This window comes from Pseudomonas sp. SWI7 (assembly GCF_006351945.1).
Taxonomy (GTDB): Bacteria; Pseudomonadota; Gammaproteobacteria; order Pseudomonadales; family Pseudomonadaceae; genus Aquipseudomonas; species Aquipseudomonas fulva.
Genome location: NZ_CP040930.1, coordinates 4545198 through 4659096, shown reverse-complemented (window position 1 = coordinate 4659096; position 113899 = coordinate 4545198). Strand labels below are relative to the sequence as shown.

At 62.4% G+C, this 113899-nt stretch carries 104 protein-coding genes, 2 tRNA genes, 3 pseudogenes and 1 riboswitch (2 of these 110 only partly in view); of the genes and pseudogenes, 52 read left to right on the top strand and 57 right to left on the bottom strand.

Annotated elements, in window-relative coordinates:
• The 3 genes in view from FH041_RS21380 to ptsP are tightly spaced (each overlapping or abutting the next) and all read right to left on the bottom strand, a layout consistent with a single transcriptional unit that may run on beyond the window.
• Positions 1-580 carry the beginning of a PTS fructose-like transporter subunit IIB gene (locus FH041_RS21380; protein ID WP_140175045.1) on the bottom strand. The gene continues 1154 nt to the left of window position 1, outside the view, so the window shows 580 of its 1734 coding nt (coding positions 1-580); its start codon is at positions 578-580; its stop codon lies beyond the left edge, outside the window.
• Positions 577-1524, bottom strand: coding sequence for a 1-phosphofructokinase (pfkB, locus tag FH041_RS21375; RefSeq protein ID WP_027916581.1), 948 nt, complete (start codon positions 1522-1524; stop codon positions 577-579). The genes FH041_RS21380 and pfkB overlap by 4 nt, the downstream gene beginning before the upstream one ends.
• A complete protein-coding gene (ptsP, locus tag FH041_RS21370) occupies positions 1525-4377 on the bottom strand; it encodes a phosphoenolpyruvate--protein phosphotransferase (RefSeq protein WP_088523847.1) in 2853 nt (950 codons plus the stop codon).
• Positions 4378-4661: 284 nt separating this feature from the next.
• Between ptsP and cra the strand changes: the two genes are divergently transcribed.
• A complete protein-coding gene (gene cra, locus FH041_RS21365; protein WP_023534675.1) occupies positions 4662-5657 on the top strand; it encodes a catabolite repressor/activator in 996 nt (331 codons plus the stop codon).
• Positions 5658-5659: 2 nt separating this feature from the next.
• A complete protein-coding gene (locus tag FH041_RS21360) occupies positions 5660-6448 on the top strand; it encodes a TatD family hydrolase (protein WP_088523848.1) in 789 nt (262 codons plus the stop codon).
• A 24-nt stretch (positions 6449-6472) separates the two neighbouring features.
• Here FH041_RS21360 and ampE read toward each other — a convergent pair whose 3' ends face one another.
• From ampE to FH041_RS21345, 3 genes are all read right to left on the bottom strand, one after another.
• Positions 6473-7312, bottom strand: a complete 840-nt coding sequence (gene ampE, locus FH041_RS21355; RefSeq protein WP_027916584.1) for a regulatory signaling modulator protein AmpE — start codon at positions 7310-7312, stop codon at positions 6473-6475.
• 3 nt (positions 7313-7315) lie between these two features.
• Positions 7316-7882, bottom strand: a complete 567-nt coding sequence (ampD, locus tag FH041_RS21350; RefSeq protein ID WP_104926516.1) for a 1,6-anhydro-N-acetylmuramyl-L-alanine amidase AmpD — start codon at positions 7880-7882, stop codon at positions 7316-7318.
• Between the two features lie 72 nt (positions 7883-7954).
• A complete protein-coding gene (locus FH041_RS21345) occupies positions 7955-10108 on the bottom strand; it encodes a DUF1631 domain-containing protein (protein WP_088523845.1) in 2154 nt (717 codons plus the stop codon).
• Between the two features lie 241 nt (positions 10109-10349).
• Between FH041_RS21345 and nadC the strand changes: the two genes are divergently transcribed.
• Complete coding sequence (gene nadC, locus FH041_RS21340; RefSeq protein ID WP_028688118.1) at positions 10350-11198, top strand: carboxylating nicotinate-nucleotide diphosphorylase; 849 nt, start codon at positions 10350-10352, stop codon at positions 11196-11198.
• A gap of 32 nt (positions 11199-11230) precedes the next feature.
• Here the strand turns inward: nadC and trxB are convergent, their stop codons facing one another.
• Complete coding sequence (trxB, locus tag FH041_RS21335; RefSeq protein ID WP_027916588.1) at positions 11231-12193, bottom strand: thioredoxin-disulfide reductase; 963 nt, start codon at positions 12191-12193, stop codon at positions 11231-11233.
• Positions 12194-12481: 288 nt separating this feature from the next.
• Here trxB and cysZ point away from each other — a divergent pair, with 288 nt between their 5' ends.
• A complete protein-coding gene (gene cysZ / locus FH041_RS21330) occupies positions 12482-13246 on the top strand; it encodes a sulfate transporter CysZ (protein ID WP_104926518.1) in 765 nt (254 codons plus the stop codon).
• Positions 13247-13289: 43 nt separating this feature from the next.
• Entirely contained in the window at positions 13290-13505 is a 216-nt protein-coding gene (locus tag FH041_RS21325) for a TIGR02450 family Trp-rich protein (protein ID WP_023534670.1), read from the top strand.
• Between the two features lie 114 nt (positions 13506-13619).
• On the opposite strand, the pseudogene FH041_RS23345 reads toward FH041_RS21325, so the two are convergent.
• Together FH041_RS23345 and FH041_RS23340 are read right to left on the bottom strand one after the other, a co-directional pair.
• Positions 13620-14054: pseudogene (locus FH041_RS23345) on the bottom strand (methyl-accepting chemotaxis protein); the annotation flags it as partial.
• A 153-nt stretch (positions 14055-14207) separates the two neighbouring features.
• Positions 14208-14846, bottom strand: a pseudogene (locus FH041_RS23340) (PAS domain-containing protein); the annotation flags it as partial.
• A gap of 263 nt (positions 14847-15109) precedes the next feature.
• Here FH041_RS23340 and FH041_RS21315 point away from each other — a divergent pair.
• Positions 15110-16300 carry a glycosyltransferase family 1 protein gene (locus FH041_RS21315; protein ID WP_049695556.1) on the top strand — a complete coding sequence of 397 codons (1191 nt, stop codon included), beginning with the start codon at positions 15110-15112 and terminating at the stop codon, positions 16298-16300.
• 38 nt (positions 16301-16338) lie between these two features.
• Here the strand turns inward: FH041_RS21315 and FH041_RS21310 are convergent, their stop codons facing one another.
• Together FH041_RS21310 and FH041_RS21305 are read right to left on the bottom strand one after the other, a co-directional pair.
• Positions 16339-16821: a glutathione peroxidase gene (locus tag FH041_RS21310; protein ID WP_140175043.1), complete on the bottom strand. Its 483-nt coding sequence runs from the start codon at positions 16819-16821 to the stop codon at positions 16339-16341.
• Positions 16822-16966: 145 nt separating this feature from the next.
• Entirely contained in the window at positions 16967-17452 is a 486-nt protein-coding gene (locus tag FH041_RS21305) for a peptidylprolyl isomerase (RefSeq protein ID WP_027916593.1), read from the bottom strand.
• Here FH041_RS21305 and FH041_RS21300 point away from each other — a divergent pair.
• The gene (locus tag FH041_RS21300) at positions 17451-17753 is read left to right on the top strand and encodes a DUF3565 domain-containing protein (protein ID WP_027916594.1); all 303 of its coding nucleotides are present in this window, start codon (positions 17451-17453) and stop codon (positions 17751-17753) included. The genes FH041_RS21305 and FH041_RS21300 overlap by 2 nt on opposite strands.
• Before the next feature lie 31 nt (positions 17754-17784).
• A complete protein-coding gene (gene pta, locus FH041_RS21295) occupies positions 17785-19872 on the top strand; it encodes a phosphate acetyltransferase (protein ID WP_125922004.1) in 2088 nt (695 codons plus the stop codon).
• A 34-nt stretch (positions 19873-19906) separates the two neighbouring features.
• On the opposite strand, the gene FH041_RS21290 is transcribed toward pta, so the two are convergent.
• From FH041_RS21290 to FH041_RS21260, 7 genes are all read right to left on the bottom strand, one after another.
• On the bottom strand, positions 19907-20623 hold the full coding sequence (locus FH041_RS21290; RefSeq protein WP_140175041.1) for an OmpA family protein: 717 nt from the start codon (positions 20621-20623) through the stop codon (positions 19907-19909).
• A gap of 126 nt (positions 20624-20749) precedes the next feature.
• A complete protein-coding gene (locus FH041_RS21285; RefSeq protein WP_027916597.1) occupies positions 20750-21442 on the bottom strand; it encodes a sensor histidine kinase KdpD in 693 nt (230 codons plus the stop codon).
• Positions 21439-23046: a tetratricopeptide repeat-containing response regulator gene (locus FH041_RS21280; protein WP_027916598.1), complete on the bottom strand. Its 1608-nt coding sequence runs from the start codon at positions 23044-23046 to the stop codon at positions 21439-21441. Before FH041_RS21280 ends, FH041_RS21285 begins: the two co-directional genes overlap by 4 nt.
• A 158-nt stretch (positions 23047-23204) precedes the next feature.
• Positions 23205-25919: a LuxR C-terminal-related transcriptional regulator gene (locus FH041_RS21275; RefSeq protein ID WP_132578373.1), complete on the bottom strand. Its 2715-nt coding sequence runs from the start codon at positions 25917-25919 to the stop codon at positions 23205-23207.
• A gap of 270 nt (positions 25920-26189) precedes the next feature.
• Positions 26190-27554, bottom strand: coding sequence for a DUF1329 domain-containing protein (locus tag FH041_RS21270; protein WP_027916600.1), 1365 nt, complete (start codon positions 27552-27554; stop codon positions 26190-26192).
• Between the two features lie 25 nt (positions 27555-27579).
• A complete protein-coding gene (locus FH041_RS21265; RefSeq protein ID WP_140175039.1) occupies positions 27580-29466 on the bottom strand; it encodes a DUF1302 domain-containing protein in 1887 nt (628 codons plus the stop codon).
• A gap of 306 nt (positions 29467-29772) precedes the next feature.
• On the bottom strand, positions 29773-31455 hold the full coding sequence (locus FH041_RS21260; protein ID WP_027916602.1) for a fatty acid--CoA ligase: 1683 nt from the start codon (positions 31453-31455) through the stop codon (positions 29773-29775).
• A gap of 204 nt (positions 31456-31659) precedes the next feature.
• Between FH041_RS21260 and FH041_RS21255 the strand changes: the two genes are divergently transcribed.
• The 3 genes from FH041_RS21255 (at position 31660) to FH041_RS21245 (ending at position 34526) form a co-directional block, all read left to right on the top strand.
• On the top strand, positions 31660-32625 hold the full coding sequence (locus FH041_RS21255; protein WP_140175037.1) for a 2-hydroxyacid dehydrogenase: 966 nt from the start codon (positions 31660-31662) through the stop codon (positions 32623-32625).
• 50 nt (positions 32626-32675) lie between these two features.
• Positions 32676-33671: a class I SAM-dependent methyltransferase gene (locus FH041_RS21250; protein WP_140175035.1), complete on the top strand. Its 996-nt coding sequence runs from the start codon at positions 32676-32678 to the stop codon at positions 33669-33671.
• Between the two features lie 42 nt (positions 33672-33713).
• Positions 33714-33853: riboswitch (yybP-ykoY riboswitch) on the top strand.
• Positions 33854-33941: 88 nt separating this feature from the next.
• Complete coding sequence (locus tag FH041_RS21245; protein ID WP_023534668.1) at positions 33942-34526, top strand: TMEM165/GDT1 family protein; 585 nt, start codon at positions 33942-33944, stop codon at positions 34524-34526.
• 58 nt (positions 34527-34584) lie between these two features.
• On the opposite strand, the gene FH041_RS21240 is transcribed toward FH041_RS21245, so the two are convergent.
• The 4 genes from FH041_RS21240 to FH041_RS21225 all read right to left on the bottom strand — a co-directional run bounded on the left by FH041_RS21240 (position 34585) and on the right by FH041_RS21225 (position 36609).
• Complete coding sequence (locus FH041_RS21240; protein WP_023534677.1) at positions 34585-35403, bottom strand: M48 family metallopeptidase; 819 nt, start codon at positions 35401-35403, stop codon at positions 34585-34587.
• A gap of 124 nt (positions 35404-35527) precedes the next feature.
• Positions 35528-36148 (bottom strand): SOS response-associated peptidase, encoded by a 621-nt coding sequence (locus FH041_RS21235; protein WP_027916605.1) that lies wholly within the window; start codon positions 36146-36148, stop codon positions 35528-35530.
• A gap of 15 nt (positions 36149-36163) precedes the next feature.
• The gene (locus FH041_RS21230; protein WP_027916606.1) at positions 36164-36424 is read right to left on the bottom strand and encodes a putative signal transducing protein; all 261 of its coding nucleotides are present in this window, start codon (positions 36422-36424) and stop codon (positions 36164-36166) included.
• Positions 36424-36609, bottom strand: coding sequence for a CPXCG motif-containing cysteine-rich protein (locus tag FH041_RS21225; protein WP_023534664.1), 186 nt, complete (start codon positions 36607-36609; stop codon positions 36424-36426). The genes FH041_RS21230 and FH041_RS21225 overlap by 1 nt, the downstream gene beginning before the upstream one ends.
• A 127-nt stretch (positions 36610-36736) precedes the next feature.
• Between FH041_RS21225 and FH041_RS21220 the strand changes: the two genes are divergently transcribed.
• Positions 36737-37903, top strand: a complete 1167-nt coding sequence (locus FH041_RS21220; protein ID WP_027916607.1) for a 1-acyl-sn-glycerol-3-phosphate acyltransferase — start codon at positions 36737-36739, stop codon at positions 37901-37903.
• A gap of 59 nt (positions 37904-37962) precedes the next feature.
• Here FH041_RS21220 and FH041_RS21215 read toward each other — a convergent pair whose 3' ends face one another.
• Positions 37963-38223 carry a hypothetical protein gene (locus FH041_RS21215; protein WP_027916608.1) on the bottom strand — a complete coding sequence of 87 codons (261 nt, stop codon included), beginning with the start codon at positions 38221-38223 and terminating at the stop codon, positions 37963-37965.
• 160 nt (positions 38224-38383) lie between these two features.
• Between FH041_RS21215 and FH041_RS21210 the strand changes: the two genes are divergently transcribed.
• Positions 38384-38590 (top strand): hypothetical protein, encoded by a 207-nt coding sequence (locus tag FH041_RS21210; RefSeq protein ID WP_027916609.1) that lies wholly within the window; start codon positions 38384-38386, stop codon positions 38588-38590.
• A gap of 67 nt (positions 38591-38657) precedes the next feature.
• On the opposite strand, the gene FH041_RS21205 is transcribed toward FH041_RS21210, so the two are convergent.
• Entirely contained in the window at positions 38658-39239 is a 582-nt protein-coding gene (locus FH041_RS21205) for a YajG family lipoprotein (protein WP_023534676.1), read from the bottom strand.
• Between the two features lie 166 nt (positions 39240-39405).
• Here FH041_RS21205 and FH041_RS21200 point away from each other — a divergent pair, with 166 nt between their 5' ends.
• Together FH041_RS21200 and mqo are read left to right on the top strand one after the other, a co-directional pair.
• Entirely contained in the window at positions 39406-39639 is a 234-nt protein-coding gene (locus tag FH041_RS21200; RefSeq protein ID WP_027916610.1) for a hypothetical protein, read from the top strand.
• 604 nt (positions 39640-40243) lie between these two features.
• Positions 40244-41752 (top strand): malate dehydrogenase (quinone), encoded by a 1509-nt coding sequence (gene mqo / locus FH041_RS21195; protein WP_023534698.1) that lies wholly within the window; start codon positions 40244-40246, stop codon positions 41750-41752.
• A 39-nt stretch (positions 41753-41791) separates the two neighbouring features.
• Here mqo and FH041_RS21190 read toward each other — a convergent pair whose 3' ends face one another.
• The 3 genes from FH041_RS21190 to FH041_RS21180 all read right to left on the bottom strand — a co-directional run bounded on the left by FH041_RS21190 (position 41792) and on the right by FH041_RS21180 (position 43248).
• Entirely contained in the window at positions 41792-42088 is a 297-nt protein-coding gene (locus FH041_RS21190) for a PA4642 family protein (RefSeq protein ID WP_027916611.1), read from the bottom strand.
• A 67-nt stretch (positions 42089-42155) separates the two neighbouring features.
• The gene (locus FH041_RS21185; RefSeq protein ID WP_028688106.1) at positions 42156-42626 is read right to left on the bottom strand and encodes a hypothetical protein; all 471 of its coding nucleotides are present in this window, start codon (positions 42624-42626) and stop codon (positions 42156-42158) included.
• Positions 42627-42690: 64 nt separating this feature from the next.
• A complete protein-coding gene (locus FH041_RS21180; protein ID WP_140175033.1) occupies positions 42691-43248 on the bottom strand; it encodes a hypoxanthine-guanine phosphoribosyltransferase in 558 nt (185 codons plus the stop codon).
• A 163-nt stretch (positions 43249-43411) separates the two neighbouring features.
• On the opposite strand from FH041_RS21180, the gene upp reads away from it, so the two are divergent.
• Both upp and FH041_RS21170 read left to right on the top strand, forming a co-directional pair.
• Positions 43412-44050 carry a uracil phosphoribosyltransferase gene (upp, locus tag FH041_RS21175; RefSeq protein ID WP_027916614.1) on the top strand — a complete coding sequence of 213 codons (639 nt, stop codon included), beginning with the start codon at positions 43412-43414 and terminating at the stop codon, positions 44048-44050.
• Positions 44051-44052: 2 nt separating this feature from the next.
• Positions 44053-45327, top strand: coding sequence for a uracil-xanthine permease family protein (locus tag FH041_RS21170; protein ID WP_023534705.1), 1275 nt, complete (start codon positions 44053-44055; stop codon positions 45325-45327).
• 55 nt (positions 45328-45382) lie between these two features.
• On the opposite strand, the gene hemH is transcribed toward FH041_RS21170, so the two are convergent.
• Positions 45383-46399, bottom strand: a complete 1017-nt coding sequence (gene hemH, locus FH041_RS21165) for a ferrochelatase (protein WP_104926520.1) — start codon at positions 46397-46399, stop codon at positions 45383-45385.
• 13 nt (positions 46400-46412) lie between these two features.
• On the bottom strand, positions 46413-47318 hold the full coding sequence (locus FH041_RS21160) for a TIGR01777 family oxidoreductase (RefSeq protein ID WP_140175030.1): 906 nt from the start codon (positions 47316-47318) through the stop codon (positions 46413-46415).
• A 187-nt stretch (positions 47319-47505) separates the two neighbouring features.
• Here FH041_RS21160 and FH041_RS21155 point away from each other — a divergent pair, with 187 nt between their 5' ends.
• The 5 genes and pseudogenes from FH041_RS21155 to FH041_RS21135 all read left to right on the top strand — a co-directional run bounded on the left by FH041_RS21155 (position 47506) and on the right by FH041_RS21135 (position 52580).
• Positions 47506-48492 carry an NAD(P)/FAD-dependent oxidoreductase gene (locus FH041_RS21155; RefSeq protein ID WP_027916617.1) on the top strand — a complete coding sequence of 329 codons (987 nt, stop codon included), beginning with the start codon at positions 47506-47508 and terminating at the stop codon, positions 48490-48492.
• A gap of 97 nt (positions 48493-48589) precedes the next feature.
• Positions 48590-49558, top strand: coding sequence for a DUF523 and DUF1722 domain-containing protein (locus FH041_RS21150; RefSeq protein WP_027916618.1), 969 nt, complete (start codon positions 48590-48592; stop codon positions 49556-49558).
• A pseudogene (locus FH041_RS21145) lies at positions 49548-50448 on the top strand (MerR family transcriptional regulator). Before FH041_RS21150 ends, FH041_RS21145 begins: the two are co-directional and overlap by 11 nt.
• On the top strand, positions 50439-51857 hold the full coding sequence (gene phrB, locus FH041_RS21140) for a deoxyribodipyrimidine photo-lyase (protein ID WP_049695440.1): 1419 nt from the start codon (positions 50439-50441) through the stop codon (positions 51855-51857). The pseudogene FH041_RS21145 and the gene phrB overlap by 10 nt, the downstream one beginning before the upstream one ends.
• A gap of 21 nt (positions 51858-51878) precedes the next feature.
• Positions 51879-52580 (top strand): SDR family oxidoreductase, encoded by a 702-nt coding sequence (locus tag FH041_RS21135; protein WP_033737269.1) that lies wholly within the window; start codon positions 51879-51881, stop codon positions 52578-52580.
• 43 nt (positions 52581-52623) lie between these two features.
• On the opposite strand, the gene murI is transcribed toward FH041_RS21135, so the two are convergent.
• From murI to hemA, 5 genes are read right to left on the bottom strand one after another with little or no spacing between them, the layout of a single operon-like run.
• A complete protein-coding gene (murI, locus tag FH041_RS21130) occupies positions 52624-53421 on the bottom strand; it encodes a glutamate racemase (RefSeq protein ID WP_027916621.1) in 798 nt (265 codons plus the stop codon).
• Complete coding sequence (locus FH041_RS21125; RefSeq protein ID WP_027916622.1) at positions 53414-54169, bottom strand: molybdopterin-synthase adenylyltransferase MoeB; 756 nt, start codon at positions 54167-54169, stop codon at positions 53414-53416. Before FH041_RS21125 ends, murI begins: the two co-directional genes overlap by 8 nt.
• Positions 54163-54993, bottom strand: a complete 831-nt coding sequence (gene prmC / locus FH041_RS21120; RefSeq protein ID WP_140175028.1) for a peptide chain release factor N(5)-glutamine methyltransferase — start codon at positions 54991-54993, stop codon at positions 54163-54165. The genes FH041_RS21125 and prmC overlap by 7 nt, the downstream gene beginning before the upstream one ends.
• Complete coding sequence (gene prfA / locus FH041_RS21115; protein ID WP_027916624.1) at positions 54993-56075, bottom strand: peptide chain release factor 1; 1083 nt, start codon at positions 56073-56075, stop codon at positions 54993-54995. Before prfA ends, prmC begins: the two co-directional genes overlap by 1 nt.
• Entirely contained in the window at positions 56072-57349 is a 1278-nt protein-coding gene (hemA, locus tag FH041_RS21110; protein ID WP_027916625.1) for a glutamyl-tRNA reductase, read from the bottom strand. Before hemA ends, prfA begins: the two co-directional genes overlap by 4 nt.
• Positions 57350-58011: 662 nt before the next feature.
• Here hemA and FH041_RS21105 point away from each other — a divergent pair.
• From FH041_RS21105 to ychF, 14 genes are all read left to right on the top strand, one after another.
• On the top strand, positions 58012-59205 hold the full coding sequence (locus tag FH041_RS21105; protein WP_225806660.1) for a hypothetical protein: 1194 nt from the start codon (positions 58012-58014) through the stop codon (positions 59203-59205).
• A gap of 22 nt (positions 59206-59227) precedes the next feature.
• Complete coding sequence (locus FH041_RS21100) at positions 59228-59845, top strand: phosphatidylcholine/phosphatidylserine synthase (protein ID WP_049695432.1); 618 nt, start codon at positions 59228-59230, stop codon at positions 59843-59845.
• A gap of 12 nt (positions 59846-59857) precedes the next feature.
• Positions 59858-61168, top strand: a complete 1311-nt coding sequence (locus tag FH041_RS21095) for an ATP-grasp domain-containing protein (protein WP_088523241.1) — start codon at positions 59858-59860, stop codon at positions 61166-61168.
• Between the two features lie 55 nt (positions 61169-61223).
• The gene (locus FH041_RS21090; protein WP_140175026.1) at positions 61224-63584 is read left to right on the top strand and encodes a PEP/pyruvate-binding domain-containing protein; all 2361 of its coding nucleotides are present in this window, start codon (positions 61224-61226) and stop codon (positions 63582-63584) included.
• On the top strand, positions 63581-64183 hold the full coding sequence (locus FH041_RS21085) for a type 1 glutamine amidotransferase (protein WP_140175024.1): 603 nt from the start codon (positions 63581-63583) through the stop codon (positions 64181-64183). The genes FH041_RS21090 and FH041_RS21085 overlap by 4 nt, the downstream gene beginning before the upstream one ends.
• Positions 64180-64905, top strand: a complete 726-nt coding sequence (locus FH041_RS21080; protein WP_140175022.1) for a phosphocholine cytidylyltransferase family protein — start codon at positions 64180-64182, stop codon at positions 64903-64905. Before FH041_RS21085 ends, FH041_RS21080 begins: the two co-directional genes overlap by 4 nt.
• 447 nt (positions 64906-65352) lie before the next feature.
• Positions 65353-67074 (top strand): tetratricopeptide repeat protein, encoded by a 1722-nt coding sequence (locus FH041_RS21075; RefSeq protein ID WP_027915449.1) that lies wholly within the window; start codon positions 65353-65355, stop codon positions 67072-67074.
• A 4-nt stretch (positions 67075-67078) separates the two neighbouring features.
• The gene (lolB, locus tag FH041_RS21070; RefSeq protein WP_104926525.1) at positions 67079-67696 is read left to right on the top strand and encodes a lipoprotein insertase outer membrane protein LolB; all 618 of its coding nucleotides are present in this window, start codon (positions 67079-67081) and stop codon (positions 67694-67696) included.
• A 4-nt stretch (positions 67697-67700) separates the two neighbouring features.
• On the top strand, positions 67701-68561 hold the full coding sequence (gene ispE / locus FH041_RS21065; RefSeq protein WP_049695427.1) for a 4-(cytidine 5'-diphospho)-2-C-methyl-D-erythritol kinase: 861 nt from the start codon (positions 67701-67703) through the stop codon (positions 68559-68561).
• A gap of 19 nt (positions 68562-68580) precedes the next feature.
• Positions 68581-68655, top strand: a tRNA-Gln gene (locus tag FH041_RS21060).
• A gap of 48 nt (positions 68656-68703) precedes the next feature.
• A complete protein-coding gene (locus FH041_RS21055) occupies positions 68704-69645 on the top strand; it encodes a ribose-phosphate pyrophosphokinase (RefSeq protein ID WP_003247410.1) in 942 nt (313 codons plus the stop codon).
• 120 nt (positions 69646-69765) lie between these two features.
• On the top strand, positions 69766-70365 hold the full coding sequence (locus FH041_RS21050; RefSeq protein WP_140175020.1) for a 50S ribosomal protein L25/general stress protein Ctc: 600 nt from the start codon (positions 69766-69768) through the stop codon (positions 70363-70365).
• Positions 70366-70444: 79 nt separating this feature from the next.
• Positions 70445-71029: an aminoacyl-tRNA hydrolase gene (gene pth, locus FH041_RS21045; RefSeq protein WP_027915452.1), complete on the top strand. Its 585-nt coding sequence runs from the start codon at positions 70445-70447 to the stop codon at positions 71027-71029.
• Between the two features lie 24 nt (positions 71030-71053).
• Positions 71054-72154 carry a redox-regulated ATPase YchF gene (gene ychF, locus FH041_RS21040; protein WP_027915453.1) on the top strand — a complete coding sequence of 367 codons (1101 nt, stop codon included), beginning with the start codon at positions 71054-71056 and terminating at the stop codon, positions 72152-72154.
• A 122-nt stretch (positions 72155-72276) separates the two neighbouring features.
• On the opposite strand, the gene FH041_RS21035 is transcribed toward ychF, so the two are convergent.
• Entirely contained in the window at positions 72277-73737 is a 1461-nt protein-coding gene (locus FH041_RS21035) for an MFS transporter (RefSeq protein ID WP_140175018.1), read from the bottom strand.
• Between the two features lie 98 nt (positions 73738-73835).
• Between FH041_RS21035 and FH041_RS21030 the strand changes: the two genes are divergently transcribed.
• Complete coding sequence (locus FH041_RS21030) at positions 73836-74636, top strand: helix-turn-helix transcriptional regulator (RefSeq protein ID WP_028688100.1); 801 nt, start codon at positions 73836-73838, stop codon at positions 74634-74636.
• Between the two features lies 1 nt (position 74637).
• Here FH041_RS21030 and FH041_RS21025 read toward each other — a convergent pair whose 3' ends face one another.
• Genes FH041_RS21025 through FH041_RS21015 form a run of 3 tightly spaced genes read right to left on the bottom strand, consistent with a single transcriptional unit; the run spans position 74638 to position 78827 of the window.
• A complete protein-coding gene (locus tag FH041_RS21025; protein ID WP_140175016.1) occupies positions 74638-77055 on the bottom strand; it encodes a DUF3772 domain-containing protein in 2418 nt (805 codons plus the stop codon).
• A 56-nt stretch (positions 77056-77111) separates the two neighbouring features.
• Positions 77112-78167, bottom strand: coding sequence for a bifunctional DNA-binding transcriptional regulator/O6-methylguanine-DNA methyltransferase Ada (gene ada / locus FH041_RS21020; RefSeq protein ID WP_028688098.1), 1056 nt, complete (start codon positions 78165-78167; stop codon positions 77112-77114).
• Positions 78168-78203: 36 nt separating this feature from the next.
• Entirely contained in the window at positions 78204-78827 is a 624-nt protein-coding gene (locus FH041_RS21015) for a DNA-3-methyladenine glycosylase (protein ID WP_028688097.1), read from the bottom strand.
• A 171-nt stretch (positions 78828-78998) separates the two neighbouring features.
• Here FH041_RS21015 and FH041_RS21010 point away from each other — a divergent pair, with 171 nt between their 5' ends.
• On the top strand, positions 78999-79514 hold the full coding sequence (locus tag FH041_RS21010; protein WP_027915459.1) for a sigma-70 family RNA polymerase sigma factor: 516 nt from the start codon (positions 78999-79001) through the stop codon (positions 79512-79514).
• Positions 79501-80454 (top strand): FecR domain-containing protein, encoded by a 954-nt coding sequence (locus FH041_RS21005; protein WP_027915460.1) that lies wholly within the window; start codon positions 79501-79503, stop codon positions 80452-80454. The genes FH041_RS21010 and FH041_RS21005 overlap by 14 nt, the downstream gene beginning before the upstream one ends.
• A gap of 77 nt (positions 80455-80531) precedes the next feature.
• On the opposite strand, the gene FH041_RS21000 is transcribed toward FH041_RS21005, so the two are convergent.
• From FH041_RS21000 to FH041_RS20995, 3 genes are all read right to left on the bottom strand, one after another.
• Positions 80532-81692, bottom strand: coding sequence for an MFS transporter (locus FH041_RS21000; protein ID WP_028688096.1), 1161 nt, complete (start codon positions 81690-81692; stop codon positions 80532-80534).
• A gap of 78 nt (positions 81693-81770) precedes the next feature.
• On the bottom strand, positions 81771-81908 hold the full coding sequence (locus FH041_RS22835; protein WP_165919232.1) for a hypothetical protein: 138 nt from the start codon (positions 81906-81908) through the stop codon (positions 81771-81773).
• 116 nt (positions 81909-82024) lie between these two features.
• On the bottom strand, positions 82025-83239 hold the full coding sequence (locus tag FH041_RS20995; protein ID WP_028688095.1) for an MFS transporter: 1215 nt from the start codon (positions 83237-83239) through the stop codon (positions 82025-82027).
• 314 nt (positions 83240-83553) lie between these two features.
• Between FH041_RS20995 and FH041_RS20990 the strand changes: the two genes are divergently transcribed.
• Positions 83554-83630 (top strand) — tRNA-Met (locus FH041_RS20990).
• Positions 83631-83712: 82 nt separating this feature from the next.
• Here the strand turns inward: FH041_RS20990 and FH041_RS20985 are convergent.
• A complete protein-coding gene (locus FH041_RS20985; RefSeq protein WP_028688094.1) occupies positions 83713-84324 on the bottom strand; it encodes a LysE family translocator in 612 nt (203 codons plus the stop codon).
• A 177-nt stretch (positions 84325-84501) separates the two neighbouring features.
• Here FH041_RS20985 and FH041_RS20980 point away from each other — a divergent pair, with 177 nt between their 5' ends.
• Positions 84502-85419: a LysR substrate-binding domain-containing protein gene (locus tag FH041_RS20980; RefSeq protein WP_028688093.1), complete on the top strand. Its 918-nt coding sequence runs from the start codon at positions 84502-84504 to the stop codon at positions 85417-85419.
• Here the strand turns inward: FH041_RS20980 and FH041_RS20975 are convergent.
• From FH041_RS20975 to FH041_RS20965, 3 genes are read right to left on the bottom strand one after another with little or no spacing between them, the layout of a single operon-like run.
• On the bottom strand, positions 85359-85952 hold the full coding sequence (locus FH041_RS20975; protein WP_027915465.1) for a D-Ala-D-Ala carboxypeptidase family metallohydrolase: 594 nt from the start codon (positions 85950-85952) through the stop codon (positions 85359-85361). The two genes, FH041_RS20980 and FH041_RS20975, sit on opposite strands and share 61 nt — an antisense overlap.
• Before the next feature lie 43 nt (positions 85953-85995).
• The gene (gene rimI / locus FH041_RS20970; protein WP_023533216.1) at positions 85996-86448 is read right to left on the bottom strand and encodes a ribosomal protein S18-alanine N-acetyltransferase; all 453 of its coding nucleotides are present in this window, start codon (positions 86446-86448) and stop codon (positions 85996-85998) included.
• On the bottom strand, positions 86445-87230 hold the full coding sequence (locus FH041_RS20965) for a hypothetical protein (protein ID WP_027915466.1): 786 nt from the start codon (positions 87228-87230) through the stop codon (positions 86445-86447). Before FH041_RS20965 ends, rimI begins: the two co-directional genes overlap by 4 nt.
• A gap of 223 nt (positions 87231-87453) precedes the next feature.
• On the opposite strand from FH041_RS20965, the gene mksB reads away from it, so the two are divergent.
• The 3 genes from mksB to mksF are packed head-to-tail and all read left to right on the top strand — an operon-like array spanning position 87454 to position 92268.
• Positions 87454-88743 carry an Mks condensin complex protein MksB gene (gene mksB / locus FH041_RS20960; protein ID WP_023533191.1) on the top strand — a complete coding sequence of 430 codons (1290 nt, stop codon included), beginning with the start codon at positions 87454-87456 and terminating at the stop codon, positions 88741-88743.
• The gene (mksE, locus tag FH041_RS20955) at positions 88733-89440 is read left to right on the top strand and encodes an Mks condensin complex protein MksE (protein WP_027915467.1); all 708 of its coding nucleotides are present in this window, start codon (positions 88733-88735) and stop codon (positions 89438-89440) included. The genes mksB and mksE overlap by 11 nt, the downstream gene beginning before the upstream one ends.
• A complete protein-coding gene (mksF, locus tag FH041_RS20950) occupies positions 89437-92268 on the top strand; it encodes an Mks condensin complex protein MksF (RefSeq protein WP_140175014.1) in 2832 nt (943 codons plus the stop codon). The genes mksE and mksF overlap by 4 nt, the downstream gene beginning before the upstream one ends.
• Before the next feature lie 203 nt (positions 92269-92471).
• On the opposite strand, the gene FH041_RS20945 is transcribed toward mksF, so the two are convergent.
• The 5 genes from FH041_RS20945 to rplU form a co-directional block, all read right to left on the bottom strand.
• Positions 92472-92927 (bottom strand): CreA family protein, encoded by a 456-nt coding sequence (locus FH041_RS20945; protein WP_371259680.1) that lies wholly within the window; start codon positions 92925-92927, stop codon positions 92472-92474.
• Positions 92928-92929: 2 nt separating this feature from the next.
• Complete coding sequence (gene proB / locus FH041_RS20940) at positions 92930-94048, bottom strand: glutamate 5-kinase (protein WP_088523229.1); 1119 nt, start codon at positions 94046-94048, stop codon at positions 92930-92932.
• An 85-nt stretch (positions 94049-94133) separates the two neighbouring features.
• Complete coding sequence (cgtA, locus tag FH041_RS20935) at positions 94134-95360, bottom strand: Obg family GTPase CgtA (protein WP_028688089.1); 1227 nt, start codon at positions 95358-95360, stop codon at positions 94134-94136.
• Positions 95361-95549: 189 nt separating this feature from the next.
• Positions 95550-95807: a 50S ribosomal protein L27 gene (rpmA, locus tag FH041_RS20930; protein ID WP_023533198.1), complete on the bottom strand. Its 258-nt coding sequence runs from the start codon at positions 95805-95807 to the stop codon at positions 95550-95552.
• 38 nt (positions 95808-95845) lie between these two features.
• Positions 95846-96160 carry a 50S ribosomal protein L21 gene (gene rplU, locus FH041_RS20925; RefSeq protein ID WP_023533254.1) on the bottom strand — a complete coding sequence of 105 codons (315 nt, stop codon included), beginning with the start codon at positions 96158-96160 and terminating at the stop codon, positions 95846-95848.
• Between the two features lie 244 nt (positions 96161-96404).
• On the opposite strand from rplU, the gene FH041_RS20920 reads away from it, so the two are divergent.
• The 3 genes from FH041_RS20920 to FH041_RS20910 all read left to right on the top strand — a co-directional run bounded on the left by FH041_RS20920 (position 96405) and on the right by FH041_RS20910 (position 98173).
• A complete protein-coding gene (locus FH041_RS20920) occupies positions 96405-97373 on the top strand; it encodes a polyprenyl synthetase family protein (protein WP_027915471.1) in 969 nt (322 codons plus the stop codon).
• 129 nt (positions 97374-97502) lie between these two features.
• On the top strand, positions 97503-97844 hold the full coding sequence (locus tag FH041_RS20915) for a zinc ribbon domain-containing protein YjdM (protein ID WP_027915472.1): 342 nt from the start codon (positions 97503-97505) through the stop codon (positions 97842-97844).
• Positions 97845-97927: 83 nt separating this feature from the next.
• Positions 97928-98173, top strand: a complete 246-nt coding sequence (locus FH041_RS20910; RefSeq protein ID WP_027915473.1) for a hypothetical protein — start codon at positions 97928-97930, stop codon at positions 98171-98173.
• Between the two features lie 46 nt (positions 98174-98219).
• On the opposite strand, the gene FH041_RS20905 is transcribed toward FH041_RS20910, so the two are convergent.
• The 4 genes from FH041_RS20905 to FH041_RS20890 all read right to left on the bottom strand — a co-directional run bounded on the left by FH041_RS20905 (position 98220) and on the right by FH041_RS20890 (position 102473).
• Positions 98220-98837 (bottom strand): FKBP-type peptidyl-prolyl cis-trans isomerase, encoded by a 618-nt coding sequence (locus tag FH041_RS20905; protein ID WP_027915474.1) that lies wholly within the window; start codon positions 98835-98837, stop codon positions 98220-98222.
• 121 nt (positions 98838-98958) lie between these two features.
• Complete coding sequence (locus FH041_RS20900; protein WP_003247486.1) at positions 98959-99447, bottom strand: TIGR00645 family protein; 489 nt, start codon at positions 99445-99447, stop codon at positions 98959-98961.
• Positions 99448-99539: 92 nt separating this feature from the next.
• Positions 99540-99878: a hypothetical protein gene (locus FH041_RS20895; RefSeq protein WP_027915475.1), complete on the bottom strand. Its 339-nt coding sequence runs from the start codon at positions 99876-99878 to the stop codon at positions 99540-99542.
• 156 nt (positions 99879-100034) lie between these two features.
• On the bottom strand, positions 100035-102473 hold the full coding sequence (locus tag FH041_RS20890) for a Lon protease family protein (RefSeq protein ID WP_027915476.1): 2439 nt from the start codon (positions 102471-102473) through the stop codon (positions 100035-100037).
• 253 nt (positions 102474-102726) lie between these two features.
• On the opposite strand from FH041_RS20890, the gene FH041_RS20885 reads away from it, so the two are divergent.
• From FH041_RS20885 to FH041_RS20870, 4 genes are all read left to right on the top strand, one after another.
• Positions 102727-103215 (top strand): DUF3015 domain-containing protein, encoded by a 489-nt coding sequence (locus FH041_RS20885; RefSeq protein ID WP_023533283.1) that lies wholly within the window; start codon positions 102727-102729, stop codon positions 103213-103215.
• A 72-nt stretch (positions 103216-103287) separates the two neighbouring features.
• Positions 103288-105141: a DUF4105 domain-containing protein gene (locus tag FH041_RS20880; RefSeq protein ID WP_132578361.1), complete on the top strand. Its 1854-nt coding sequence runs from the start codon at positions 103288-103290 to the stop codon at positions 105139-105141.
• 143 nt (positions 105142-105284) lie between these two features.
• On the top strand, positions 105285-105635 hold the full coding sequence (locus FH041_RS20875) for a hypothetical protein (protein ID WP_027915478.1): 351 nt from the start codon (positions 105285-105287) through the stop codon (positions 105633-105635).
• A gap of 70 nt (positions 105636-105705) precedes the next feature.
• Entirely contained in the window at positions 105706-106203 is a 498-nt protein-coding gene (locus tag FH041_RS20870) for a GreA/GreB family elongation factor (protein WP_027915479.1), read from the top strand.
• An 84-nt stretch (positions 106204-106287) separates the two neighbouring features.
• On the opposite strand, the gene gdhA is transcribed toward FH041_RS20870, so the two are convergent.
• The 3 genes from gdhA to FH041_RS20855 form a co-directional block, all read right to left on the bottom strand.
• Positions 106288-107628, bottom strand: a complete 1341-nt coding sequence (gene gdhA, locus FH041_RS20865; RefSeq protein WP_028688087.1) for an NADP-specific glutamate dehydrogenase — start codon at positions 107626-107628, stop codon at positions 106288-106290.
• A 288-nt stretch (positions 107629-107916) separates the two neighbouring features.
• A complete protein-coding gene (gene ettA, locus FH041_RS20860) occupies positions 107917-109584 on the bottom strand; it encodes an energy-dependent translational throttle protein EttA (RefSeq protein WP_023533201.1) in 1668 nt (555 codons plus the stop codon).
• A gap of 207 nt (positions 109585-109791) precedes the next feature.
• Complete coding sequence (locus tag FH041_RS20855; RefSeq protein ID WP_028688085.1) at positions 109792-110187, bottom strand: hypothetical protein; 396 nt, start codon at positions 110185-110187, stop codon at positions 109792-109794.
• A gap of 199 nt (positions 110188-110386) precedes the next feature.
• Between FH041_RS20855 and FH041_RS20850 the strand changes: the two genes are divergently transcribed.
• Positions 110387-113899, top strand: the 5' portion of a protein-coding gene (locus FH041_RS20850; protein ID WP_081783994.1) for a bifunctional diguanylate cyclase/phosphodiesterase. It continues 357 nt past the right edge of the window; only the first 3513 of its 3870 coding nucleotides appear in the window; the start codon lies at positions 110387-110389; its stop codon lies off the right edge, out of view.

The window sequence follows — 113899 nt, the reverse complement described above, 5'->3', positions numbered from 1 at the left end:
GGTAGATGCGCTTGCCCGCAAAGCGCGCGGCGGGCACCTCGATGTCAGCGGCCAGCAGCACCACGTCGGCCGCTGCGATGGCTTCGGCCGAAAGCGGGTTGCGTGCCCCGACCGAGCCTTGGGTTTCAACGGTGAGCTGGTAGCCCATCTGCTGCGCGGCCTGTTGCAGGGCTTCGGCCGCCATGAAGGTGTGGGCGACGCCAGTCGGGCACGCAGTGACTGCAACGATGCGCACTTCATCGCGGGTAGCGACATCCGGTGCTACGGCCGTCAGCGGCTGCGCATTGGCGGCTGCTTCGTCGAGAAAGCCTTCGCGGTCAGCCAATGCCTGGGACGGCGTGCTCTGGTACACACGCTTGCCGACAAAACGGCTCAGGTCCACCGGGCCGGTGCTGACCACCAGCACCCAGTCGGCGGCAGCGATCTGTGCTGCGTCGAGCTGTCGTTCGGGATGCTCGGCATCCTGCACCTCGACCTGAGTGGTCCAGCCACGGCGCTGGGCCGCAGCCGCCAGCAGGCGAGCGCTGAGTAGGCTCGATACCTGGCCATTGGGGCAGGCGGTGAGAATGACAATGTTCATTGGCAACCCTCTTGTTGTTCTGTCAGGCTCACGGCGGCTTGCAGGCGGGCCAACTGGTCATGGTCATTGATGCCGAAACCCACCTGGGTGACGGCCTGTGCGGCGATGGCGGTGGCGCGGGCCAAGGTGCGCGACGCGGCCTCACCCTGCAACAGCCCGTGGACCATGCCGGCCACGAGAGAGTCCCCGGCACCGACCGTGCTGGCCACGTTCACCTTGGGCGGTACCGCCACCAGGGTGAAGTTCCGGGCGAACCAGCGCACCCCGTGCTCGCCGGCCGACACCACCACATGCTCGACGCCCTCGTCCAGTAGCTGGCGGGCAGCCAGTCGCTGTTGGCCGACATCGTCCACGGGCGTGCCCAGGGCTTCGCCCAATTCTTCGGTATTGGGCTTGACCAGCCATGGCAGGCTTTGCAGACCGACGCGCAGCGCCTGGCCGCTGGTGTCGAGCGCCACTTTCAAACCCATCGCCTTGAGTTCATCGAGCAAGTCACCAAACCATTGAGGGCTGATCCCGCGTGGCAGGCTGCCAGCAACGACCACGGCATCGTGCCCCGGCGCGTGCTGGCGCAACAGGCGCAGCAAGGCATCGCAAGCGGCCGCGTCCACTTCCGGGCCCAAACCGTTGATGTCGGTGACGCGGCCATCGGCCTCGACCAGCTTGAGGTTGCTGCGGGTTTCCCCAGGCACGCGCACGAAGCAATCGCAGAAGCCGCGCCAGTCGATCAGCGCTTCGAACGCCGGCAGGTTGTCCTGCCCGAGAAAGCCACTGACGGTCACGCTATGGCCCAGGTCGGCCAGCACCTGGGCGACGTTCAGGCCCTTGCCAGCCGCGTGACTGTGCTGGGCCTGGCTGCGGTTGACGTGACCGGGGCGCAGGCTGTCGAGCCCGATGGTGATGTCCACGGCGGGGTTAAGGGTCAGGGTCAGGATCTTGGCCATTCAATAACGCTCCACCAGCGCGCGAACCGCGGCGGCGCTGTCTTGTTGCAAGGCCTCACGCGCCAAGGCGCGGGCTGTACGGGAATCGGCCTGGCGCACCAGGGCCTTGACTTCGGCAACGCTGCGCGATGCCACGCTCAGCTCGTCCACTTCAAGCCCCAGCAGCACCGCGACGGCCTGCGGGTCAGCCGCCAGTTCGCCGCACACTCCCACCCACTTGCCATGGGCGTGGGCGGCGCGCACCGTCATGTCGATCAGGCTGAGGACCGCAGGGTGCAGCCCATCGGCCTGGGCGGACAGGCTGGGGTGGCCACGGTCGATGGCCAGGGTGTATTGGGTCAGGTCATTGGTGCCGATGCTGAAGAAGTCCACCTCGCGCGCCAGTTGCGGCGCCAGCAGGGCTGCCGAGGGCACCTCGACCATGATGCCCACCTGCAGGTCTGCCACGGGTATTTCCGTGCGCAGGCGCTCGACCATCGCACGGGCCTCGCGCCACTCGTGCATCTGCCCGACCATGGGGAACATGATGCGCAAAGGGCGTTGATCGGCGGCGCGCAGCAGGGCCCGCAGTTGGTCTTCCATCACCTGCGGGCGCTGCAGGGTCAGACGCACGCCGCGCACGCCGAGGAACGGGTTCTCTTCTGCGGCGATCGGCCAGTACGGCAGCGGTTTGTCGCCGCCTACGTCCAGGGTTCGCACCACCAGCGGGCGCCCGTCCAGGCCATCGAGCACGCGGCGGTACTCGGCTTCTTGGGTGGCCACATCCGGCGCCTGAGAGTGGGCCATGAAAATCAGTTCGGTGCGCAACAGGCCGACGCCTTCGGCCCCCTGCTCCACCACCTTGTCGATACCGCTGCTTTCACCGATGTTGGCGAAGACCTCAATGGCATGGCCATCACGGGTCACTGCCGGGTCGAAACGGTTGGCCCAGGCGGCTTGCAGACGCTGCTCGCGCACGTCACGCTCGGCCAGGGCACGCTGCAGCTCTTCGGCTGGCGGCGCGACGTTGACCACACCGCGTTGGCCGTCGAGCAGCAGCGGTGTGCCATTCTCGAGCAGCAGCACGCCGGGGCCTGCTCCGACTACGGCAGGAATACCCAGCGCCCGGGCGACGATGGCGCTGTGCGCGGTGGCGCCACCCTGGGCTGTAACAATACCGGCAACCCGCGCCGGGTCGAGCCTGGCGACATCGGAGGGTCCAACCTCGCTCATCACCAGCACGTAAGGTTGGTCAGGCTCGCTCTGCGTCTGGACGCCGCACAGCTGGGCCAATACGCGGCGACCCACATCGCGCAGGTCAGCGGCCCGTTCGGCCAGCAACGCGTCGTGCAGCGCTTCTTGCTGGCTGGCCGCTGATTCGATCACCGCCATCCACGCGGCGGCGGCACTTTCCCCTTGGGCCAGGCGCTGCTCGACGTCGTCGGTCAGGGCCGGGTCGGCCAGCATTTCCTGATGGGTGACGAAAATCTCGCCGATGGCCGCGTCGCTGCGCTGCACCAGCACCTGAAGGTCGGCACTGACGGTAGCCACGGCCTGGGTCAGTTTGTGTCGTTCCTGATCGTACGACTCGCCGCGCAGCGGATAGTCGAACGTGCGTTCGGTCACGACGTGGGCAGGGCCGCATGCGATACCTGGGGCAGCGCCCACACCCTGCACGCGGCTGCCGGCCGCCGGCGCCTTCGCCGTTTCGACTGCTGGCTGCGCAGGGGCCTCTGCAACAAGCGGCAGCGCTTCCACCTCCTCACCCAACCCCTGCTCGATGGCTGCCAGCAACGCAGGCAGGGCATCGGCGGCGATAGCAGGCTCGGCCACCAGCTCCAGTTCCTGGCCGCGGCGCGCGCCAAGGCTCAACAGCTTGCTCAGGCTTTTCACCGACACGCCAGGCTGACCGCTGTCGACCACGCGGACGCGAATGTCGCCCTCGAAACGTTTGGCCAGCTGCGCCAGCACCTTGGCTGGGCGAGCATGCAGGCCGTGGGCGTTGGCCAGCAGGATGCGCGCGCTCGGCCAGTCGGCAGGCGCCTCGCCGCCGAGCACTTCGAGCACGGCGCGGCTGCTGGTGGCCTGGTAGAGCATCTGCCCACGGCCTTCGATCAACACTTCGCACAACCGTTCGAGCAAGGCCTGGTGGGCAGCACCCAGGCTGGCCAGGCAGAACAGACCCGTCAGGGGTTGATCGCGGTAGCGCACAGGTTGTGCCGGGGTGACGAAGGCCAGGCCTGGCTGGCGAACCTGACGTTCGCTGTGCAGCCACCACAAACCCTCTCCCAGCGGCAGCGGCTCTGCCTGTTGCAGTACGGCAGCAAAGCCGCTGTCCACGCAGTTGGCGCGCTGCAACAAGCGCGCACCGCGCCAGGCCAGCTCATCGAAATCTTCGGCTGGAAGGTTCAAGGCGACCAACTGCGCATCGAGCGCCAACTCCTGCGGTGCACCCTGCAGCAGTTTGAGCAAGGCCTCGGCCGAGCCGGCACGGCGCAGGGCCTCGGCCAGATCGGTTTCGCCCAGGGCGCGGGTCAGTAATTGCAGCAGGCGCAAGTGCTCGTCAGAGCGCGCAGCGATACCAATGGCCAAGTACACAATCTGCCCATCGCCCCAGTCCACACCCTCGGGGAACTGCAACAGACGCACGCCTGTGGTGTGCACCAGGTCGCGGGTCTGCGGCGTACCGTGGGGGATGGCGATGCCCTGGCCAAGGAACGTGGAACCTTGCGCCTCGCGGTCCTGCAACCCTTGCAGGTAGCCCTCGGCGACCAGTCCGTCGGCGACCAGGCGGTCCGCCAGCAGGCGCAATGCGTGCGCCTTGTCGGGGGCCGTCTGGCCCATGGCTATCTGCTCCTTGGCGAGCTCGAGCATGACCTTCTCCCTTTGCAGTTCCCGGATGGGTACTGGAGTATTGTTGTGAAATTCACGGAAATGGCCAGTTCAACCGCCTTGCACAGTGGGCAGCAGATGCAGAAAATCAGGAGGCTGAAACGTTTAATCTGACCAGGCGGCCACGTTACTCGATAATCTGCCGATGAAAAAGCCCCATCCTGTCGGACAATTGCGACAATGGTCGCCTGCGCTCGCTGGGGTATCAGGGTCAAACTGCCTGGTCATCGCCCACAGCCAGCTTTGGTCATAACAAGGAAAACTCGGTGAAACTCAGCGATATCGCCCGTCTGGCCGGTGTGTCCGTCACCACCGCCAGTTACGTCATCAATGGCAAGGCCGAACAGCAACGCATCAGCAACAGCACCGTGGAGCGCGTGCAGGCGGTGGTGCAGGCCCATGGCTTCACGCCCAACCCCCAGGCCGCTGGTTTGCGCAGCCGGCACACCCGTACGCTCGGCTTCATTCTCCCGGACCTTGAGAACCCCAGCTATGCGCGTATTGCCAAGCGCCTTGAGCAAGGCGCCCGGGCCCGGGGCTATCAGTTGCTGATCGCCAGCAGTGACGACCAGCCCGACAGCGAACGCCAGTTGCAGCAGCTGTTCCGGGCACGCCGCTGCGATGCCTTGTTCGTCGCCAGCTGCCTACCGCCGCAAGACCAGAGCTACCGCGAGCTACAAGACAAGGGCCTGCCGGTCATCGCCATCGACCGCGGTCTGGACCCCCGGTATTTTTGCTCGGTGATCAGCGATGACCATGATGCCAGTCGTCGTCTGGCGGCCAGCCTGTTGAGCACCGCGCCAAGCAGCATCGCCCTGATCGGCGCACGCCCTGAACTGTCGGTCAGCCAGGCCCGCGCCGGTGGTTTCGACGATGCGCTGCAGGGCTTTGCCGGTGAGGTGCGCCGCTACCAGGGCGAAGCGTTCAGCCGAGAGTGCGGGCAGCGGCTCATGCAGCAATTGATCGATGAGCTGGGCCACCTGCCCGATGCCTTGATCACCACCTCGTACGTGCTCCTGCAGGGGGTGTTCGACGCGCTGCACGCCCAGCCCATCGAATCGCGCCGGTTGCAGCTGGGCACTTTTGGCGACAACCAACTGCTCGATTTCTTGCCGCTGCCGGTCAATGCCATGGCCCAGCGTCACGGTGACATGGCCGCCAAGGCACTGGAGCTGGCACTTGCCGCAATCGAAGACAAACGCTATGAACCCGGCGTGCATGCGGTAGCGCGTACCTTCAAGCAGCGAATCGACGCGCCATGAACCTGCGCCTGATCGACACCCACACGCACCTGGACTTCCCCGACTTCGACGCCGACCGCCCGAGCCTGATGGCCCGCGCGAGCGCGCGAGGCGTCGAGCGAATGGTGGTGCTGGGGGTTCATCAGGCCAACTTTCAGCGGGTATGGGACCTGGCCTGCAGCGACTCGCGCCTGGCGGCGGCGCTTGGCCTGCACCCGGTCTATCTTGAAGAGCATCAACCCGGCCACATCGAGCAGTTGCGCGCCTGGTTGGAGCGCTTGCGTGGCGACAGCCGTCTGTGTGCGGTAGGCGAGTTCGGACTGGATTACTACCTGCCTGAACTGGACAAGGTCCGTCAGCAACGGTTGTTCGAGGCACAGTTGCAAATGGCGTGCGATTTCCAGTTACCGGCCCTGCTGCACGTACGCCGCAGCCACGCCCAGGTGATTGCCGCCCTCAAGCGCTACAGGCCGATGCGGGCGGGTATCATCCATGCGTTCGCCGGCAGTTACGAAGAGGCACGTGAGTACATCAAGCTAGGCTTTCGGCTTGGGCTGGGCGGCGCGGCGACCTGGCCCCAGGCCGTGCGGCTGCGCCGTACGGTTACCCGCTTACCGCTCGACAGCGTGGTGCTGGAGACCGACGCACCGGACATGGCGCCGGTCATGCATCCTGGGGTGCGCAACAGCCCCGAGCACCTGCCAGACATCGCACACTCGCTGGCCGAGTCGATGGGCGTGCCCGTCGAGCAATTGGCCGAAGCGAGCACGCGCAACGCCTGCGAGCTGTTTGGTTGGCAAGCCCTGGGCTGACTCGCACAGGCCCGGCCTACGTGGTCAGGCCAACACGGTCCACAACGCGAAAGCGGCATACCACAGCACACCACAACGCAGCACCAGGTCCCACAGGCTGTCCAGGCGCCGCGCCCCACCTTCATTGTCGCCGGCAGTGCCGGCATGACTGCCGTCATCTGCAATGCGCCCGATGCGGGCCACCAGGTGCGCGGCGCTGATATGCCAGTTCAACAGTTCGTGCAACATTTCGCGGGCAACGGCGACGAAGTTGCCGACCAAAGCAAAGCTCAATGCCACCACCCTGACCGGCACCCAGTCCATGAGATGGCGAAGCTGCTCGGCACGTTGCTGGAGTGCGGGTCGCTGACTGTGCGCTTGGCACAACGCCAGAAGGCGGTAAGCTAGCGCGACGGCCGGGCCCAGCAGGAAGTACCAAAAGATGACGGCGAAAAAGCCCTGATAGGCCTCCCACAGCAGCCTGCTTTGCAGGCGTTCGCGCAGGCTGCGGGGCCCATCGGCCACGACCCCCAGGTCACGTGCGGCCACGTGCAGCGCGGCCTGTTCATCGCCCCTGTGCCAGGCGTCACGCAAAGGCCCGAGGGAAGCCTTGGCATCGCCACGCCCCAGGCTATAGACCAGCACCAGAAGATGCACTGGCAAGGCCAGCAGGCCGTAGGCAACGGGCTCAAGCACATGCAACAGCAGTGACAGCACCACCACCGGCGCCAGCACCACAGCGGCCAGCACCCACCCTGCAGGCAGCCCACCTCTGCGCTCAAGGCGCGCCAGTTCGCCAAGGAAGAAACCGTCACGCTGGACCAGATGGCGCAAGCCCGAAAACTTCTCGAACCACAGCACCAGGATCAATACCAGAAAACTCATACTTCAGCCCTCATTGCGCTGTAACGCCTGGCGGTACCGCTCCCAGTCGAAGGCAGGGCCGGGGTCGGTCTTGCGCTGGGGGGCGATGTCGCTGTGCCCTTGAATACGCTCGGGGGTAATGGCCGGCCAGGCCTTACGGATGTGACGCGTCAAGCGGTCGAGGGTCAGGTACTGCGCCTCGGTATAGGGTATGTGGTCAGTGCCCTCGAGCTCGATGCCGATCGAGAAGTCGTTGCATCCCTCACGGCCGTCGAAACAGGAGACGCCCGCATGCCAGGCGCGGTCGTGCAACGAGACGAACTGGGTCACCGCGCCTCCACGCTCGATGAACAGGTGCGCAGATACCTTCAGGTGCTCGATGGTGGCGAAATAGGGGTGAGCGTTCGGATCGAGTCGGTTCTGGAAGAACGCCTGGACGTAACCGCCGCCGAAGTTGGCCGGCGGCAAGCTGATGTTGTGAAGCACCAGCAGAGAAATGTGCTCACCTTGCGGGCGAACATTGAAATTCGGTGAGGGGCAGTGGGTGATTCCGTCTCCGTGGAACCAGCCAGTGGCACGGTCCAATTGCATGGGGCCTGTCCTGAAAAGTGCTGCACAGAGCGTCAGTATGCCCTGCCGCCGCTGTCGTTGACACGGTAATCGTCACAAGGCGGCCTGCCCGCTCCTGCGTAAAGTCTCTATGACCGCTTCCAGGGCGCGCTCGAATAAAGGGCCGTCATCCAGTACGCGGACAGTGCCGGCTTCCAGGGCCTGGTCAAGGCCGGCGCCACTCCACTCCCGCACTTTCATGCCGCTGCGATTGGCAAAGACGAGCTTGTCGCAGCTGTCCAGGCGAGCCACTAACTTGCAGCGCTGGATGCCACCGTCATCGGACACTTCAATCCAGGTGCCCATGCGCAAGCGTTGCACCTTCTGCGAGACCTTGCCCTGCTCACCGGCCGGTTGCAGCCCAGGCCCGTCTGCCTCTTCGGCCAACGTCACCAGGATGTCCTGGGTAACCAGGATGTCGTCCTCGTCTATCTCGGCGTCACCTGCATAAGCACGTAGGTGCAGTTGTTGGAGTTTGCGGAAAAATTCACGGGTCACCAGCGAATCGGTGCCAACACTGGCCAGCCCATCGCGCAGTGACTTGAGCAACGGCGGTACCTGATGCATCAGGACCTGCGGCGCAAGCGATGGCATCACACTGGCCAGCAACGTATCAAGGGTCTGCAGAGCATTGCGCCAGCCCAGAGAGGTTTCTCCGTGCCTGAGCCAGGCCAGCATCATGACCTGGCTCCAGTTGTTGCTCAGCATCTGTACCACTGCCTGCGGCCACACACGTCCGCGCAGACGCTGGCTGAGCACCTGTTGCACCTGTCGCCTGGCGAGCGAGGCATTGGCCCGCCCTTCTTCGGCGTCCCGAGTGCGCTGCTCGAACAGCTCGGTACGCCGCCGTTCATGCTGGGTCTGCCCGAGAAAGTCCTCGAGCAGCTCACCGAACAGACGCGAGTCTTCGGCAAAATCGATGAGCAAGCGCTGAACCACATGTTCTGCGCGCAGTTGCAAGGCATCACCCTGCCCTTGCTCGCCCGGGTCGCAGCCGAGCCCCGCCGCCGCCAATTCGTTGAGCAGCCGTCGGGCGGGATGGCTGGCGCGGCTGAGCAGCCCCCTGTCCAGCAGCGCCACCTTGAGCAGCGGGATCTGCAGGCGCGCCAGCACTGCTCGCAGGCAAATGGGCAGATTGTCATCACTTGCAATGAACCTGAACACCTGCTCGATCAGGTTGATCATGTCTTCGTCGTCACCGCCAATGAAGCGGCGGGTACCGCTACGCACGCTGATGGTCAGCAGCAACTGCTCCAGTTGCTGGCCAAGGACGAAGTCATCAGCCGCGCCGGGCTCCGGCACATAGTGCTGCAGGTGTGAAAGCAACCGCAGCAGATCGGCCCTGCTGACCTGCTGGGCGCCGGCCGGTGCACCCAGGCGAGGCGCCAACACCCCACGTGTCGCTCGCAGAAGCGGCTGCAGGGAGGCGAACAAGGCCTCGCCTGCGGTATCGTCGGCCGCTTCAGGCTCATGATAGGAACGCTCGTCCGGCTCCGCCAGCAAGCAACTGTCTCCAGCTCGTCGGCAAGGCGTCGGTGGCAACTGCCCCAGCACACCTGCCGCAATCAGTACCCTGTTGGCTTCGCCATAGATGACTTGCGCGTCGCACAGCACGTACCGTTCGAACAGCTTGAGCAGCACCAGCTTTACGCGCGGCCCTACACCCAGGCTTTGCCCGGCTTCGAGAAAGCAGCGGCACAGGGCAATAGGGTTCAGGGGGTTGCACTGCTCAGGCACATGACGTTCGAGCAGCGTCTGCAGGCGCAGACCCAACTGCTGCAAGGCGACGCCATCACGGGCCTTCACTCTGGCAACCATCGCTTCCACCGCTGCTGCGCGCTCGGACTGACCGGGGGTAGAAGACAAGGCGTGAACGATGGTTGCCGGGGCACGTTCAGGCTCAGGCTCGACCAAGCGCGCGAAGGCTTCATGGACGGTATCGAGAAACAGCCGCTCGATGCTCTTGCGTTTGAGCCGCAAGTCGCGCATGGCTTCGAAATACAGGTGCTGAGCGAACCGGTCAGCGGCCTTGTCCGCCATTTCGAACAGCGTATCGTCGGCATTGTCGAACAGCGCCTGCAAACCCTGACGCAGCTGCAAGGCGGCCTGATCGCGCACCTGCAGCAGCGCAATGGGCAGACTCGAAGGGGGCGTGCGCCGTCCATGTTCAGCCGCCGCCAAGGGCACTACCTTGCCCTCTTTGTGCATCCTGTACTCCTTGCAGGGTGTCGGGCCCAGACACGGCCGATTTCGCCAATAGCATGACGCCAAATATCAGACAGCATTATCAGGAATAATTCCTTTTACTGCCAGATACGTTTCCCTTGGTAAGTCTTGACCCTGAATAGGCAGTGATTGCTCAACCCGCTGCGTCATGGCAACCGACCACCGGCTGTACACACCTGCGCCCTGCCCTATAATCGCGGGCATCTCGCTTGTGGAGCCAACCATGCCTAACCTACGCCTTGCCGACCTCACCGCCGAAATCGAAGCCAACGTGCGCCGCGCGTTGCTGGAGGACATCGGTAGCGGCGACATCACCGCCCAGCTCATCCCGGCCGAGCGGCTGGCCAAGGCAACGATCATTACTCGCGAAGGGTGTGTGGTAGCCGGTACGGCTTGGGTCGATGCGGTGTTTCGTCAACTCGACCCACGCGTAGCCGTGCACTGGCAGGTGGTCGACGGCGATCGCGCCCAGCCCAACCAGCCGCTGTTTCATCTGGAAGGTCCGGCGCGGGCGCTGCTCAGCGGCGAGCGCAGTGCGCTCAATTTCCTGCAGATGCTGTCCGGGGTTGCCACGCGTGCGCGCACATTGGCGGATCTGGTCGAAGGCACGCAGGTACGGTTGCTGGACACCCGCAAGACTTTGCCTGGCTTGCGCCTGGCGCAAAAATACGCAGTGACCTGTGGCGGCTGCTACAACCACCGCATAGGCCTGTATGACGCTTTCCTGATCAAGGAAAACCATATTGCAGCCTGTGGTGGCGTCGCTGAAGCGGTACACGCCGCCCACCGCATCGCCCCCGGCAAGCCGGTGGAAATCGAGGTGGAAAGCCTGGAGGAATTGCATCAGGCGCTGAGCGCTGGCGCCGACATCATCATGCTCGATGAGCTGACGCTCGATGAGATGAAGCAAGCCGTCGGCATCACAGCCGGCAAGGCGAAGCTGGAGGCCAGCGGCGGCGTCAGCGAAACGACCCTGCGGGCCATTGCCGAAACCGGTGTGGATTACATCTCGATAGGTTCGATGACCAAGGATGTGCGAGCGGTCGACCTGTCGATGCGCCTTAGCTTGTAACACGGGGCCGCCAGGCGGCCCCGATCGAAGGATCAGAACGAGGCGTTGGCCAGGCCGTCCAGGTAGCGCTCGACGTCCAGCGCAGCCATGCAGCCCGCACCGGCCGAGGTGATGGCCTGACGGTAGACATGGTCGGCCACGTCACCTGCGGCGAATACGCCCGCGACGTTGGTGGCAGTGGCGTTGCCTTCACGGCCGCCGCTGACCACCAGGTAGCCGTCCTTGAGGGTCAGCTGGCCTTCGAACAGCGAGGTATTCGGTGTGTGGCCGATGGCGATGAACACGCCGTCTACCTTGATCTCGTCGCTGCTGCCATCGTTGTTCTTCAAGCGCGCGCCGGTCACGCCCATGTTGTCGCCCAGGACTTCATCCAGGGTAGCGTTCAGCTTGAGCTCGATCTTGCCTTCGGCAACGCGGGCATGCAGCTTGTCGATCAGGATCTTCTCGGCGCGGAAGGTATCGCGGCGGTGCACCAGGGTTACCTTGCTGGCGATGTTGGCCAGGTACAGCGCCTCTTCAACGGCCGTGTTGCCGCCGCCAACCACCGCGACCGGCTTATTGCGGTAGAAGAAGCCATCGCAGGTGGCGCAGGCCGATACACCCTTGCCCATGAACGCTTCTTCCGACGGCAGGCCCAGGTAACGAGCGCTGGCACCAGTGGCCACGATCAGGGCGTCACAGGTGTAGGTGCCGCTGTCGCCGGTCAACGTGAACGGCTTGTTGGCCAGGTCTACGGCGTTGATGTGGTCGAAGACGATTTCAGTTTCGAAACGCTCGGCGTGTTCCTGCATGCGTTGCATCAGTGCAGGGCCGGTCAGGCCGTGCGGGTCGCCCGGCCAGTTGTCGACTTCGGTGGTGGTGGTCAACTGGCCACCGGCCTGCATGCCAGTGATCAGCAGCGGCTTGAGGTTGGCACGGGCCGCGTAGACCGCTGCGCTGTAACCGGCAGGGCCGGAGCCCAGAATGATAACGCGCGAATGACGTGCTTCGGACATGTCGAACTCCTGTCGAGCGGGCTGTAAGGGCCAGCTGTGCAAATGAAGTAGGGCCTGCACCACGGGCAGGCCTGTGACGCTGAAATATGAGCGCACTGTAGCGAGGTGGCAAAGAGTAAGGAAATATCCTTAGACAATCCACCTCATAGCCATCGTCTATGTGCGTCTTTGCGTTGGCAGGGTCGAACCTTGGCTTTTGTTACCGCCGGTTTCACCCAGATGGCGCAGCTTCCGCATCACCCCGAAACTCGGTAATGTCTGCCGACTACCTTTTCTGCGGAGTGATACATGCAAGCCCCCGTTCTTTCCGGGCCGCAGTACCTGCGCGAAGGCCTGAAGCTGATCCTGAGCCCTGGCCTGCGCTTGTTCGTGCTGCTGCCGCTGACCATCAACCTGCTGCTGTTCGGTGGTCTCATCTATTTTGCCGGCCACCAGTTCAGCCAGTGGCTGGACGCGCTGGTGCCAACGCTGCCAAGCTGGCTGAGCTTCCTGACCTACATCCTCTGGCCCTTGTTCGTGGTGCTGCTGGTGTTGATGGTGTTCTTCACCTTCACCCTGGTGGCCAACATCATCGCGGCGCCGTTCAATGGCTTCTTGGCTGAAAAGGTGGAAGTTGTGGTGCGCGGCGACGATCATTTCCCGGCCTTCAGCTGGGCAGAGCTGCTGGCGATGATCCCCCGCACACTGGGCCGCGAAATGCGCAAGCTCGGCTACTTCCTGCCACGCGCCACCGCCTTGTTCATCCTGTCGTTGATCCCGGTGGTCAACGTGGTCGCCGCGCCGCTTTGGCTGGTTTTCGGCGTATGGATGATGGCCATCCAGTACATCGACTACCCGGCCGACAACAACAAGATGAGCTGGCAAGACATGCTCGCCTGGCTGCGGGAGAAGCGCTGGCAGTCCCTGGGCTTTGGCGGGGTGACCTACCTGGCGTTGCTGATCCCGGGGGTGAACGTGGTGATGATGCCGGCGGCGGTAGCGGGGGCGACGTTGTTCTGGGTGCGCGAGAACGGCAATACACGTGTCGTGAACACCCCTGCGCATCGGGCCTGAGCCTGCCCCAGGCGTAACCCTACCCCATCTACAGGAGCAGACCATGAACCGCTTCAGCCCCGCCAAACTCAAGCTGTCGAAATGGACCGCAACGCAGCCGGTAAACCGTGAAAAGCACTTCCTGGTCACCGACCTGGAGCATGACGAAGCGGGCGTGCTGCTGCGCGTGGAACTGCAGGCGGTGCACAGTGGGCGCAGCGAGTGGCTGGATTGGCGGGTGCTGCGCGACGCCCAGGTGTGGGCGATGGGTTGGCGATGAGCGCGTGAACCGGCCGCGTGCCTTTCAGGCAGCGGCTGACCCCGTACTTGTCCAAGCAGACGGCTGCGTGTCGCTTGGTTCAGGGTCACCACTGGCCTGCAAAACTGCCCAGCATCACTGCCCCAGGCGGCTGGAGAACTGCCCCACCACATCCACCACCCGCCTGGCCCCTTCCTGGATTTCCTCGATCACGCTTCCGGTCTGGTCCGCCAGCGCGCGGCCTTCTTCGGCCTGACGCTTGCTGGTGTCGATGATCGACACCGCAGCCTGGGCCAACTGCTCGTTTTGCTGCACCACACGGGCTATTTCCTCGGTAGCTGTACTGGTGCGCGAGGCCAGCTGACGCACCTCATCGGCCACCACCGCAAAGCCCCGCCCCTGCTCGCCAGCGCGGGCGGCTTCGATGGCGGCGTTGAGCGCCAGCAGGTTGGTCTGCCCGGCGATATCGCTGATGGTCTTGATGATCGAACCAATGACCCGCGACTGGGTGTCCAGCGCCTGGATGCCTTCGGCAGCCTGAAGCATCGAGGCTTCCAGCCCGCGCATGACGCTGACGCTCTGCCCGACCACCTCGGTGGCCCGGCGGGCGCTGGTGTCCGTTTCCCGCGAGGTGTTGTAGGCAACGTCCGCCGCCTGGGCCACTGCTTGCTCCTGGTTCACCTGATCGGTGATGACCGTGGCGAACTTGACCACTTTGTAGAGCTCATCGTGGGCGTTGAAGATCGGGTTGTAGGACGCTTCCAGCCAGATTACCCGGCCGTGAGCATCGATCCGCCGAAAGCGCTCGGCAATGTATTCACCGCGACGAAGCTTGTCCCAGAATGCCTGGTAGCCCGGTGCATTGACCTCGGCAGGTTCGCAGAACATACGGTGGTGCTTGCCACGGATTTGATCCAGCCGGTACCCCACTGCCGACAGGAAGCGTTCGTTGGCGGTCAGGATCATGCCATCGAGGTCGAACTCGATGACCGCCGTCGAGCGCATCAACGCCTTGATCAGGCTCTCGTGCTCGCGGGAGGTGACGATGGTGCGGGTCAGGTCGCTCGAATGCAGGGTGAAATACTTGATGCGCCCGTCGCTACCCTTCACAGGTTGCAGGATCGTACGCAGCCAGGCTTCCTGGCCGTCCCCGCGCAGCAGGCGAAACGCGCCATTGAAATGCTCGCCCCGGCTGATGGCATTTTTCATGCGCTGGTGAAAATCCAGCGACTTGACGTGGGCAGGCACGATGTCTTCGATGTTGCGCCCAAGCAATTGGTCGGTCCTATACAGCATCTCGGTTTCGAAATTGCCATTGACCAGTTCGATCCGACCGGCCGGATCGAGTTGCAGCACCAGCATTTCGCTGTCAAGGCTGCTCTTGATCTGGTCGATGATCATCAGTTCTTCACGCAACTGCCGGATTTCTTGCTTGAGCTTGTTGTTGAACATCACCGCTCTCCTGGAGCGTGGGGGCGAATGCAACTGCATCGGCGGGGAACTGCGCCTCTTGAGTGCAGCCGCGATGAATATTCGTGCGCGTCATCGGCCGTCGTGAGCCATGTATCATGCAGGCGTCACCTCGCCGTCATACCCCGGCAATGCAGCAAGTGGATAGTCAGTTCATGAACACACCTGCTCTGCACATCTGCCTGGTCAGCGACACCTTCGCCCCGCACATCAACGGCGTGGCCTGCATTCTTTTGAACCTGAGCGAAGGGCTGCGCCTGCGTGGCCATCAGGTCAGCGTCGTCCGCCCTCACCAGCCAGGGGAGCAGGCTTCGGGCCACAACCCTGTTGTGCGACTGTGGCGCGATTGGCCACTGCCTGGCTACCCGGGGTTGCAACGCGGCGGGGTCTCCCTGCATACGCTAACAAGGCACTGGCGCCGGCAACGGCCCGATGTCATCTACATCGCCACTGAAGGCCCCGTGGGGCTGAGCGCATTGCGCACCGCTCGGCGGTTAGGGATCGCCGTTGTCAGCGGATTGCATACCCACGTTGCGCACCCTTCAGGGCAATACGGCATGGGCGTGGTAGCACGCCTGCTAAGCCTTTACCTGCGCTGGTTTCATCACCGGGCCGTCTTGACCCTCGTGCCCAGCTTGAACCAACAGCGTTGGCTCGAGCGCCGCGGCTTCGAGCGGCTGGTGCACATGGAGCGCGGCGTAGATGCGGAGCTGTTCAACCCGGCTCGTCGCAGCCAGGCGCTGCGCGAACGCTGGGGGCTGAGCCACGATGATATCGCCGTCCTGCATGTGGGACGGTTGGCACCGGAGAAAAACCTGGGGCTTTTGCAAAGCTGTTTCGAAGCTCTGCAGCGGGCTCTGCCACAGCGAAGATTACGCCTGATCCTGGTGGGGGACGGGCCACTGCGGGGGAAGCTGCTGCAGCAGGTCCCCGAGGCTGTCTTATGCGGGGTCCAGCGAGGCGAACAACTGGCCGAGCACTATGCCAGCAGTGACCTGTTTCTATTTCCGAGCCTGACCGAGACGTTTGGCAATGTGGTGCTCGAAGCCATGGCGTCAGGGTTGGCGGTGGTCGCTTATGACCAGGCAACGGCCGCGCAGCACATCGGCCATGGCCACAATGGTGCGCTGGCCATGCCAGGCGACGCGGCAGCATTCATCGATGCTGCTTGCTGGCTGCTGCAAGACAGCGAGACCCTGCGGCGGGTGAGGCTCAACGCGCGGCAGCATGCCAGCCATCAGGGGTGGTCGAAAATCGTCGATCAGTTCGAAGCGCACCTGCTCAGCGCCTCACTGAGCACTCATGGGCGCCCAGCTCCCTCGATGCAGCCACTGCCGCCGCTGTGAAGCCACCGCCGCGGCCAAGGCGAGCACCCGGTGCGTGATTAGCCAAGGGCCTTCTCGATGGCCTGGACCACCGCAGGATCATCCGGCGCCGTGCGTGGGGAGAAGCGCGCCAATACCCGCCCGTCCTTGCCCACCAGGAATTTCTCGAAATTCCAGGTGATGTCCCCCGGAAACTCCGCGCCCTCGCCCGCCAGAAGGCGATACATCGAGTGACGCTGGGGCCCATTCACATCGAGCTTGGCGCTCAGCGGAAAGCTCACGCCATAGTTCACGCGGCAGAACGCCTGGATCTGCGCTTCGCTGCCCGGCTCCTGCCCTGCGAACTGATTGCAGGGCAGGCCAAGGACCGTGAAACCTTTGTCCTTGTACGTTTGGTAGAGCTGCTCAAGCGCCGCGTACTGAGGTGTCAGGCCGCACTTGGAGGCCACGTTGACCACCAGCACTATCTGCCCCTTGTACGGTTTCAAGGACAGATCGCCACCGTCAAGCGCGTTCAACTTCAGGTCGTGAAATGCACTCATGCTGTAATCCCCTTTTCAGGTCGCCGACGGCACCTGGGCAAATTGCGCCCACTAAAAAGGCGTTCGTTCAAGCCGTCGCCTTCCTTGGGAAGGCAGGGCGGCTTGCCCGAACGCCTGGCGACTTTCTGAGCTTAGCGCAGAAAGATCAGTGGTGATGGCCACCTTCACCGTGGATGTGACGGTGAGCAATTTCTTCTTCGCTGGCGTCACGCACGTTAACGACCTTGACCTGGAAGTTCAGGCGCTGGCCGGCCAGTGGGTGGTTGCCATCGACGGTCACGTCGTCGCCGTCCACGTCACGGATGGTCACGATCTGCATCTGGCCATCGGGGGCCGATGCGTGGAACTGCATGCCCACTTCCAGCTCGTCGACGCCTTCGAACAGGCTGCGGTTCAGGGTGCTGACCAGCTCGGCCAGGTATTCGCCGTAGGCGTCTTCAGGCTCGATGGAAACGGTCAGCTCGTCGCCGGCCTGCTTGCCTTCCAGGGCCTTTTCCAGGCCTGGGATGATGTTGCCGGCACCTTGCAGGTAAACCAGCGGCGCGCCACCGGCGGAGCTGTCGATGGTCTCCCCGGCGTCGTTAGTCAGGGTATAGTCGATGGAGACAGCCTTGTTGGCGGCGATCAGCATGGGGCAAGACCTTTTGCAAAAGAATGTAGAACGCACAAGTGTAACCAAGCCATCGCCCGATTGCGAACCTCGCCTGGATCCGCCCATGTCCATCAGTCGGATCATCGGTTTTTCCCAGGATGCCGAAGGCCACTGGTTCGTCCAGTTGAGCTGTGGCCACACCCAGCACCTGCGCCACGTGCCGCCCTGGCAACTGCGCCCTTGGGTGCTCGACCCCGAACAGCGTGCGCAGCGCATCGGCCAGGCGTTCCCGTGCGGTTGGTGCGCACAGGGTCCCGATAGCGCTACCCTTGATCGCTGATCCCTTGCACCGCTTATTTCGAGAAGCACGCATGCAGACTTTTTTCATCGCACCAACCGACTTTGGCGTCGGCCTTACGTCCATCAGCCTGGGCCTTGTGCGCACGCTGGAGCGCGCCGGCCTGAAAGTGGGCTTCTTCAAGCCTGTTGCCCAGCCCCACCCAGGCGACACCGGCCCGGAGCGCTCCACCGAGCTGATCGCACGTACCCATGGCATCATGCCGCCGACGCCCTTGAGCCTTGCCCAGGTCGAACGGATGCTGGGCGATGGCCAGCTGGACGAACTGCTCGAGTCGATCGTTCGCTTGTACCAGCAGGCGTGTGTGGGCAACGACGTGGTCGTGGTCGAGGGCATGGTCCCTACCCGTCACGCCAGCTACGCAGCACGCGTAAACCTGCACCTTGCCAAGAGCCTGGATGCCGAAGTGATCCTGGTATCTGCCGCCGAACAGGAAGTGCTCAGTGAACTGTCCGGCAGGGTCGAGCTACAGGCCCAGCTGTTCGGAGGTCCGCGCGACCCCAAGGTGCTGGGCGTGATTCTGAACAAGGTGCGCACCGACCAGAGCATGGAGCAATTCTCGACGCGCCTGCGTGAGCACTCGCCGCTGCTGCGCGGCGATGACTTCCGCTTGATCGGCTGCATTCCCTATCAACCAGAGCTCAACGCCCCGCGCACGCGCGATGTGGCAGAGCTGCTCGGGGCCCAGGTCCTCAATGCCGGTGACTACGAACAGCGGCGCATGACCAAGATCATCATCTGCGCCCGCACGGTGGCCAACACCGTGCCGCTGCTGACATCCGGGACCTTGGTGGTGACGCCCGGCGATCGCGACGACATCATCCTTGCCGTGAGCCTGGCAGCCATCAACGGCGTGCCGTTGGCAGGCCTGCTGCTGACCAGCGACAGCAAGCCCGATGCGCGTATTCTGGGGCTGTGCCGCGGAGCGCTGCAGGCCGGGTTGCCGATCCTGTCGGTCAGCACAGGGTCCTACGACACCGCAAACCAGCTCAATGCCCTGAACCGGGAAATCCCGGTCGATGACCGCGAGCGTGCCGAGTTCATCACCGACTTCGTGGCCAGCCACCTCGACGGCGCCTGGTTGAGCCAGCGCTGCGGCGCGCCGCGCGAAATGCGCCTGTCGCCAGCCGTGTTCCGCTATCAACTGATCCAGCGCGCGCAGCAGGCCAACAAACGTATCGTCCTGCCCGAAGGTGCCGAGCCGCTGCTGGTGCAGGCAGCGGCCATCTGCCAGGCACGCGGCATTGCCCGCTGCGTGCTGCTCGCCAAGCCTGAAGCGGTCGATGCCGTGGCCCGCGCACAGGGCATCACCCTGCCCGAAGGGTTGGAAGTTTTGGACCCGGACCTGATCCGCCAGCGCTATGTCGAGCCCATGGTGGCGCTGCGCAAAAGCAAGAATCTCAACGCACCGATGGCCGAGCAACAGCTCGAAGACCCGGTGGTCATCGGCACCATGATGCTAGCCCTGGATGAAGTCGATGGCCTGGTCTCGGGCCTGGTGCACTCGACGGCCAACACCATCCGCCCTGCATTGCAGTTGATCAAGACCGCACCGGGCGCCAGCCTGGTCTCTTCGGTCTTCTTCATGTTGTTCCCGGACCAAGTGCTGGTCTACGGCGACTGCGTGATGAACCCCCACCCCAATGCCGCCGAACTCGCCGAGATCGCGCGCCAGAGCGCTGCATCGGCGCTCACCTTCGGTATCACGCCACGGGTAGCGATGATCAGCTATTCGAGCGATTCGGCAAGCGACGAGGAAGTGGAAAAGGTGCGCGAGGCCACACGCATGGCCAGCGATGGCGGCGAGCAACTGATGATCGACGGGCCGCTGCAATACGATGCGGCCGTGAACCCTGCCGTTGCACGCGACCTGGCGCCGGGCAGTCAGGTGGCCGGCCGCGCCACGGTGTTCGTGTTTCCGGACCTGAACACCGGCAATACCACGCACAAGGCGGTGCAGCGCAGCACCGACGGCGTGAGCCTGGGGCCCATGCTGCAGGGGCTGCGCAAGCCAGTGAACGATCTACCGCGCGGGGCGCAGGTCGATGACATCGTGCACACCATTGCGCTGACCGCCATCCAGGCGAGCGAAGTGCGCTAAATGCGGGGGGCCATCAAGCGCCCCCCCAACTCGGTCAGGGATACTGCTGAACCTGGCCTTGCTGCTGGTCGTATTGCTGGCCAGGAATCGGCTTGAGGTTCACTTCCACGCGGCGGTTCTGCGCGCGGCCATTGGTATCGGCGTTGCTGGCGATGGGTTGATCCGGGCCCATGCCACGCACGGTGACCCGCGAGGCGTCCACACCCTGGGAGGTCAGGTAGCTGCTGACTGCCTGGGCACGGCGCTGGGACAGGTCCATGTTGTGCTGGCGGCTACCGGTGCTGTCGGTGAAGCCCACCACTTCGATGTTGTTCTGGTTGAACTGCTTGAACGAGCCGGCCAGGTTGTTCAGCGGCGCGTAGAAGCTCGGCGAGATGTCGGCCGAGTCAGTGGCGAAGGTGATATTGCCGGGCATGATCAGTTTGATCTGATCGCCCTGGCGCTGAACCTCGACACCGGTGTTGGCCATTTTCGCGCGCAGTTCGGCTTCCTGCTTGTCGGCGTAGTAGCCGTAGCCGGCCGCCGCGGCGCCAATGGCCGCAGCGCCGATCAGTGCGCCCTTGCCACGGTGGTTGTGATCGATCGCGGCGCCGGCCACGGCACCGGCCAGGGCACCCAGGCCACCGTACTTGGCGGTCTTGCTCATGCCGCCGCCATCTTGCCCCTGGTTCTCATAGGGGTTCTGCCCCGCACAGCCGGTCATCAGGGCAGCAGTGGTTGCGACGATAATCAGGCGACGCATGGTGAACATGGGCAAGCTCCTCGTATTGATCATGTATGCCGTAGGTCTGGAACGGCTCTATGTCAGGCTTGGAGTGTCTTGCCGGGTGAAAATTCCGCACCCGCCTGCGCATTTCTGCACCGCCCTGCTCACCCCTCAGGGCAAGTACAACCGGAACAGGCCGCCTCCAAGCGCACCCCCGTTGGAGATGTCGATGCGGCCCTGTACGCCGCCGCTTTCATGCAAGGCCGCAATACGCGCAGCGAAATACAAGCCAAGGCCCGTGCTACCACTGGTGGAGTCGATGCCCTGGATGTATTCCTGTTGCCGTTCGATCATGCGCGCCGGGTAGCCGGGCCCGTCATCGTTGATGCAGATGACCAGTTGGTTGTCTGCCTCTTCGATGGTAATCAGCAGGGCCTTTTCGGCGAACCGCGTGGCATTGGTGATGACGTTGGTCACCACCGAGGCCACCAGTTCACGGTCGAAGAAGCCCAGGGGATTATCGGTATCGATGCGCCAGTTCGCCTCGATGGCATTGTGTTGCAGCACTTCTTCATGGGCCGCCAACTGCGCTTCGATGAAGTCGTCGAGTTCGTGGTAGTCCGGGCACACCGGCAGTTGATTAACGCCGAGCTTGTACAAGCCCAGCAACTGCACCAGCATGCCATTAAGGTGCCGGAACTCATGTTCCATCACCCCCTGTTCCGCGCCACCGCGCAGCTCTTCAGGCAAGCGCTGGACCCACTGGCTGTGGGACTGGATCAGTGCCGAGAGCGAATTCTTCAGGTCGTGCACGGTGGAGGCGATCACCGTGGAAAAATCCAGCCCCTGATTATCAAGATTCATGCGCCGAACACCCGGGTATGCAGTTTGCGGTAGCGGTCATAGCGATTATCGCTGGCGGGGATACCGGCCACGCTCGTCAAGGCGTCGCGGCACTCCTGCATGATCGCAGGCTGAGGATTCTCTCCGCCAATGCGCAGCAGCGCCTGGGCGGTATTGAGGGCGATACTGATGTTCCTGGGCTGCAGGCCCAACGCTTTACGGAACAGCTGCAACGCCTCGCCGAGCTGACCTCCCTGGTAACTGCGCACGCCCTGACGATTGAGCGTGACGGCTTCGGTAATGGCGTTCAGCACGCTGGGGTCATCCGTCAGCTGGCCTACTCGTTCCATGACCTTGGGGTCGTCGCCATAACTCTCCACACAGCTTCTGAGCACGCCGATGGCCGCGGCATCCTGCCCCGATGCCTGTAATTGCCGAGCAACGGTCAGGGCCGCATCGACCGAGAAGAACTGGTTCATCTTTTCCAGGCGCTGGACGGCCTGGTCGGTCAGCTTGGCAGCGGTCTCCGGGTCACCGGCCTGCTGCAGGCTGGCGGCTTTCATCATGCGGGCACGCACTTGAAGGCCCTGGTCTTCCGGGTTTTCCTTGGCCACTTCGCTGAGCGTGGTGTTGATCTCGACCCGGGTGCGCGCGTCCAGGCCAAAGCCTGCATTGCGGCTCATCAACGCCTGCACCAGGCCCAGGTTATTCTCGGCGTCCTTGTAGCGTGAGCTCTGCCCTTGATTCACGGCATGCCGGAACGCCTTGGACGCGCTGTCGAAGTCTTCGTTGGCCAACGCCAGCTTGCCCAGCTTCGATTGGCGCCGAACCGATAACGGCGAGAGGCGCACGGCCTCTTCCAACAGCCCTTGGGCGCGCTTGGTTTCGCCTTGCGCCTCCAGCACATCGGCCATGCCATCGTAGAGACTGGGCATGATCGGGAAGGCCTTGAGCGCCTGCTCGTAGACGGCCTGGGCCTGGGCAAGCTGCCCGCGCTTGTGCATCAAGCTGCCCAATGCCGCGTACACCCAGGGCTGCGGGCGGCTGGCGAGAATGGCCTTGAGAAACTTCTCGAGTTCTTCGAAGCGGTTGAGGTTGCGCAGCGCATCGGCCCGGTAGCGCAGGCACAGCGGCGCCAGGCGCGGGTCGCGCTTGCACAGCTCGGCGCAGGCTGCCAGCACTTCACCAGGGCGATTGCGGTCCAGCGCCTGGAGGATCGGCTTTAGCAGTGCCTTGCGTTGGTAGAGTTTTTCCACCCGCTGGGCAAGGCCTACCCGGTTGAAGGGCTTGGTCAGGTAGGCGTCGGGCTCGTGCTCGATGGCGCTGAGCACAATGGCCTGGCTGCTTTCGGCGGTGACCATGATGAACACGCATTCGTGGCTGATGTGCTTGTCGATGATCAGGTCTTCGAGCACCTGCTGGCCGTTTTTCTTGCCATCGCCCAAGTGAAAGTCTTGCAGGATGCAGTCATAACGCTTCTGGGCGCACATGCGCAGCGCCTGCTCGCCACTGTCGGCGGTGTCCACGTCGCGAACGCCCAGCTCGCGCAGCATGGAGCGGGTCGACGTGCGAAAGTCGGTGAAGTCGTCAACGATCAGAAAACTCTTTTGCCCGAACTGCAGCATCAACACGACCTGCCCTGGAAGAAATGGAAAGATGGCACGAGGCGAACCACCGAACGCTGTATCGGCAGGCGGTCGGAAAAGATAAGCGAGGTGTACGCGCCACGTGCAAGGTGGCATCAGGCCAGCATTTTAGCTACCCGCCGCATGCCCTGCCACTCTCACTCCAGCAAGCCAAGCGCCTTGGCCCTGGCCACGGCTTGGGTGCGGCGCTCTACCCCCAGCTTGCTGTTGATGTGGCTGGCGTGTGTCTTGACCGTGTGCAGCGAAATGAACAGCCGCTCGCTGATCTGCTGGTTCGACCAGCCCTGGGCGATCAGCTCCAGCACTGCCCGCTCGCGGCTACTGAGCGCATCAGCACTGGCGCTGGTGCATGGCAAGCCGGGCAAGCGCTCGAGCAACTGGGCCCGAACTGGACAGTTTTCGCTGCTCTGGACCTGATCGCGCAGCCACTGCGGGTAGCGTTGCAGCAGCTCCTGAAACGGCTGCAACACACCGCCCCTGGCCGCCTGCAGCAGTGTCGGCAGCAAGCGTGCTGCCTGCGCCTGATGCCCCTGATCCAGGTGCAAGGCGATCAAGGGGCACAAGGCGCTGACCGTCAACATCATGCCCCCACAACCCTGGCCGCGCTCGGCAAGCTGTTCAAGGTTGCGCGCCGCCTCTGCGTCACGCCCCTGAATGCGGTCGAGCGCGGCTTGCTGCAAAGCGACATGGCAGGGCAACAACGGGTGAAATTCGGGCGCCAGTGCCGCCTGCGCGCCGCCGTAGGTCTGCCCCAGGCGCGACAGCCAGGATTCGGCGAGGTCCATGCGCCCTTGCGCGAGCCAGAGCTCGCATTTGACCAGGGTGATCATCGCCAGGTAGTACACCGGGGGCACATCCCAGATATGCATCAGGCGTTCGGCTTCGGCGAGTTCCGTGAACGCCTCGGCAAAGCGCCCTTCCCGGCCGTCGAGCATGGCAATCACGCAATGACCGATGAGCACACTGATGTCGCGGCAGGCACGTGCCTCGCCCAGGCCACCACGCAGCCGAGCAAGCCCCTGCTCCGGGCACAGGTGTGCGACCAGCAGATACCCTTCGTACAAGGTCAGCCGCGCCCGGATCGCATACAACCGCTGTGCGGACAACCCGTGCAAACGCTGTAGCCCTTCGCGTACTTCGCCCAGTGCACGCACAACCTCGCCTCGGGCGTGCAATACCCGGGCCCTGTCATAGTGGGCCAAGGCCTCGAACAATGGGTTGCCCACGCGCTGCGCCAGCTCCAGCGCTTCTCGGTTCCAACCGCGCGCACGCCAGAAGTCGCCCTCGGCGATTGCCAGGTTCGACAATGTCGACAGGCACACCAGGCGCTGGCCATACCGTTTGCAGGGCAGGCTCTGCAGTGCTTCGGTGCAGCAAGTCAGGGTGCGTTCACGATCGCCTCGGCCTCTGGCGATCACGCCGCTCAGTGCCAGCCACTGGGCGAGCATGGACTTCTGGGCAGTGGCAGAAGGCGCCGGCAGAAAGCGCCCCAGATGGCTTGCCAGTTCCTCGGCAGCGTCGAGCTGGCACGCCAGGCCAAGGGCCCAGCTGTACAACACGATCAGGCGCGGTGTGCTGACCAGCAGGCTGTCAGGCAGGTCCATTTTCCAACGCAGCAACATGGCGACGTTCTGCTCGGCCAGCAACTGCTCTTCGGACAGGCTTTGCACGAGGTCGGCCGCCGCGTTCAGGTCGCCCCCGCGCAACGCCTGCTCCACCGCCTCATCCAGCAAGCCTTGGGCCTGGAACCAGCAAGAGGCACGCAGGTGCCGCTCGGTCAAAGGCTCGCGTGCCTGGCGGCTGCGAAGCAGATCGGAGAACAGGTGGTGGTAGCGAAACCACCGGCCATGCTCATCCAGGGGCACCAGAAACACCTGGTGCGATTGCAGAAAATCCAGGATCGCGTTGCTGTCCTGTTGCAGCCGTACCGCGTCGCATAGAGGCGCGCAGAAGCGTTCCAGGCACGCCGTCTCGTCGAGAAAGCGCTGCACAGGCGCAGGCAGTATGTCGATCACTTCTTCGAGCAGATAATCGCGGATCAGGCCTTCGCCACCGTGCAACGCCTGGGGCAGAACGTTTTCATCGCTCGACTCGCTGGCGGCCAACTGCCAGAAACGCAGCCCGGCCACCCAGCCATCGCTGCGCTGGATGAGGTTGTCCAGCGCTTGGCCACGCAGGCCAGTGGGCCTGCGCCCCAGCACCGCCAGCGACTCCTCGGCGGTCAGTCGCAGGTCCTGCTCGTTCAGTTCGGCCAATTGCCGGCAGAGGCGAAGGCGTGCCAGGTGCCAGTCCGGGCGCTGACGACTGGTCACCAGCAACACAAGGCCTGCGGGCAAGTGGTTCAGGAAGAATTGCAGGCAGTGGTCCAGGACGGGCCCCTGGGCAAGGTGGTAGTCGTCCAGCACCACCAGCAAGGGCGACTCACTGCGCAGGTTCAGCGCCAACGCGTCGAGCACCGTGCCAAGCCACGGCTCGAACGCGAACGGCTGGTGGCGCTGGCGCATCTTCAACAGCGCCATCGCCTGCCCATCCATGGCTGGGCAGTGCTGCTGCAACCCGTCGAGCAGACGCTCCAGAAAGCGCCCGGGATCGGCATCTCGCTGGCTCAAGCCCAACCACAGCGTGCGCCAGTGGGCAGGCAGCGTCTCGCAGAACTCGATGGCCAGTGAACTCTTGCCGAAACCCGCTGGCGCACTGATCAGCAGCAACCGCCCGCCCAGCCCGGCCTGCAGGCGCTGGCACAGACGCTGACGCGGGACATGGCCATCTGGCAAGGGCGGTCGAAAGAAATGCTCGTCCATCAGGCCCACGGCCTGGCTGGTGCATCCATGCGTACGGGACAGATCTGTCATGGCCGGCTCGTTCTGGGTGGAAAAATACGGCGTAAGGGTGGTTGCGAGACTAGCGGTTAACGCCCTGCATTTGAAGTTGGCGGGGAGACTGCGTCGGAAAAAGACTACGACAAAAAGCAACAGCGCCGGTCGACGCAGGCTGGGATGGGGGCTTTGGCGGGGTATTCAGACGGTTTATCGCACCGGCCTGGCGCATCTGCTGGGACTGGCACCCTTGCATGGGCGCGATGGGGCCACCGAGCGTGGCCCCATCATTTTATGGCTTCGCTGTCAGCGGATGCCCGACTGACGCAAGGCCGCAGGCTGGAAGTCGGCCTTGCTGGCAGTAAAGTTGAAGTTGTAGGCACGCTTTTCTTCGTTCTTCATGCCCAAGGCCAGGTAGCGCCCCGATTGCAGGTCATAGATGGCTTCCAGGGTGATCCATGGTACCTCGACGTTGTAGTACGGCTGCGAATGGGCTTCAGAGACGCGCCACAGCTGGTTGCGCCCGTCATACTGGTCGATCACGGCAGCTTGCCAGGTGTCTTCGTCGATGTAGAAGTCACGCTTGGCGTAGATATGTCGCTGGCCGGGCTTGAGTGTGGCCACCACATGCCAGACGCGGCGCAGCTCGTAGCGGGCCAGGTCCTGGTTGATGTGCCCTGCCTTGATGATGTCGGCGTACTTGAGCTTCGGGTCGTCGAGCTTGAAGGCGTTGGAGGCGATGTACAGCTCCTTTTTGCCTTCGAGCTTCCAGTCATAGCGGTCCGGAGCGCCGTTGAACATGTCCAGGTTATCGGAGGTGCGCAGGCCGTCGGCAGCCGTCCCCGGGCCGTCGTACGACACCTGCGGCGCCTGACGTACGCGGCGTTGGCCGGCGTTGTAGATCCATGCCTTGCGCGGTTCCTTGACCTGGTCGAGGGTTTCGTGAACGAGCAGCACGGTGCCTGCAAGGCGTGCCGGCGCGGTCACTTCCTGCTTGAAGTAGAACAGGATGTTGCCTGGATTGTTGGGGTCGTAGTCTTTCATCCGATCACGGAACACGAACTGATCAGAGAAAGACACCGGGTTGAAGGAACCATTCTGCTGCGGGGTCGCCTGGATGACCTGGCGGCTCACACTGCCACCGCGGTAGCGAGTGATGTGGTTCCAGATCACTTCCAGCCCATTCTGTGGGATGGGGAACGGCACTGCCGTGCGGAAGTTGTTCAGGCCGTTACCACCTTCCACCAGGGTTGCCTGGGTGGCGTTTTCCTTGATTGCAGCGAACACCTCGGCCGGTACCGTTGACCCACGGTGCGTCTTGTAGACAGGCAACTTGTAGGTGTCCGGGTAGCGCTTGAGCATGGCCATCTGGCCTGGAGACAGTTTGTCCTTGTACTGGTCGGCGTTCTGCGCGGTGATGGTGAACAGCGGTTGCTCGGTACCGTAGGGGTCGGCGAGGAAACCTTTGCCATCGACGCTGCCGGCCGTCTTCGAAAGCGGCTGCCAGGGCCCGATGGAGCCATCGGCGTTGCCGGCCTTTTCTGCGCCCATGGGGGTCAGGGTGTTGCCCAATTTGGCCGCTTCGCCGGCCGGTACTGCCGCCATCACGCTGGTTGCCAGCAGGGACAGGCCCAGCACACCGGCTTGCAGCAGACTTCTGGTGTTGTTCATGTCGTGTCGTCCTGGATCCGTATGCTTAGAAGTTCACGCCGAAGCTGAGGGCGAGGAAGTCGCGGTCATCCACGGTGCTGTACTTGCCGTCGAAGAAATTGGTGTACGACAGGCTGGCGGTGTAGGTGTTCTGGTACTCGGCATCGAGCCCCAGGCTGACGGCCTTGCGGCCCTCCTCGAAGTTGCCGCCTGGGCCTGGCGAGTAACCGGAGACGTCATGAGACCAGGCCACGCTCGGCTTGAGGTTGACGCCTGCGAACACATCGTTGTAGTCCCAGATGACCCGGGCGCGGTAGCCCCACGAGGTGCTGGTGGTGTAGCCGTCTTTCTCGCACTTGCGGTTCAGGTTGGCCGTCGAGGCACCGGCACCTGCGCCAGCAATGGTGCTGGTGTTGAGCGCCTGGCAGGTATTGGCCCCACCGGTGGCGGGCAACGGGCCAGGGCCGAACACCGGATCGCGGCCGTAGCGTGTGTCGTAGGCGCTTTCCAGGCCGCCCACATGGGTCACGCCCAGCTCGCCCACCACGGTCATGCGGCTGGCGCCCATCACCTGGTCGAAGAAGTGGGTCAGGGTGGTCTGGAACTGAGTGACTTCCTTGCGCCGGTAGCCATGCAGGTCCTGACCAGGCACGCCATCGAGCAGCGACGCGTTGCTCAAGGCGCCGCCCAGCGGGCGCACACCGGCGAACAGGATGTCGGTGGTGTTGAGCTGCACAGGTGCGTTGGGGCGGTAGCTGATTTCACCGCTCCAGGCGGTGCCGGTGGGCAGCGTGGTGGAGAAGCTCAGGCCATACAGGCGAATGTCTTCGGGGTACTCGACGAAGTACTTGGAGTTGCCAGCCACGATCAACGGTGCCAGTGCACGCAACTGCGCTGGAAGGGCCGGGATGGCGGAGAAGACCGAAGGCGATGCGCCGGTTGCGCTGAAGATCGGCGCACGGCTGTGGTAGTTCATGAAGTAGGCGCCAAACTCGGTGTCCAGCGGTTCGAACATGTAGCGCATGGCCACACCGAACTGACCGCTGTCACGGGCATCGCGGTCGCCGCCACGGCGCACCATCACCCCTTCTTCGTTGATGTTGACGCCGCGGGTGGCCAGGAACTGGCGAGCGGCGGCAGGCACGGTACGGCTGCTGTTGAGCACGCGCAGGTTGTCGGTGCAGCCGTCGGCAATGATGTCTGGCTGTGAGAAGAAGGTGCCGCAGTTGTCGACGACGGTCTGGTCCCACTCGAGCTGGTAGAAGGCCTCGGCCGACAGGTTGTCGGTCAGGCTCTGGGACACATAGAACATGTTGACCGGAATCAGGCCTTCCTTGATCTCGGCCCCTGGCCGGCGAAACGCCGACACGTCGATCGGGTTGATGGCATTGATGCCGCTGCCGATGAAGGTGCTCTCGCCCCAGCTGACCACTTGCTTGCCCAGGCGCACCGAGCCCGGCTGATCGCCGATGGAGTAGTTGTGGTAGACGAAGGCGTCGAGCAGCTCGGCACCCGAGGACTTGGCCCCTTCCTTGCGGTTGGAGTCGCTGATGTCCTTGAACCGCCGGCCCTCGTCCTTGAGTTCGAAGTCGTACCAGTACTTGCCGCGCACGAAGATGCCGGTATCGCCGTACTTGAGCTCCAGGTCGTGGATGCCCTTGAAGATCTTGGAGAAGGTCTCGCCCTTCTTGAAGTTGAGGTGGCCGTCGTCGGACGTTTGCGAAAGGCCCTTGCCGCCGTTGTTGACCCCGATCAGGTTGCGGTTGGGGTTGGCCGTGGACCAACTGGCGCCGATGGAGAGCGACGAGTCGAACTGGCCTTCGATTTCACCGATGTTGAAACTGACCGCGAAAGCGGGACTGGCAAGGGTGGACGCCAGGCTTACAGCCATGGGCAACCTGGCCCTGCGCCAGAACGGGTGTGCAGATTTCATCGACGCTACTCCATGTTCTTTTTTGTTATGGCAGTGGTGCTTCAAGGAACGGCCCGAACGACCGGTGTGCAAGCCTGCGCCTGCTCACCCTCCCCTCCCGAAAGCCCCTGGCCCCGACTATAGCCAGCAAGGCACAGGCGCTCGATCCCTCTAAAGTGTGATTTGCGCTCCGTGCCGCCAGGGCGGTGCTGTGTGCTCCGACTGCGCCCCGGCCGTGCCGAAGAATGGCGCATTTGCGCAATTTGGCAAGCACTGCACCGCTCTGGCATGCGGGTTGGCCCGGGACAGATTGCCGCATGCCCGCTTTCACAGGGTGGACAGAAAGGCACTGTTACCGGCCTGCCACTCGATAATGTCCTGGCGGATGCGTTTCTTGTCGAGCTTGCCGACACTGGTCTTGGGAATTTCAGTAACAAGGGCGACCTGACTGGGGATGGCCCACTTATTGATGCGCCCTTGCTCCACGAACGGCTTGAGGTGCTCCTTGAGTGCCTTGGCGTCGATCGCCTGGCCTTCGCGCACCACCACCAGGGCAAAGGGGCGCTCGCCCCACTGCGGGTCGGCAGCCCCGACCACCGCCACTTCCCGCACAGCCGGATGCGCGCTGATCATGTCTTCCAAATCCAGCGAAGACAGCCATTCGCCGCCGGTCTTGATCACATCCTTGATGCGATCGCGGATGTCGATGAAACCCATGCTGTCGAGCGTGGCGACGTCGCCGGTGTGCAGCCAGCCGTTCTCCCACAAGGCCTGGCTCTTTTCCGGCTCTTTGAAATAGCCCTGCGTCAACCATGGCGCGCGCAGCACCAGTTCACCCTGGCTTTCACCGTCGGCGGGCAGGAAACGCCCTTGTGCATCGATGATGGCCGCCTCCACCAGCGGCACCGGTACACCGGCCTTGATGCGGTAACTGATGCGCTCATCTTCGGTGCCGGCCTGCAGCTCGTCGTTGAGGTGCGCGGCACTGATCAACGGGCACGTCTCGGACATGCCATAGGCCGCTGTCAGCTGAATGCCGCGGGCGTAGGCCGCATCGTAGAGCGAACGGTTCAGCGCACTGCCGCCGATGATGATTTTCCAACCGCCGAAATCCACACCTTTGCCGTGAGGGCAGTTGAGCAGCATCTGCAGGATGGTGGGCACGCAGTGGGAGAAGGTGACCCGCTCTTCGCGCCATAGCTTGAGCAGCATCTCGGGCTCGTAACGCCCCGGGTACACCTGTTTGACGCCCAGCATGGTCGCAACGTACGGAATACCCCAGGCATGCACGTGGAACATGGGGGTGATGGGCATGTACACGTCATCGCTACCCAGCAGCCGCACACTGTCAATGCTGCCCATGACCGAGGCTTCGGCCAGCGTATGCAGGACCAGTTGCCGATGGGTGAAATACACCCCCTTGGGGTTGCCCGTGGTGCCTGTGGTGTAGAAGGTGGTGGCGACCGAGTGTTCGTCGAAGTCGGGGAAATCGTACTGCGTGCTCGCGCCAGCCAACAGCTGTTCATACTCGCCGACCAGGTTAGGCAAGGCCGCCTGGGTGTCCGCCCCATCGGTCAGCAGCACGGTGCGCTCGACCGTGGTCAGCTGGCCGGCAATGGACTGGTACAACTCGATGAAGTCGCTGTTGACCAGCACCAGCCGGTCTTCGGCATGATTCATGGTGTAAAGAATCTGGTCGGGCGAGAGGCGCACGTTGATGGTATGCACCACCGCCCCGATCATCGGGATGGCGAACATACACTCAAGGTAGCGGTGGCTGTCCCAGTCCATCACTGCCACGGTGTCACCGGCCTTGACGCCAGCTTCGCTCAGCACGTTGGCCAACTGCGCGATGCGCTGGTTCAACTGGGCGTAGGTCAGCCGCACCTGGTCCCGGTAGACGATCTCACGGGTTTTTTCGTAGCGGCTGGCCGACATCAGCAGGCGCTTGATCAGCAGGGGGTAGGCATAGGCGTCGTCGGCGGGCTTGAGGAGACGGGTCTGCAGCATAAATATCCCTTTCATTGAGGCGAGGGCTTGCAAGGCGTGGCGTCACTGTAGTGTGCGACTGCGCCGGTCAAATCAGCCGAAGGAATGATTTGGCCAATGCAGCCTGAGGCTGCCAGGCGTTGACGGGCGGCAAGCAGGGGCTGGACACTGGCCCACAGGCGTCAACCAGACCTTCATCCCCTTCTCTGTAACCGGAGCCCATCTATGCCCAGCTCGCGCCACGCCGTTTTTCTCGACCACGACTCCCTGGACCTGGGCGACCTGGACCTGACACCGCTGCATCAGTCGTTCGATTCACTGGCGCTGTTCGCTGCCACGACGCCAGAACAGGTGGCGGAACGTCTTCAAGGTGCTGTTGCGGTGATCAGTAACAAGGTGGTGCTCGACGCCGCCTGCCTCGAAGCGAACCCACAGCTCAAGCTGATCCTGGTGGCCGCCACCGGCACCAACAACGTCGACCTGGCTGCCGCACGGGCGCAAGGCATCACGGTCTGCAACTGCCAGGGCTACGGCACACCTTCGGTGGCCCAGCACACCCTGGGCCTGCTGTTGGCGCTGGCCACGCGCCTGTGTGATTACAACCAGGCGGTGGCCGAGGGGCGATGGGCCAAAGCTAGCCAGTTCTGCCTGCTGGACTATCCAATCGTCGAGCTGGAGGGCAAGACCCTCGGCTTGCTGGGCCATGGCGAACTGGGCGGTGCAGTGGCGCGCCTGGCCGAAGCCTTCGGCATGCGCGTGCTGAGCGGGCAGATTCCAGGCCGGCCGAGCCGTGCCGACCGCCTGCCCCTGGATGAACTGCTGCCACAGGTCGACGCCCTGACCTTGCATTGCCCCCTGAATGAGCACACCCGGCACATGATCGGCGAGCGCGAGCTGGCCATGCTCAAGCCCGGTGCACTGGTGGTCAATACCGCCCGTGGCGGGCTGATCGATGAACAGGCGCTGGCCGATGCATTGCGCAGCGGCCACCTGGGCGGGGCTGCAACCGACGTATTGAGCGTCGAGCCTCCGGTTGACGGCGACCCCCTGCTCGAACCTGGCATCGAGCGCCTGATCGTTACCCCTCACAGCGCCTGGGGCGCGGTCGAGGCGCGCCAGCGGATCGTGGGCCAACTGGCGGAAAACGCCCAGGCGTACTTTGCCGGGCAGGCACGCCGCGTGGTCGGCTGAGGCGCAAGCGCGGCTCTGCTACACTGCGCGATTTTTCGGAGGCGTCGTCCATGGACCCGCGCAGTGAAGTGTTGCTCCGCCAGGCAGAGCTGTTCCAGGGCCCGCTGCTGATTGCAGGGGCCCCAGCCGATGGCCTGTTGGCTCAACTGCCCCAGGCTCATGCCTGGACCTGGCACGCAGGCGATCACGCCCTGCTCGAAAGCCGCTTTGCCGGCCGCTGCCATTGCGCGGTGGAGCCTCCAGCGGTGGACGTGCCCACTGCCGTGCTGTTTCTTCCCAAGTCGCGCGAGCTGGCGGCCTACCTGCTCACCACCCTGGCCGCACGCCTGCAAGGCGGCACGTTGTACGTGGTGGGTGAAAAGCGCGGGGGGATCGAAAGCGTCGCACGGCACCTCCAGGCATTGGGCAAGCCGCGCAAACTCGACAGCGCCCGGCACTGCCAACTGTGGCAAGTCAGCATCGAGCAGGCGCCGGAGGCAGTCGCGCTGCACACGTTGGCCAAGCAGTTCGAGCTGGCTCTGCCAGAGGGTCCCTTGCAGGTGGTGAGCCTGCCTGGGGTCTTCAGCCACGGCCGCCTCGACCGAGGCACGGCGGTGCTGCTGCGCCACCTGGAGGCGCTGCCCGAAGGTCATGTGCTGGACTTCGGCTGCGGCGCTGGCGTGCTGGGGACGGCAGTGAAACGGCGCTACCCAGACAGCCGGGTAACGATGCTCGATGTGGATGCCTTCGCCGTGGCCGCCAGCCGTCTGACCCTGGCGGCCAACGGCCTGGAAGCCGACGTCGTGCAAGGTGACGGTATCGATGCAGCACCTTTGGACCTGGACGTGATACTGAGCAACCCACCGTTTCACACCGGGGTCCATACCGATTACCAGGCATCGGAGAACTTGCTGCAAAAATCTGCCGTTCATCTGCGAAAAGGCGGCCAAATACGCTTGGTAGCCAACACCTTCCTGCGCTACAAACCGATCATCGAAGCAGCGTTGGGCAACTGTCAGGTCCTGGAGGAAGCCGGCGGGTTCAGGATCTACCAGGCAACACGCTGATAAAAACAGCGCTTGCCGAAACCGTTTCGCCTAGGCAGAATCCGCACCGTCCTAGGGGAGTAGTCTCCCGCGAGCGCCACGCTCGCCCGGTACGCGTCAACATACTTGGTCCACAGACCATGGCGCGTGCGACCCACCATGCAAACCTGCATGGCCAGGCCTGCACAGACAGGCCCGGGGTTTGACAAGACCTATGACACGCACACCTTACCCGGGGCGGGGAGGTCGTACGTGTCATAGCCGTGTCGACCCGCCCCCGTAGGAATCCTGATGCTGGAATCTCTGCTGGTCCCCACCGCAATCGTTGCCCTGGCCGAAATCGGCGACAAGACGCAGCTGCTCGCGCTCATCCTCGCTGCCCGCTTTCGCAAGCCCTGGCCCATCATTGCCGGCATCGTCGCGGCCACGCTGGCCAACCATGCCGCAGCAGGTGCCGTGGGCGCCTGGTTCGGCAGTTTCTTCAGCGACGCTGCGCTGCATTGGATCCTGGCCGCCAGCTTCACCGCCACGGCCCTGTGGACGCTGGTGCCGGACAAAATGGACGACGACGAAAACCCTGCGCGCCGCTTCGGGCCGTTCCTGACCACGCTGATCGCGTTCTTCCTTGCCGAGATCGGGGACAAGACCCAGGTCGCCACGGTCATGCTGGCTGCGCAGTACCCACACCTGATCATGGTCATCGTCGGTACCACGCTGGGCATGCTGATCGCCAACGTGCCCGTGGTGCTGGCGGGCAATTTCGCCGCCGACAAACTGCCGCTGACGCTGATTCGCCGCCTGGCGGCCGCCGCGTTCTTCGTGCTCGCGATCGTTGCGGTCTACACGGCCATGAAGGCCAGCGGTTGGGTGGGTTGACGCACCGGCGGGCAGACCGGCGCCTTCATGGCGCCAGCTTGCCCACTTGCAGCCGGCCTCAGGGCTTGGCCGCTGCCTGATACAGTGGCATGACTTTGGGAATGGCTGCCTGCAAGGCGGCAATACGGCTGGCCGAGGCCGGGTGCGTACTCATGAACTCCGGTGGCGCCCCTTCCGAGGCCTTGCTCATCTTGTTCCACAGGGTAATGGCCGCGTTCGGGTCGTAGCCTGCACGTGCCGAGAGCTCAAGACCGATCAGGTCTGCTTCGTTCTCGTTGGCCCGGCTGTTGGGCAAGGTCATGGCGTAGTTCACCACGGTGTCGGCCAGCGCCATGCTGTCCTGACCCAGGCCGAAGATGGCGCCGGCCCCCTGGCGCGCCATTTCCACGCCGTAGGCCTTGGACATGGCTTCACGGCTGTGCTCGCGCAAGGCGTGGGCGATTTCGTGACCCACGACGGCCGCGATCTCGGCGTCGTTGAGCTTGAGCTGATCGATCAGGCCCGTGTAGACGATGATCTTGCCGCCTGGTCCGCAGTTGGCATTGAGCTCATCGCTCTTGATCACGTTGACCTCCCACTTCCACTGCGCAGCGTCCGGCCGGAACTGGGGCGCTTGGGCAATCAATCGGTTGGCAATGGCCTGTACGCGCCTGGCATCGGCACTGGATTTGTCGAGCAAGCCTTTGCTGGACGCCTCGCCCAGGGTCTGTTGGTACGACTGGGCGTACATCGTGTTGACCTCGTCCGGCGACAGCATGCTGAACATGTACTGCTTGCGCTCAACGCCCACTGCACCGCCGCTGGTGGTGTTCACCCCTTGGCAGCCGGCGAGCAGGATGCCAGCGCTCAATAGGCTGATGACAAAAGACTTACGCATGGAAACACTCCTTTTTACATGCGCCGTATCCTAGGATGACTCATGGGTAGGCCGCCATAGCCGCAGGGAAGATTTTGCACACCCGTGCCCTCTGCGCGGCGCGCCACAAAGCATGGACAGGCACTCAGGCCGGGGTGAGGCACTCGGGAGCGTCCAGTTTCGGGTCGTTCACGAAAGGCGCCAGTGCCCGCTCGCGCAACGTCACCGAGGGGCTGGCCAGCAATTCCTGCAAACGGATCAGCGGCGTTTGCGGATCCAGCCAGGCAGCCTGCCCTGCCTCATCCAGAATCAGGGGCCTGCGTTGGTTCATCGCCGCCTGGGTGACCACGGCGCAACTGAGCCAAACCTGCTCCTGTACGGCATAAGCCTCCCACACAGCGGCGAAATACAGCGATGCCCCCTCCCCCGGGGTCAGCCAGAAGGGCCGTTTGCGCACACTGCCCCGCCACTCATAGAACCCGTTGGCCGGTATCAGGCAGCGTCGTTGGCGAAACGCTTCGCGAAACATCGGCTGCTCGGCCAGCGTTTCGGCGCGGGCGTGCGCGGGCGTGCGGGAAAGGTCGGTGAGCCACGGCGGCGTCAGCCCCCAGCGTGCCTTGGCCACTTGCAGCTGCCCATCCAGCTGGCGCTGGATAAGGACAGTATTGCCGGGCGAAATATTCCACTGGGCGGGTTGCCCGGCGGGAAAGCCAGGCAGGTTGGCCAATGCCTGGGACCAGCGGAACAGGGCGTAACGTCCACACATGAGGTAATTCTGAACCTAGCAGATCAAGGTACCGGGGAAGCTCTCCGGCTCGTCGCCAACCAGTGGCTGGGCGTCATTGTACGCATCGATCAACTGCCGTGCGTATTCGGCCTGCTCATCGGCCACCGACAAGCCCAGCAGACCGTGCAGAGGCAATTCGCCGGTCGCCCCGACAAGATCGCGGCCCACCAGGTGCGCCTGCACCCCTTCGCTGGCAAGCATACCGGCCAGCATCTCAGCCTCGAGCAGGCTTTCAGGTTCGTAGATACGCCTCATCACGCATCGTCCTCACGTCTGACATCGAGCATCCATTCGTCGTCATGCACCTGCAGCACGAACACGATCGGCCGGCAGCACACCTGACAGTCTTCGGTGTAGACCTGATCGCCGCCGGACAGATCGACGTAGGTTTCCACCCGTTCGCCACAATAAGGGCAATCGTAGAACTCTGTTTCCAGCATCAGGGCCTCCACGACGAGTTATGCGTATAATTGCCGCTCTGTTTACAGGGCCACGTGCGTCCGAGCCGTTTTTCGGAGCCTGCCCGTACTTCATTATTACCCTAGCCGTTTCCAACAAGAGAGCATGATGGGCGAATTCGATGCCATCCGACCATACGACGACGCTGAGGTCCCTGGAGTTCTGGCACGCTTGCTCAGCGACCCGGCATTCCTCGATATCCTGACTCATTTCCGCTTCCCGCGCGCAGCCGGTGCCTTTGGCTGGCTGCTGAAACCGCTGATCGCCCGGCGCCTGCGCCAGGAGTTCGCTGGCGTGACCTGTGTATCGACCCTGCAGGACAAGGTCGAGCACTACGTTGATCGCACCATCGACCGCGCCACCGATGGCGTGACCTATTCGGGTGTGGAGCAGCTCAAGGCCGGCACGGCTTATCTGTTCCTGGCCAATCACCGTGACATCGTCATGGACCCGGCATTCGTCAACTACGCGGTGTACCACGCCGGCCTGCCCACCCCGCGCATCGCCATCGGCGACAACCTGCTGCAAAAACCCTTCGTCAGCGACCTCATGCGGCTCAACAAGAGCTTCATCGTGCACCGCTCGATCACCGGCCGTCGCGAGAAACTGGCCGCCTACCAGCTACTGTCGGCCTATATCAGTCACTCCATCATCAACGACAGCACCTCCATCTGGATCGCCCAGGCCGAAGGCCGGGCCAAGGATGGCGACGACCGCACCGATTCGGCCATCCTCAAGATGTTCCACATGAGCCGCAAGGACGAGGCATTCGGCGCGGTCATCCAGAGCCTGAACCTGACGCCGGTATCGATCAGCTACGAATACGACCCCTGCGACCAGGCCAAGGCCCGTGAGTTGTACATCCGCGCCACCACCGGTACTTACCAGAAGGCGCCGGGAGAGGACGATCACAGCATCGCCAAGGGCATTACCGGCTACAAGGGCCGCGTGCACATCAACTTTGCACCGCCAGTGACCCAGTACTACGAGGACACCAAGCAGCTGGCAGCGGAAATCGACCGGCAGATCCTCGGCGGTTATCGACTGTTCCCCGTGCATTACCTGGCCTATGCGATGTGGGCCGAGCAGGATGACACGCTGCAGGTGCCAAGCGCCGAGCAGGTGTTCCCAGCCGATGAACTGGCCAAGGCCAAGGAAGAATGGCAGCGCCGTCTGGATGCCTGCCCTGAAGAGCAGCGGCCTTACCTGGTGTTGCAATACGCGACGCCGGTGCGCAATCAGTATCAGGTCAGGCAGCAGGCACCGCTTGCTTGAGCATCAAGGGGGCGCTGTTGAACGCGAGCCTCGCGTTCGGCCTGAGCCCCCGATTGTGCTCAGGCCCAGGTGCTGACCCACGACAGCACCAGCGCAATGGCCAGGCAGGCGAAGCCCAGGCTGTAGCGCTGCCTGGGCACCCACCCAGCGAATCGCGCAAACGTCCTCGGCTGCGCCCCCAACCCTAGCCGTGCATCGGCCGCCTCACGCCTGGCGCTGTGCAACAGCAGGCCGCCCGGACACGTCAGCAGCAAGGCCAGCACATTGATGAGCTTGGTGGGATGGGCGGCAATCAGCCCCCAGAGCATGTGCATGGACATCGCGTTACCTCGGCGTAGACCTGAACAAAAGCCAGCATTCTACCCAAGCCACCTGGCACTGCCTGCACGGCGGCGACCGGGTGTCATTTAATTTCATCTGTCATCGGTTCGTCATCAGAACAGGCCACCCTGTCGTCCTTCCTCGAACCGGAGCTCGTTCATGCTGCATGCCGAAAACCAGGACCGCCTCTACCTCGTTGCCCAGAGTGATGAGCAACAGGCGCTCATCGATGGTTTGGCCATCAATGTCCAAGACCGCCAATGGCTGGTCTACTGCGCCTTGGGCGGGCATGCCCATGAGCACTGGCCCGAGGTGGACACCCAGACCGGGATCAGCCTGCTGGACCTGCGCATCGCGACGGCATGATACCGGCACGCGGCATGAAAAAACCGCTGGCCGTCACCGGGCAGCGGTTTGAGTGAAGCATTGAACGTTACTGCGCCAGCACCTGACCGATGCTTGGGTCCTTGAACAACCGGGTCAGTGCGTCGCTCAACACATCGCTGACCAACTGGGTGTTGGTGTCCTGGTTTGGCGCCATGCCAAAGCGCTGATCCAGCGAAGCGCCATAGCGACCGGTGTAGCGGCGGCCGTTGTTGGCGACGTCAGCACGGAAGGTAGCGCCAATGGTGGCTTCGGTCACGTACAGCTTGTCCTTGGGCGACTGGTACTTCAGCTCGGCCAGGGTAACGGTCAACTGGGGCGCGTTGCCTGCGGTGGTGGGCGTGAAGCCCAGCAGGCGCACGGCAGCCTCGGCCTGGGCCTGCAGCTTGGGCACCACCTGGTTGCCGCTGACACTGATGGTGCTGGTTTCCGGGTACATGCCACCGCGGGTGCCCAGCGACGGTGAAGGCCTGCCGTCTACCACTCGCACCACCACCGGCTGGCCCTGCCCCACCGGGGTGAGTTGCGCGGTGAGCTTGGGCTGCGGATTGAGTTGTTGCGGGCTGTGGGCACAACCGACCAGGCTGAGGCTGGCTACGGTGATCAAACCGAACAACAGTCGTTGCAACATGCGCGATTCTCCAGAAAATGCGGCGATGGCGCACAGTATACCCAGCGGCAAGGGCCTGGCTACAAGCGGCTTGCACCGCTTGCGCCCGGTAGGCCCGAGGTTGTCACGAACGCTTAACCGGCGACACTTAAGGTGGCAGCACGTTCACCTGCACAGGACATCTGCCATGGCCTCGCTTTTGCACCTGCTGTTGCCTGCTCCTCGCCATACCGCCTACGCCCTGCTCGACGCGAATGGCACGTGCCTGGCCTTCAAGCATTGCTCGCAAGCACCCGAGGGCGATGGCTGGGTGCAGGTGCAAGAGGTGCAGCTTGCCTGGCTGGGTCATGCACTGCCGGACGATGCCCGGGTTTGCAAGCCGACAAGTCGTCGTTGGCACCAACGCATCCTGGCTGCCTGAAAAACCCCGCAATAAAACCGCGAAATGGCGACATTTCTGGCTGCGACATCGCTATAATCTCCCCCCGATTATAAGGACGTCTCCTGATCGGGCCCCGCATCCGCCGTCTGACCACGGCAAATCTACCCGCCTCGCCCACAGAGAGCCTTCCACTCAGGTCTTGCATCGGCTGTCGTGCCTGCTTCCATGGCCGTCACACTGCAAAGAACCTGTGGGTTGCCATCGCGCAGTCCCCTTTTGAGGTTCACGTCTCCAAAAGAGCGTGAAAAAACGGTTTTCACTACTTCACAAGAGTGTGGCGAGCAAATGAACAATCTGGCATGTGCAAAAGCGGCAGGTGTGTCCCCTACAGCCCTGAACAGGCGGCAAATGGCCCCAACCTGGATGCGTGTCTGAGCGGCTTGCGTAGCGCATCCGACGGTCGTTGACCATAAGTCGAATTGCCGCACCTGGGGCAAACAGGGTTCAATAGGCGAACCCAAAGACTGGTTGGCGGTGTCCGCGGACGTTGCATGAACTGCGAAAAGTCGGACATGGCGATCCTGGAGAACCCGGTGATCCTGTGCTGTCAATTAGGTAGCTGTAGATTGTGGAGACGCGTTAAATGGCGCAGAACGAATCGGTTGATGTAGTACTGGTAGGCGCAGGCATCATGAGTGCCACCCTGGCCGTACTGCTCAAGGAACTCGACCCGACCCTGAAACTCGAAGTGGTCGAGGCGATGGATTCCGGGGCCGCAGAGAGTTCCAACCCCTGGAACAACGCAGGCACCGGCCACGCCGGCTTGTGCGAGCTGAACTACACGCCCCAGGCCGCTGATGGCAGCATCGACATCAAGAAGGCCGTGCACATCAATACCCAGTTCGAGGTGTCTCGCCAGTTCTGGGCCTACTTGAGCAAGAAAGGCAACTTCGGCCCGGCGCGGGCGTTCATCAACCCGGTACCGCACCTGAGCTACGTCGAGGGTGACAAGGGCATCGCCTTCCTGAAAAAGCGCTATGAACTGCTCAAGCAGCATCACGCCTTTGCCGAGATGGAGTACACCGACGACAAGGCCGTGATGAACGAGTGGATGCCGCTGATGATGCCGGGCCGCCCGGCTGACCAGCACATTGCCGCCACCCGGGTGCTCAAGGGGACCGACGTCAATTTCGGGGCCCTGACCAACAAACTGCTCAAGTTGCTGGGCGACGCGCCCGACGCGCAGGTCAAGTATTGCAAGAAGGTCGTGGGCCTGCGTCGCAACGGCGCCGGCTGGACGGTCAGCATCAAGGACGTCAACAGCGGCGGCAGCCGCGAAGTGGACGCCCGCTTCGTGTTTCTCGGCGCCGGCGGCGCTGCCCTGCCGCTGCTGCAGGCCTCCGGCATCCCCGAAAGCAAGGGCTTTGGCGGCTTCCCGGTCAGTGGCCAGTGGCTGCGTTGCGACAATCCGGAAATCGTCAGTCAGCATCAGGCCAAGGTCTACAGCCAGGCCGCCGTTGGCGCGCCGCCCATGTCCGTGCCGCACCTGGACACGCGCGTGGTCGACGGCAAGAAATCCCTGCTGTTCGGGCCGTATGCCGGCTTTACCACCAAGTTCCTCAAGCACGGTTCGCTGCTGGACCTGCCCCTGTCGGTACGCCTGGGCAACCTTGGCCCGATGCTGGCGGTGGCCCGAGACAACATGGACCTGACCAAGTACCTGGTCAGTGAGGTGATGCAGTCGATGGAGCAGCGCCTGGAATCCCTGCGCCGCTTCTACCCCGAGGCCAAGGCCGAAGACTGGCGCCTGGAAGTGGCTGGCCAGCGTGTGCAGATCATCAAGAAGGACCCGAAGAAAGGCGGCGTTCTACAGTTCGGTACCGAGTTGGTGTCTGCCCAGGACGGCAGCCTGGCGGCGCTACTGGGCGCATCGCCCGGTGCTTCGGTGACGGTCTCGATCATGCTGGAACTGATCGAGCGCTGCTTCCCGGAGCAGGCAAAAGGTGCCTGGGCAGCCAAGCTCAAGGAGATCTTCCCGGCGCGCGAGAAGACCCTGGCCACCGACGCTGCGCTTTACCAGAAGATCAGCGCCGACAACGATGCGGCACTGGATCTGGTGCAAAGCAGCCCGGCAGCCAAGCATTACGCCTAAGCCGCCCGGCCGACGAAAAACGCCCCTCGGGGCGTTTTTTCATGCCCGTGAGCGGGCGTTTTCGATGATTTCGATGTACTCCTCGCCATTGCGCTGATCGGCGATCTGCTCGGCGAACGTCTTGCCGTGCTCGTCCTTGCCATCGAGGTCCAAGCCTGCTTCGACGAAGAAGCCAACGAAACGCCGGAAGTCATCCACGCGCAAGCCGCGGTAAGCCTTTACCAGCTTGTGCAGCGAGGGCGAGGTGACCTCATCGGCGGGCTCGAACTGGAGAAACGCCTTGATGTAGTCGTCGCTGATTTCGTCACCGATTACCTGTTTCTTGTCTTTACGCATTGCCGACTCCAACTGGACCATCACGATGTTCAAAGGGCGGCAGTGTACCTTCCGCCGCGCGCGAGCCTCAACGCGTACGTACGGTGCCGGTGTGCAGGTCCGCCCAGATGTGCCCGTTGGCATAGGTGAGAAACTGCACATACAGGGTCTCGTTGCGCAGCAGGTCCATGATGACCCGGTAATCGCTGAGCGGGTAATTCAAGCTCAGCGTGCGTGTCTTCTCGTCGTACAGCGGCTTTTTCAGGCTCTTGGCCGCCTCGCCGTCGAAGGTCAGCAGCACCTGGGTGATGCTGGCCGCCTTGCTCAGAGGCTTGCCTTTGAGGCGCACCTGCAAGGAAGAAGTGATCGGAATGGGTTGCTGGTCCGATTGGCGCTGGGCGCCGACCACCACGGTGTAGTCGGTGACCTGAAGGAGCTGCTGGGCGGTGGGCGCTGCCTGGCGCAGGGACTGGTCGTCGGGCGGCAAGAATTGGCTGTGCATCGGCGCGGCAGCCAGGGGCAGGCTGACTGCCAGCAGGAACGGGATGAACGCACGCATGTGAGGCTCCTTGGCTTGAAGGAGCACTCTAGCATGCTACACGCGGGCGGCAGGCAGGCTGCGCTCAGAGCCCTTTGACGGCGAAGATGCCGTTGGCGTTGCGCCAGTAGCCCTTGTAGTCCATGCCATAACCGAAGATGTAACGATCGACGCACGGCAAGCCCACGTAGTTGGCCTTGAGGTCCGGGCTGGCCTTGCGGTCGTGGTCCTTGTCGATCAGCACGGCCGTGTGCACGGCGCGGGCGCCGGCATGCTTGCAGAAGTCGATGATAGCGCTGAGGGTGTGGCCCTCGTCGAGAATGTCATCGACGATCAGCACATCGCGGTCGATGAACGAGACTTCCGGCTTGGCCTTCCAGAACAGCTCGCCGCCACTGGTCTGGTTGCGGTAACGGGTGGCGTGCAGGTACGAGGCTTCCAGCGGGAATTGCAGGTGGGTCAACAGCTTGCCAGCAAAGATCAGGCCGCCGTTCATCACGCAGAACACCACGGGGTTCTTGTCGTGCAGTTCTTGGCAGATCTGCTCGCCGACCTTGGCGATGGCCGCTTCGACTTCGGCTTCGGTGTACAGGCAGTCTGCTTCACGCATGACTTGACGGATATGCTCGAGATCGGCGGACATGGCGCTCTCCAGGAGGTGCATTTTGGAAAAGCGGGCAAAGGTACGCATCCGCTCGTCACAGATCAAGCGTTTATGGACTAACGTGCAAAATGATCAGACGACAGCACAGGCTGAATAGATTAATCTAGCGCGGTTTTTTTGCCCGCCTTTCGGAGCCCCCCCTATGCCCACTCGTGAGATCCGCCATCCGCTGATCCGCCACAAGCTCGGCCTGATGCGCCGTGCTGATATCAGCACCAAGAATTTTCGCGAACTTGCCCAGGAAGTCGGCGCCCTGTTGACGTACGAGGCCACCCAGGACCTGCCACTGGAAACCTACGAAATCGACGGCTGGTGCGGCAAGGTTGCCGTGGAAAAGATCGCCGGCAAGAAGATCACGGTCGTGCCAATCCTGCGCGCAGGCATCGGCATGCTCGACGGCGTGCTCAGCCTGGTGCCGGGTGCCAAGGTCAGCGCGGTGGGCGTGGCCCGCAACGAAGAGACGCTTGAGGCCCACACTTACCTGGAAAAGCTCGCGCCGGACATCAATCAGCGCCTGGCACTGATCATCGATCCGATGCTGGCCACCGGCGCCTCGATGGTCGCCACCATCGACCTGCTGAAAAAGGCCGGTTGCCGGGAAATCCGCGCCATGGTCCTGGTTGCTGCCCCAGAGGGCATTGACGTGGTACACAAGGCCCACCCGGATGTGCAGATCTACACGGCCTCCATCGACCAGCGCCTGAACGAACATGGCTACATCGTCCCAGGCCTGGGTGATGCCGGCGACAAGATCTTCGGCACCAAGCAAAAGGACGCCTGACCATGCAGGACGGCTACAACGACCCGCTCTGGCGTCAGGTCGTTTCAGGCGCGCAGATGCTCTTCGTGGCATTTGGCGCGCTGGTGCTGATGCCCTTGATTACCGGCCTGGACCCTAACGTCGCGCTGTTCACCGCAGGCCTTGGCACCTTGCTGTTTCAGCTGGTGACCGGGCGTCAGGTGCCGGTTTTCCTGGCATCGAGCTTTGCCTTCATCACCCCGATCATTCTCGCCAAGGGCCAGTTCGGTCTGGCAGAAACCATGGGTGGCGTCATGGCCGCCGGGTTCGTCTACACCTTCATGGGCCTGATGGTGAAGATCAAGGGCACAGGCTTCATCGACCGTATGCTGCCCCCGGTGGTGATCGGCCCGGTGATCATCTCCATCGGCCTGGCCATGGCACCGATCGCGGCCAACATGGCGATGGGCAAGGCTGGCGATGGTAGCGTGCTGCTGCCCTACAGCACCGCCATGCTGATTTCCATGCCGGCCCTGCTGACGACGCTGATCGTAGCCGTGTTCGGCAAAGGCATCTTCCGCCTGGTGCCGATCATCGCCGGCGTGCTGGTGGGTTTTGCCCTGTCGTTCGCTTTCGGGGTGGTCGACACGGCGAAGATTGCAGCGGCGCCCTGGCTGGAATTGCCCAACTTCACCGCCCCTGCCTTCAACTGGCAGGCCATCCTGTTCATCGTGCCCGTGGCCTTGGCGCCGGCCATCGAGCATATCGGCGGGGTCATCGCGGTGGGCAGCGTGACGGGACGGGACTACCTGAAGACACCGGGCCTGCACCGCACGCTGCTGGGTGACGGCATCGCCACGACGGCAGCCGGCCTGTTCGGCGGACCGCCCAACACCACCTACGCCGAGGTGACCGGCGCGGTGATGCTGACCAAGAACTACAACCCGAAGATCATGACCTGGGCTGCGGTGTTCGCCATCACCCTGGCCTTCATCGGCAAGTTCGGCGCCCTGCTGCAGAGCATTCCGGTGCCTGTGATGGGTGGCATCCTCTGTCTGCTGTTCGGCTCGATCGCAGCCGTCGGGCTCAATACCATGATCCGCCACAAGGTCGACCTCGCCGAAGCGCGGAACCTGGTGATCGTGTCGGTGACCCTGGTATTCGGTATCGGCGGCGTGCTGGTCGGCAGCGGTGACGGTCCCGACGACTGGGGCCTGAAGGGCATCGCGTTGTGCGCCATCGTGGCGATCGCGCTCAACCTCATCCTGCCAGGCAACGATGCCTGGAAGCACAAGCAGCAGGATGATCAGTTGCCTTGACGCCTGAGTCGCCTGGTCTGGCGCCGTCCTCGACGGGGCCAGACCAGGCGGGCCATCAAGCGTTTTCGCAGAGCTTGGCCAGCACCCTCACCCATTCCGGGTGTTCGTTCATGCAGGGCACCAGCACCAGCTCCTGACCACCGGCTTCGACGAATTGCTCGCTGCCGCGCATGCCGATTTCCTCGAGCGTCTCGATGCAGTCAGCCACGAAGGCCGGGCACATCACCAGCAACTTCTTCACCCCGGCCTGGGCGAGTTCGTCCAGCCGCGCTTCGGTATAGGGTTCGATCCACTTGTCCCGGCCCAGCCGCGACTGGAAGGAGACCGACCACTTGCCCGCTGGTATGCCCAGCTTCGTCGCGAACGCCCTGGCCGTAGCCAGGCACTGCCCGCGGTAACACACGGCACGCACTTGGGCGCTGGCACCTTCGCAGCACTCGGGCGCTCGCAGGTCATGCTTCGTACCGCTAGGGAAGAGTTTCTTCAAATGGCGTTCGGGCAAGCCATGGAAGCTGAGCAGCAGGTGGTCATAGTCCTGCTCCAAATAGGGCCGGGCACTGGCGACCAATGCGTCGATGTAGTCTGGATCATCGTAGAACGGTTGCAGCACGCGCATCTGCAGCGGCAGTTGCTGCTCGGTGATGGTCTGCCGGGCGAGCTCCACGACGGTCGTTACTGTGCTGTCGGCAAATTGTGGGTACAGGGGCGCCAGGGTGACCTTGCGTATACCCTGCGCCGCAAGCCGCTCCAGTACCTGGGGCAAGGCTGGCTCACCGTAGCGCATGGCGATTTCCACCGGCCCGTGAGGCCAGTGATCGACCATGGCCGCTTGCAGGCGACGGGTAAGCACCACCAGCGGCGAGCCCTCGTCCCACCAGATCGAGGCATAGGCGTGGGCGGACTGCTCGGGACGCTTGATCAGTATCAACGACACCAACAGGCGCCGGATGGGCCAGGGCAAGTCGACCACATAGGGGTCCATGAGAAACTGATTGAGGTAGCGGCGAACATCGGCTACCGACGTGGAGGCCGGTGAACCCAGGTTGACCAGCAGCAAAGCGTGATCGGTCATGCAGCATCCTATGTCAGAGGCGGCTGGACAAATTGCCCAGCGCCGATTGCAGATCGTTGAAGCGGAACGTGAACCCGGCTGCCAGCAACCGCGTGGGGTAGGCGCGCTGGCCACCGAGCAGCAGGTTCGACATCTCGCCCAGGCCAGCTTTCAGCAGCAACCCAGGCAGGGGTATCACGGCAGGTCGGTGCAGCGCCCTGCCCAGCTGCTTGGCAAATTCACGGTTACGCACAGGCTCAGGTGCACAGGCATTGTAAGGGCCGTTGGCGTCGGTGCGCTGCAAGAGAAAATCAATCAGGGCGATCTGGTCGTCTATGTGGATCCAGGGCATCCACTGCCGACCGTTGCCTATCGGCCCACCTAATCCCAACTTGAAGGGCAAGCGCAGGCGAGACAGGAAGCCGCCGTCGCTGGCCAGCACCAGCCCTGTACGCACCAGCACCACCCGAATGCCCTGCGCTTGTGCACGGCACGCCGTTTCCTCCCAGGCGATGCACAGTTGGCTGGCGAAGTCTTCGACCACCGGCGGGGCGTCTTCGGTCAACTCACGTTCGCCGCCGTCACCGTACCATCCCACGGCCGAACCTGAGATCAGCACGCCCGGACGCTGCTCACGCCTGCCCAGCCATGCCAGCAATTGCTCCGTAAGGGCGATGCGGCTTGACCACAGCAGGTTGCGCCGAGAGGCCGTCCAGGGTCGATCGGCAATCGGCGCACCGGCCAGATTCACCACGGCATCAATGGGGTCGGCCGCTTCCAGTTCATTGAGCTCGGCAATGCCTCTGACACCGTCGCCGCAAAGCGTCGCCACCGCCTCGGGACGTCGACTCCACACGGTGAGCCGATGCCCTTGAGCAAGCCAGTGACGGCACAAGTGCCGGCCTATCAATCCGGTGCCGCCTGTCAGCAGGATGTGCATGGCAGTGTCCTCATGGAATAAGGCAGTGGTCTATTTTTAACATCAAGGCACTTTCTAGCGCCCATGCTCTCCGATAAACATAGGCCAACCAATCGTTACTTGCGGAATATACTTATACATATTTTTATGATTGTACAGGTTTGCCTGACAGCGTAATCTGCGCATAGCAAGGTTTTAAGAGGCCATCATGACCATACCTATTGCCATCATCGGGGCTGGCATTGCCGGCCTGTCAGCCGCCCAGGCACTGCAGAGCGCCGGGCAGACCGTGCACCTTTTCGACAAGGGCCATGGCAGCGGCGGGCGCATGGCCAGCAAACGCAGCGAAGCCGGTGCACTGGACTTGGGGGCGCAGTATTTCACCGCCCGTGATCGCCGCTTCGTCGAAGAACTGCAGCACTGGGTAGCCGCCGGCTGGGCGGCGCAGTGGAAACCACAGCTGTACAACTACCGCGACGGGTCACTCACCCCCTCCCCCGATGAACAGACCCGCTGGGTGGGCGTGCCACGCATGAGCGCCATTACCCGCGGCCTGCTCAAGGACATGACCGTAAGCTTCGCCTGCCGTATTACCGAGGTCTTTCGCGGCAAGGACTACTGGCACCTGCAGGACACCGAGGGCTGCAGCCATGGTCCATTCCGCCGTGTGGTGGTTGCCGTCCCGGCGCCACAGGCAACGCCCCTGCTGGCAGCCACGCCAAAGCTCGCAGCCGTGGCCGCCGGGGTGCAGATGGAGCCGACGTGGGCGGTGGCGCTGGGCTTTAAGGCCCCTCTGGATACGCCCATGCAAGGCTGCTTCGTCCAGGAAAGCCCCCTTGACTGGCTGGCACGCAACCGCAGCAAGCCGGGGCGCGACGAGACGCTGGACACGTGGGTACTGCACGCCACTTCCAACTGGAGCCGACAACACATCGACCTGTCCAAGGACGACGTCGTCGAGCACCTGCGCGGCGAGTTCGCCGAACTGGTCGGTTGCGCCGTGCCTGAGCCCGCGTTTGCCCTGGCCCACCGCTGGTTGTACGCCCGCCCCGGCAGCCATCACGAATTCGGCGCCCTGGCCGATGCCGACCAAGGGTTATATGCCTGCGGGGACTGGTGCCTGTCCGGACGGGTGGAAGGTGCCTGGTTGAGTGGACAAGAGGCCGCGCGCCGTTTACTTGAACACTTGGACTGATCGGCTATCTACACCTTAAGGGTTCGCACCGGACCCACTATGTGCTGGAATATTCCTGTACATGACTGATAAGTTGTACAGGTATACGGAGGCAGCTATGCACGACCCTGCAGTTCACCACAAGCCGCGCATCGCTATCAGTGCCTGCCTGACCGGGCATAACGTGCGTTACAACGGTGGGCACAAGTCCTCGGACCTGTGCCGCACCCAACTGGAAGAACATTTCGAATGGACGACGGTGTGCCCAGAAATGGCCATTGGCCTGGGTGTACCGCGCGATCCAATCCGGCTGGTGGGCGACCCTGAACATCCTGAAGTCGTGGGCACGCGCAACCCTGACCTGGACTATACGGGTCCGCTGCGTGATTACGGTAAACAGATGGCCGCCGAACTTGATGATGTTTGCGGCTACATCTTCATGCAGAAGTCGCCCTCGTGCGGTCTTGAGCGTGTCAAGGTCTACCAGGACAATGGTCACCCGGCCATCAACCGCGGTCGCGGCGCCTATGCGCAAGCTTTTTGCGAGCTAAGGCCAGACCTGCCGGTCGAAGAGGAAGGCCGCCTGCACGACCCTGTTCTGCGCGAAAACTTCATCAGCCGCGTGTACGCGTACGCCGATTGGCAACATCTGCTTGAGCAAGGCTTGAGTCGCCATGCGCTGCTGGCTTTCCACTCCCGCTACAAGTACCTGCTGATGGCGAACAACCCGCAGGCTTATCGCACCTTGGGGCGCATGCTCGGCAGCATGAGCAAGGACGACGATACGGCCGTTGTCGCCCCCCGCTATTTCTCGGAGCTGATGCAGGCTTTGCGCCGCTGTGCCAGCCGTGGCACACACGGCAATGTGTTGCAGCATCTGAGCGGCTACTTCAAAAACGCCCTGACCCCTGCCGACAAAGCCGAGCTGCAGACGTTGATCGGACAGTACCAGCAAGGGGTCGTGCCTTTGATCGTACCGCTGACCCTGCTCAAGCATCATCTGCGCAACCACCCTGACCCCTACCTGCTGCAACAAGCCTACTTGCAGCCTCATCCTGAACGCCTGGGGCTACGTAATGCGGTCTGAGATTCTTCTACCAATTGGTGAGCTGGCCCGGCGCACGGGCGTCAACCCGGTCACCCTGCGCGCATGGGAGCGGCGCTACGGGCTGCTCAAGCCACAGCGCACACCCAAGGGGCATAGACTGTACCCGGTCGAACAGGTCGAGAGAGTGGAAGCGATCCTGGCCTGGTTGCAGCGTGGTGCATCGGTCAGCCAGGTGGGGGATTTGCTGGACAAGCCACTCAGCACCCCACCCACCGGGGATTGGCAAACCCGTCAGTTCCAGATGCTCGAAGCCATCGCCAACTTGTCGCAACGGGCGCTGGATCATCAGTTGAACCAGGCCATGGCGCTCTACCCTGCCGTCACGTTATGCGAGCAGTTGCTGCTGCCTTTGCTGGACCTGCTGGAACTGCGCTGGCGCAATTACTTCAACGCCCGGCTTGAGCAGGTGTTCTTCCATACGTGGTTGCGCAGCAAACTGGGCGCGCGGGTGTATCACGACAATCAGCTGCTACAGGGCCCACCGGTTCTGCTTGCCGAAGACAGTGACCGAGGCTTCGACCCTGGCCTGTGGCTCTGCGCATGGCTGTTCACCAGCAATGGCTTTGCGGTGGAAATCCTCGAGCAAGCCGTGGCCGGTGCGCAGTTGCAGAGTGCAGCTGCGGCCTTGAAGCCGCGCGCGGTGCTCCTGAACCTCGGCCCGCGCATCGACACCCGCGCGTTGCAGCGCACGCTCCAGAACCTGCAGCTGCCCACCCTTGCCGGGGGAGCCTTGCTGGCGCTGCATCAGGCCCAACTGGGCTCGCTCGACCTGCCTCACCTGCACACCTTCGATACCCCTCAAGCGGCCTTGCAGTTACTGCAAGGCCTGTGACTGCCAGCCTGGAGAGATTCCGATTTCATGCATTTGACCTGGCTTCGCAGTGACCTACGCGTTACCGACAACACCGCCCTGAGCGCCGCCAGTGAACGTGGCCCAACCCTGGCCCTGTGGCTTATCAGCCCTGGTCAATGGCAGGCCCATGACGATGCGGCCTGCAAAGTGGATTTCTGGCTACGCAACCTGCGCGAGGTGCGCCAGTCGCTTGATGCGCTCAACATCCCATTGCTCATACGCACGATAGACACCTGGGATGATGCGCCTCAGGCTGTGCTCGACGTCTGCCGGAAGCATCATGTCCAGAGCGTTCACTGGAACGAGGAATACGGCATCAACGAGGCCCGCCGCGACACGGCCACGCGCCAATTGCTCGAAGCCTCCGAGGTTCAGGTTCACAGCCACCTCGACCAGCTCCTGTTCCGGCCCGGAACGGTGCTGACCCGCAGTGGCGGCTACTTCCAGGTGTTCGGCCAATTCAAGAAAAACTGCCTGGAACACTTGCACCGCAGCCTGCCCTCAATGGCCTCACCGGTTAAACGTCAAGCCCCGACATCAATCAAGAGCGACCCGATTGCGCACCATGTCGACCCCTTCGAAAAGCCCGCAGACGCGCTGCGCAAGCATTGGCCTGCTGGCGAGCAGGAGGCTCAGGCAAGGCTTGCCCGATTCACCGACGAGGTCATCGACGATTACGAGACGTTGCGTGATCTTCCTGCTCGCGAGGGCACCAGTCAGCTGTCAGCCTACCTTGCAGCGGGGGTCATCTCACCCCGCCAATGCCTGCATGCCGCGCTGGCCCACAACCGAGGCGAGTTCGACAGCGGCAGCAGCGGCGTCCAGACCTGGATCAACGAGCTGCTCTGGCGCGAATTCTACAAGCACATCTTGACGGGCTATCCCCAGGTGTCTCGGCATCGTGCCTTCCGTGCGCACACCGAGGCGTTGCCGTGGCGTAAAGCACCCAAGGAATTCGAAGCCTGGCAGCAGGGCCGAACCGGCTTCCCGATCATCGATGCGGCCATGCGCCAGATGCTGGCCACCGGCTGGATGCACAACCGGCTACGCATGCTGACCGCCATGTTCCTGAGCAAGAACCTGTTGATCGACTGGCGGCTGGGGGAACGTCACTTCATGCGCCATCTGATCGACGGCGATCTGGCGGCCAACAACGGCGGCTGGCAGTGGAGCGCATCCACCGGCACCGACTCGGTCCCCTACTTCAGGATCTTCAACCCCGTGTCGCAGTCCCAACGTTTTGACCCCAAGGCCCGCTTCATCCGTCAGTGGGTACCTGAATTGCAGGGCATTGACGACAAAAATATCCACGACCCCGGAAAATGCCACGGCTTGATTGATGCTAATCTCTATCCCACTCCTATCGTCGATCTTCACAGTAGTCGACAGCGGGCGCTCCAGGCTTTCAAGGAGTTGCCCCGCTAGTCGTGTATAGAGGGCAATGCCGTGGGTGGCTCACGCAGTTTTTGGGTTACGGGCGCAACGGATGGGCTGGGCCTGGCACTGGTCCGCAATCTTTTAGCTAATGGGCAGCGGGTCGCCGCCAGTGCAGGTGCAAGCGAGGAACTCGATCGCTTGTGCTTGCACCATGGCGATCGCTTGCTGCGGCTTCCAGGCCAATTACATCAGCAGCCCGATGCTGACGAGGCAGGCCGCATGATCGGCGACGCCTGGGGCTCATTGGATGGCTTGATCCTGAATGCCGCCACCTGTGATTACTTGCTCCCTGGTACCTCGGACAGCGAGTTGTTCGAGCATCTGATCACCACCAACCTTCAGGCGGCACAGCACTGCCTCGAGTACGCCACGCCCTTGCTGGCCAAGGGCGATACGCCCCAGATAATGGCGGTTTTCAGCCGCTACTCCGCCACGCAGCTCTACGCGCCGACGCAGTTTCCTGCCGGCTGGAACAACGCCGTGCAGTGGGTAAGGGAGCAGCGTTCATCGTTGCTCGCCAACGGCATAGCGCTGACAGTGGTAGCGCCACAATCCCTGAAAAACCCTGTGACGGCTGCCAGCGCGGTGCCTGAAGACTGGACCGCCGACACAGCGGCGCTGGAGCTTCTGGCGCGCTTGCCTGCACGTGAGCCTGAGCTGGTGCTCGAGACGCTGAACCCGTCGAATCTCTGGCCGCTGCCGCAGCACTAGCTGCGAGGCTCAACATGCCGTGCAGTCAAGCAGTGCAATGTGCTCAGGACGTGAAACGTTCCACGTCTTGAGAGGTATGCCACAGCACCGGAAGGATATCCATCAACGCGCGTGGATCGCCGCTGGTCCAGAACCGCGTTGGCCGAGCCGGGCCGGGTGCCAGCAGATCAGCACCCGCGAGCAGGCGTTCGAGTTGGCGCGCCACGGCTGCGCCCGTATCGATGACGGCCACGTGGGAGGGCACCGTTTCAGCCAGCAAGGGTTTCAAGAACGGGTAATGCGTGCAGCCCAGTATCAAGGTATCGCAGCCCGCCGCCAGAAGCGGTTCAACGTACCTGCCCAGCAACGTGCGTAACACCGGGCTGTTCAGGTCTCCCGTTTCGATCAGTTCGACAAGCCCGGGGCAAGGCTGGGTGATCACCTGCACGTTGCTGGCAAAGCGATCGAGCAAGGCGGCGAACTTGGCACTTTGCAAGGTTCCGGTCGTGGCCAGCACGCCGACTATCCCTGAACGGGTGGCCGCTGCGGCAGGCTTGACCGCCGGCTCCATGCCCACGATCAGCCAGTGAGGATAGTGCGCGCGCAGATCAGCCACCGCAGCCACGGTAGCCGTGTTGCAGGCCAGTACCATGGCCTTGGCGCCTTGTTGATGCAAGAAGGCGGCGATGTGGCGGCAGCGTTCACGAATGTAGTCCGGGGACTTTTCCCCGTACGGCACATGGCCACAATCCGCGAGGTAGTGGAGCGTTTCGTTGGGCAAGCGTTGACGAATCTCGGCAAGCACCGACAGCCCCCCCACCCCGGAGTCCATCACCCCGACCGGCCCCTCGCGCTCAGCCATCGCGCTTGCCACACACCGCGCAGCCAGGGTCGCGTTTGACCCGCAACTCACGGATGCGCGTGCCCAAGGCGTCGATCAGCAACAGTCGCCCTACCAAGGGTTCGCCAAAGCCGGCCAGCAGCTTCATGGCCTCCAGCGCCTGCAAGCTGCCCACCAGACCCACCAAGGGGCCGATCACGCCAGCCTCGCTGCAGGTCAGCTCGGCCTCGCTGCCATGGCCATACAGGCAGTGATAGCAGGGGCTGTAGTCCCGGCGCGGGTCGAACACCGACAGCTGGCCTTCCAGGCGTATTGCGGCGCCACTGACCAAGGGCTTCGCGGCCGCCACGCAGGCCGCGTTGACCGCCTCACGTGTACCGAAGTTATCCGAGCAGTCCAGGACCAGGTCCACTGCCGATACGGCAGCGGCCAGTGAGTCTTCATCCAGCGCCTGGCGGTGGGCGACCAGGTCGATTTCCGGGTTGATCGCCTGCAAACGTTGCAGGGCCGAGTCGACCTTGCTCATGCCCACGCTGGCACTGTCATGGATGACCTGGCGCTGCAGGTTCGTCAGGTCGACCGTATCGAAATCCGCCAGGTGCAGCTCGCCAACGCCGGCAGCTGCCAGATACAGCGCCACAGGCGAGCCCAGGCCACCGAGTCCGACGATCAGGGCCTTGCTCTGCTTGAGGCGCAGCTGGCCGTCGATGTCGATCTGGGACAGCAATACCTGCCGACTGTAGCGCAGCAGCTCCTGGTCGCTCAGCATGGCAAGCGCCCCACGGTGATGCGCTGGTGACCGCCCAGGTCGATGCGGCTGCCCACCTCGACAAAGCCGTTTTCCCGCAACAGCACCTGGACGGCATCAGCCTGGTCGTAACCATGCTCGAGCAGAAGCCAACCGCCAGGGGCGAGGTGGCTCGGCGCCTGGGCGGCGATGACCCGCAGGTCGTCAAGACCGTCGACCCCGGCTACCAGCGCGCTGCTGGGCTCGAAGCGCACGTCACCGTCGACCAGATGCGGGTCTGAAGCCGCGATGTAGGGTGGGTTACTGACGATCAGGTCGAAGCGCTCGTCGGCAAGCCCCTCAAGCCAGTGGCTGACCTGGATGCGGACGTTGGCCAGGCCAAGCCGCTGGCGATTGCGCTCGGCCAACGCGGCGGCCTCGGGCACGCGATCCACCGCCGTTACCTGCCACGCCGGTCGCTCGCTGGCCAGCGCCAGGGCAATTGCACCGGTGCCGGTCCCCAGGTCGAGCACCCTGGCCGGCAGCGCAGGCTGCAACTCCAGTGCCGTCTCGACCAGCAGTTCGGTGTCCGGGCGCGGGATGAGCGTATGCGGGGCCACTTCCAGATCGATCTTCCAGAAGCCCTGCTGGCCCAGGATATAGGCCACAGGCTCCCCTTCCCTGCGCCGCTGCAGGTAGCCGGCGTAGGTCTGGGCAGCTTCGCTGCTGACGATGCGCTCTGGCCATGTGTGCAAATAACTGCGCGACTTGCCAAGCGCCGCCGCCAGCAGCAGCTCGGCATCCAGGCGCTCGGTAGGCGAGTCGGGTAACTGCGCGTTGCGCAGCAGGCTGGCGATGATGGTCATCAGTCCCCCAGTGCAGCCAGTTGGTCGGCCTGGTATTCGGCCAGCAGGGGCTCGATCACCGCATCGACCCCACCGGCCAGCACGTCGTCCAGCGAGTACAAGGTCAGGTTGATGCGATGGTCCGTGACCCGACCCTGTGGATAATTGTAGGTGCGGATGCGTTCGGAGCGATCCCCGGAGCCCACCAGCAGTTTGCGCTCACTGGCGATGGCGTTCTGAGCGGCGCTGGTCTGCATGTCGTTCAACTTCGCCGATAACCAGGACAAGGCGCGCGCACGGTTCTTGTGCTGGGAACGCTCTTCCTGGCATTCGACGACAATGCCTGTGGGCAAGTGCGTGATGCGGATGGCCGAGTCGGTCTTGTTCACGTGCTGACCGCCCGCGCCGGACGCGCGGTAGGTGTCCACGCGCAAGTCGGCTGGGTTGATCTCGATGGCCGCTTGTTCATCCGGCTCCGGCAAAACCGCCACGGTGCAGGCCGAGGTGTGGATGCGGCCCTGGGATTCGGTTTCAGGGACGCGCTGTACACGGTGCGCGCCGGACTCGAACTTGAGCTTGCCGTACACGTTCTCGCCCTCGACGCGGGCGATGATTTCCTTGTACCCGCCGTGCTCGCCTTCGTTCTCGGAAAGGATCTCCAGCCGCCAGCCGCGCTTTTCCGCGTAGCGCGAATACATGCGAAACAGATCGCCCGAAAAGATCGCCGCTTCGTCGCCACCCGTTCCAGCGCGAATCTCGAGAAACACGTTGCGCCCGTCGTTGGGGTCCTTGGGCAGCAACATGCGCTGCAGTTGCGACTCCAACGCCACCAACTGGTCCTTGGCCTCACGCACTTCCTCCACGGCCATTTCACGCATGTCCGGGTCGCTGTCCTTGAGCAGCGCCTGGGCGCTTTCAAGATCATCCTGGACCTTGCGCCATTGCTGATAGGCCGTGTGCACCGGCTCGACTTCGGCATATTCGCGGGAATAGGCGCGAAAACGTGTCTGGTCGGAAATGACCTCGGCATCACCGAGCAAGGCGGTGAGTTCTTCGAAGCGGTCCTGGAGAATGTCCAGTTTATTGAGCAGCGACGCTTTCATTGCAGGGATTTGTCCGTGGAGCCCTCGTCGAGGGCAAAGAGTTCCTGGGCCATGGCCAGCGCATCGAGGCGGCCCTCGGCCGAGAGCTTTTTCAGCTGCACGCTGGGCGCATGCAGGAGCTTGTTGGTCAGGCCGCGCGCCAATTGGGCCAATACGTCTTCAGGGTTGCCACCATTGGCCAGCAAGCGCTGGGCCTTTTGCAGTTCTTCATCGCGCAGTCGCTCGCTTTGCTGGCGGTAGGCCCGGAGCACATCGACAGCGGCCAGCTCTCGCAGGCGCACCATGAAATCCTCGGCCCCCACCGCCACCAGTTCTTCGGCGGCCTGGGCAGCGCCCTGGCGGCTCTTGAGGTTTTCGGCAACCACGTCATGCAGGTCGTCGACGGTATACAGGTACACATCGTCGAGCTCGCCCACTTCGGTCTCGATGTCGCGCGGGACGGCGATATCGACCATGAAGATGGGTTTGTGTCGGCGCTGCTTGAGGGCGCTTTCGACGGCGCCCTTGCCCAGAATCGGCAACTGGCTGGCGGTGGAGCTGATGACGATATCGCTGTTGGCGAGTTCCTGGGGGATATCGGCGAGCAGCACGGCATGTGCGCCGAACTGTTCGGCCAGGGTGCTGGCGCGCTCGAGCGTACGGTTGGCCACCACGATGCGGCGTACGCCCTGCTCGTGCAGGTGGCGAGCGACCAGGGTGATGGTCTCGCCGGCGCCGATCAGCAGTGCCTGGCTGCGGGCGAGGTCGCTGAAGATCTGTTTGGCCAGACTGACGGCCGCGAAAGCGACCGACACGGGGTTTTCGCCGATGGCGGTGTCGGTACGGACCTGTTTGGCGGCGCTGAACGTGGCCTGGAACAGGCGCCCGAGCAGCGGCCCGACGGTGCCGGCCTCGCGGGCAACGGCATAGGCGGATTTCATCTGGCCGAGGATCTGCGGTTCGCCGAGCACCAGTGAGTCGAGGCCGGAGGCGACGCGCATCATGTGCCGGACGGCGTCGTGTTCTTCATGCACGTAGGCGCTGGCACGCAGTTCGTCGAGGCTGAGGCGGTGATAGTCGGCCAGCCACTGGAGCACGGCATCGGCCGACAGTTGGTCCTGCTCGATGTAGAGCTCGCTGCGGTTGCAGGTGGACAGGATCGCTGCCTCGCGACTGGTGGTGAGGCGGCAGAGCTGCTGCAGGGCGTCCACCAGCTGCTCCGGGGTAAACGCCACGCGCTCGCGTACGTCTACCGAGGCAGTCTTATGGTTGATACCAAGTGCAAGAAAGGCCATGCAAGATCGCTGGTTGTGACAGGAAGCCGATAATTGTCCTCTTTCGCAGGTTGCAGGACAACCACCGCTCGCTATTGCGCTGATAGTCGCGCAGCTATCGCCTTTTCGTCGCCTGCCCTGGCGGTGTGTTCAAGTCTTCCCGGCTTTTGATCCCAACCTGGAGACTCGCGATTCAAGGAGGCCGAACGCAGGCCTTGCGCATGGAGGTGACGGGCATGGAGCCCCGTCAAGCACCAGGCTTCAGAATGACGCCTGCAGCGATGCCTTCTCGAGAACAAGCCCCAAGCTCGGCCCCCAGTAGTCGCAATCTGCTGGACCTGATCTACCGCTCGGCTAGAAGCATCAGTCACAGCGAAACCAGAGCCATCGACTCGCCATCGCTCTAGCCAATCACGCCGACCAGGTGGAGAAGACTTTTGATATATGTCTATAAGACTTATCCACAGCCTTGTAGTCCATTTCCCAAATACATGCCCAGCGGTTGCCCTGCCTTCCTTCGGCAACTAGTCTTGACGCTACTACATCGACATTCGTCACCGAGACAGCGATACCAGTGGGATAACATCGCGTTATCAGTAGTCGATTGATGCCTACTTAATAACAATACGCTATGCTGGGCATACCGAGTGCTTGGCCGGAAGCTATATCATAGGCGCGAGCAAATGGAAGAATTTGCAGCATTTCGTAGGCACTCAACGCTCCTATGGGGCGTTAATTTGTGTGCTATTTCGGCATCTACACTGAGTTACGTTTATCTTTCCTACTATATTTATGCTCATACTGGCAGCCTACTACTTTCCCAAGCGGTGCTGTTTGCACCCATGGTTCTGCCGGTCATTCTTGTCGCTCCAATCTACCGCCTGGCTGACTGTCTAGCGCCACGCACCTTGCTGTGGAGTGCTAACTTGTTGTCGTTAGGCTGCGCGGCGATCACTTACAAGAGCCTCCCACATCATGTGGAAGTCGCCGTTTTAGGCGCAGTCGTCATTGGTACCCTGGATGCGGTGCAACGGGTAGGGCGCATTGTAGCCATCAAGTGCTATTTCCCGGAAGCGCAAATCGCCAGCTCAGTACCTCTTACACTTACCGCACAATTCATCGCCGGCGGCTTGGCAGGCATCAGTCTGGTACTGTTCAAGGCCGACATGACGCCTGGGTTAGCCCTGCTCATGACTGTCAGTCTTTTTTCCATGGCCACATTGGCGGCCTATCTCCTACCTGCTACAACAAAGTCTCCGGTTACCGCACCGGTCGAACCCCGCCTATTGAGGGCCCTTGGCTCACTGTTACAGGCGCATCCCGCGCTGCGCCTCAGCCTCTATGAGTTCATCATCTTCGTCAGTATTTTTCAGGGTTTCTTCAATGTGTCCAGGGTGCTGTTACCGGCCCATGTGCTGGGTTTGGGAGAGGTGTATGTAGGTTTGTTGCAAGCCGTCAATAGTGTAGCCGCTTTGCTGGGCGCAGTCCTGTTCTATCGTTTGGCCAAGTATAATTTGCAACCGCCACCTCTGCCGATGGCTCTCGTCAGCGGCCTGTTCATGATGTTCGCAGCGTTCGGCAATGATGTTCAGTCCAGTTACATCGCGTATTTTTGCTACATCTTCTTTTTTGAACTGACATTTTTCAAATTACAAGCCGATCTTGTCAAGCGTACACCGGCCCGTGCAATGCCGTTGATGGCATCCGTGCAGTATGCCGGGGTCTACTTAGGCATGATCATTACCATCTTTGTCGGCTCCATTCTGGTTAAGTATGCAGGTCTGTTCAGCACAAGCGTTATCTTCGTTACTTTCTATTTTGCCGCAACCAGCGCCCTTCAAAAGACCGTTGCGACAAAGGGGAAACAACCTGTTTGAATAGTTATTCAAGGAGAACAATATGCCCACAGTGGCGCGTGTATTTCCGTTCGTTCGTCTTTTGGATTTTGCGAACTTATTAACAATGTTCAATATCGGCTTGGCTTTCGGTACCGTTTATTTTGCGTTGCAGAGACGGTTCGCTCTGGCGGCAACGGTGATTTGCCTGGCCGCGATGCTCGATTTCCTTGACGGTCATATAGCCCGACGCTACCTGGCGGCGAACAACGCGCAACGGGCCTTCGGCAAGCACCTGGACAGTTTTGCCGACTTGCTCAACTTCAGCATCACGCCAGCCCTTGTCGTCCTCATCCTCGACCAAGCTCTTTCGGCCACGCTGGCCGCAGCCACCCTGGTTTTCACGGCTATTTTGAGGCTATCGCTGTTTGGCGTGCCCAGCTCATCGGCTGATGGGGGATATCAGGGGCTACCCACCACCTATTCAGGATTTGTCTTTGCGTTGGCGCTGATGGGGCTCTCGGCCGGGCATTACGGTGCCAGCGTGATCGTCGGCCTGGTGGCCCTGGTCGCCTTTCTCCAGGTCACCAGCTTGAGAGTTCCCAAGTATGGCGCACCTTCGACAGTCGCTTGCTTCGCAATGCTGTTCGGGCTCAGCACTATTTACTTTCATCCCTGGTGATCCGAGGTGCCAATGAAACACGTGGTTTTCGTCGACAGCACCGTAAGCGGCCTGCTGGCTTTTGAGGCAGCCAAACAACTTGGCTGCCATGTCACCTTCATTCATCAGCGTGACGCCTCGTTCCTGACGATCTCGATCAAGGACGACACCTCGCGTCTCGAGCCTTACCTGCGATATGTGGATACCTATTTGCGTATCGATAATCTGGAAGACGGCGAATTCAGCCAGTTGTTGGCTAATCTGCACGCAGAGCGTCCTATTGACGCCCTCCTATCCACCTCGGAAGCAGCCATATTACCGGTGGCGCGTGAGGCCCAGCGTATCGGCACCCCCTACCCGAGGTACGAAGCTTTATGGGGGGCGGTGTATAAGAGTCAATTGCGCGAAACGCTGCGGGCACATGGACTACGCTCACCTGATTTTGAAGTACTCAGCGAAGAGCAACTGATCGACGGGATCGTTCCGAGTTTGTCACTGCCATTCGTTGTCAAGCCGACCCGAGGATTTGCCAAGCAGTTTTCCGCCATTTGCCATGGCCAGGCCGACTTTGACGCCTTTCTTGCCGAGCTGCGCCAGAGTCGCCAGTGTGCTGATCCCATGATTGACCACTTGGTAAGCCGCGACTATCTCATCGAGCAATACATCGACGGTACATTGCATTCAGCGGAAGTCATCGTCCAAGACGGCAAGGTCTCCTGCTTTGCGACTACCATCCGTTTCCGCGCCGACTATAGCGAAATATTAGAGATGACTGCGACCATGCCGTCAGGCCTTGACGCAGCACAGCGCGACGAGATCAAAACCTATGTGCAGGCAGTGTTCAGCGCTCTGGGGCTAGATGTTGGCCTTTATCATGTTGAATTGTTGCGCGATGCCAAAGGACCCTGCCTAGTGGAGATCAACGCACGCATGATGGGTAGCGTAGCGCCGCAGATGTATCGGATGCTGACGGGCATCGACCCGTTCGAACTCCTGGTCCGTCTGCACCTGGGCGAGCCCATTCTAATTGACGACTCAGTGCTTCAGCGGGCAGGTAGCGTTGTAACTGTCGCCGCCCGCAATGGCGGTCGTATCGCCGACGACTACGCACCCGACACCCTACAGTCATTACTGGACAAGTACGACATCCGGTTTTGCACCGCCCACGTTGCGCCCGGCCAGGCGGTTAACGTCTATAGCGGCAACATCGGCACAATTGGCCACGTCATCGTTGAGGACGACTGCCCCTACGCTGCGGCAAAAAAGGGCAATCGCTTCCTGCGCGAGCTGTCCTCACTTTACGGCCTTGAACTCGCGACTTATACCGGCCCCGAGTTGGCTTGAACGTTAAATAAACAGCTCACTGCGAAGGACTGATTCGACTGATTAGGGAAGACATATGCACTCGTTAAATCCTTCTCCCGTGTTCGTTTTTTCCGGCAAGGCCGATACTCTGCAGCAATTGGCACCACTTCTGAGCACCGGGCAAGTGTTGCCCGTTTATCGATTCACCGTGGCACAGTGGCGGCAGGACTCGCAGGCAATAATCGCGCGCTGTCAGGCGTTCTTTGGCGATGAGCCGCTGATTGTAAGATCCAGCTGTCTAGCCGAGGACCGCGACGGTCATTCCGGTGCAGGAATGTACGCATCAATTCTAGACGTGTGTGGCGGCCAGGCACTCGACGAAGCCATCAAGACGGTGATCGCCTCCTACGGTCGAGCTCGCGAGCGCGATGAGGTGCTGGTGCAGCAGATGGCGAGAGGTGTATTGGCCAGCGGAGTGGCGATGACCCGCGATCCAGAGACGGGTTTACCCTATTACGTAGTTGACTATGTACTGGGTGCCAGCACTGACGGTGTCACTGCCGGCAACGAGACTGTGCACGCTTTTGTCTCCCTAGGCAGCGAGACGGCAACCGAGCCTGCGGAATTACCAGGGCTGTTTGCGCTGCTCGAAGAGGTACAAGTTCTAACCGGGCACCATGCCTTGGACATAGAGTTCGCGATCACGGTCGATGGCCCTCTGCTATTCCAAGTGCGTCCCATGACCGCGGAGGGACCCCGTAATGCCAGCGCACATGCCGACGGCCAACTACGCAACGTTTTGGAGCACGAGGCCTCTCACCTCGAGGAGCTGATCTGCAAGCAACGCCATCTGCGTCCTACGTCAACCGCCTTCCTCGGCCTTATGCCGGACTGGAACCCGGCGGAAATGATCGGTATCAAACCGCGGGCACTAGCCTACTCGCTGTATAAGGAGTTGATCACTGATCTTAATTGGGCCTCTGCCAGGTTCCGATACGGCTACCGGGATCTGCGGCGCAAACCGCTGATGTACCAGATAGCGGGCTCTCCTTATATCTGCATTGCCCATAGCATCGAGTCATTCATCCCAGCCTCGGTACCTCAAGATGTTGCCGAGCGCGTAGTCCAACAGTGCGGCGAATATTTGGCCATGCATCCTCACCTGCATGACAAGATCGAGTTCGCAATCATCCCTACTTGCTTCACGCTAGAGCTTACTCGCCCCGGTGCCGCTGCCGCGCTGCCGGCGCTCCGGACGCTTAGTACCGAGCAGCACGAATGCTATTTGAACGAACTACGCCAGTTGACCGAGCACATCATCTCTCCCAACGGCCCGTTCTTTTCCGACCTGACACGCCTACCGAATATTACTGCCCAGGTGCAGGGTTTAATGGCGGGAGAACCTCGGGGCGAAACCTTGCAACGTATGAGGAATGCGCTATCGGCGGCCAATGTGGTCGCAGAAGTATTCGCCGGCGCTGCCCGTGCAGCGTTCGTGGGTACCGCAATAATAAAGTCGCTGGAAACATCGGGGGTTGTACCTGCCGGCTTCATCGATCATGTGACCGGAGGCGTCAAAGGCATCGGTCGCGAGATGGCCAGCGATTTCCAGACGTTGCATAAGGACGACTTTCTTAAGCTGCACGGTCATGTCCGGCCGGGTACCTACGATATACGTGTGGCACGCTACGACGAGACGCCGGAGCGTTATTTTGACTGGCAGCGCCCATTACAGCGCCCCCCAAAATCTATGAACGGGCTAACTGTGTCTCGGGCCGAAGTCAACGTCATTCAGCAAGCTTTTGACCAGTGCCGTCTCAACGTTGCCGCCGAGCAGTTCCTGCAATTTGCTCAGGCCGCTATTGAGTCGCGTGAGAAGCTCAAATACCTCTATGGAGCGTTTGTTTCGGATTTTTTGCGCTCACTGTGCGACTGGGGTGAGATGCAAGGTATTGACCGCGACCAACTCAGCTTTGCGCAAATCGCCGACTTTACCAGCGTTTACGCCGACGTCGATCTCAAACGTTTGCATCAAGCGATCGCCCAGAACCGTAGCCGCTGGTACGAAACGCAGTTAGTCCGTACGCCAAGCATCATCTGCCAGCCGCAAGATCTATTCGGCCATCACGTGCACTGGTGCAATCCCAACTTCATTACTCGACGTGCCACGCGCGCGCGGGTAGCCCAAGTGCTCCCAGGGCAATTGCCACCGGACATAGAGGGTTGCATTGTCTTAATCGAAAACGCTGATCCGGGTTTTGATTGGATTTTTACCCACCGTATAGCTGGCTTCATCACCGCTTACGGAGGTGAAAACTCGCATATGTCGATCCGAGCCCGAGAGTTTGCCACTCCCGCAGCTATCGGCGTGGGCGACACTCGATTCAAAACCCTATCGGCGGCGACGAGCCTGCTGCTCGACTGCGCCGAGCGACGTATACAGGTGCTGGCATGATCTTGGTTGGGATGACCATGCTCAGGCTGTTCAACACCGAACGGCAGGAATGGCGGGACGCGCTCGACCAGCGCTGGGTTGAATTCTTAAATCAGTGCGGGCTGACCCCGCTGTACCTTCCAAATGATCCGCGAGTCAGCATGGCGCTAGTCCAATCATTGCGCCCTCAGGGCCTCTTGCTTACTGGTGGAGGGAGCTGCCAGGCCCTGAGTGGGACAGCCGACACACGCGACGTCACCGAAAGGGTCTTGCTTGATCTTTCGGAAAATCTACGGCTTCCGGTGCTCGGTGTGTGCCGCGGCATGCAGGTAATGTTGACGCGAGCTGGCGGCACTTTGGAACGTTTGGCAGGCCACGTAGGCGAACACATGGTCAACATGCAAGAACAACGGCGGCGAGTGAATTCCTATCATGAATACGGCTTTTGCAAGGCGCCCGACGGCTACCGCGTGCTCGCCCAGGCCGACGACGGAGTGATCGAGGCTGTGTATGACCACCGCCGTCGGCATACCGGGATCATGTGGCACCCCGAGCGAGAACTACCTGCCGATCCATCGGATATTCTCCGCGTGCAACATGCCTTTGGAGCGTTTTCATGAAAGCCATTATCCTTGCTGCAGGTCGCGGAAGTCGCTTAAAAGCCCTGACCGATCAATGCCCCAAGGCCTTGGTACCCTTTAATGGTGTGCCACTGCTACAGCGCGCGATAGAAACGCTCCGTCGATGCGATATCAACGAGGTTGGCATTGTTGCAGGCTATCGAAGCGAAATGCTTGCACCCTTCGCCGACACTTTGTTTCACAACCACCGCTGGCACAGCTCCGGTATTTTCAGCTCTCTAAATTGCGCCAGCGATTGGTTGAGCACAGAGCCTTGCCTTGTTAGCTACAGCGACATTTTCTACGACAGCACCCTGGTATCCGAACTCATTAACCATCCAGCCGATATTGTCCTGGGCTACGATCCCGCTGCAGTCGATCTCTGGCAGCAACGCTTCAACAATCCGCTAGCAGACCTGGAGAACTTCCGCTTAGTCGATGGATGGGTAAGCGCTATTGGACAGACCGTTACCAGTCTTGAGGTCATTCAGGGCCAGTACATAGGCTTGTTCAAAGTCACGCCAGCGGGTTGGCAGGCGTTGAAAAGGCAACTGAAAGGGCTCACGCCTCAGGCACGCGGCCAAATTGACATGACATCGCTTTTAGGGGCACTAGTCAGCAAAGGTTTTCCAGTCGCCGGCGTGGCGACGCACGCTCCATGGGGAGAAATTGACTGCCCCAGCGACGTAGAACTATACGAGCGGATCTATCCTGACCTGTGATCTCGACCAAAGTGTCGGTGCGATTAACGCTGAAGGTAGATTCGAGGATCCCAGCGGGTGACTACCGTTACTACTGGGATCTTTTGAGTGTCTCTCGCACCCAGTGAAACCTGAGTAAAGAAAAATTCCCCGGACTATGACAGCTACAGAAGTTGAAGAATACGCCTGGTCCGCGCCTGGTCAATGCCCATGTGAAACGGGAACGACCCCTAACTCCGCACATCACGTTTTTCATGGCGCTTGGTTCTGCCATTTCCGACTTCCGAGGCCATAAAATTATAGGCAGGGGCTGGGTCATTGCGTCAGAAGCCCCTTCGAACCTCTCCCCCATCCCGCGGTCCCACTCTGCATCACCCAGCCTGTAAACCACGACCTTTGCAGGTGGGTTTGCCCTAACGCTTGTGTCATCATGCTCCCACCGCCGGTGAGTCCTTTTTAAAGCCCTCTATGAACAGACCCTACGCATTGCTGCTTGCCTTCGCCCTGCTCCAGGGTTGCCAGAGCCTGCCCGCGCACAAGGCCGAGCCGGCTGCCGCCGACGTCGGCAAACCCGAAGCCGAGAAGCCCATGGTGTACGGCTCGTTCAAGCAGGATACGCTCTATAACCTGTTGGTAGCCGAGCTCGCCGGGCAACGCAATCGCTTCGACATCGCCCTGGCCAACTACACCGACGAGGCCGCGCGAACCCAGGACCCAGGCGTCTCCGAGCGCGCCTACCGCATTGCCGAATACCTGGGCGCCGATGAACCGGCGCTAGACAACGCACTCATCTGGGCCCGCAACGACCCGCAGAACCTCGATGCGCAACGCGCCGCCGCCATCCAGCTGGCCCGCGCAGGCCGCTATGACGATGCCATGGCCTATATGGAAAAAGTCCTGCAAGGCCAGGGCGATACCCATTTCGATTTTCTGGCCCTGTCGGCTGCCGAAACCGACCAGAGCACACGCGACGGTCTGCTACAAAGCTTCGAACGCCTGTTGGCCAAGTACCCCGACAACGGTCAGTTGATCTTCGGCAAGGCCTTGCTGCTGAACCAGGACGGCAAGGCCGAAGAGGCGCTTGAGCTGCTCGAATCGCACGCGCCACAAAACGGCGAAATCGCACCCATCCTGCTGCGCGCTCGCTTGCTGCAAGCCCTGGACCGTGGCCCTGAAGCCCTCCCCCTGCTGCGCAAGGCGATTCGCGACAACCCCGACGACAAGCGCCTGCGGCTCACCTATGCCCGGACCTTGGTCGAACAGGACCGCATTGCCGACGCCAAGGGTGAATTCGTCAGCCTGGTCCAGCAGTATCCCGAGGACGATGAGCTGCGCTATTCCCTGGCGCTGGTGTGCCTTGAGAACAAGGAGTGGGACGAAGCCGAAGGCTACCTGCAGGAGTTGGTCGAACGCGACAGCAACACCGATGCCGCGCACTTGAACCTTGGCCGTATCCGCGAAGAGCGCCACGACCCGGCAGGTGCCCTGCGCCAATACGCCCTGGTAGGGCCAGGGCCCGATTACCTGGCCGCGCAGCTGCGCCAGGCCGATATCCTGATCGCCAACGGCCGCGGCACCGAAGCCTCTCGCCTGTTGGCCGAAGCCCGCGAGGCCCAGCCCGACTACGCGATTCAGCTTTTCCTGATCGAATCGGAAAGCTACAGCAATAACAACAAGGACGCCCAGGCCAGCCAGGTGCTGCAACAAGCCATCCAGCGCTACCCGGACGACCTCAACCTGCTCTACACCCGTGCCATGCTCGCCGAAAAGCGCGATGACCTTGCCCAGATGGAAAAGGACCTGCGCGCCATCATTGCCCGCGAGCCGGAAAACGCCATGGCCCTGAATGCCCTTGGTTATACCCTGGCCGACCGCACCACCCGCTACGCCGAAGCCCAGGCCCTGATCGACAAGGCTCATCAGCTGACCCCGGACGATCCGGCGGTGCTCGATAGCCTGGGCTGGGTGAACTATCGCCTGGGCAACCTCGACAAAGCAGAGGATTACCTGCGCCAGGCCTTCGCCAGCTTCCCCGACCATGAAGTCGCCGCCCACCTGGGCGAGGTGCTCTGGGCCAACGGCAAGCGGCGCGAAGCCCGCCAAGTGTGGGCCAAGGGCTTCGAAGCCCAGGCCGACAGCCCTGTGCTGCGCAAGACCCTCCTACGCCTGACCGGATCCGAGACCCTTTAAGACCATGCTATTGCGCCACTTCGTTACCTTCACCCTCATCGCCCTCCTGGCCGGCTGCGCCGGCACCGGCAGCCGCGAGGCCCTGCAGGGCCACGGCGACCCGCAGCAGTGGCGTGCCCACAAACAGCAGTTGAGCAGCCTCGACGGCTGGCAGATCAACGGCAAGGTGGGCATCCGTGCCCCACGCGACTCAGGCAGTGGCACCCTGTTCTGGCTGCAGCGCCAGGACTATTTCGACATTCGCCTGGCCGGGCCACTGGGCCGTGGGGCCGCACGCCTGACCGGCCGGCCTGACGCCGTGGTGCTGGAAGTGGCTAACCAGGGCCGCTACGAAGCCACCAGCCCCGAAGCGCTGCTGGAAGAACAACTGGGTTGGAAGCTGCCCGTTTCCCACCTGGTCTGGTGGGTGCGCGGCCTGCCAGCACCGGATACCAAGAGCAAGCTGACCCTCGACGGCGACAGCCGCCTGGCCAGCCTCGAACAGGACGGCTGGCAGGTCGAGTACCTGAGCTATGCCGAGCACAACGGTTACTGGCTGCCCGAACGCCTCAAGCTACACGGCAAGGACCTGGACGTGACCCTGGTGGTCAAGGACTGGCAGCCCCGCCAGCTAGGACACTGAGTCGATGCAAGCGCTCACCCTGCCCGCGCCGGCCAAGCTGAACCTGTGGCTGCACATCATTGGCCGCCGTGCCGATGGCTACCACGAACTCGAAACGGTCTTCCAGTTTCTCGACCACGGTGACGAGCTGAGCTTCGCCGTGCGGGAAGACGGTGTCATCCGCCTGCACAGCGACCTCGATACCGTGCCCCATGACAGCAACCTGATCGTGCGTGCCGCTCGCCAGCTGCAGGCGCAATCGGGCACGCCCCTGGGCGCGGACATCTGGCTGAACAAGGTGCTGCCGATGGGCGGCGGCATCGGCGGCGGCAGCTCGGATGCCGCCACCACCCTGCTTGGCCTTGCTCACTTGTGGCAGCTGGAGTGGGATGAAGATCGCCTGGCGGCCCTGGGCCTCGGCCTGGGTGCCGATGTCCCGGTATTCGTGCGCGGGCATGCCGCCTTTGCCCAGGGGGTGGGCGAACAGCTCACGCCGGTCGATCCGGAACAGCCGTGGTATGTGGTGCTGGTTCCGCAAGTGTCTGTAAGCACAGCAGAAATTTTTTCACATCCGCAGTTGACACGTGATTCTCTCCCCCTTAAGATGCGCCCCGTTCCCAAGGGAAACAGTCGAAATGACTGCCAACCGGTGGTAGAGCAGAATTACCCGGAAGTTCGCAACGCGCTGAATTCGCTGGGGAAGTTCACAGAGGCTCGACTAACCGGAACTGGAAGTTGTGTGTTTGGGGCCTTCCCAAGCAAAGCCGAAGCTGATAAAGTTCTGGCCCTTCTTTCAGCGACCCAAACAGGGTTTGTGGCGAAAGGAAGCAATATTTCGATGTTGCATCGCAAGCTGCAAAGTCTGGTCAAGAAGTCGAGTGCCTAGCGCTCGCAGCAACAGATACAGGGGCGTCGCCAAGCGGTAAGGCAGCAGGTTTTGATCCTGCCATGCGTTGGTTCGAATCCAGCCGCCCCTGCCATTTTCCTTATACTCATCCAGGTATACCCTCAGCCTTCAGGTACTGCGCGTGTCCAAGATGATGGTCTTTACGGGGAACGCTAACCCCGATCTGGCTCGGCGTGTCGTACGTCAGCTGCATATCCCTCTCGGTGACGTCTCTGTCGGTAAATTCTCCGACGGCGAAATCAGCACTGAGATCAATGAAAATGTCCGCGGTAAAGACGTCTTCATTATTCAGCCGACCTGTGCACCGACCAACGATAACCTGATGGAACTGGTAGTGATGGCCGACGCCTTCCGCCGCTCCTCAGCTTCCCGAATCACCGCCGTGATTCCTTACTTCGGATACGCCCGCCAGGACCGCCGTCCGCGTTCGGCACGTGTAGCCATCAGCGCCAAAGTCGTCGCTGACATGCTCACTGTCGTGGGTATCGACCGTGTACTCACCGTCGACCTGCACGCTGACCAGATCCAGGGTTTCTTCGATATCCCGGTCGACAACATCTACGGCTCGCCCGTACTGGTCGACGATATCGAAGACCAGCGTTTCGAGAACCTGATGATCGTCTCCCCGGACATCGGTGGTGTCGTGCGCGCACGCGCTGTCGCCAAGTCCCTGGGTGTCGACCTGGGTATCATCGACAAACGCCGTGAAAAGGCCAATCACTCCGAAGTGATGCACATCATCGGCGACGTCGAAGGGCGCACCTGCATCCTGGTAGACGACATGGTCGACACCGCCGGCACCCTGTGCCATGCGGCCAAAGCCCTGAAAGAGCACGGCGCTGCCAAGGTTTACGCCTATTGCACGCACCCTGTCCTGTCGGGCCGCGCGATCGAGAACATCGAGAAGTCGGTATTGGACGAGCTGGTGGTGACCAACACCGTTCCACTGTCCGCCGCTGCTCAAGCCTGTGACCGTATCCGCCAGTTGGATATCGCACCGGTTGTCGCCGAAGCGGTTCGCCGCATCAGCAACGAAGAATCGATCAGCGCGATGTTCCGCTAAGCGGAACGCACGCTGACGAAAAGCGCCCCGCCCCAGCACATCCGCTGGGGCGGGGCTTTTTTGCCATCCCCGTTGGCGCTGGTCGCAAACGCCCTCGGGGGGCTATTTTGGAGAAACAAAATGACTGATTTCAATCTGAACGCCCAAGTGCGTACTGACCTGGGGAAAGGTGCGAGCCGCCGCCTGCGTCACTCCGCCAGCATCCCAGCCGTAGTCTACGGTGGTGATAAAGAAGCTCAATCCCTGACCATCGTGGCCAAGGAAATCACCAAGCTGTTCGAAAACGAAGCTGCCTTCAGCCACGTCATCGAACTGAACGTTGACGGCGTCAAGCAGAACGTCATCATCAAGGCCATGCAACGCCACCCGGCCAAGCAGTTCATCATGCACGCCGACTTCATCCGCGTCGTTGCCGGCCAGAAACTGACCGCCAAGGTACCGGTTCACTTCATCAACGAAGAAGGCCCGGTCAAGAAAGGCGGCGAAGTTTCGCACGTTGAGTCGGAGCTGGAAGTTTCCTGCGAAGCCAAAGACCTGCCTGAGTTCATCGAGGTCGACCTGGCCAATGCTGAAATCGGCACCATCATCCACCTGTCGGACCTGAAAGCGCCTAAAGGCGTAGAGTTCGTCGCTCTGGCCCACGGTGATGACAAAGCAGTTGCCAACGTTCACGCCCCACGCGTGTCCGCTGAAGCTGAGGAAGAAGGCGCTGCCGAGTAATCCACTCGCACGCCGGCGTTGATCGGGTTACAGTGCCGCGCGCCCTGTAACCCACCAACTCCAAGGAAGAGCCCCTGACGTGACCGCCATCCAGTTGATCGTCGGCCTGGGTAACCCCGGCCCCGAATACGAACAGACCCGGCATAACGCAGGGGCTCTTTTCGTTGAACGCATTGCCAGCGCCCAGCGCATCTCGCTGACCGTTGACAAGAAATATTTCGGCCTGACGGCTAAGTTCAGCCATCAGGGTAACGATGTTCGCCTGCTGATCCCCACCACCTACATGAACCGTAGCGGCCAGTCCGTGGCGGCGTTGGCCAATTTCTTCCGGATCAAGCCGGAGGCCATACTGGTGGCGCATGACGAACTCGACCTGCCTCCCGGCGTTGCCAAGCTCAAGCGCGGCGGCGGCCATGGTGGGCACAACGGCCTGCGCGACATCATCGCGCAGCTCGGCAACCAGAACGACTTCCATCGCCTGCGGCTCGGTATTGGCCATCCAGGTGATGCCAAGCTGGTCTCCAACTTCGTCCTGGGCCGCGCACCGCGTGCCGAGCAGGAGAAGCTCGACGCCAGCATCGACTTTGCCCTCGGTGTGCTGCCGGACGTGCTCGCTGGCGACTTCGCCAAGGCGATGCGCGAGCTGCACAGCCAGAAGGCCTGATTTCCTTTAGAGAGGGGAATACCCATGGGTTTCAATTGCGGCATCGTCGGCCTGCCCAACGTCGGCAAGTCCACCCTGTTCAACGCCCTGACCAAGTCTGGCATCGCGGCAGAGAACTTCCCTTTCTGCACCATCGAGCCGAACAGCGGTATCGTGCCCATGCCCGATGCGCGCCTCAATGCGCTGGCTGAAATCGTCAAGCCCAACCGCATTCTGCCCACCACCATGGAATTCGTCGACATTGCAGGCCTGGTGGCCGGTGCTTCGAAAGGCGAAGGCCTGGGCAACAAGTTCCTCGCCAACATCCGCGAAACCGACGCCATCGCCCACGTGGTGCGCTGCTTCGAAGACGAGAACGTGATTCACGTTTCCAACAGCGTCGATCCCAAGCGCGACATCGAGATCATCGACCTCGAACTGATCTTTGCCGACCTCGACAGCTGCGAAAAGCAGTTGCAGAAAGTGGCCCGCAACGCCAAGGGTGGCGACAAGGAAGCCCTGGCGCAGAAGGCCATTCTGGAACAGCTGATCCCGCACTTCACCGAAGGCAAGCCAGCGCGCAGCCTGATGAAGAACATGAGCGCCGACGAAAAGGCCCTGATCCGCAGCTTCCACCTGCTGACCAGCAAGCCGGTGATGTACATCGCCAACGTCGCCGAGGACGGTTTCGAGAGCAACCCGCACCTGGACGTAGTGAAGGCCATCGCCGAAGAAGAAGGCGCTGTGGTCGTACCGGTGTGCAACAAGATCGAAGCGGAAATCGCCGAGCTGGACGACGGTGAGGAAAAGGACATGTTCCTCGAGGCCTTGGGCCTGGAAGAACCTGGCCTGAACCGTGTAATCCGTGCCGGTTACGAGTTGCTGAACCTGCAGACCTACTTCACGGCCGGCGTGCAGGAAGTACGTGCCTGGACCGTGCGCGTAGGCGCCACCGCCCCACAAGCGGCCGGGGTGATCCACACCGACTTCGAGAAAGGCTTCATCCGTGCCGAAGTCGTGGCCTATGACGATTTCATCCAGTACAAGGGTGAGAGCGGCGCCAAGGAAGCCGGCAAGTGGCGTCTGGAAGGCAAGGATTACATCGTCAAAGATGGCGACGTGATGCACTTCCGCTTCAACGTCTGATCCGCTGACAACCACGGCGTAAACAAGCAGGAGCGTTCAGTAGCCCAATCGAGGGCCTGCCGAACGCTCCTGTTTTTATTCAAGCCCGGAAAAAGCAAGAGCATGGCACCGGTGCATTGTGCCTACTCACCTCCCCCAGACCGCTGCTCGCCTGCCAGCATCACCAGCAAGGCGATCACCATCACTGCGGCACCCAGGTTGTAGAGCATGCCAGCCACAAACCCATGCACATACTGACCGGCCTGAACGAATGAGCCCTCCGCCCCTGGCAGGGCCGCCACGAAGAAAATCCCAACTACGGCCACCCCCAGCGCCGCACCGACCTGCTGCACGGTTGAGATCACGCCCGAGGCCATGCCCGCTTTCGCTTCGTCAACCAAGGCCAGCACCAGGTTGAGCAAAGGGGTCATCACCAACCCCTGGCCCGCCCCCACCACGATCAGTACCGGGATCAGCCGAACGGCTACCAACTGCGCGCCTGCCGTCTGCACCTGGGCAATGAGCAACCCGATCGATAGGGCATACAGCAATGCCCCTGCCACGATGGCACGTATTCCCCAGCGCGCAACCAGCCGCGGGGCAGCGAGCGATGCCAGCACGAAACCAACACTGCAGGGTGCGAAGATGCTGCCGGCCCTGAAGGGATCCAGACCCAGCCCGCTTTGCATCAACAAGGCGAAACACAGAAAGAAGGAACTGGATGTGGAATAGACCACCAGCACCAGTAGCGCACCCAGTGCAAAGCGACGCTGCGCCAGCAGTTGCATATCCACCAATGGCAAGTTGCCGGTCGCTCGTCGCCGTTCCTGCTGTCGCTTGAACAGCGCGAGCAAGGCCAGTGCCAGGCCGAGCGCGCAGAAACTCCAGGCAGGCCACCCCTGCCCCGGTCCTTCGATCAGCGGCACAAGCAGCAATGCCAGGCCCAGGCTGACCAGCGCCACGCCTGCCCAGTCCAGGTCCGGGCGCTGGGGGGCGCGACTCTCGGGGATGTAGCGCGCCGCCACGATGGCCAGCAACCCAATAGGCACATTGATCAGAAAGATGCTGCGCCAGCCTGATCCGAACAGGTCAGCATGCACCATCCAGCCGCCCAGCACCTGCCCCGCTATGGCAGCCAGCCCCAGCGTCATCCCCAGCAAGCCGAACGCGCGACGGCTGTCCTGGGCATCGAAGTTGACCCGGATCGAAGCATAGACCTGAGGGAACAACAGCGCGGCGGCCAGCCCCTGTACAACCCGCGCACTGATCAGAAAAGCAGCACTGGGCGCCAGGCCGCATAACGCCGATGCCACGGTAAACCCTGCCATACCGACGATGAACAACCGGCGACGGCCAAATACGTCCCCCAAGCGCCCCCCGGTAATAAGCAACACGCCGAACGCCAGCTCATAGCCGGCCACGATGAAACCGATTTGCGCGAAGCTTGCATTCAACCCGGTCTGCAGACTCGGGATGGCGACGTTGACCACGAACAGGTCGAAGATCGTCACGAAGCCTGCCAGCAAAAGTACCGACAGACCTACCCACGGCGGGCTTCCAAGGCGATGTGTAGGCGTTAATGGGAGAGGAGTATTGGCGTTCATCGTGCCTTTCCAGAATTTAGACACAGGCATTCTGGGATGGCCCGTAACCCATTACAATTTAACCGTTTATGCTATTACTCAAAGCAACGAGACACGCCATGCGAACGCTGCAACGTACACGATCCGATCTGGCCGACTTCCTGCGCTCGCGGCGCGAGCGCCTGTCGCCCGAGGACGTCGGTTTGCCAAGCGGCGGCCGCCGGCGCACACCTGGGCTTCGACGCGAAGAGGTTGCCGCGCTCGCGGGTGTCGGACTGACCTGGTACACCTGGCTGGAGCAGGGCCGCGACATCGGCGTGTCGGCCAGTTTTCTGGACAACCTGGCGCGGGTATTGAAACTCGATGCCGCCGAGCGTCGCCATCTGTTCCTGTTGGCACATGCCCGTCCACCCGCTGAGCCAGGCAAGACCTGGTGTGTCTTGCCGTCGCTGGTACGGCGTTTGATGCACGACCTGCCGCACGCGGCCTTCGTCCTCAACCTGCGCTGGGATGTGCTGGGGTTCAATGGGCCGGCCGACGCACTGTTCGGGTTCGCCGCGCACCCGCCTGAGCGGCGCAATCTGCTCTGGCTGCTGTTCACCGACCCAACAGTGCATGGGCGCTTGCACGACTGGGACAGCCAGGCCCCGCTGATGCTGGCAAGCTTTCGCCGCGACTTTGCCCGGGCCACGCAAGAGGCCGATATCCACGCGTTGGTGGACGAACTGGAGCACGTCTCGCCAGCCTTCAAGGCCGGCTGGCGCACCCACGACGTGCACGCGCCCTGCAGCGGTGTGCGCCAACTGGTCATTGATGGGCAGGCCCAGCCGTTCGAGCATACCTCGCTGACCGTCGATGAAGACCGGCACCTTCGGCTGGTGGTGTACGCACGTCAAGATGGGCTGCCAGGCAGCCCATAGGTCACGCGTCTTTTTCAGCGTCGTCCAGGCGTTGCCCGTCCTGCAGCAGCACCATGCTCTGCGGCGCCGACAGGGCGATACCGTCATCGCGCAGGCGCCCCAGTATGGTGAACAGCAGGTCACTGCGGGCCCCGCCCACCAACCGCGGTCCTGCCACATAACCGCTGACGCCAATTACCATGCCCGCATTGGTCAGGTCCTTGAACGACACCGATGGCGCCGGTGCTTCGAGGATGGCCTCGTGCTCCTGGAAGGCGGTCAGCAGCAGCTCACGGACCCGGTTGGCGTCAGTGTCCAGGGGCAAGGTCAGGGTAATACCCACCACACCCAGGGCATTACCCATGGTCACGTTGCGCACGTTCTGGGAGATGAACTGCGAGTTGGGCACGATCACAGTGGAGCGGTCCGACATCTGGATCTCGGTGGCGCGCACATTGATACGACGGATATCTCCCTCGACACCCGCCAAGCTCACCCAGTCGCCCACCTTGACCGGGCGTTCGGTGAGCAGGATCAGGCCGGAGATGAAGTTCTGCACGATCTGCTGCAGACCGAAACCAATACCGACCGACAAGGCACTCACCACCCAGGTCAGGCTGGTGAGGTTAATGTGCAGGGTCGACATCACCAGCATGGCCAGGAAGAGGAAGCCCAGGTAACCCACCAGGGTGACCAGCGAGGCGCGCATGCCGGCGTCCATGTCGGTTTCCGGCAGCAGGCGTTCACTCAACCAGCGCTTGACCACACGAATGGCCAGCATCCCGCCAGCCAGGATGCCGAGGGCCAGCACGATGTCCTGGGGCACGATGTTCAGGTTGCCGAGCAGCTTGCCGCCCGTGCCGTCCCAGTCCCCCAGGCTCAGCAACAGTTCACTGGGGCTGGTGCCCGACGGCATCAAAGTCAGCAGCAGGGCCAGAATCACCACGACGGTGCGGCCAATGCCGGCCAGCACCGTGCTCGCCTGCGCCTGGTGCCGTGGTGCCAGGCCCAGCGTGGACGCCAGCGCCAGGCCACCCGGTTGGCGAGGCGAGAGCAGCATTTCGCACAGATCACTCAGGAACGTCGTGAGCAAGTAGGCGCACGTGACGACCAGGCTGACCCACAGCAGCTTGGCGGTCAGGTAATAGGCCAGGGTCAGGTAGCCGGTGATCAGTGATAGCAGGATCGCAGCCAGCCACACCACCATCACGAACGGGATCAAACCGGCCAGGCCCGTCGCCCGGTCAATGCCATGCCGACGCCGAGCACGGCGGTAGGCCATCAGGGCGCCGGCGAAAATCAACGCCACCACCAGAGCGGTAAGACCATTGACCGCCACGGTCAGGGCCAGGCTGACGCCGATCACACTGTTGACCCGCTCCAGGGTCATCATCACCATCAAGGCCAGTGCCAGCACCTTGGGGAACCAGCCCAGGGCCTCGGCCACTTCATCCGCAATCGCCGGCAAACGCCAGGAGGGGCGCTGTAACATCAATAGTGCCCGGCCAAGGCCGGTAATGAAGGCACTGAACACCACCAGGGCAAGGATGTGGTCGGTCAGGCTGGCCAGATCCGAACCCAGTTGCGCACTGCTTTCAACGCCCCAGCGCAGCAACGATACCGAGCCGGCAATGGTGCCCAGGGTCGCCAGGCTTACGCCCACGGCCAAGGCACTGCGACGCAAGCGCCCCTCTGGCAACCAGCGCACCATGGACCTGGCCAACAGCCGCTCCAGCAACCCTCGCACCAGGGTCCATACCAGGATCGAGGCGATCAGGCTGGCGAAGAAGAGCCAGCGGTGTTCGGCGCTCAGGGCACTGTCGAGCGCATCCGTGATCTCGCCACGCAGGTCATGCAGCCGTGCAACGTCGTCCTGGGTCGGGCGGATCATGCTCTGCCAGAACGCAGGGCTCAACGGCGACGCTGCCCGGCTGGATATCTGCGAGTTGAACAGGCTGCGGCGCAGGTTGACGATCTGCGTGGACAGGTCCCGCGCCGACTGGGTCAGCTTGGTGGCCTGGTCCTGCTGGGCCATCAGGGTTTTCTTCTCGGCCTCCAGCGCCTTGCGCTGCTGGGTCAAGGGCGCAGGCTCGTCCGGCTGCGCCGGGCCGATGACTTTCAACTGGTCATCCACCTTCTGCGCATCGGCTGCACGCTGGGTGCTCAAGGCATCGGCCTGGCGCTGGACCTGCACGGCCGCCATGCGCAATTGCGCCAGCAGGTCATCGTTGGCGTCACTGGTGACGCCCTGGCGAATCTGGTCCAGCCGGTCGCTGAGCTGGTCAACGGTCGCGGTTTCGTCCAGTGCCGGTGCGTCGGCGGCAGCCTGCGCCGTCGCCGCAGGGGCCGGCGCCGACCAGGCTGGGTTGGACGCTGCCACGATCAGCGCCAGCAACAGCATCAGGCTGTGACTAAAGCGGGCAAGGCTGACACGCCTCATCGAACATTCCTCTTTGCAATTCGATCTGGCAAGCGATTCTACGCCGCTTCGGGCCTTCAGGAGAGGGCTGTTTCGCGTGCCAACAATTGCCGTTTGCGCTCGATCCCCCAGCGGTAGCCACTGATGTCGCCGTCCCGGCGCACCACCCGGTGGCACGGAATGGCCACGGCAATACGGTTGGCCGCGCAGGCCTTGGCCACTGCCCGCACCGCCGTGGGGGCGCCTATGCGCTGGGCGATGTCACTGTAGCTGACCCGGCAGCCGGCAGGTACTTCACGCAGCGCCTGCCACACGCGCTCCTGAAAGACGGTGCCCTGCACATCCAGCGGCAGGTCCAGACCGAGCGCCGGCGCCTCGACGAACCCGATGACCTGCGCCACGACCCGTTCGTACTCGGCATCGGCACCCACCAGCTCGGCGTTGCAGAACTGGTCTTCCAGGGCGTGCACCAGCGCCTCGGGCTCATCGCCAAGCAAGATCGCGCAGATGCCCTTTTCGCTCTGGGCGACCAGGATGGCACCTAGCGAGCACTGGCCCACGGCGAAGCGGATGGTCACCCCGGCGCCACCTGCGCGAAACTGCCGTGGTGGCATGCCCAGGCGCTGCTCGGCGCCGGCATAGAAGCGGCTGCTGGAATTGTAGCCCGCCTCGAAAATGGCATCGGTGACCGAGCCCTGCCCCTGCCCCAGGCTGGTCCTGAGGCGTTGGGCGCGGAAGGCCTCGGCATAGGCCTTGGGGGTAAGGCCGGTTTGCGCCTTGAACAGCCTATGTAAATGGAACGGGCTGACGGCCAGGCGCTCGCCCAACTGCGCCAGGCTGGGCGGTAGATCGCACGCCTCGATCAGGCGACAGGCACTGCTGACCAGGCGCCGCGTACGCGCCGACATGGCAGGCGGGCCCGCGCAGCGCTTGCAGGCGCGGTAGCCTGCTGCCTCGGCCAATGCCGGGGACTCGAAGAACTCCAGATTGTTACGCAGGGGCAGCCTGGCCTTGCAGCCTGGATAACAGTAGATACCGGTGGTGCGCACGGCATAGACGAAATGGTCCGCCGCCTCGGCAACACGCGCCGCGACGGCCTGCCAGCGCTGCTCGGGAGTGGTATAGGTTGTCATGTTCATCTTCCGGGCTAAGTGCAGTTCGGCAGGCGCTCAGGTCCGCCACAAGTACCAGGCAGCGATGGTGCGATAGGGTCGCCAGGCGGCGCCCAACGCGCGCATCTGTGCAGGCGTCGGCGCTTTTTCCATAGCCTTGAGCCGCCGATAGCCCTCGCGTACGCCAAAGTCGTCGACCGGCAGCACATCCAGACGCTCCAGGCTGTAGATCAGCAGCATCTCAACCGTCCATCGCCCGACCCCACGCAGGGTCACCAGGCGCTCGATCAATTCGTCGTCGGTCATGCCCAGGGCCTGCTCGCGGGTTGGCACGACACCGTCCAGGCGACCTTGGGCAATGCCCAGCACCGTGCCCAGCTTGCTGGCCGAAAAGCCGCAGCTGCGCAAGGCGGCAGGGTCCGCTGCCAGCAGTTGGGTGGGCGTGGGGAAAACCCCTGGCCCAAACAGCGCCAGCAGTCGTCCAAGGATGGCGTCGCCTGCACGGGCGTGCAGTTGCTGGTAAGCGACCGACCTCACCAGTGCCTCGAAGGGTTCGCGCCCCGGAGTAGTACGGTGGCGGCAGGGGCCGACGGCGGCGATGTGCCGTGCCCAGTCCGCATCCAGCCCACTCAGGTACTCGGCCGCTTGCCGGTAGGCGACAGGTTCGGCGTCGATCAACATTGAAGCGGCTCCATCGACCAGAGGAGATGCCAGCTTAACCCAGCCACTCATCGGCCGACTGCCAGATCTTGCGCAAGTAATTCCTGAGGGAGCATTGCTCGCCACAGCCCTACCCGCATAGAATTGAGAACCATTCACAATCACACCTGACAGGAACCGACCGTGGCGACGATGCAGCTTCCCGACACGCTCAAACCGACCGAGGTCGCCCTGCTCTACCAATCCCACCATGCGTGGTTGCGCGGCTGGCTGCGCAGTCGCGTCGGTTGCAGCGAACATGCAGCCGACCTGGCCCAGGACACCTTCGTGCGGCTGTTGCGCGCCCGGCAGACCTCGCCTTTGAAAGAGCCTCGCGCCTACCTCAGCAGCATCGCCCGTGGCCTGATGATCGACCAGTTTCGTCGCCGGGCGCTGGAGCGGGCCTACCAGGACAGCCTGGCACATCTACCCGAAACCGACATCCCGAGCGAAGAACACAGGCTGGTCATCCTCGATAGCCTGGAGCGGCTCGACCGTGCCCTGCACCAGCTCAAGCCGCGTGCTCGCCAGGCCTTTCTGCATGCGCAACTGGACGGGCTGAGCATCATCCAGATCAGCTTGCTGCTAGGCGTTTCGAAAGCGACCGTGGAGCGCGACCTGGCCAAGGCGCTCAAGACTTGCTACCGGTTGCGTTATGCCGACGCCTGACCAAGCACCGGCCCAGGCCCGTGTCGACCAGGCCATCGACTGGTTGGTCAGGCTACGCTTCGGCAGCCCCGGCCCGGATGCCCAGGCGCAGTTCCAACGGTGGTTGTCCTTGCACCCTCACAATGGGTTGGCCTGGCAGCGCGTCAGCAACCTGGGCGATGAGCTCGCCGGGCTGCCCAAGGACCTCAGCCGTCGTACCCTCCAAGGCAGCGAACGCCAAGGCATCAGCCGGCGCGACCAGCTCAAGCTGGGGGCCTTGCTGGTGGTCGGCAGCGGCCTTGGGTGGATGGCGCGTGAGCCGCTGGGCCTGCCAGAGCTGCTGGCCGACAGTGCCACGGCCACCGGCGAGCGCCGACAACTGCAAGGCAGCGATGGCAGCCGCATCCAACTGAACACCGCCAGTGCCATCGACCTGCGTTTCACGGCGGGCCAACGCCGCCTGGCGCTTCTGCGCGGTGAAGTCAGCCTGGACAGCAACCCTGCCGACAAGCGCCCGTTCTTCATCAATACCCGAGTGGCCACCCTGCGCACCCTCGACGGGCAACTGCTGGTGCGCCAGAGCGATCATGACTTACTGGTGGCGGTGCGCCGGGGCGAAGCCACGGTGATGACCGGTGCCACGCCAGTGCGGGTACATTCCGGCGAGACCTTGCGCGTGCAGGCCAATGGAGGCCATCAGGCCATCACGCCGCCCAGTGACCCTTGGGGCTGGACGGAAGGTGTACTCAGCGTTCGGCAAATGCCGCTGGCGGATTTCGTCGCCGAGCTAAACCGATACCGCCCCGGCCTGCTGCGCTGCGCGCCAGCGGTGGCGAACCTCAAGGTTTCCGGGACCTACCAGCTGGCCGACACCAATCAGATCCTGCAGCTACTGGCCCGCAGCCTGCCGGTGCGTATCGATTACCACACCCGGTATTGGGTCAACATCGATGCCGCTTAGGTCTCGGCATGGCCGTCAGGGGCGCCAGTTGGCAATCACTTGGGTAACCTGCAAGGCCGTTCCTGCACGGAAGTCTGCTAGTTTTCAGAGGGTGTGCACGACGGCTGCTCACGCCGATGAGACTGCCGTGCAAAGCACACGAACAGACCGGCCATCAATGCCAGCGCCATGGGCAGCCCGTGGGGCGCGACGTCCATGGCGGCACCGCTGATCAGCGGCCCTACCAGGCTGCCGACGCCCCACAACAGCCCGACGCTGGCATTGGCGGTGACCAGGTCCTGCCCTTTGAAACGCTGGCCTATCAGCACCAGCGCCAGGGTATAGATACCGCCCGCGACCGCGCCCAACACCACCAGCAACGGCCACAACAGCCACGTCATGTTCAGCAACCAGGGCAACCCTATGCCAATGGCCATGGCTACTACCCCGCACGCCAGGTGCAGGCCAGTGCGCTCGATGCGGTCGGCAAGCCAGCCCAGCGGCAGTTGGAACAGCATGTCCCCTGCGAACACCACGGTCACCATCAGTGCCGCCACGCCCACGGCAAATCCGTGGCTGCTGGCATACACCGGCAAGAGCGAGAGCACCACCGCATCGAAAAACGAGAAGAACAGCACGGCCACGCACAGGGCCGGGGCCACGCGGAAGAAGCCGGCCAGTCCGAAGCTCTTGTCGTCTTCAGCGTGCAGCACCCGGTCATTGGGAACCGTTACCACAATGCACGCCAACGCCAGGCCATAGCAGGCCGTGACCACGCCAGTGATCCATGGGCTGTGGGCACCGAGCACCGCCAGCATCGCCGGTCCAAGCACCTGGAAACCGGTAAAGCTGGTGGCGTAGAGGGCCATGATCTTGCCGCGGTTATGTTCCTGGCACAGTTCGTTGACCCACGATTCCCCGAGAATGATCGCGATACCCATGCCAAGGCCCAACGCCAGGCGCAAGACCGCCAGCCCCCACAACGAGGCGAATGCAGGCTCCAGCAGGCCGATGCTGAGCGTGCACAGGCTGAAACACAGCAAATAGAGCGTGCGTCGCTTGAAATACCGGCAACAGGCATCCACCAGGAATGCCGACAGCATCATGCCGGCCGCGGGGATGGCGGAAATCATCCCGATTTCGAGGGTGCCTGCGCCAGCCTCGTGCAGACGCAACGACACCAGCGGCAGGGTCGCGCCCAGGCTGAATCCCACGACCGAAACGGCGAACAGCAAGCCCGCCAGCAAACGCATGTTCATGAACCACTCCCAGCAAACCGATAAGACGTGCAGACAAAAACGCACCCACCAGCACGGCGGACGCTGTTCAAATGCTGATCAGTTCAGGTGTGGCGAGAAGGTGAAGGCAAACAGGACGCTGCGGCGGCGCTTGAGCACGGTGTCACTCGGCCAGGCACGGCGCAGCCCATCCAGGGCAGGCTGACGGCAACAGGGCAAGGACTGGAAACGGCGCATTGCTTTGGCTACTACGCAGAAAGTGAGCAAGAGGCGGCACTCTAGGCCAGAGCAGGCGATACCGTCAATCGCCCCAGTGACTGTGGCGTCAAGGGGCATCCCTGCCCCGTTGATCATCAGCGCTTGCCAGTGCTCGGCAGCAATACCGCCAGCACCCCGAACAGGGGCAGGAACGAGCAAAGCCCGTACACGTATTCGATACCGCGCAAGTCAGCCACATAGCCCAGCAATGCCGCGCCGATGCCGCCAAAGCCGAACATCAGGCCAAAGAAGATGCCCGCGATCATGCCTACGCTACCGGGCACCAGTTCCTGGGCATACACCACGATGGCCGAGAATGCCGAGGCCAGGATAAAGCCGATCACCACGCTCAGTACCGTCGTCCAGAACAGGTCCGCGTAGGGCAGTGCCAGGGTGAACGGTGCCACACCCAGAATCGAGAACCAGATCACCGCCTTGCGCCCGATGCGATCGCCGATGGGCCCGCCAAAGAAGGTGCCCGCCGCTACCGCGCCCAGGAACAGGAACAGGTGCAACTGGGAACTGGCGACCGAAACGCCGAACTTCTCGATCAGGTAGAAGGTGAAGTAGCTGGTGAAGCTCGCCATGTAGAAGTACTTGGAAAACACCAGCAGCCCCAGCACCACCAGCGCGGCAACCACGCGTGCGCGGGAGATGCCATGGGTAGCCTGTACGGCCTTGCGCGCCTTGGCCTTGCTCAGGTGCTCGATGTACCAGCGGCGCAGCATCAGGGTCACGGCGAGAAAGAACAGTGCAGCCACGCCAAACCAGGCGACGTGGGTTTGCCCGAACGGAATGACGATGGCCGCTGCGAGCAACGGACCCAGGGCAGACCCAGTGTTGCCGCCTACCTGGAAAGTCGATTGCGCCAGGCCAAAGCGGCCTCCGGAGGCCAATCGCGCAATACGCGAGGTTTCGGGGTGGAATGTCGAAGAGCCGATGCCCACCAGGGCCGAGGCGAGCAGAATCATCGGGAAGCTGCCGACGAATGCCAGCAGCACGATACCGATCAGCGTGCACACCGTGCCCATGGGCAGCAGATTGGGCGTGGGCCGGCGGTCGGTGAAAAAGCCTACCCAGGGTTGCAGCAGCGACGCGGTGATCTGGAATGTCAGGGTGATCATGCCGATCTGGGCGAAGCTCAAGTCGTAATTGGCCTTGAGCATCGGGTAGATGGCCGGCAGCACCGACTGGATCAGGTCATTGATCAGGTGCGCCAAGGCGCAGAAGCCGATGATGCGCATCACCAGCGGTGTAGCGGTGCTCGCCTGCGCTTGAGTGGACGCCGGGGCGGCGCTGGGGATGGCCATGGCCTGGATCTCCGTCGGAAAGCTGGGCTCCGATTATCGGGATACAAATAGATACATAGCTACCTTTTTTTCCAGATCCAGTCTGGCAGCCATTTTCCCAGGCCTGTGGTGGGCGTCAGATAGGATCAAGCGGATGCGCGGTACGAAGAGGTAAAGGCCGTAACTGCAGCTGATCACCCCTACGATTCGGGCTTTTCAGAGGATGGATAACACTACGCATCACGCGATCGATCGCTAAGTTTTTGAAAGCGTGTAAATTTTTTTTATAAATCGTGTTGACAGGGGGGCCGTTCAAGAGAATAATGCGCGCCATCGGCTACATAGCTCAGTTGGTTAGAGCATAGCATTCATAATGCTGGGGTCCGGGGTTCAAGTCCCTGTGTAGCCACCAAACAAGACGAAGGGCTTACCGCAAGGTAAGCCCTTTTTCTTTGCCTGCCAGAAAGTCAGGCGGTTTTCGGCAGCCGGTGCAATCAACCCACACTGCTCATCGCCACCATCAGCCCCAGCGCAATGAGTGCCACCCCGATCACCCGGTCTGCGATGATTTGCCGCTCGATCATTGCCTTGCGCAATACGGTGTTGGAAAAAAACACAGCGACCAAGCTGAACCACGCCCAGTGCGCAAGCGACATGAATGCGCCGTAGGCCAGGTTGAGCCACAGCGGGCTGCCCTGCTCCACCACCTGGCTGAACGCACTGATGACGAACAGCATGGTCTTGGGGTTCAGGCAATTGGTCAAAAACCCGGTGCGCAGCGCTTGCAGCGCCCCGCCTGCAGCACCTTTGTCGTCAAGACGCACGCGCACAGTGTTGGTCAAGGACCGATAGCCCAGGTACAGCAGGTAGCACGCACCAACGGCCTTCATGCACAAGAACAGTGTCGGGCTTTGAGTCACGATGATCGATAGCCCGAGCACGGTGTACAGCACATGCACCTGAACCCCAAGGCCAATACCCACGGCAGCGGCCAGGCCAGCAATGCGCCCTTGCGCATAACTGCATCGGGTGACCATTGCAAAGTCGGCGCCGGGGCTGATGACCGCTAGCAGGGTGAACAAGGCGACAGCGAAGATTTCAGTCATTCATGGACTCTCGATAGGCGATGAACATGCACAGGTCAGGCATTATCGAACGCTTATCAGGCGCCTAAAAACGATTTAAAGTGCGTGAAATCGGTGAGTTTTCATCGTGCTTCATCACGCGTATCGGCTGGTTTTTCCTTACGCGCATACCGCACCCATCAGGAATCCATCCCTGCCATGAAGCTTCCACCCCTGGCCGCCTTGCGCTACTTCGACGTCGCAGCCACCACCCAAAGCTTCATCCGCGCAGCCGAGTGCCTGCACGTCACCCATGGCGCCGTCAGCCGCCAGGTGCGCTTGCTCGAGGAAAGCCTGGAGGTGGCGCTGTTCGAACGACGCAATCGCGCCGTGTTCCTGACTTCGGCGGGGCGAGCACTGCATGCCACGACCCAAGCCATCTTCGAACAGCTCGAAAGCACGGTGCAGCGGCTCAAGGACAGCGATGACAATCCGGTGTTGGTCGTCTCCTGCGAGCCCACCATCGCCATGCGCTGGCTGATCCCGCGCCTGCCGCGTCTTAACGCTGCCCACCCTGATCTTCAATTGCAGCTGGTGGCCGCAGGCGGCCCGCTGGACTTCGCCCGCACAGGCGTCGACATCGCTATCCGCCGCGACGACTTTCATTGGGGCATGACGCTGCATCAGCAGAAGATCTGTGACGAGTGGATTGGCCCTGTGGGGCGTCCGCCATTGTCGCCGAAGCTGCAAGGCCATCGACAGTTGCACAGTGCGACCCGCCCCGACGCCTGGGCCACTTGGCTGCGGCTTACAGGTGAGACAGCCATCGCGGGCGAGCGTAGCGACTTCGAGCACTTTTACCTGTCGATTCAGGCGGCCAGCGCAGGGCTGGGGGTCGCGATGGCATCCGCCTTGATGGTGCGTGACGAACTCGATACAGGGCAGTTACAGGCGCCCCTGGGCTTTGTACGCGATGGCTCGGCCTACCACCTGTTGAGCCCCTGCCCTCTGAATGATGCAGGCAAGCGCCAGCGGTTTGCCGAATGGGTGAAACAGGAATGCCAGGGCTGCCTGACTCACCTGGGCTTGCTGCAAAAGGATGACGCCGCGCTGCCATCGCCGCCCCAGGTGCGGTAGCCGGCCGTGTCCAGGTGGATGCGACCGCTCGGGTAGCGGCCAAGGCCCATGCCCCATGCCTGGCCGTGCTGCTGCCAGAACCGGCACAGCGGGTTGGGGTCGGCCCAAGGCGCCAGCAGGACATCCACGGCGAATGCTTGTGTATGCGCGCTGCCGATCGCCCCGCCGGCACAGCGGTTGAGGCCCGGGTCACGGTAGGCGGAGACCACTTCGAAATCGGGTAAGGCCCCTTGCTCACCCAGTGTTCGGAGCAACGACAGCGTAGCGCGCACAGCCGGCCAATGTTGCTTGGGCGGCACGGCAAACGGTGAAGCCCGGCACACTTTCCAGTCCGAGGCCGAGCGCAGGAGCTGATGAATCGGCACAACACCGTACAAACGTGCCTGCACGAGCATGTCGCGAAAAGGCCGCGTCGGGTGGTCACCTGCCCACTGGGCGAACATCCACAGGTCGCGCTCATCGGCCACGGCCCCGCTGGGCACTGAATTTACCGCCAGCAGCAGCGCGGCGACCACACTCCGTTTCTTCGACATGGCCCACCCCTGCACGTCATGGCAGCGGCACCCTGCCGCTGGCTCAGTCCGGGAACAACGTGCAGGCCATCACCAACGCATCCTCGCGACCACCCGCAGCTGGATAATAGTCGCGCCGGCGGCCGATTTCATTGAAGCCAAAACGCTCGTACAGGCGATACGCCGGATTGCTGGCCCTCACCTCAAGGAAACACTCGCGGCCGTTGAGCTGGTAGGCGCGCGACATCAGGTGTTCGAGCAGCCGCAGGCCCAGGCCGCGCCCTTGGTTCTCCGGCTTGACGGTGATGTTGAGCAGGTGGGCTTCGTCGATGATCACGTTGATCACGCCGTGGCCGACCTGTTGCTGCCCATCGAACATCAGCCAGACTTCATAGGATTTCAGGGCATCCAGAAAGATGCCGCGGGTCCAGGGGTGGCTGAACGCGGCATATTCGATTTTCAGCACGGCATCCAGATCCGCCTCGGTCATGGGGCGAAAACTGATCGAGTCACTCATTCAACGCGTTTCCAGCGCGCCATCAGCTGGCGCATGGCTTTCCAGACGTCCGCTTTACGCTGCGGCTCGTCCATCAACAGTTCCAGGCCCGGCAAGGCCCAGGCCTCGCCCAGGCCGTCGAGCTTGAGGGTTTGATAATAGGCTTGGTCGTCGGCGCCGGCGGCAAAGCGCAGCGCAGGCATGCCCACCAGCCACAGGCAGGTGCAGGGCGCTTCCTCCAGGCGAGCCTGGACAAAACCCTGTACGAAATCGCGGGCCGCGTCCGGGCCCTGGTCCATGTTGCCGCGCATCAGCAGCGGCCAGCGCACCGGCTCACCCACGATTTGCGGGGCGTCGGGCAGGCCGGCGGCGCGCAGCATATCCTTGAGCAGCAGGTAGGACGGGTCACGGCTCTGGAAAGGCTGGCCGGTGGCCAGCTCGACCAGTAACAGGCAATCGCCGGCACGCAGCAATTGCAAGGCAAAACGCGGAGGCGGCACCGGCACTGGGCGAGGTGTCGCAGCCTGCTCGGGCGCCTCTACAGGCTTGGCCGCAGCCTTGGCGGAAGCGCCCGGCCGCGGCACCTCGATCTTCGGCCGCTCGATGACACGGGCCTGGGGGGCGACAGGCGATTGGTCGGGTACCTGGCGTGGCGGCGGCTCGAAATCGATGTCCTCGGGCGGCGCCAACGGCAGCAGCAGTTCAGGCCGTGACGGCGCGGCGAACGGCAGCTCGGCGCGCGGCAGCCAGTGCACCACTTGCATGGCGGACAGGTAGGCGCGGCGACGTTGTTCGGTAAGCAAGGCGGTCATCCGAGGGGGGTTGGGACAGGTGCGCATTCTACCGCCGATAACCTGCCAGTGCCGCATCTGCTCAGCGGTTTTTTACGCATGCCCTGCCTGCCTGGGCAAGCCACAGCAGGCGGGCGGCTCGATCAGCCTGTCGCACGACAAGCCAAGGGGATAAGAACCAACCCGTCGGATGCAGTACAATCGCCCCCTTTTTCTTGGCAACGAGTCCAAGCCGATGATCGAACCCAAGCGCGTCCTGCGTGCCCTAGCCGAACACTGGGCCCTGATCGAGCCGCTGTGCGAGCGTTTCGACCAGGGCACCCTCAGCCTGGTGGAGCTGCGCCAGCATGTGGCCCGCCAGCAGATCGAGAGCACCCCGCAGGACATCACCCAACTGCTCGATGTGTGGATCCGCCTGGACATCCTGGTGCCCGTTGCCAAGAGCCCGAACCGCTTCGAGCTCAACGCCCAGATCCACGACTTCCTCGCCTATCTGCGCCGTGAGCATCGCCTTGGCCTGTGCCTGGAGATCGAGGCTTACCTGCGTCACCTGGAGCGCCTGGCCGGGCACATCCAGGATGCCTTCGACAACCGCGACAGTGACGATCTGGCGCGGCAACTGCGGCTCCTGGACATGCGCGTGCGGGACGTGCTGAAGAAGCTCGACAACGATGAGCAGGCACTGGTGGCCGTAGCCGAGCGGGCCAAGACCAGCAGCCGCCAGATACCCTTGCGCCAGCGCTATGCCGAAGTGCTGGCCACCTGGGATGAATACGTCGAGCCGATGATCCAGCTGGTCAACGCCGACGGCGCCTTCGAGCAAGGGGTGCGCAAGGTCGAGACCGTGCTGCTGAAACTGCTCGGGGAACAGGCGCGCCTTGGCCACCTGGTCGACGACGACATGCTGCTGCGCACCCATGCGCGTATTCTGGAGATGCAGACCAGCGCCCAGCTGACCCTGCGTCATGCCCGTGAACTGCTGCTGCCGCTGCGCGAGGAAGCACGGCGTCACAACGCGGTGACCCGTGGCGCTGCCCTGGCCCTGTCGGTGGTGCGCCGCAAGGGCCTGGACGCGCTGCCCCAGGCAGCCATGCCGTTGTTCACCCGGCCGCAAAGCACTTTCCTGGGCAGCGCCAGCCAGGTCGAAGCCTATGTCTATGCCTTGGCGCGCTTCGAGCCCAAGCCGGCGCGCTTCCCCAAGGCGCACAAGAGCGCGTCCGACGACAAGCCTCGCGCACCGCGCACGGTCAAGGAAATGACCGAACGCTGTGAACAGGCGCTGCCACTGCCAGACCTGATGGTGTGGCTGCTGGAGCAGGAGCCCGAAGGCGCCACCGACGAACTGCTGTACTGGTTCTCGCGCTTGTCACGGGAAAAACGCTTCAACCGCGAGCGCCTCGAGCGCCGTGACTACGACACCCAGGAACACCGCGTCAGCCTGCGTTCGTACGCCCTGACCTCCAGCCGCGAAGACGCCCCCAGTGCGTCCCCAGAACCCCACGCGAGCCCAGCCCATGCATCTTGATCTTTCCGAACTGTCCCAGCTCGCACCGATCTTCCGCGAGCTGTTCAAAGGTTTCCACATCAGCCGCCGCGACCCGGAGCTGTACGCGCAGTTGTCCAACTTCCAGGACCAGTACCGCAGCCTGTTCAAGGCCCTGGGCTTCGAGCTGGTGTGCGACACCCGCGGTTTCTACTACTTCGTGCCGGACATGACGGCGGCCCAGGTCAACAAGACGGCGCAGCGCCTGTCGCTGTTCACCTTCATCCTGGTCGAGCACCTGGCCGATCAAGGCCGTGACCCGATCGCGGTGCTCGACGGCGGCAGCGTTGGCCGCGACGAATTGCCTTCGTTGCTCGACAAGTACCGGGACCTGTTCGTGCAGGCCGAGGTGCAGACCGTCGAGGACCTGGAAGAAAAGATTCTGCGCCGTATGACCCAGCTCGGCTTCGCCCATGAAGAAGGTGGCATTTACCGTTTCCTGCCGCCGATGCACCGGTTCCTGGACGTTTGCCTGGCCGTGCAGCAGGACCGGGACCTGGCGGCGACGCTGCACAGCGCCCTGCCCTTGCCCACGCCAGTGCTGGCCGAAGACCCCGCCGAGCCAATGCCTGAACACACCGACGACCCGCTCGACCTGACGCCGTTCGAGGCTGAGGAAGACGAAGAGCAGGCCTTGGCTCGTGCCATTCGCCAAGAGCAACAGGAGATCGACGCATGAGCCAGGAACGCTACGGCATCCGCCGCTTCGCATTGCTCAACACGGCAGGCTACAGCCTGGGCTTGTTCCCACTGGAGCATCCGCTGTCGGTGTACGGGGCCAACAACCTGGGCAAGTCGGCATCGATCAACGCCCTGCAGTTCCCGATCCTGGCACGCATGTCGGACATGAGCTTCGGCAAGTACAGCCTGGAGCAGTCGCGCCGCTTCTACTTTGCCAGCGATACCTCGTACATCCTCTGCGAGCTGAGCCTGCCCCATGGTCCGCACGTGATCGGTGTCGTCGGCCGTGGGCCGGGTGGCGGCTTCGGGCACCAGTTCTTCGCCTATCAGGGCGAGCTGGACCTGGCGCACTATCAGAAAAACGACACGTGTCTGCGCCAGAAAGAGCTGTTCACCAACCTCGAAAGCAAAGGCATCAAAGCCTACGAGCTCAAGCCGGACGAGCTGCGCCGCCTGTTGGTCGGCGGCCATACCTCGGTGCCCCTGGACCTGACCCTGATCCCGCTGCGCTCGACCAGCGAGCAGAGCCTCAAGACCTTCCGCGCGCTGTTCATCAACCTGCTGCACATGCGCGAAATCACGGCAGCCAAGCTCAAGCAGCTGTTCCTCGATGCTTTCGAGCACAGCCTGCGCTCTGGCAGCGTCGACTACATTGCCGCCTGCGAAGAAGCCTTCCGCGATGTGCGGCGCATGGAACAGGACTACAACGCCCTGGTCGCCGCCGGCCCGCTGGTCGAGGCGCTGGCCGGCGGCGTCGCCCAACGCGACATCCTGCGCGGCAAGCTGCACCGGATTTCGCCGGTGCTCGACAACCTGCTGGGTACCTGGCAGGACTACGCCATGGCGCGCAAGGAAGAACTGGTCATCCAGGCCGAGCATTACCGGGGTGAACAGGACCGCTTGCAAAACGATCAGCGCGGCGGCACCCAGGAGCTGATGCGCCTTGAGCGTGAAATCACCGGCATCCAGCGCTGGCTGGGCGAGCTGTCGGTGTTGCGCCATCGTTTTGCGTTGGTCGATGACGTCAAGGTGCTGGAACAGCAGCTGCTGGCGGCCAAGGATGCCCATGACGAGCTTGCAGGCGCCCTGGCCCAGTCCCGTCAGTTCAGTGCCGAAGACCTCGACCAGCGCGTTGGCGACCTGGAAAAACGCCTCAGGCAGGTCAAGCAGCAGCTCGACCACGCCGACAACAACAGTTACGCCCGCTTGCGCGAAGAGTTCTCGCAGCAGGATGTCGACCGCCTGATGCGCCTGTTCAACGGCGCCCTGTTCAGCCTGCCATTGGGTGAGCGTGGCATCGAGCTGGACGACAGCGACCTGTGGGTGAAATCCCTTGAAGCGGTGCTCGACCGCTTCAAAGGTGAGCGTTTCGAGGCGCCGGGTCTGTCCATCGACCTGACCCACATCGACCCACCGGCTTTGCAGGCGCTGGCTGACCGCGCCGCGCTGCGTGATCAGAAGGAGCGCCTGGACAAGGAGCTGCGCCAGCTCAAGACCCAGCAGGCAGTAAGCGCCGACCGCTCGGCTTCCAAGGCGCAGACCGAAGCGCTGTACCAGCAGGTACTCGACGCCCAGAAAGCCCTGGAAGACTACCGCCGCAGCCAGACCCTGGCCGCCGAAGAGCCTGCCAAGCTCGAACAGCTCGCACAGATGGAGGCCGCCCAGGATGAGCTCAAGCGCTCCAGCGATGCGTTCACCGAGCGCGTGCAGCAGCTGTCGGCCAAACTGCAACTGGTGGCGCGCCAGTTGGGCGACCTTGAGTCCAAGCAACGTACCCTGGACGACGCACTGCGCCGCCGTCAGCTGCTACCGGCCGACCTGCTCCTCGGCACCCCGTTCATGGAAGCCATCGACGACTCCATGGACAACCTGCTGCCATTGCTCAACGACTACCAGGACAGCTGGCAGAGCCTGCAGCGGGTGGATAACCAGATCGAAGCGTTGTACGCGCAGGTACGCCTCAAAGGCGTGGCCAAGTTCGACAGCGAGGACGACATGGAGCGTCGCCTGCAGTTGCTGGTCAACGCCTATGCCCACCGCACCGACGAGGCGTTGACCCTGGCCAAGGCGCGTCGCGCTGCCGTGACCGACATTGCCCGTACCCTGCGCAACATCCGCAGCGACTATGACAGCCTCGAGCACCAGCTTGCCCTGTTCAACCGCGAGATCAACCGGCGCCAGGTCTCGAACCTGGAAAGCTTCCGCGTGGTGCTGGCACCGAACAAGGAGGCACTCAAGCACATCGACCAGATCATCCACAGTGCCGGCCAGTATGAAGAAGGCGAAACCCTGTCGGTGTTCGACCTCACCCAGAACGCCGACCAGGACAACCGGAACGAGCAGGCCAAGGAATACCTGGCGCGCCTGGTCGCCGCGAACCATAACCAATTGGGATTGAAGGACCTGTTCGAGCTGGCGTTCGAGATCACCAAGGTCAACGGCCAGCCGATCATCCACGCCGACATCGACGGCGCGGCTTCGAACGGTACGACCATGACCATCAAGGCGCTGACCAACATGTATTTGTTGCTGCACCTGATGGACCGTGACTTGGCCGGACGTGTGCGCCTGCCGTACTACCTGGACGAAGCGGCGGACATCGACGAACGCAACCAGGCGGCACTGCTGGAGACCAGCCTGCAGCTGGGGTTCGTGCCGATTCTGGCGAGCGTCAAGCCGCAGGTCTCGGCACACGTGGCCATCGACCTGGAAGGCGGCAGCGGCCCCAACGGCATCTATATCGACGAATCGGACTGGAAGTTCATCAGCCCGCTGGAGGAGGTGAAGGTGGTGGTACGCGAAGATCAGGGTGAAGTGGTTATCTGACGGAGATTGTGGGGCCGCAGAGCGGCCCCGACAGTGGGCGCTGCGAAGCTCAGATGCTGGAACTGTTCCGCCTCCCATAGCGGCCCGTCCCGTGTCATGCCGAGGCCACCGTGGCAAACGACAGCCTCTAGATGCGGTTCACGTCAGTTGCCCGTGCCTCGACACCTACACGTTTTCAACTCGAAATCGACCAGGCCTACCCGTCACTGAGCCCACGGCAGAATCGGAATCGCCGTCACGGCATTCTGCGGGCTGCCTTCGACGATGCGGTCGCTATACACCAGATACACCAGCGTATTGCGCTTCTTGTCCAGGAAGCGCACCACCTGCATGGTCTTGAACACCAGCGATGTGCGCTCCTTGAACACCTCATCGCCATCCTTGAGCTCGCCCTTGAAACTGATCGGCCCTACCTGGCGGCAGGCGATCGAGGCCTCGGCGCGATCCTCGGCCAACCCCAGTCCACCCTTCACTCCCCCCGTCTTGGCCCGCGACAGGTAGCAAGTCACACCTTCGACCTTGGGGTCGTCGAAGGCTTCCACGACGATGCGGTCGTTCGGCCCCAGGAACTTGAAGACAGTGGACACCTGGCCGATTTCCTCGGCGCCAGCAAGCATCGGCAACCCAAGGGCTGCCACGACAAACAGTTTCTTCAGCATGTTCATACCAGCACCAGATTGTCACGATGCACCAGCTCAGGCTCGGCGCTATAACCCAGGATAGTCGCGATGGCGTCGGAGGATTGCCCAATGATCTTCTGCGCTTCCAGGGCACTGTAGTTAGCCAGGCCCCTGGCCACTTCCAACCCGTCAGGGCCCACGCACACCACCATCTCGCCACGTCGGAAGCTGCCCTGGATAGCCTTGACGCCCACTGGTAGCAAACTCTTGTTGGCCTGGCGCAGCGCCTGTACCGCTCCCTCGTCCAACACCAGCGTGCCGCGGGTCTGCAGATGACCCGCCAGCCACTGTTTACGGGCTGCCAGCATGCCGCGCTCAGGCGACAGCAAGGTGCCCAACCGCTCACCGGCCTTGAGACGATCGAGCACGCGCTCGATGCGCCCGCCAATGATGATGGTATGGGCACCAGAGCGTGCCGCCAGGCGTGCAGCGCGCAGCTTGGTCTGCATACCGCCGCGCCCCAGTGCACCACCGGTGCTGCCCGCCACGGCGTCCAGCGCCGGGTCATCGGCACGGGCTTCGAAGATCAGTTGCGCATTGGGGTTGTTGCGCGGGTCGGCATCGAACATGCCGTCACGGTCGGTCAGGATCACCAGCAGGTCGGCTTCCACGAGGTTAGCCACCAACGCCGCCAGAGTGTCGTTGTCACCGAAGCGAATCTCGTCGGTCACCACCGTGTCGTTTTCGTTGATCACCGGCACCACGCCCAGCTCGACAAGGGTGCGCAGGGTGCTGCGCGCATTGAGGTAGCGCTTGCGGTCGGACAGGTCGTCATGGGTCAGCAGGATCTGCGCGGTATGCTTGCCGTGCTCGCCAAAGCTCGACTCCCAGGCCTGCACCAGGCGCATCTGGCCGATGGACGCTGCTGCCTGCAGCTCGTTCATCGCACTGGGGCGTGACGTCCAGCCCAGCTGGCTCATGCCGGCAGCCACGGCGCCCGAGGAGACCAGCACCAACTCCACGCCCGCCTCACGCAGCGCGACCATCTGCTCGACCCACACGGCCATGGCGCCGCGATCGAGGCCTTTGCCATCGGCGGTCAGCAGCGCACTGCCAATCTTCACGACCCAGCGCCTGGCGCCCGTCACCTTGCTTCGCATCGTCTTCCAACCTATGTCGAATCTGTAGATACCGTGGATACAAAAACGCCGCTCAAGCGAGCGGCGTTTAGTGTACTGCAACCGATCAGTCGCGCACGTAAATGATTTCCGGACCGTCTTCGTCGTCCTCGAAATCATCATCCCAGTCATCGTCATCGCCGATGTCGTGCACGCTCTTGACACCGGTGCGGCGCAAGGTGCGGGCATCGTCCAGGGCCTGCAACTGGGCGCGAGCCTCGTCCTCGATGCGTTGGTCGAGGTCAGCCAGCTCCTCGGCATAGGCCGGGTCGTTGGCCAGGCGGTCGGCGCGGTCTTCGAGGTAGCGCATCAGGTCGTGGCTGAGCTTTTCGGTACCTTGCTTGGAGATGGCCGAGATCACATACACAGGGCCCTCCCATTGCAGGCGCTCGACCACTTCCTTGACCCGCTCGTCGCGCTCGTCGTCCATGACCATGTCGGCCTTGTTCAGCACCAACCAGCGCTCACGCTCAGCCAGCGACGGGCTGAAGCGGGTCAGCTCGTTGACGATGACTTCGGCGGCATCGGCCGGGCTGCTCTCGTCCAGCGGCGCCATGTCCACCAGGTGCAGCAGAACACGGGTACGCGCCAGGTGCTTGAGGAAGCGAATGCCCAGGCCAGCACCGTCGGAGGCACCTTCGATCAGCCCAGGAATGTCGGCGATGACGAAGCTTTTCCAGCGGTCGACACTGACCACGCCCAGGTTTGGCACCAGGGTGGTGAACGGGTAATCGGCCACTTTCGGCTTGGCGGCCGATACCGAGCGGATGAAGGTGCTCTTGCCCGCATTCGGCAGGCCCAGCAGGCCTACATCGGCCAGCACTTTCATTTCCATCTTCAGGTCGCGCTGATCACCCGGTTTGCCTGGAGTGGTCTGGCGCGGTGCGCGGTTGGTACTGGATTTGAAACGGGTGTTGCCAAGGCCGTGCCAGCCGCCCTGAGCGACCATCAGCTTCTGCCCCGGCTTGACCAGGTCACCGATCACTTCCTGCGTGGAGGCATCGATGACCGTGGTGCCCACCGGCACACGCAGGAACAGGTCTTCACCCTTCTTGCCGGTGCAGTCGGTGCTGCCGCCATTGGCGCCGCGCTGAGCTTCGTGGTGACGGGTGTAGCGATAGTCGACCAGGGTGTTGAGGTTCTCGTCTGCCACCATGAACACCGAACCACCGTCACCGCCATCGCCGCCGTTGGGGCCACCGTTCTCGATGAACTTCTCGCGACGGAAGCTCATGCAACCGTTACCGCCGTCACCGGCTTTGACCCGAATGGATACTTCGTCAACAAACTTCATTCAAAAACCGCCTCTCGCCTTCCGACGAGTTGAACACTGATAAACATGAGGCTCTTGCAAAAATGAGCGCGGCGGCCCCGTACGACCGTAGAAACCCACGCCGGCAACCCATACAAACAGCTTTGCAAGAGGCTCACCACAAACGAAAAAGCCCCGTCGCATGACGGGGCTTCTGGAGCGACGTCGCGATTAGGCTGCGACGATGCTCACGTAACGGCGGTTGAACTCGCCTTTCTTCTCGAACTTGATCACGCCTTCGATCTTGGCGAACAGGGTGTGATCTTTACCGATGCCCACGCCGTAGCCTGGGTGGAATTCGGTGCCGCGCTGGCGGACGATGATGTTGCCTGGCTTGATAACCTGGCCGCCATACATCTTCACGCCAAGGCGTTTCGATTCTGAGTCGCGACCGTTACGAGTACTACCACCAGCCTTCTTGTGAGCCATGGTTCAATTCTCCAAATAAATTCAGGGGATCTAGGGGATTAAGCCTGGATGCCGGTGATTTTGATCTCGGTGAACCACTGGCGGTGGCCCATGCGCTTCATGTGGTGCTTACGACGACGGAACTTGATGATGCGAACCTTGTCGTGGCGGCCTTGTGAAACGACTTCGGCCACTACTTTAGCGCCAGCAACAACTGGAGCACCGATGGTGACTTCTTCACCGTTGGCGACCAGCAGAACGCGATCGAAAGTCACGGACTCGCCAGTGGCGACTTCCAGTTTCTCGACCTTGAGGAATTCACCTTCAGCGACTTTGTACTGCTTGCCGCCGGTAACGATTACTGCGTAAGACATGGTATTTCTCCGATAATCCTGCTCACCCAGCGCTTTATATGATGAGTATTGGCTGGCATGGCTGCACAGGGCTGGAACGGCCCGGCGCAATTGCGTAAGGCAGGTGCTGCCCAGGAAGTTAGGGTGCGCGATTGTACGCAACACAGGTTTTGCTTGCAAGTGCAGCGCCCGACCGACTGGCACCGTGCCTTGACACACCGGGACCCGCAACCTAGCATGCCGCGCAACCTCACTGGAGCAGCCGATGCAACCCCAAACCTTCTACCGTGCGGTGGCTGACGATTTCAGCGCCGTCGACGAGATCATCAAGAAGCAGCTGACCTCGCGCGTGCCGCTGGTATCGAAGATCGGCGACTATATCACGTCGGCCGGTGGCAAGCGCCTGCGCCCATTGCTGGTGTTGCTGTGCGGCAAGGCCCTGGGCCACCGGGGCGACGACCTGCGGCTGCTGGCGGCAACCATCGAATTCCTGCACACCGCCACCCTGCTGCACGATGACGTGGTCGACATGTCGGGCATGCGCCGCGGCCGCTCCACGGCCAACGCCCTGTGGGGCAATGCCCCAAGCGTGCTGGTCGGTGATTTCCTCTATTCCCGCTCGTTCGAGATGATGGTCGAGCTGGGGTCGATGCCGGTCATGCAGATCCTGTCCAGGGCGACCCGGGTCATTGCCGAGGGTGAAGTGCTGCAGCTGTCGCGGGTTCGCGACGCCAGCACCACCGAGGACGTCTACATGGACGTCATCCGCGGCAAGACCGCCATGCTGTTCGAAGCCTCCACCCACAGTGCTGCGGCCCTGGCCCAGGCTTCCGATGCCCAGCGCGAGGCCTTGCGCATGTTCGGTGACCACCTGGGCGTGGCCTTCCAATTGGTCGACGACCTGCTCGACTATGAAGGTGACGCCGAGGCACTGGGCAAGAACGTGGGCGACGACCTGGCCGAGGGCAAGCCCACCCTGCCCTTGATCTACACCATGCGCGAGGGCACTGCCGAGCAAGCAGCGCTGGTACGCCAGGCCATCCAGAAAGGCGGCCTTGAAGACCTGGAGCAGATCCGCGCTGCGGTAGAGGCATCGGGTGCGCTCAAGTACACCGCAGCCCTGGCGCAGGATTACGTCAAGCGCGCCATCGAGTGCCTGGAAGTGCTCCCTGCCAGCGAATACCGGGATGCGCTGGTCGAACTCAGCCAGTTCGCCGTCGCACGCACTCACTAACGGCACGTCCCTTCCCCACACGCGGTTCGTCCCTCGAACCGCTGCGGACTTTTGTCCGGACATAATCACTTCTGAAACCAGACCTTCTACAATGGCGGCTTTTTCCGCCTGTCTGTTCGAGGAACCCAAGTGAGTACGTTGCCACCCTGCCCCAAATGCAATTCCGAATACACCTACGAGGATGGCACGCAGCTGATCTGCCCTGAATGTGCCCACGAGTGGTCGGCCAGCGGCGAAGCCGAATCTGCCAATGACGACGTGGTGAAAAAAGATTCCGTCGGCAATGTGCTACAGGACGGCGACACCGTGACCGTGATCAAGGACTTGAAGGTCAAGGGCTCGTCCCTGGTGGTCAAGGTCGGCACCAAGGTCAAGAACATCCGCCTGTGCGACGGTGACCACGATATCGACTGCAAGATCGACGGTATTGGCGCGATGAAGCTGAAATCGGAATTCGTGCGCAAGGTCTGATTTCATCCAGATCCGCCAATTGGTTCTTGCTATTTTGATAATAAGAATTATTCTCATTGGAAAGTTATCCAAGGAGAATAGTCATGACTTATCTGATCGATGCCTGGCTGGACCGCCCTCACCCATACCTGCGCATTCTTCATCGGGAGACCGGTGAGGTGTGCGCGGTGCTCGAAGCAGAGGCGCTGGATGAACTGCGCGACCAGGGCGACCTGGACCTGCGCGGGCTGAATTCGAATGAGCCTGGGGTACTGAAGGAGCTGGTGCGCAACCTGTTTCTGTTCTGCTACGCACGGGCGTTGCGCCCGATGGGGACAGACTGGAACTGACACATCTGGCGAGCTGGGAAAGGGCCGCAATGCGGCCCCAGCGGTATTACAGAACGTCGAGCAATTCGACGTCGAACACCAGTACGCTGTGCGGCGGGATGCTGCCGACACCCTGGGCACCGTAGGCCAATTCGCTTGGCACATACAGGCGCCACTTGCTGCCGGCGCTCATCAATTGCAGGGCTTCGGTCCAACCTGCGATCACGCCCCCAACCGGGAATTCGGCCGGCTGACCACGATCGTACGAGCTGTCGAACACGGTGCCGTCGATCAGGGTGCCGTGGTAGTGCACACGCACCTGGTCTTCGCGCGATGGCTTGGCGCCTTCACCGGTGTTCAGCGCTTCGTACTGCAAGCCCGAATCCAGGGTGACGATGCCGTCGCGCTTGGCGTTGTCGGCCAAGAACTGCTTGCCGGCAGCCGCTGCAGCCTCGGCCTTGGCGGCTGCCTGGGCTTGCATCACTTCACGGATAACCTGGAAGCTGGCCGACAGATCGGCCTCGCTGACGCGGCTGTCTGCACCGTTGAAGGCGTCGGTCAGGCCGGCCACGATCGCTTCCAGGCTCACCCCTGGCGGCGGGTTGTCGCGCAGCTGGCCACCCAGCTGACGGCCGATGCCGTAGCTGACGCGGGTTTCGTCGGTAGACAGGTTGATCTCGGACATTGTCATGCTCCACTGCAGGGCGCAGCGCAGCCACGCCCTTGATGAAAAGGGCGAGCAGCCTAGCATATCGAGAGGCACCTAGCTGCACGCGGCAGACCCCCGCGTGCAGCTGAAGTCGAGGCTAGTGCTTGGTGAGCTTGTCCAGGTAACCCATGCAGAACGCCGAGACCACGAAGGTCATGTGGATGATGACGTACCACATCAGGTAATCGGTGGAGATGTTCTGGGCATCCATGAACACCCGCAACAGGTGGATGGACGAGATGGCCACGATCGACGCAGCCACCTTCATCTTCAGCGAGGAGGAGTCCATCTTGCCGAGCCAGTTGAGCTTTTCCTTGCTCTCGTCGATATCCAGCTGCGAAACGAAGTTCTCATAGCCGGAAATCATCACCATGACCAACAGCCCGCCGACCAGCGACATATCGATCAGCGACAGGATCACCAGGATCAGGTCGGCTTCGCTCAAGGCAAAGACGTTGGGCAGGACATGGACCACTTCCTGGAAGAATTTCAGCGCAAGGGCCAGCAGGCCCAGGGACAGGCCGAAGTAGATGGGGGCGAGCAGCCAGCGGGAGGCATACATCGCATTTTCGAGAATACGTTCCATGGAGGATGGGGACTCGTAGGTGGCTGGAAAAACGACCGCGAGTATAGCCAGCCGCCTCATGCAGCAAAAGCTGGATGACCGTCCCGGCCTGTTCAGGTCTCAGGATGGAACTGGTAGTCGCCCAGGTTTTTGGTGCGCTCGCCGTTCATGCGCCGCAACTGCGCCTGCAGGTGCAGGCACCAGATGGGCGGGTCTTCGTTGAGCTGATACCCGTGCAGGGTCAGGCTGTCGACGATGGCATTGAGCACGGACTCGGCCACCTGCGGCCCGTGAAACGGCCCTTGGGCCTTTACTGCCGAGGGTTGCTCACCGGCCATGCCGGCGGCGAACAGCAGCGTCCACATACCGGTATCGCCAGCCAGTGGCCGGATACTGCATTCGATGCGGGTCACAAGGCCCAGGCACTGACGTGTAAGGCTGAGGTTGCGCATGGCCGCGTCCTCCGAAAGCTCCGTTCAGCCCAGCAAACGGGCTGTCTTCATCCTGAACACTGATGTCGTCCTTGGTTCAGCATAGAAGAGCGTCAGCACAAGATGGAAAACCGGCGCCGAACGGTAGCCATTGGCCGCCAGCGCCGGTTTCTTGACTCAAGCAGGCTTGGCTTGCGCGATCACCTCTTCAAGGCGCTCCTTTTCCGCCTTCTCGATGTCTTCCTCACTGATCATCTCGGCAATCTCGCGCAGCCGTTCGACGACGCGTGCATTCACGCTACCCTCGGTGAACTGCCCTTTCTCGTCAGGCACACCCGCCTCCTCGCCTACCAGCAGGCTCAACGCCTCATCTGCCTGGCTGACCGCATACACATGGAAGGTGCCACTCTCGACCGCCTGCAACACACGTTCGTCGAGCATGAGCGTGGCCACGTTGGCGCGCGGGATGATCACCCCCTGCTCACCGGTCAGGCCACGGGCTTCGCAGAGCCTGAAGAACCCTTCGATCTTCTCGTTCACACCCCCGACAGCCTGCACTTCACCGAACTGGTTGATGGAACCGGTGATCGCGAAGCACTGCTTGAGCGGGGTGCGCGAAAGGGCCGAGATCAACGTGCAGGCCTCACCTAGCGAGGCGCTGTCGCCGTCCACGTAACCGTAGGATTGCTCCAGGGCGATGCTGGCCGAGATCGCCAGCGGGAATTCCTGGGCATAGCGGCTGCCCAGGTAGCCGGTCAGGATCATCACCCCCTTGGAGTGGATAGGCTGGCCCAGGTTTACCTCGCGCTCGATGTCGACGATACCGCTACCGCCCGGGTACACGGTGGCCGAGATACGCGCGGGCATGCCGAATGCCGAGTCGCCCACCTCCAGCACGGTCAGGCCATTGCACTTGCCGATGGCCGCGCCCTGAGTGTCGATCAGGATGATGCCGGCCAGCATGTCGTCCAGCACCCGCTGCGAGACCCGCCCGGTGCGTGTGGCCTTGGCCTTGAGTGCACGTTCGATATGGCCAGCATCGGTCATTTCGTCGTTGGCCAGCTGACGAATGAAGTCGGCCTCGCTGACCAGCTGGAACAGGTCGCCGATCCGGGCCGAGAGCCGTGCCTGGTTTTCAGCCAGGCGAGCGCTGTAGGTCGCTAGCCGGGCCACGGCGTCGCTGGTCAAGGGCGCCATGCCCTCCTCGTTGGTACGGGTGCGCAGCAGTTGGGCGAACTGCTCCAGGTTCTCGTCGACCATGGGCATGTCTTCGTCGAAATCCACCAGCACCCTGAACATCTCCTGGAAGTCCGGGTCGTGGTCCTGCAGCGCGTAATACAACTGACGCGAGCCGATGATCACCAGCTTGACGTTGAGCGGGATCACCTGCGGGGTAAGGCTGACGGTCGCCACCCGGCCAAGCTCGCCCAAGGGTGACTCCATCTTGAGCTTGCGCGATTGCAGGGCGCGCTTGAGCGCATCCCAGACAAAGGGCTCACCCAGCATTTTCTCGGCTTCCAGGATCAGGAAGCCGCCGTTGGCCCGGTGCAGGGCTCCCGGACGCAACTGCCGGTACGACGTGTAGAGCGCGCCCTGGTCGGTGCTGTACTCGATGCGACCGAACAGGTTGTCGTAGGTCGGGTGCGGCTCGAACACCACCGGCGCCCCGCCGTCATGATGATGGCCCACGACCAGGCTGGGTGCGTACTGCTCCTCGAGCATCTTGCGCGCCACGGCGTCTGTCTTGCTGTCCTCGACCAGTTGCTCGACCACCGTGCGCAACAGGTTCAGTTGCACCGATTGCAGGTAGGCACACACGGCAGCGTTCTCGGCGTACTTTTCCGACAGCGGTGCGAGCAAAGGCTCAAGTGCCAGGGTAATGGTTTCTTCGTTGAGCTGGCGCAACTGGTTGTTCGACTCACGCTTCCATTGCGGAAGGCTGGCCAGCTCTTCGTTCAAACGCTCCTCGAGCAGGGCGATGTCTTCGTGAAACTGTTCGCGCACGTGCTCAGGCAACTGGGCGAACTCGGCCTCATCCAGGGCCTTGCCGTCTGCCATCGGCGTGAAGGCCACGTTGCTGGCATCGCGGTACAAGGCCACGTCCTTTTCCAGCGAAGCGCGCTCGATCACATCCAGCGCGCGGTCGTAGCGCTGGTTGAAGGCGCGGTCGATGGCGCCTTTTTTCTGCTGGTACGAGGGGTGTTCGAACACGGCCGGGAATGTCGCCAGCAAGTTGTCGATCAACCCGTTCATGTCAGCGATGAAGTCCCCGGCACTGCCCGATGGCAATTCCAGGGCTCGCGGCTCGCGGGTGTCGTCGAAATGGTTGACGTAAAGCCAGTCGGATGGGGTCTGCTGACGCTTGCCCTCCGCCTTGAGGTAACGCTTGACGAACGAGAACCGGCCGGTACCGGGCTCGCCCATCACGTATACGTTGTAGCCGGGGCGCGGCATGGCCACGCCGAATTGCAGGGCCTCGACAGCACGCTCCTGGCCCAGTACGCCGCGAAACGGCTCCAGATCGTCGGTATTGGTGAAAGCAAACTGCTCGGGAGAGAAACGCCGGGTGAGGGCTTCAGGCGCAAGACGCAGGCGCGCAGCGACAGGATCGGGCATTGGGTTTCCTTACTTCGGCGGGGCAGATACGCAGCATTCTGGCGCTGCCTGCGCGCGGGTTGCAAGGCTCCTCGGGATTTATGTCGCAGGCGCGACGGTGTCTTGTACAAGCAAATTTTTCGCAATCGGTAACGCAACCTTTGGAACATGCCTAAACTCCAACTTGCGCGGGTGGGTGAAATGCTTTCCCGACCTGGCACCCGAGTTGCCAGAAACCTGACCCTTGGTTTAAGTCAAATAGAGAATAAATGCTATGAAACGGATTCTTCTGGGTACTCTGTTCACCGTCGCTTCGCTCAACGCCATGGCCGACGCGCCAGGCGGCCCGAATTGCGGCTGGGGCAACATGCTGTTCGAAGGCCAGCGCGGCACTCCGGCACACTTCCTGGCTTCCACCACCAACGGCACTTCCGGTAACGCCACCTTCGGCATGACCTCCGGCACCAACGGCTGCTCCACCAAGTCTGCACTGACCTACGGCGGCAAATCGTGGTTCGCCATGAACGGCATGATGAACGAGCTTTCCGAAGACATGGCCATGGGTCAGGGTGAAGCACTGACCACCTACGCCGTGGTACTGGGCGTGGCGCCGGAAGACCGTGCGCACTTCGCATCGGTCACCCACGATCACTTCAACCAGATCTTCAGCAGCGCCGATGTCAATGCTGAAACCGTGCACAGCAACACCCTGGCCGTTCTGAAGAACGACCCACGCCTGGCCAAGTACGCTACCGAAGCCTAAACGCGCGTTTCCCGCCCCGGTTCCGGGGCGGGTCTCTCTTTCTTCGGCATCGTCTGGAAGTAGTTGCCCGATATGCTCAAACGCCTTGCCTCTCTGGCGCTGTTGTTCTGCGCCCCTGTTCATGCTGCGCCGATGCTGGATCAAGGCCGTCTCCAGCAACTGGCCAGTACCCCCTACTGGATTGCTTTGGGCCATTACGAAACCGGTAAGCTCGGTGGCTGGCGCAGCTACGTAGACGATGACGCATTCTTCCTTGCCCACGATGGCGCACACCATCCGGACCGTGAGCTGAAAGCGACGGTGCAGGCGCTGTATGCCCCGGCAAGCCTGGGCGACAAGCACGCTCAGTGTGTATTCCCGGCCCGCACTCGCTGGCTGAAAGAGCAACTTGGCCTACAGGATTTGCCGCAACCCCAGTGCCAGGAATTCAAGACCTGGTACCAGTCGATCGACCCGCACAGCGCTGCGTTGATCTTCCCGGCTGCCTACCTGAACAGCCCCTCGTCGATGTTCGGGCACACGCTGCTGCGCATCGACCAGTCCACTACCCGCAGTGACGACACCACGCTGCTCAGCTACGCGATCAACTTCGGCGCGTACATCGAAGGCAGCGACAACAGCATTCTGTATGCCTGGAAAGGGTTGGCCGGTGGTTATCCCGGCCTGTTCGCGCTGATGCCCTATCAGGAGAAACTGTCGGAATACCGCAGCCTGGAAAACCGCGACCTGTGGGAATACCAGCTAGACCTCACGCCGGAAGAAACAGGCCGCATGGTCGAGCACGTCTGGGAACTGAAACAGATTCAGTTCGACTACTTCTTCTTCGACGAGAACTGCTCCTATCGCCTGCTGGAGTTGCTGCAGGTGGCTCGGCCAGGCCTGGACCTGACCTCGCAGTTCCCGCTGACCGCCATACCGACCGACACCGTGAAGGCGGTGAAACAATCAGGCTTGGTCGCCAGTGAACTCTACCGCCCCTCGCGCGAGCGCGAACTGCTGGCGCGTGCAGCGCCACTGGACCATGACGAGAAACGCCAGGTGCTGGCCGTAAGCGCCGACACTGCGCAATTGCAAAACCCCGCGTTCAAGGCCCTGCCCCGCGAGCGGCAGGCCTTGATACAAGACGCTGCCTACCGCCTTGAGCGCTACCGCGCCAATGGCCAGGAACGTGACCCCGGTCAGGCCAAGCGCAGCTTCGAACTGCTACGCGCGATCAACAGCAACCCGCCGCCGCCGTTGGCCATCGAGCGCCCGGGGTTGCCCGAGGACGGCCATGACTCGCGTACCTGGCAGTTGGGCGTGGGCACGCGCGAAGACCGCGCCTATGCCGAATATGGCCTGCGCATGGCTTACCATGATCTCAACGACAACGCCTACGGCTTCCCATTGGGGGCGCAGATCGAGATCTTGCAACTGAAAGTGCGCCAGTACGAAGGCAATGACTGGCAAGTGCAACGCCTGGACCTGGCGACCATTCGTTCGCTGACACCGCGCAACGAACTGCTCAAGCCGTGGTCGTGGCAAGTGGCCGGCGGCCTTGAGCGGGTGCCGGGCAAACACGATGACGAGGTGCTGGTGAGCCACGTCAATGGTGGCGCCGGTGGCACCTGGCAGCTGGGTGATGACTTGCTGGGCTTTGCACTGGGTACAGTCCGTGTAGAACACCACAATGACTTCGCGCAGTTCATCGCACCTGCCGCAGGTTTCAATGGCGGGCTGCTGTGGCGCAATGGGCTTGGCAACATGACGCTGGAGGCCAAGGGCGATTACTTCACCAATGGCGAAGTGCGCCGTAGCGTCAGCCTGAACCAGCAGTGGGAAATCAGCCAGAACCTGGGACTGCGCCTGAGTGCCTCGCGCCAGTTCAGCCACCTGTCCACGGCGCAGAACGAGGTGATGCTGGAAGTGAAGTGGTATCACTACTGAGGGTCTGGTCTGGTGTGAAAGCGTTCATGTTTACGGCGATGTTCCGGCCTGTGGCCCGCCTCAACCAGTCTTTGACACGGTTTTGACAGCACGCCCACAACTGGCCCTCTAGACTTCACCTGGACGGCATGAGGGCAAGGTCTATGTGGCGGTTCTGGTTGGGTCTGTGCGTGGCGATGCTGCTGTCGGGGTGCGAAACGACTCACGAGCAGATGCTTGGCCAGGGGTTTCCCCCTGCCTACGCCGATGGCTTCGAGGACGGGTGCAGCAGCGGCCGTCAGGCCGCGGGCGTGCCGGCAGGTGATTTTCGCAAGAACGTGCCGCGCTACCTTCAAGAACGGCAGTACGAGTCCGGCTGGGACGATGGCTTTCGCCAATGCCAGGCCATGCAGGAGCGGGCCGAACAGCAGCGCTACCACGAGCGTTTCTGGGACGAACGGGACCGTGAGTGGCAGCAGGAGAAAGACCGCGGCGCTGCCCGCGCCTGGCGTTGAAGACGTCGCAGGTGGGCATTGCTTGAAACCCCGCCCCTGCCATGATGGTCTTCTGCACAAGGAGGCACTCATGAGCCGAGCATTTGTCAACGAAGACCAGGCCGCCGCCCAGGCCGACCAACCCGTCGAGCGGCGTGTCAGCGACCAGCCCAATTACGTCACCGCCAACGGCCTGCGCCAACTGCAGCAACGGCTGACCGAACTCAATACGTTGCGCAGTGAGTTGCAGGCTCAGGGCGAGCGTGCCGACAAACAGCGATTGGCCGAAATCGAGCGTGATCTGCGGTATTTCGCCGCGCGGGTACACAGTGCCCAAGTGGTGCCGACAGCCCTGTCCACCGAAAAAGTGCAGATAGGCAGCCGCGTCAGGTTCATCGACGATCAGGACCAGGAACACTTGGTGTGCCTGGTAGGCGAAGATGAGGCTGACGCGGCGCGTGGATTGATCAACTGGGGCTCACCCCTGGGCAGGGCCTTGCTGGGCGCAGCCCCGGGAGATGAGGTGACATGGCGCCGCCCCGTCGGTGAACAGGCTATCGAGATCATCGAGATCGAAGGGGCGGGCTGACAGCCCACCGCAGCCGACCCGGCGAGACCTCTCCAATATGCCTGTAACTGGTGTACCGACGATGGGCTGCCAAGCCTCACGCGATCAGACGACCCCTTGGGCCAGCATCGCATCGGCCACCTTCACGAAGCCCGCAATGTTGGCCCCTTTGACATAGTTGACCCGGCCATCGCCCTCTTCACCATAGTGAACGCAGGCGTGGTGAATCGACTGCATGATGCCATGCAGCTTGCTGTCCACTTCGCCAGCGGTCCACAGCAAGCGCATGGCGTTCTGCGACATTTCCAGGCCCGACACCGCAACGCCACCCGCATTGGACGCCTTGCCCGGCGCATAGAGGATGCCAGCTTCAAGGAAGATGTCCACAGCCGCCAGGGTCGTGGGCATGTTGGCGCCTTCTGCGACGCAGATACAGCCGTTGGCCAACAGTGCCTTGGCATCCTCGACGTCCAGTTCGTTCTGCGTCGCGCATGGCAGCGCGATGTCGCAGGCCAGGCTCCACGGCGTCTGGCCCTTGCGGAACTCCAGGCCGAATTGCCCGGCCAGCTCGCTGATGCGGCCGCGCTTGACGTTCTTGAGGGTCATCACCGCTTCCCACTGCGCGTCGGTGAGGCCCGCTTCGGCGTACAAGGTACCTTCGGAATCAGACAGCGAGATCACCTTGCCCCCCAGGTCCATCACCTTGCGCGCGGCGTATTGCGCGACGTTGCCCGAGCCCGAGATCGCCACGCGACGGCCGTCGATGCGCTGGCCCTGGCGCTTGAGCATCTCCTCGGCAAAATACACACAGCCATAGCCCGTGGCTTCCGGACGAATCAGGCTGCCGCCATAGGTCATGCCCTTGCCGGTCAGCACGGAGGTGAACTGGTTGGCCAGACGCTTGTATTGCCCGAACATATAGCCGATCTCGCGCGCCCCTACTCCGATGTCCCCGGCCGGAACATCGCAGTCGGCACCGATGTGACGGTACAGCTCGCTCATGAAGGCCTGGCAGAAGCGCATCACTTCGGCGTCGCTCTTGCCCTTGGGATCGAAGTCAGACCCACCCTTGCCACCGCCCATGGGCAGCGAGGTCAGGGAGTTCTTGAAGACTTGCTCGAATGCGAGGAATTTCAGAACACTGAGGTTCACCGAAGGGTGGAAGCGCAGGCCGCCCTTGTAGGGGCCAATGGCGCTGTTCATCTGGATACGGTAACCGCGGTTGACCTGAACCTTGCCGTGATCGTCCACCCACGACACCCGGAACAACACTGCACGCTCAGGCTCGACCATGCGCTCGAGAATGCCCGCTTGCAGGTAGTGAGGGTTGGCTTCCAGAAAGGGCCACAAGGTGCGCAGCACTTCTTCGACGGCCTGGTGAAACTCGGGTTGGCCAGGGTCACGCTGTTGCAGGCGTGCAAGGAAATTGTCGACGGATTCGATCATGGTAGACATCTCACCAAGAGGATTGGACTTATTGGTTTTTCCCGAATGTACCAAGAAGCAATTGCCCTGCAACAGGGCGAAATGTCGTTTTATTGAAATAATTTGGTGCGTTTTATGTAAATGTATACAAACCGCTCAGACGGCAACTCAGGCGCGGCCCACTAGATGTCAGCTACCAGAAGGCCTGCCGTAGCCCTTCATGACCTATGGACAGAATCCGAACAAATTGTGAAGCACGCACGAAAATGGGGCCCCTGAGGGCCCCATTTCTGTGCAGCAGACGCTGGCTTATTGCGCCAGCTTCTTGTGACGCACACGGTGCGGCTGTGCGGCGGCATCACCCAGGCGCTTCTTGCGATCGGCTTCGTACTCGGTGTAGTTGCCTTCGAAGAACACCACGTTCGAGTCGTCTTCGTATGCCAGGATGTGAGTCGCGACGCGGTCCAGGAACCAACGGTCGTGGGAAATCACGATGGCGGCGCCGGGGAAGTCCAGCAGTGCCTCTTCCAAGGAACGCAAGGTCTCGACGTCGAGGTCGTTGGACGGTTCGTCGAGCAGCAGGACGTTGCCGCCCTCTTTCAAGGTCAGGGCCAGGTGCAGACGGCCACGTTCACCGCCCGAGAGGTCCTTGACGAACTTCTGCTGGTCGCCCCCTTTGAAATTGAAGCGGCCCACGTAAGTGCGCGATGGGATTTCGTAGTTGCCGATACGGATCATGTCCGAGCCGTCGGAAATCTGCTGGAACACGGTCTTGGCGCCGTCCAGGTCCTCGCGGCTCTGGTCGACACACGCCAGTTGCACGGTTTCACCGATCTCGATGCTGCCCGAATCCGGCTGCTCCTTGCCCATGAGCATGCGGAACAGGGTGGATTTACCGGCGCCGTTACCCCCGATCACGCCCACGATCGCACCCTTGGGCATGGCGAAGGACAGGTTGTCGATCAGGACGCGGTCGCCATAACCCTTGGTGACGTTCTTGAATTCGATGACCTTGTCGCCCAGACGCGGACCGGCCGGGATGTAGATCTCGTTGGTTTCGCTGCGCTTCTGGAATTCCTGCGACTGCAGTTCCTCGAAACGCTGCAGACGTGCCTTGGATTTGGACTGGCGGGCCTTGGCGCCTTTGCGCACCCACTCCAGTTCTTCCTTCATGGCCTTTTCATGGGCGCTCTGCTGTTTGGATTCCTGGGCCAGACGATCGGACTTGGCTTCCAGCCAGCCCGAATAGTTGCCTTCATAGGGAATACCGGCGCCGCGGTCGAGCTCCAGGATCCAGCCTGCGACGTTGTCGAGGAAGTAACGGTCGTGGGTAATGGCCACCACGGTGCCGGGGAAATCGTGCAGGAAACGCTCGAGCCAGGCGACCGAGTCAGCGTCCAGGTGGTTGGTCGGTTCGTCGAGCAGCAGCATGTCGGGGGCCGACAGCAGCAGGCGGCACAGGGCGACACGGCGCTTCTCGCCACCGGAGAGGTGCTCGATGCGTGCATCCCAGGCCGGCAGGCGCAGCGCGTCGGCGGCGACGTCCAGCTGGCGTTCCAGGTTATGCCCGTCGGCGGCCTGCAGGATGGATTCGAGCTTGGCCTGCTCGGCAGCCAGCTTGTCGAAGTCGGCGTCCGGCTCGGCGTAGGCCGCGTAGACCTCGTCAAGACGCGCCTGGGCGTCCTTGATGACGCTGACGGCTTCCTCGACCACCTCACGGACCGACTTGCTCGGGTCCAGCTGAGGCTCCTGGGGCAGGTAGCCCACGTTGATGTCAGGCATCGGACGGGCTTCGCCGTCGAATTCCTTGTCGACGCCCGCCATGATCCGCAGCAGCGTCGATTTACCTGCGCCGTTGAGGCCCAGCACGCCGATCTTGGCGCCAGGGAAGAACGACAGGGAAATGTTCTTCAGGATTTCCCGCTTCGGCGGCACGACCTTGCTCAGCCGATGCATGGTGTAGACGTATTGAGCCAAAACCAAGCCCTCTAATTCAGATAGGTAAAGACATCGACGATCGCCCCAGCGGGTCGGCCAGGGGTCGGGTGTCGTTGAACAAAGTGGACCATTCTACGCCAACGCGCAGTATTTGATAGGAGGCGCCGCGCCGGCGGCGCAGGCCTGAAGCGGTGGTCCGGCAGCAGCGGCCTTGCCCTGTAGTCGCGCCTGGCGAGCAGCCCTTGTTCAGACGTGACGCTGGCGCGCCTTGCCCCGTGGCAGCCGGCAACGGTCGCCCTGCTCGGCCAGGCGCGCGGCCCAGGCGGACTTGACGCAGAACCCGTCCGGGCGCGCAGGTTGCGCAGCGGCGACACGATTGACAGAGGTGCCGGACGTGACCGATGCCGCCGCCGGGCGCGGTGCGTCGGCAACGACTGCAGCTGGGACGGGTGCCTTGGCAGACGTGCGCAGCTCGGCCAGCGATGGCGCCTTGCGCTTGGTTGACGTGGCCGCCTCGGGCTTTGCCAGCGAGCGTTGGCACGATTTGCAGGATACGTCCTCGGTCACGGCAGAGCTGACAAGGGTCTGACTGCTGCGCCCACAGGCGGAATCGAGGCCATTGATGGAAAAATGAGTAACCAAAACCGAACATCTCCCAAGCAGTGTCATGTAAAGCGGGCGGCATTCTCGCACAGCAGGCACGTGCTTGCCGAATACGAGCGGTCGGAAGCATGAATGGCACTGGCACTTTGCCATAATGCGAGGCATGCTAGCCGGTTTCGAGTGGTCGGCTTATAGTGCGCCACCGCGCATCGGTTACCTCATAAAAAAAGCATACGCCATGCCCGACCCCTCCCTGCCATCGCCAGGCCCATCGCAGGATCGACGCTTGATCAAACTCACTCCACCGCCGTCATCGCGTAGCGCGTCCAAGGCGCCCGCTGCCAGTCTGCGCGGGTCGATCAAGGGTGCGCTGGCACTGCTCGCCCTGATTCTGCTCGGGTTGCTGCTGTGGCAGCTGTTCGCGCAGTTCAGCCTTACCCAGGCCGAGCTGCGCGACAAGCGTTTGGAAGACACGACCGAACTGGCGGACCACCTGGGTTTGAACATGGCGCTCAAGGCGCAGCAAGCCATCAACCTGCTCCAGCCCTATCCCACCGTGGCGGCACCGACAGCTGGCGGCTTGGTGGATACGCTGCGCGAACGAATGCCCGCGCTGCGCAGCGTGGTCTGGATAGACGGAGCCGGGCAAATCGTTGCCGACAGTGCACCTGCCAGCGACGATCACGCAGTCGTCGGTGAGGTGCTGAGGCTCAACCAGGAGCGGCCCTATTTCTTTACCAATGCGCCCAGCAACGCCAGCGTGTACCTGTTGCTGAGCCAGTCGCCAGGCCAAGGCCATTGGCTGCTGCGCTTGTCACCTGATTACTACCGCGCGCTTACTGGCCATCTGCATGAGGCCGATCAGCTGTTGTGGCTGCTGGAAAACAGCCGTACGGGCGAGGTGCTGCAACGCTACCTGGCCTCCGAGCGCCCCGACGCGCCCTTGCAGAGCGTCATGCTGGCGTTCATCGACAATAGTGCCTGGCAACTGCGCGGCCTGTTCGATGCTGAACAGGCGCGCAACGACCTGCTGCCTGCCTTGATAGGCAAATGCCTGCTGGTGCTGTTCTGCGCCCTGCTCCCGGTCCTGGCCCTGGTCAACATGCGCCGCCGCCAGCGGGCCTTGCAGGAAGATCGCCGACGCTATCAAGAGATCTTCGAAGGCACAGGTGTGGCCCTGTGCGTGCTCGACCTGTCCAGCTTGCCCGGCCAACTGGACCGCTATCACCTGCGCAACCGCGCCGCACTCAAGCACAGCCTGATGCTGGACCCTCAACTGCGCCGCTCGCTCCTGGCGCAACTGAAGATCACCGAAATCAACCAGGTGGCGCGCCAGCTGCTTCATATCGAAGATCACCAGCAAGCCTGGCAGCGCCTGATCGACGACAGCGGCGACGGCCAGGACAGTGTCGGTATGCAGTTGCTCGACGCCTTGATCGACCAACGCCCGTCCCTGGAGCTCGAGGTGCGCCTGCCTGCTGCGCATGGCGGCGAGCTGCACCTGTGGCTGACAGCGCGCCTGCCGCAATTGCGCCGCAATTACCAGGCCGTGATCCTCAGCATCAGCGACATCACCAGCCGCAAGAAAGTGGAGCTCTCGCTGCTCGAACGCGAGCGGTTCTGGTCGGACGTGGTGCGTACCGTGCCGGATCAGCTCTACGTCCAGGATATCCACAGCCAGCGGATGATCTTCAGCAACCGTCACCTGGGCCAGACGCTGGGGTATGACCGCACGGAACTGGCCCGCATGGGCGACCGCTTCTGGGAGCTGCTGCTGCACCCCGAAGACGCTGCGCATTACCAGGACCTGCGCCAACAGCAGCTCGACAACGGCCATGACTTGCCGCTGCATTGCCAGCTGCGTTTCCGGCACCGCGATGGCAACTGGCGCTGCTACGACATACGCGAGCAGGTGCTGGCGCGTGACGCCGACGGCCGGGTGACGCGCATCATCGGCGTGGGCAAGGACGTGACCGTGCAGATCGAGGCGAGCCAGTCGCTGCGCGACAGCGAACAGCGCTACCGGATGCTGGCCGAAAGCATCAGTGACGTGATCTTCTCCACCGACAGCCAGCTCAAGCTCGACTACGTAAGCCCCTCGGTGCAAAGCGTGCTGGGCTATCACGCCGACTGGATCTTCGCCAACGGGTGGCATTCGATCATCGCCAACCCCGCCCAGCTCACTGGCATCTACGGGTTGATGGAGCGGGTAAGCAAGGCGATGGACGATCCGGCTCAACTGGCCGAACTGCGTGGCCAGTTGCCGACCCAGCTGTTCCTGTTCGACTGCCTGCGCGCCGACGGCCGCAAGATCCCCATCGAGTTGCGCCTGGTACTGGTCTGGGATGACGATCAGCGTTTCGAGGGCGTACTGGGGGTAGGTCGCGACATCAGCCAGCAGCGCCGGGCGGAGAAAGACCTGCGCATGGCCGCGACGGTTTTCGAGCACTCGACTTCGGCCATTCTGATCACCGACCCTGCCGGCTACATCGTGCAGGCCAACGAGGCCTTCAGCCGGGTCAGCGGCTACGCAGTCAGCGAGGTGCTGGACCAACTGCCGAGCATGCTGGTGATGAACGACCAGCAGCAGGCGCACCTGCGCTATATTCTCAAGCAGCTCAACCAGCGTGGCAGCTGGGAGGGCGAGGTGTGGCTCAAGCGCCGTGATGGCGATCACTACCCGGCCTGGGTAGGCATCACTGCCGTGCTGGACGATGAAGGCGACCTGGCCAGCTACGTGTGCTTCTTTACCGACATCAGCGAACGCAAGGCCAGCGAACAGCGCATTCACCGCCTGGCCTACTACGACGCCCTGACCCACTTGCCCAACCGTACGTTGTTCCAGGACCGGCTGTACAACGCCTTGCAGCAGGCCGAGCGGCAGAAGGCCTGGGTGGTGTTGATGTTCCTGGACCTGGACCGTTTCAAGCCCATCAACGACTCCCTGGGCCATGCCGCGGGCGATCGCATGCTCAAGGACATGGCCCTGCGCTTGCTGGCCTGCGTGGACGAGGACGATACGGTCGCGCGCATGGGCGGCGATGAATTCACGCTGCTGCTCCAGCCTCGGCCTACTCGCGAGCTGGCATTGAACCGCGCCATTCACGTGGCCGAAAACATCCTGGGCAGCTTGGTCAAGCCGTTCGTGCTGGAGAACCGCGAGTTCTTCGTCACGGCCAGCATCGGCATCGCACTCAGCCCGCAGGATGGCGGCGAGTTGAGCCAATTGATGAAGAACGCCGACACCGCCATGTACCACGCCAAAGAGCGCGGCAAGAACAACTTCCAGTTCTACCAGGCTGAAATGAACGCCAGTGCCCTGGAGCGCCTGGAACTGGAAAGCGATCTGCGCCATGCCATGGAGCAGAACGAATTCATTCTGTATTACCAGCCGCAATTCAGCGGCGACGGCAAGCGCCTGACCGGCGCCGAGGCACTGCTACGCTGGCGGCATCCTACCCGCGGCCTGGTGCCACCGGGGGACTTCATTCCCGTCATCGAAGAGCTGGGCCTGGTGGTGGACGTGGGTGACTGGGTACTGCGCGAAGCCAGCCGACAATTGAAGGCCTGGCACAAGGCCAAGGTGCGTGTGCCGAAAGTGTCGGTCAACATTTCCGCGCGCCAGTTCTCCGATGGTCAACTGGGCACGCGGATCGCCAACATCCTGGAAGAAAGCGGCCTGCCACCGGCGTGTCTTGAGCTTGAGCTGACCGAAAGCATCCTGATGCGCGAAGTAAACGAAGCGCTGCAG

Bases quoted from the DNA above. Each gene is read 5' to 3' on its own strand.
- pfkB (WP_027916581.1), bottom strand. From the start codon at position 1,524: ATGGCCAAGATCCTGACCCTGACCCTTAACCCCGCCGTGGACATCACC.
- ptsP (WP_088523847.1), bottom strand. From the start codon at position 4,377: ATGCTCGAGCTCGCCAAGGAGCAGATAGCCATGGGCCAGACGGCCCCC.
- ampE (WP_027916584.1), bottom strand. From the start codon at position 7,312: ATGAGTTTTCTGGTATTGATCCTGGTGCTGTGGTTCGAGAAGTTTTCG.
- ampD (WP_104926516.1), bottom strand. From the start codon at position 7,882: ATGCAATTGGACCGTGCCACTGGCTGGTTCCACGGAGACGGAATCACC.
- FH041_RS21345 (WP_088523845.1), bottom strand. From the start codon at position 10,108: ATGCACAAAGAGGGCAAGGTAGTGCCCTTGGCGGCGGCTGAACATGGA.
- nadC (WP_028688118.1), top strand. From the start codon at position 10,350: ATGCCTAACCTACGCCTTGCCGACCTCACCGCCGAAATCGAAGCCAAC.
- trxB (WP_027916588.1), bottom strand. From the start codon at position 12,193: ATGTCCGAAGCACGTCATTCGCGCGTTATCATTCTGGGCTCCGGCCCT.
- cysZ (WP_104926518.1), top strand. From the start codon at position 12,482: ATGCAAGCCCCCGTTCTTTCCGGGCCGCAGTACCTGCGCGAAGGCCTG.
- FH041_RS21325 (WP_023534670.1), top strand. From the start codon at position 13,290: ATGAACCGCTTCAGCCCCGCCAAACTCAAGCTGTCGAAATGGACCGCA.
- FH041_RS21315 (WP_049695556.1), top strand. From the start codon at position 15,110: ATGAACACACCTGCTCTGCACATCTGCCTGGTCAGCGACACCTTCGCC.
- FH041_RS21310 (WP_140175043.1), bottom strand. From the start codon at position 16,821: ATGAGTGCATTTCACGACCTGAAGTTGAACGCGCTTGACGGTGGCGAT.
- FH041_RS21300 (WP_027916594.1), top strand. From the start codon at position 17,451: ATGGGGCAAGACCTTTTGCAAAAGAATGTAGAACGCACAAGTGTAACC.
- FH041_RS21305 (WP_027916593.1), bottom strand. From the start codon at position 17,452: ATGCTGATCGCCGCCAACAAGGCTGTCTCCATCGACTATACCCTGACT.
- pta (WP_125922004.1), top strand. From the start codon at position 17,785: ATGCAGACTTTTTTCATCGCACCAACCGACTTTGGCGTCGGCCTTACG.
- FH041_RS21290 (WP_140175041.1), bottom strand. From the start codon at position 20,623: ATGTTCACCATGCGTCGCCTGATTATCGTCGCAACCACTGCTGCCCTG.
- FH041_RS21285 (WP_027916597.1), bottom strand. From the start codon at position 21,442: ATGAATCTTGATAATCAGGGGCTGGATTTTTCCACGGTGATCGCCTCC.
- FH041_RS21280 (WP_027916598.1), bottom strand. From the start codon at position 23,046: ATGCTGCAGTTCGGGCAAAAGAGTTTTCTGATCGTTGACGACTTCACC.
- FH041_RS21275 (WP_132578373.1), bottom strand. From the start codon at position 25,919: ATGACAGATCTGTCCCGTACGCATGGATGCACCAGCCAGGCCGTGGGC.
- FH041_RS21270 (WP_027916600.1), bottom strand. From the start codon at position 27,554: ATGAACAACACCAGAAGTCTGCTGCAAGCCGGTGTGCTGGGCCTGTCC.
- FH041_RS21265 (WP_140175039.1), bottom strand. From the start codon at position 29,466: ATGAAATCTGCACACCCGTTCTGGCGCAGGGCCAGGTTGCCCATGGCT.
- FH041_RS21260 (WP_027916602.1), bottom strand. From the start codon at position 31,455: ATGCTGCAGACCCGTCTCCTCAAGCCCGCCGACGACGCCTATGCCTAC.
- FH041_RS21255 (WP_140175037.1), top strand. From the start codon at position 31,660: ATGCCCAGCTCGCGCCACGCCGTTTTTCTCGACCACGACTCCCTGGAC.
- FH041_RS21250 (WP_140175035.1), top strand. From the start codon at position 32,676: ATGGACCCGCGCAGTGAAGTGTTGCTCCGCCAGGCAGAGCTGTTCCAG.
- FH041_RS21245 (WP_023534668.1), top strand. From the start codon at position 33,942: ATGCTGGAATCTCTGCTGGTCCCCACCGCAATCGTTGCCCTGGCCGAA.
- FH041_RS21240 (WP_023534677.1), bottom strand. From the start codon at position 35,403: ATGCGTAAGTCTTTTGTCATCAGCCTATTGAGCGCTGGCATCCTGCTC.
- FH041_RS21235 (WP_027916605.1), bottom strand. From the start codon at position 36,148: ATGTGTGGACGTTACGCCCTGTTCCGCTGGTCCCAGGCATTGGCCAAC.
- FH041_RS21230 (WP_027916606.1), bottom strand. From the start codon at position 36,424: ATGAGGCGTATCTACGAACCTGAAAGCCTGCTCGAGGCTGAGATGCTG.
- FH041_RS21225 (WP_023534664.1), bottom strand. From the start codon at position 36,609: ATGCTGGAAACAGAGTTCTACGATTGCCCTTATTGTGGCGAACGGGTG.
- FH041_RS21220 (WP_027916607.1), top strand. From the start codon at position 36,737: ATGGGCGAATTCGATGCCATCCGACCATACGACGACGCTGAGGTCCCT.
- FH041_RS21215 (WP_027916608.1), bottom strand. From the start codon at position 38,223: ATGTCCATGCACATGCTCTGGGGGCTGATTGCCGCCCATCCCACCAAG.
- FH041_RS21210 (WP_027916609.1), top strand. From the start codon at position 38,384: ATGCTGCATGCCGAAAACCAGGACCGCCTCTACCTCGTTGCCCAGAGT.
- FH041_RS21205 (WP_023534676.1), bottom strand. From the start codon at position 39,239: ATGTTGCAACGACTGTTGTTCGGTTTGATCACCGTAGCCAGCCTCAGC.
- FH041_RS21200 (WP_027916610.1), top strand. From the start codon at position 39,406: ATGGCCTCGCTTTTGCACCTGCTGTTGCCTGCTCCTCGCCATACCGCC.
- mqo (WP_023534698.1), top strand. From the start codon at position 40,244: ATGGCGCAGAACGAATCGGTTGATGTAGTACTGGTAGGCGCAGGCATC.
- FH041_RS21190 (WP_027916611.1), bottom strand. From the start codon at position 42,088: ATGCGTAAAGACAAGAAACAGGTAATCGGTGACGAAATCAGCGACGAC.
- FH041_RS21185 (WP_028688106.1), bottom strand. From the start codon at position 42,626: ATGCGTGCGTTCATCCCGTTCCTGCTGGCAGTCAGCCTGCCCCTGGCT.
- FH041_RS21180 (WP_140175033.1), bottom strand. From the start codon at position 43,248: ATGTCCGCCGATCTCGAGCATATCCGTCAAGTCATGCGTGAAGCAGAC.
- upp (WP_027916614.1), top strand. From the start codon at position 43,412: ATGCCCACTCGTGAGATCCGCCATCCGCTGATCCGCCACAAGCTCGGC.
- FH041_RS21170 (WP_023534705.1), top strand. From the start codon at position 44,053: ATGCAGGACGGCTACAACGACCCGCTCTGGCGTCAGGTCGTTTCAGGC.
- hemH (WP_104926520.1), bottom strand. From the start codon at position 46,399: ATGACCGATCACGCTTTGCTGCTGGTCAACCTGGGTTCACCGGCCTCC.
- FH041_RS21160 (WP_140175030.1), bottom strand. From the start codon at position 47,318: ATGCACATCCTGCTGACAGGCGGCACCGGATTGATAGGCCGGCACTTG.
- FH041_RS21155 (WP_027916617.1), top strand. From the start codon at position 47,506: ATGACCATACCTATTGCCATCATCGGGGCTGGCATTGCCGGCCTGTCA.
- FH041_RS21150 (WP_027916618.1), top strand. From the start codon at position 48,590: ATGCACGACCCTGCAGTTCACCACAAGCCGCGCATCGCTATCAGTGCC.
- phrB (WP_049695440.1), top strand. From the start codon at position 50,439: ATGCATTTGACCTGGCTTCGCAGTGACCTACGCGTTACCGACAACACC.
- murI (WP_027916621.1), bottom strand. From the start codon at position 53,421: ATGGCTGAGCGCGAGGGGCCGGTCGGGGTGATGGACTCCGGGGTGGGG.
- FH041_RS21125 (WP_027916622.1), bottom strand. From the start codon at position 54,169: ATGCTGAGCGACCAGGAGCTGCTGCGCTACAGTCGGCAGGTATTGCTG.
- prmC (WP_140175028.1), bottom strand. From the start codon at position 54,993: ATGACCATCATCGCCAGCCTGCTGCGCAACGCGCAGTTACCCGACTCG.
- prfA (WP_027916624.1), bottom strand. From the start codon at position 56,075: ATGAAAGCGTCGCTGCTCAATAAACTGGACATTCTCCAGGACCGCTTC.
- hemA (WP_027916625.1), bottom strand. From the start codon at position 57,349: ATGGCCTTTCTTGCACTTGGTATCAACCATAAGACTGCCTCGGTAGAC.
- FH041_RS21105 (WP_225806660.1), top strand. From the start codon at position 58,012: ATGGAAGAATTTGCAGCATTTCGTAGGCACTCAACGCTCCTATGGGGC.
- FH041_RS21100 (WP_049695432.1), top strand. From the start codon at position 59,228: ATGCCCACAGTGGCGCGTGTATTTCCGTTCGTTCGTCTTTTGGATTTT.
- FH041_RS21095 (WP_088523241.1), top strand. From the start codon at position 59,858: ATGAAACACGTGGTTTTCGTCGACAGCACCGTAAGCGGCCTGCTGGCT.
- FH041_RS21090 (WP_140175026.1), top strand. From the start codon at position 61,224: ATGCACTCGTTAAATCCTTCTCCCGTGTTCGTTTTTTCCGGCAAGGCC.
- FH041_RS21085 (WP_140175024.1), top strand. From the start codon at position 63,581: ATGATCTTGGTTGGGATGACCATGCTCAGGCTGTTCAACACCGAACGG.
- FH041_RS21080 (WP_140175022.1), top strand. From the start codon at position 64,180: ATGAAAGCCATTATCCTTGCTGCAGGTCGCGGAAGTCGCTTAAAAGCC.
- FH041_RS21075 (WP_027915449.1), top strand. From the start codon at position 65,353: ATGAACAGACCCTACGCATTGCTGCTTGCCTTCGCCCTGCTCCAGGGT.
- lolB (WP_104926525.1), top strand. From the start codon at position 67,079: ATGCTATTGCGCCACTTCGTTACCTTCACCCTCATCGCCCTCCTGGCC.
- ispE (WP_049695427.1), top strand. From the start codon at position 67,701: ATGCAAGCGCTCACCCTGCCCGCGCCGGCCAAGCTGAACCTGTGGCTG.
- FH041_RS21050 (WP_140175020.1), top strand. From the start codon at position 69,766: ATGACTGATTTCAATCTGAACGCCCAAGTGCGTACTGACCTGGGGAAA.
- ychF (WP_027915453.1), top strand. From the start codon at position 71,054: ATGGGTTTCAATTGCGGCATCGTCGGCCTGCCCAACGTCGGCAAGTCC.
- FH041_RS21035 (WP_140175018.1), bottom strand. From the start codon at position 73,737: ATGAACGCCAATACTCCTCTCCCATTAACGCCTACACATCGCCTTGGA.
- FH041_RS21030 (WP_028688100.1), top strand. From the start codon at position 73,836: ATGCGAACGCTGCAACGTACACGATCCGATCTGGCCGACTTCCTGCGC.
- FH041_RS21025 (WP_140175016.1), bottom strand. From the start codon at position 77,055: ATGAGGCGTGTCAGCCTTGCCCGCTTTAGTCACAGCCTGATGCTGTTG.
- ada (WP_028688098.1), bottom strand. From the start codon at position 78,167: ATGACAACCTATACCACTCCCGAGCAGCGCTGGCAGGCCGTCGCGGCG.
- FH041_RS21015 (WP_028688097.1), bottom strand. From the start codon at position 78,827: ATGTTGATCGACGCCGAACCTGTCGCCTACCGGCAAGCGGCCGAGTAC.
- FH041_RS21010 (WP_027915459.1), top strand. From the start codon at position 78,999: ATGCAGCTTCCCGACACGCTCAAACCGACCGAGGTCGCCCTGCTCTAC.
- FH041_RS21005 (WP_027915460.1), top strand. From the start codon at position 79,501: ATGCCGACGCCTGACCAAGCACCGGCCCAGGCCCGTGTCGACCAGGCC.
- FH041_RS21000 (WP_028688096.1), bottom strand. From the start codon at position 81,692: ATGAACATGCGTTTGCTGGCGGGCTTGCTGTTCGCCGTTTCGGTCGTG.
- FH041_RS22835 (WP_165919232.1), bottom strand. From the start codon at position 81,908: ATGCGCCGTTTCCAGTCCTTGCCCTGTTGCCGTCAGCCTGCCCTGGAT.
- FH041_RS20995 (WP_028688095.1), bottom strand. From the start codon at position 83,239: ATGGCCATCCCCAGCGCCGCCCCGGCGTCCACTCAAGCGCAGGCGAGC.
- FH041_RS20985 (WP_028688094.1), bottom strand. From the start codon at position 84,324: ATGACTGAAATCTTCGCTGTCGCCTTGTTCACCCTGCTAGCGGTCATC.
- FH041_RS20980 (WP_028688093.1), top strand. From the start codon at position 84,502: ATGAAGCTTCCACCCCTGGCCGCCTTGCGCTACTTCGACGTCGCAGCC.
- FH041_RS20975 (WP_027915465.1), bottom strand. From the start codon at position 85,952: ATGTCGAAGAAACGGAGTGTGGTCGCCGCGCTGCTGCTGGCGGTAAAT.
- rimI (WP_023533216.1), bottom strand. From the start codon at position 86,448: ATGAGTGACTCGATCAGTTTTCGCCCCATGACCGAGGCGGATCTGGAT.
- mksB (WP_023533191.1), top strand. From the start codon at position 87,454: ATGATCGAACCCAAGCGCGTCCTGCGTGCCCTAGCCGAACACTGGGCC.
- mksE (WP_027915467.1), top strand. From the start codon at position 88,733: ATGCATCTTGATCTTTCCGAACTGTCCCAGCTCGCACCGATCTTCCGC.
- mksF (WP_140175014.1), top strand. From the start codon at position 89,437: ATGAGCCAGGAACGCTACGGCATCCGCCGCTTCGCATTGCTCAACACG.
- FH041_RS20945 (WP_371259680.1), bottom strand. From the start codon at position 92,927: ATGCTGAAGAAACTGTTTGTCGTGGCAGCCCTTGGGTTGCCGATGCTT.
- proB (WP_088523229.1), bottom strand. From the start codon at position 94,048: ATGCGAAGCAAGGTGACGGGCGCCAGGCGCTGGGTCGTGAAGATTGGC.
- cgtA (WP_028688089.1), bottom strand. From the start codon at position 95,360: ATGAAGTTTGTTGACGAAGTATCCATTCGGGTCAAAGCCGGTGACGGC.
- rpmA (WP_023533198.1), bottom strand. From the start codon at position 95,807: ATGGCTCACAAGAAGGCTGGTGGTAGTACTCGTAACGGTCGCGACTCA.
- rplU (WP_023533254.1), bottom strand. From the start codon at position 96,160: ATGTCTTACGCAGTAATCGTTACCGGCGGCAAGCAGTACAAAGTCGCT.
- FH041_RS20920 (WP_027915471.1), top strand. From the start codon at position 96,405: ATGCAACCCCAAACCTTCTACCGTGCGGTGGCTGACGATTTCAGCGCC.
- FH041_RS20910 (WP_027915473.1), top strand. From the start codon at position 97,928: ATGACTTATCTGATCGATGCCTGGCTGGACCGCCCTCACCCATACCTG.
- FH041_RS20905 (WP_027915474.1), bottom strand. From the start codon at position 98,837: ATGTCCGAGATCAACCTGTCTACCGACGAAACCCGCGTCAGCTACGGC.
- FH041_RS20900 (WP_003247486.1), bottom strand. From the start codon at position 99,447: ATGGAACGTATTCTCGAAAATGCGATGTATGCCTCCCGCTGGCTGCTC.
- FH041_RS20895 (WP_027915475.1), bottom strand. From the start codon at position 99,878: ATGCGCAACCTCAGCCTTACACGTCAGTGCCTGGGCCTTGTGACCCGC.
- FH041_RS20890 (WP_027915476.1), bottom strand. From the start codon at position 102,473: ATGCCCGATCCTGTCGCTGCGCGCCTGCGTCTTGCGCCTGAAGCCCTC.
- FH041_RS20885 (WP_023533283.1), top strand. From the start codon at position 102,727: ATGAAACGGATTCTTCTGGGTACTCTGTTCACCGTCGCTTCGCTCAAC.
- FH041_RS20880 (WP_132578361.1), top strand. From the start codon at position 103,288: ATGCTCAAACGCCTTGCCTCTCTGGCGCTGTTGTTCTGCGCCCCTGTT.
- FH041_RS20875 (WP_027915478.1), top strand. From the start codon at position 105,285: ATGTGGCGGTTCTGGTTGGGTCTGTGCGTGGCGATGCTGCTGTCGGGG.
- FH041_RS20870 (WP_027915479.1), top strand. From the start codon at position 105,706: ATGAGCCGAGCATTTGTCAACGAAGACCAGGCCGCCGCCCAGGCCGAC.
- gdhA (WP_028688087.1), bottom strand. From the start codon at position 107,628: ATGATCGAATCCGTCGACAATTTCCTTGCACGCCTGCAACAGCGTGAC.